We start from the raw sequence: 115,343 nt of genomic DNA, 5'->3' as shown, positions 1-115,343 counted from the left end.
CAGAGCACGTCGCCGTGCATCAGCAGGGTGGGCACACCTTCGATGGTATGCACGGTACCGTCGTCGAGCAGCGTCATCCCGGCGCGTCCGGCGAACGCCGGCCCGAGCAGGAAGTCGCGGTTGCCGACCATGAAGTACACCGGCACGCCCGCGTCGCGCAGGCCGCGTGTCGCGGTGGCGATGCGTTCCGGCAGTTCGGCGTCGTCGTCGTCGCCGATCCATGCTTCCACGAGATCGCCGAGGATGTAGAACGCGCTCGCGGAACGGGCTTCGTCCGAGGCCAGGAAGCGTTCGAACAGCGCGGTGATGTCCGGCCGTGCATCATCGAGATGCAGGTCGGCGATGAAGAGCGTGCTCATGCCGGCTTCGAGGATGCGTCGGGCTTTTTCTTCGCGGGTGCCTTCACCGGCACCTTGGCGGCAGCGGCTGGCGCAGCACTGGAAGCAGGCGCGGGCGTGGCCTTTTCCTCGCCGACGACGTTGGCCGACTCGATGACCACCAGCGGATTCGGCACGTCGCCGACGAAGGGGCCCTGCGCACGCGTGGGCAGGGCGGCGATCTTGTCGATCGTGTCCATGCCGGAAACGACCTTGCCGAACACCGCGAAGCCCCAGGTGAGGCTGCTCTGGTTGCCCACATAGTCGAGGCGGCGGTTATCGACGAGGTTCACGAAGAACTGCGACGTGCCCGAGTTCGGGTCCGTGCCGCGCGCCACGGCCACCGTGCCGCGCAGGTTGGACAGGCCATTGTCGGCCTCGCTGGGAATGGCCGCGCGGGTGCGCCGCTGGGTGAGGTCGCGGCTGTAGAGGCCGCCCTGCACCATGTAACCGTTCACCACGCGATGGAACACCGTGCCGGCGTAAAACCCGTCGCGCACGTACTGGAGGAAGTTGGCGACGCTCTTGGGCGCCTTTTCCGGGAACAGCTCGAGGGTGAACTCGCCCTGGCTCGTGTGCATGACCACCCGAGGGTGCTCGACGGCGGCGGGAGGTTGGGCCGCCGGCTTGGCCGCCTGCGCGAGGGAGACCGCAGGCAGGACGAGGAGGGCGCTGGCGAGGACGGCTCTGAGCATGGGTGACCGGTCGTGACGGTGGAACATTCCCCGCATGATACGCCCGTTTGGCGTGCGGCTCCCGCTCATTCGGTGACGATCTCGAGCTCCAGGCCCAGTTCCCCCAACGGCTCGCGCTCTTGCTCGAGGTCCGCTTCGGTCAGCGGATGCTGGTCGAGCCAGTCCGCTGGCAGCGAGAGGCGCAGGCGCTGGCGCGTGGCGACGACGCGGATACGCGGCAAGGCCTCGGCGCGCCGGGCGCGACGGAACAGCACGCTCAGGCGCAGGATCGCCGTGATGTGGCGGGCCAGCATGCGATAGCGTGCGGGCAGCGCCGAGATGACGGATTTTTCCGGTTTGCGCCGGTGCGACTCCACGATGGCCGCAAGTAATTGCTGCTCCTGCCGCGAAAAGCCGGCGAGGTCGGCGTTGCGCAGGATGTATCCGCCGTGACGGTGGTGCTGGCTGTGGGCGATGGCGAGGCCGAGTTCGTGCACGCGGGCGGCCCACGAGAGCCACTCGCGCGCGTCATGGTCGAGCTTCCAGACCTTCGCCAGCTGGTCGAAGATGGCGAGAGCCGTAGTTTCCACCCGGCGCGCCTGCGCGCGATCTACGCCATAGCGGTTGGCCAGGGAGTCGATGCTCGCCATGCGCGGGTCGGTACCCGCGGAACGGCCGATGAGGTCCCAGAGCAGGCCTTCGCGCATGGAGCTTTCCGATACGCGCAGGCGTTCGATGCCCAGCGCGTCGAAGGCCGCCTCGAAGATGGCGACACCGCCGGCGAAGACGGGCGCGCGGTCCTCGGCCAGACCGGGCAGTTTCAGCACGTCGGACGAACCCTGTTCGATCAGCGCTTCGCGTACGGCCGCCAGCGACTCCGGCGTGATGCCGTCGTCCGAGAGCTTCATGGCCCTCACCACGGCGCCGATCGCCTTCGCCGTGCCCGAGGAGCCGTAGGCATCGGCCCAGCCTGCTTCGCGGTAATCCTCGGAGAACTGCTGGAGCAACACGCCGATCTCGCGTCGCGCGCGCAGCCAGCGCTTGCGCGTGATCTTGCCGCCGGGAAAGAAGCGCAGCGTGCTGGCGATGCAGCCCACCTGCACGCTTTCGGTGAGGATCGGCGAGGTGCCGCGGCCGACGATGAATTCGGTGCTGCCGCCGCCGATGTCGATCACCAGGCGATGATCGCGCGATGCGGGCAGGTCGTGCGCCGCGCCGAGGAAGATCAGGCGGCCTTCCTCGCGGCCGGAGACGATCTCGACCGGATGTCCCAATGCCGCTTCGGCGGCCGACAGGAACGCGTGCGGTGAGGCCAGCCGGCGTACCGTGTTGGTCGCCACGGCACGCACGTGCAAGGCAGGGATGCCAGCGATGCGCTGTCCGAAGCGGGCAAGGCTGGCGAGCGCGGCAGCGCGATGGCTGGCATCGAGCGTACCGTCAGGCCGCAGACCTACCGCCATGCGCACGGAATCGCGCAGCCGGTCGATGACGCGGGGCTCGCCGTGCTCGTAGCGCGCCACCACCATGTGGAAGCTGTTGGACCCGAGGTCGACGGCGGCGAGCAATTCGCCTTCGTTGATCTGCGATTTACCTGAGGTGGCCATTGAGAAGAATTCTGACACGCATCGAACAAGCAGTGTAGGAGCGCGCCCTGCGCGCGACCGCTTTTCGCGAGGAGCAACCGGCACTGCTGCCCTATCGCGAAAAGCTGTCGCGCGCAGGGCGCGCTCCTACGAGCGAGATTTTCGGCTTCGGCAGGGCTGAAAGCACGAACAGGATGATACAGAGGAAGCCGAACACCCAGTAATCCGTCGGCGCCGGTCCCCACCAGTGCCTGTGCCACGGCACGTTTGCCGGGTTGAACCGCGCCAGTCCGAACGCCGGATTGAGCACGAACCAGAGCCCGTCCTCGGCGACCCAGAACAGCATCACGCACGCGATGGCGCGCACCTGCGCACGCCAGCTCCAGAATCCCCGGAACACCATCGGGAAATGGAAGAACAGGGCGATGAATGGGAAGACCCACGCGTGGTAGCCGGTCATCGGCCGTCCGCCCCAGAGCAGGTCGAGCAGCCAGTGGTTCTCGATGCGCCAGGTGGGAAGACTGGTCGCCCAGCCGTGCGGACCCTCGATCTCGATCTCGACATGGGCGAAGCAGAAGGCGAGGAGGAGCGTGAAAAGGGCGGTCGCCACGAGGGCGGTGACACGCCGGCGCGGCGAATGGCTCATGCACCGTCCAACTGGTCGAGCACGGTATCGATCACCTGGCGCGCCGCATGCGGACGCCCGATGGCCCGCGCGTTCCCCGCCATGGCAGACAGCCGCGCCGGCTGCGCCTGGAGCTGGCCGATCCGCCAGGCGAGTGATACGGCGTCGATCGCCTTCCATGCCGCGCCCTGTTCCATGAGGTAGTCGGCATTACGTTCTTCCTGCCCCGGGATGGGCGCGTTGACGATCATGGGCAGGCCCATGGCGAGGCATTCGGAGGCGGTGAGGCCGCCCGGTTTCGTTATCGCGAGGTCGCAGCAGGCCATGAGGCGATCGACATGCTGGGTGTAACCCTGGGGAAAAAGGCGGCCGGGATAGCGGGACGCCGCGAGCATGCGCAAGCGCTCGAGCATCGCGGCGTTGCGGCCGGCGAGCACGACCAGCTGGAAGCCGTCGGTGCTCGAAAGCAGGGCGTCGGCCAGGACGTCCAGCCCGCCGACGCCTGCACCGCCGCCCATGACCAGGTAGGCGGGGCGGCCGGGATCGATGCCGAATTCCATCGACAGCGCGCGGCGGTCATGCGGGCCGGCGAACGCAGGCATCACGGGGATGCCGGTCGTGTGCACGCGTTCCGGCGGCAGGCCGACCGCGCGCATGCGCTGTGCGATTTCCGGGCTGGCCGCGAGATAGCCCGTCATCCCTGGAATCACCCACATGCGATGCAGGTCGAAGTCGGTGACCTGCAGCCACACCGGTACATCGATGCGTTCCTTGCGGATCTGTCGCGCGAGCAACTCGGCCGGGAGGAAGTGCGTGCAGACGATGGCGTCCGGCGCGAACTGCGCGATGGCGGCGCGGAGGCGTCGCGTATGCAGCCGCTCGATCGTCCGGCGCATGCGCTGGGTGAGCGCGTCCGGGCGGACGTCGTCGGTAATGCGGTAGAGCATGCCCCACAGCTGGGGATGACGGGTGATCAGGCGCAGGTAGAAGTCGGCGTAGATGCGCCGGAAACTCGATGGAACGTAGTCCATCACGTCCAGGTGGCGCGCCTCCACCGCGCGTCCATCCTCCGCCAGGGCGTTCACCACGGCTTCCAGTGCCTGCGCGGCGCGCACGTGCCCCGCGCCGGCGGACACGGACAGGAGGAGGATGCGCCGCTTCACCCGCTGTAAGCCGCGAGCAGGGCCTGCTGCGCCGCGTGCGGCGCTTCGCCCCTGGCCGGATGGCTGCGCGTGTAGCGGCCATCGCTGCCGAGGATCCATGCCTGCGTGTTGTCGCGCAGGTAGTTGTCCAGCGTCTCGTCGTACACGCGCCGGGCGAGTTCGGGCTGCAGGATCGGCACGCCCACCTCGATGCGGCGCATGAGGTTGCGTTCCATCCAGTCGGCGCTGGCGCAGTACAGCTCGGGCGCGCCGTCGTTGCCGAACCAGTACACGCGGCTGTGCTCGAGGAAACGCCCGACGATGGAGCGGACCCGGATGTTCTCGGACACGCCGCGGATGCCCGGACGCAAGGTGCACGCGCCACGGATGATCAGGTCGATCTGCACGCCGGCCATCGACGCGCGGTAGAGCGCCTCGACCACGTGGGCTTCGTTCAGCGCGTTGAGCTTGGCGACGATGCGCCCGGGCCGGCCGTTGCGCGCGTGCTCCGTCTCGCGCTCGATCTTGGCCATCACGCTGGAGTACAGCGTGAACGGCGAATGCAACAGGCGTTTCAGCTGGATCATCGGACCGAGGCCCGAGAGTTGCTGGAACACCTTGTGGATGTCTTCGCCGATTTCCGGATCCGCCGTCATCAGGCCGATGTCGGTGTAGCCGCGGCTGTTGCCCTGGTGGTAGTTGCCGGTCGAAAGGTGCACGTAACGCCGCAGGCCGCCGCCTTCCCGGCGAACGATCAGCAGCATCTTGGCGTGGGTCTTGTAGCCGACCACGCCATAGACCACCTGCACGCCGGCCTCCTGCAGCCGGTTGGCGAGGCCGATGTTGGCTTCCTCGTCGAAGCGCGCGCGCAGCTCGATCACCACGGTGACGTCCTTGCCGTTGCGCGCGGCTTCCACCAGCAGGTCCACCAGCGGCGAATCCTTGCCCGCGCGGTACAAGGTCTGCTTGATGGCGAGCACGCCCGGATCGTCCACGGCACGGCGCAGCAGCTCGACGACCGAGGCGAAGGATTCGTACGGGTGGTGCAACAGCACGTCGCGCGTACCGAGCACGTCGAACTCGTTCACGCCTTTCTCGAAGGCGGGCGACAGGCGTGGCGTGAAGCGCGGGAACTTCAGTTCCGGACGATCCACCTGGTCGTAGATCAGGCCCGCGCGGATGATGTTCACCGGACCGTCGCAACGATAGACGTCCGCTTCCTCTAGGTCGAAATTCGCGATCAGCATCTCGGTGATCGCGCGCGGGCAGTCGGCACCGACCTCGAGGCGGACGGGGCGCGCATAGCCGCGTCCGGCGAGTTCCTCGCTCAGCGCGCGGGCCAGGTTCTCCACCTCGGCTTCCTCGACCACCAGCTCGCTGTTGCGCGTGACGCGGAACTGGTAGGTGGCGCACACCTGGAAACCCGGAAAGATCTCGTCGCCGAAGGCTTGCAGTACCTCGGCAAGGAACACGAAGTCGCCGTCGCCCCCGGACACCTCGGCCGGGAGGTGGATGATCCGCGGCAGCGAGCGCGGCGCCCGGACCAGGGCCATGTGCCCTTCGCGTCCGAACGCGTCGCGGCCCTTCAGGACCACGGCGAGGTTCAGCGTCTTGTTGAGGATGCGCGGGAACGGATGCGCGGGATCGAGCCCGAGCGGGGAGAGCACCGGCATGATCTCGTTCTGGAAGTAGCCCTGCAGCCAGCGGCGCTGCTTGTCGCTCCAGCCGTCGCGGGTGAGGAAGCGGATACCTTCCCCCTCGAGCGCGGGAAGCAACTCCTCGCGCCACGTGGCGAAGATCTCGGCCACCAGTTCCAGCGTGCGCTCGCGGATGCGGGCGAGGATCTCGCTGGAGGAGAGCCCGTCGGCGCCCGGCACGGCCGCGCCCAGCGCGTGCTTGTGCTTGAGCACGGCCACGCGCACCTCGAAGTATTCGTCGAGGTTGTTGTTGACGATGGTGAGGTAGCGCAGGCGCTCCAGCACGGGTACGTCGGGGTCGCGCGCCTGGGCGAGTACGCGGAAATTGAATTCCAGCGCCGCCAGTTCGCGGTTGATGTACAGCTCGGGGTTGCCGAGGTCAACGGTCTTGCTCATGCCTTCCACTGTTCCGCTCGCGACGCCCGATGGTGGCTCATCGGCGATCATGCCGGAAAGCGGCGACGCAGCAAGCCATCAGGGATGGAGCCCCGCGGCTTCCTGGATCCGCGTGCCGTCCAGCAGGCGCTCGCTGCCGAAGACACAGGCGAAGGTGGAACCCTTGCCGGGCTCGCTTTCGATCGCCAGGCGCGCCTGGTGCAGGTTCAGCACGTGCTTCACGATCGACAGGCCCAGCCCGGTGCCGCCCGAATCGCGCGAGCGGCTGGAGGAGACGCGATAGAAGCGCTCGGTGAGCCGGGCGATGTGCGCGGCGGGAATGCCGAAGCCGGAATCCTGCACCGAGAAGCGCGCACCGCCTTCGACGGCCGCCCAGCGGATCGCGATGCGGCCGCCGGTGGGCGTATAGCGCACGGCATTGCTCACGAGGTTGGAGAACGCGCTGTGCAGGTCCTTCGGCGAACCGAGCAGGTCGAACGAGGTGGCGATGTCCAGCGAAATGGTGTGCCGGCCCTGGCTGAGCGCTTCCGCCTCCTTGCGCAGGCTGGCCAGCAGGGGCGACATCTGCACGTGTTCCTCGGCCACGTGATCCTGCGTTTCCAGGCGCGACAGCGTCAGCAGGTCTTCCACGATCTGGCCCATGCGCTTGGACTGCGCGCGCATCTCGTCCAGCACGGGTGCCAGCTCGGGCACGTCTTCCGGATCGAGCAGTTCCAGGTATCCATGGATCACGGTCAGCGGCGTGCGCAGTTCGTGCGACACGTTCGCCACGAAGTCACGGCGGATCTGTTCGAGACGGGTGAGGTGGCTGGTGTCGCGTACGAGCAGGAGCCGCTGCCGGCTGCCGAAGGGGAGCAGGGTGGCGGTCACGTGCCGGTTGGGATGGCCGGGTGCGGTGACCTCGTTGAGCGGTTCGCGACCGCCGTCGGCGAGCCATTCGGCCAGTTCCGAATTGCGCAGCAGTTCGGCGATGGCGCGGCCGCGGTCGCGCGGGCGCTTCAAACCGAGGAGGTCTTCCGCCGCATGGTTGAACCAGCGCACGTGCAGGCCGTGGTCGAGGAGGACCACGGCGTCCGGCAGGGTTCCGGCCGCGCTGCGCAGGTCGCGCAGGCGTGAGGCGATACGGCGGGTACGAGTCATCAGACGGTCATGCTCAGGGTGGGGCGTGGCGGGCGATTGCAACATTGGCCGCGTCTTATGACAGAACAAAGACAACAGCACGACGGTTTCCGCTACGGCGACCGTGGCGATGACGGGGAGGGTCGCGCCCACCAGGAAACCGGCGCCGGCGCCCGCGATCAGCGCCGCGGCGCATACGGCGGGAAGTCGCCAGGTGGTGACGAAGCGATCGGGCATGCGTGGGGCCGGTGACGGTGGTCTGGTGTGACCCACCATAGCGCGCCTGGGCCCGGAAAACCTAGGTGTTCGAGGAGAACCGGTAGCCGGCGCCGCGAACGGTCTGGACCATGTCGTCGAGCTTCCACGGTTCCAGGGTCTTGCGCAGGCGGCGGATGTGCACGTCGACGGTGCGCTCCTCCACGTACACGCTGCCGCCCCACACGTGATCGAGCAGCTGGGCGCGCGAGTACACGCGTTCCGGATGGGTCATGAAGAAGAAGAGCAGGCGGTATTCGGTCGGTCCGATGGGCACCGCGTCCTCGCCCGCGAACACGCGATGCGCGGGGCCATCGATGCGCAGCCCGCCCAGTTCCACCACGCCGGAGCCGTCGTCGCCCTGGCTGCGGCGGAGCACCGCCTTGATCCGGGCGATGAGTTCGCGGGTGGAGAAGGGCTTGATGACGTAATCGTCGACGCCGGCTTCCAGGCCGTTCACGCGGTCCATTTCCTCGCCGCGGGCGGTGAGCATGATGATCGGGATCTCCCGCGAGAGTTCCTCGCGGCGGAGCCGCCGGGCCAGCTCCAGCCCGCTGGTGCCGGGAAGCATCCAGTCGAGCAGGATCAGGTCGGGCACCCGTTCCGAGATGGCCATCTGGGCGGCGCGGGCATCGGCGGCGTGAGCCGCGTCCATGCCTGCCTTGCGAAGGGCGAAGGCGACCATGTCGCGTATCGAAGCTTCGTCTTCCACGATAAGGATGCGCTTATGCACGCTGTGACCGCTCGTTGGCTATGACGGTCATATTGCAGCCCCGCTGTGTTACACCGCAATGACAATCGTCACATTAGGGCCTGGGCGGCCGCGCCGGGTCCGCCGCTACTGGCTGCGGCCGTCCGGATTGTCGTCGGTGGTCACCCGGCGCTTGCGCAGCTCCAGCAGGAGCGGGGTCAGGTCGCTGATCCGGGCCTGGATGCGGGAACGCTGGTAATAATCCAGGTCGTCCCGCTTCAGCAGGCGGCGCAATTGCTCCATGGCATCGAACGGCCGTCCGGCGAGGTAGGCGCTGTCGGCATAGGCCTCGGCGGCGCGCACGCTGTCGCCGGAGCGCTCGCTGGCGCGAGCGAAGGTACGGTAGATCTCCGGATCGTCGCTGTCGTCCAGCATGGGCCGGAGCATGGACGCCGCGGTACGCGCGTCCTCGGTCCGGCCGCTGTTGGCCAGCGCGCGCGCATAACCCAATGCCACGGCACGGTTCCGCGGGGAGTTGTCGTGCAAGGCCTTGTAGATCGCCATGGCATCGCCGTGGCGCCCTGCATCCTCGTACGCGTCGGCCATGGCCAGGCGGACCACCACGTTGCCCGGCTGGCTGGCCAGGAGGGGCTGGAGTTGCTCCACGGCCTGTGCGCCCTGGTCGCTCCGGATGAGGGCAAGGGCGTAGCCATAACGGTTGGCCGCGGTGTCGAAGTCCTTCCGCTTCAGGTTCGTCGCGTAGTAGCCGGTGAGCTTGCGGGCGTCGCCGGAGAGCACGCGCACGCGCTCGCGCATCAGCGCATACGTGTCGCCGACGCTGTCCTTGGGGACCTTCGCGCCTGTCGTGACCAGCGAGGTAGGGTCTTTGACGAACAGCACCGGTGCCGTGCTCTTTTCCCAGGTGGTCTTGTCGATGGTGGGCAGCCGCGGCTTGTTCGCCTGCCGCTCCTCGAGCACGCGCGCCCGGGCCTTCGCATCGCTGATGCGGGCCAGGGTCACCGGGTGGGTCTGCAGCAGGGCGGGGAGGGCTTCCTCTCCCTCGCCCACCCGCATGGTGTCCTGCATGCGGCCGAAGAAGCCCGCCATGGCCTCCGGATCGAATCCGGCGTTGGCGAGGGTCTGGATGCCGACCCGGTCGGCCTCGACCTCGTCCTTGCGGGTGAAGTTGATCTGCCGCTGCAAGAGCAGGCCCTGGCCGCCCATGAGCACGGCCGGCGCGGCATCCCCCGCGCCCCCGCCCGCACCCGCGGCGATCGCACCCAGCAGCACCAGGGCCATCAGCGGCGCGTTCTTCTTCGAATCCTCGAAAGCCCGGTACAGGTGGTTCTGGGTGATGTGGCCGATTTCGTGGGCGATAACGCCGGCCAGTTCGCTTTCGCTGCTGGTGATGTCGATCAGGCCCGCGTTCACGCCGATGTAGCCGCCGGGCGCCGCGAAGGCGTTGATCTGGTCGTCGCGCACGATGAAGAACGAAAAATGGTCCTTCGGGCGGTCGCTGGCGGCCACCAGGCGGTAGCCAAGGTCGTTGATGTACTGGTCGAGCAGCGCGTCGTCCACCGTCATGTCCAGCGCGTGCATCTGGCGCAGCATCATCGCGCCGTACTGGTCGGCCTCCCGCGGGCTGATCAGGGCGTTGGCGGAGCTGCCCAGGTCGGGCAGGCGGACGGCGTCCTGCGCGCCCGCGGCGAAGGTCGCGAGGGCGGCGGCGGCGATGAGGGCGAGACGGGGAAAGGGCGGGCGCATAGGTCGAGCGACGATACCATCACCAAACGACGGGTTGCCTCCCTGCGGCGGGGGCAGTGGAGAGCTTTGACAGTACCTTGAGGCGCGGGTTCGCCGTACCTTGTAAAATCTTCTCCAGGACGCCATCTAGCGCCCATTCCTGCCGAGAATTGCAGCATGTCCACCCCTGACATCACCATTTATTCGACCGCGGTCTGCCCGTACTGCGTGGCGGCCAAGAACCTGCTGAAGGCCAAGGGCCTGACCTGGAACGAGGTGCGCATCGACCTCGACCACGCCCAGCGCGACGTGATGCTGCAGAAGAGCGGCGGCCGCCGCACCGTGCCGCAGATCTTCATCAACGGCACCCATGTCGGCGGATTCGACGACCTCGCCGCCGCGGACCGCAGCGGCCGCCTGGCCGAAATCCTCGAGGCGACGCACTGATGGCCGGCGATCGCGTGGAGGAATTCACCGCGTTCCGCAAGCGGATGAACGAGCGGATCCTGGCCGAGGACAACCAGGTGGTGCGCCGCTTCTTCGCCCTGGACACCCAGACGTACCGCGAAGGCGCGCTGGACGTGAAGACCAAGGAGATGCTCGGCCTGGTCGCCTCCATGGTGCTGCGCTGCGACGATTGCATCAGCTACCACGTCGCCCAGTGCAAGGAAGCCGGTGTGAACCGCGACGAATTCTTCGAGGTATTCAGCGTGGGCCTCGTGGTGGGCGGATCCATCGTGATTCCGCACCTGCGCCGTGCCGTCGATTTCCTGGACTCCCTCGAAGGCGAGGCCGGGGCGGGCGACGCCACCGCCTGTGCGGACCATACGGCTGCCTGACCGGCGCGATCCTTGAAGGAAGCGGGGTAGATCGCCGATAATTGGGCGATTTTTCTCCCCGCTCGCGACACATCCGCGTGCTTCGCTTCCCTTCAGGAGTATCCCCATGAGCAAGACCATTGCCGTGATTCCCGGCGACGGTATCGGCCCCGAGATCATGGACGCGACCATCCGCGTCCTCGACGCACTCGATTGCGGCCTCACCTACGACTACGTGGACGCCGGCGTGGTGGCACTCGAGAAGCATGGCGACCTCCTGCCCCAGGCCACGCTCGATGCCATCGAGAAGCACAAGGTGGCCCTGAAGGGACCGCTGACCACGCCGATCGGCGGCGGCTTCACCTCGATCAACGTCACCCTGCGCCGCAAGTTCGACCTCTATGCGAACGTGCGCCCGGCGATCAGCTTCCCGGGCACTAAGGCACGCTACGAGAACATCGACATCATCACGGTGCGCGAGAACACCATGGGCGCGTACATGGCGGAAGGCCAGACGCGCGAAGGCGAAGGCGAGAATGAGGTGGCCGTGTCGGTCATCCGCAACACCCGCCCCGGCATGGAGCGGATCTGCCGCTACGGCTTCGAGATGGCCCGCAAGAAGGGCCGCAAGAAGGTCACCGCCGTGCACAAGGCCAACATCATGAAGACCTCGTCGGGCCTGTTCCTCGACGTGGCGCGTGAAGTCGCGAAGGACTACACCGATCTCGAATTCAGCGAGATGATCGTCGACAACGCCTGCATGCAGCTGGTGATGAATCCGTACCAGTTCGACGTGATCGTCACCACGAACCTGTTCGGCGACATTCTCTCCGACCTCTGCGCCGGTCTCGTCGGTGGCCTGGGCCTCGCGCCGGGCGCGAACATCGGCAAGGATGCGGCCATCTTCGAGGCCGTGCACGGCTCGGCTCCCGACATCGCGGGCCAGAAGAAGGCCAACCCCTGCGCGCTGCTGCTCGCCGCGGCCGACATGCTCGACCATCTCGACATGGTGGCGAAGGCGACCCGCCTGCGCAGCGCCATCCGCGACGTGATGGACGCCCGCGACCGCACCACGCCCGACGTCGGCGGCACCGGCACCACGGATACCTTCGGCGACGCGATCGTCGAGCGGATCCGCGCCACGGCGTAAGCCGGCGCTTCCGCGGTTTCGAAAGCCCCGCCCCGGCGGGGCTTTTGTTTGCTGGCCTCAGGCGTTCGCGCGAGCGGCCACCACGGTCCGGTAGACCTCGAGCGCATTGCGCTCCACCCAGTTGTGCTGGAGCAGGCCGTCCTCGCGGACGTGCCACACCGCCGTGCCGGTCATCTCGAACGGCGTGCCGCAGGGCTCCAGTCCCATGAAGCCGTTGTTGCGGCCGCTCACCTTCCAGCGCGATGCGACCCGGTCACCGGCCTGATTCTGAAAGGTTTCCACGGATTCGAGGCGGAAGTCGTCGATGCTCGCGAGGAAGGCGGCGACCCACTGTTTGAAGGCCTCGCGGCCTTCGATGCGGACGCCGCCGGAGGTGATGGCGAAGTCCTCTGCGACGAGGCGGTCCACGGCATCCGGGTCCCCCGCCATCCAGACGGTTCGCCAGAAGTGTTCGACGATCTCTACGGAACGGTTTGTCATCGAGGTAGCCCTTGGGAGAAGGGCTCCATTCAAGCGCGTGGCAATCCATCACGCAAACGAATATAATGCGTGGATCAATCAGATTTCCTAATGAATAAGCACCGCCCCGACATCGATATCGACCAGCTCCGCGCCCTGCTCGCCGTCGCGGAGACGGGCGGTTTCACTGCGGCGGCGGGGCGGATCAATCGCACCCAGTCGGCGGTGAGCCAGAAGATCGCCCGGCTCGAGGAGCAGCTCGGGTGGAAGGTCTTCGAACGGAACAGCCGCGGGCTGCGGCTCACGCCGCGTGGCGGCGCCCTGCTGGAAGGCGCGCGCAAGCTGCTCGTCGACTACGAGCGTTTCGTCGATGGCATCCAGGGCAGCGATGCGGAGGCGATCCTGCGTCTCGGCGTTTCCGAAAACCTCATCGCCTCCCGCTTGCCGGGGCTTCTGGCGAGACTCAACGCGGAGGAGCCGGGCCAGCGCATCGAACTGAGTACGGGGCCGGGCATCGCCCTTCTCAAGGACCTGGATGAGGGCCGGCTGGATGTCGCGATCGCGCAGCGTCGGGCCGGCGAGGCGGCATCGCGCGGCCGCGTCGCGTGGCGCGAGCCCATGGCATGGGTGGCGGCCTCGTCGTTTCGCGAGGACGAGGGCGGGAGTGCACCCCTGATCCTGCTGCGCGAACCTTGCGCCTATCGCGATGCCGGGCTCGCCGCCCTTGAGGATGCCGGCCGGCCGTGGGTCGCTGCCTGCATCGTCGGCAACCTCGCCAGCCTCGAGGCAGCGGTGCTCGCGGGTCTCGGCGTGACGCCGCAGGCGCGATCCTTCGCACGTGCCGGCATGAAGATCCTCAAGCCGTCACGTCGCTGGCCGGCCTTGCCCGACACTGAAATCGCGGTGTTCAGCCGCGGGAGCGAGCAGTCGGCGGCCGTCGACGCACTTGCCGCGATGCTGTCCGCTCCGGCGCGGGCCATGCGAACAGTGTGAACAGGCCCTAGAGCTCCAGCCGTTCTGGAAACTCGAAACGGCTGTCCGCGGGTGCGGCGATCACGTTCTGCTGGACCATGCCAGGGAAGATGTTCCTCTCGACGCCTGCGTGGTTCTCGCTGTTGAACAGATACGGCACGTGCGACCAGGCGCGATAGCCGAGGGCCTTTATCGCGTCGACTTCCGTCTCGGCCGCATCCAGTCCGGACAGGCGCGCGTAGATCAGCGGGCGATGCGCGCGGATGGTATCGCCCGCGCCCGCGAGCACGTCGACCAGTGCATGCGGCAGGTTCACCTTGAGCAGGTGCAAGGCCTCCAGCCGCAGGCTGTCGATCGTGGCGACACGGACCTTTTCGTCCGTCGCCGGACCGGTAGCGGGCAGCAGGCTGGAAAGGGAGGCGCTGCCCTTCCCTCGCCCCAGCCACACCGGATGGGTGAAGACGTTGTCCAGCCCGTTGATCGCCACGTTCGCGCAGGCCTGCTGGAAGCGGATGCGGCGAGGTTCCGCCACGTGCACCTGGCCTTGTGCACCCACGGCCTGCGCCATCCACAGCGCGTGCGCCGCGAAATCGCCGCCGAGCTCGAGCACGGTCTGGCCTTCTTCGACCAGGCCGCTGAGCAGGATGGTCTCGTGTTCGGCCCATTCGCCGTAAAGCTGCAGGGAGCGGGCCACCGCATTGTCCGCGGCGACCGCGGCGGCGATGCCGTAACGGGTGGACCAGAACGGCTGGGGGGTTCCATGGGAGATCTTCATGCGGGGACTCACGGTCGAGGGTCAGAGGGTGGAGCGTGCGATGGCGAGGCGGCGCTGCGACTGCGCGAGCGCCCGCCCGTCTTGTCCTTCGGCGGCGGCCCAGCGCCGGCATGCGCTGCGCCAGAGCTCGAGCACGTGGCGTTCGGCGTGGCCTTCGCGCCAGATCGACTCGCACAGGCTCGCGGCTTTCGCGTGGTCGCCTTCGCGCAGGTGCATCTCCGCGATGGCAACGCGTGCCGACGGGCTCAGCGGCCCGCTGGCTTCGAGACTGCGTCCGAGCGATGCCATGACGCCGTGGCGCATGGCGTGCTCGGGCTGCGATTCGTAAACCAGCTGGATGTCGAGCCGGCAGGCAAGGGCTTCGGTGCGGCAGGCAGGATCCTGCTCGGCAAGGAAGGCGTGGACGAGGGCGTGGGAGCACGCTTCCGCCGCGACGTCGGGAGCCGAGAGGCGTGCCCGTCGAAGTGCGGTCTGCGCGATCAGCAACGCGGTTTCAGCGTCCGCGGCCTGCGCATGGGCCTGATCGAAGAGCGCTTGCGCGCGGTCGAGTTCCGGTAAGGCCATCGGCGCCTTATGCAACTGCGCGCGCCGCAGGCAGACCTCGCCCCGCCGACGGGCGGCACGTGCACGCGCGGCAGCATCGCCGGCGGCCATCCGATCGCAAAGCCTTTCCGCCTCCGCGAGCCGCGTCGCGACAGCCTCCCCGAATACCCACGAGGCCCAGGCCAGCTGCGCATCGATGCGTGCATCCAGGACGGCCGCGCGGTCCGCATCGGGATCTTCGGCGATCGCGGCAAGCAGGTTGCGCACCGCGAACAGCCGCGTGGCCCCAGAGCACTTCTCCGCTCGTGCGAGGCGTATCCGTAGAAGCTGCGCGAGGATCGCTGCCCGCGCTTCTTCGGCGGCGTCCGTTAGGGCGGCGAGCGCCTCGTTCTCGGCCGCGGCGAGAAGGACATCCGCTTCGCGCCGGGAAAGCGTGCGTGCCGCCGCCACGCACTCCTGCCAGTCGGCCGGCCGCGCGGACGGACCCGCCGGAGTGGCAGGTGGCAGCAGGTCGACGGGCTCAGCCAGCACATGGATACCGGGGGTCTCAAAGGATGAACTGCGATAGGTCCAGGTGGGTGGCGCGGGGCGTTGCGTGTCCCCGCTGCGCGGCGTGGCGAAACACGTAGCGATGGAGGCCGCTTCGGCCGGTCTCGGCGCGGCGCGTTTCCTTCGCCGCCACATGACGGCTGCGGCCGTCGGAATCGCGAGTCCACCGGATATGACGATCGCCAGCACGGCAAGGAGCGGCCAGATCGAAGGCTGCCCCGACGCCGGCGCAGGCGCCCTGGCCGGCGCGACTGGCGCTGCGGAGGCCGGCGCGCCGGCAGACGCAATCACGAACGGCGTGGCCTGCGACGGAGCGGGCTTGTCCGTTTCCATGGCATCGAGCATGCGCGACACGTCGCGCATCTGCCGCGCGCGCCTCGCACGTTCCTCCTGCTGTTGTTCGCGTCCGGCGCAGGCGGCCAGCACGCAGGCCACGATCGCCCAGGCAGCGAGGCGCGCGGCAATGCGTCCCCGCACGGGGGACGGCGATGAAACCTTCAACGATTTTCCTCAGCGTTTGCGACAGGCAAAGCGCCGACAATGGTATGCGGCTGATTCCGCGGGATCGATGGAAGTTTTCGGAAAGATTCTTCGGATTTGCCCTACGGAACGACGCGGTCGCCGCCTAGCCAACTTTCCCTGAGCAGGTTGCCGCCGATCCAGTAGCACAGTTCGGACGGGTGCTGGACGTTCCAGACCGCGAGGTCGGCGCGCTGGCCGGCCGCGAGCGTGCCGCGGTCGTCGAGGCCGAGCGCACGCGCGGCATTCACCGTCGCGCCGCGCAAGGCTTCCTCGGGCGTGAGGCGGAACAGCGTGCAGGCCATGCCCATGGCCATGCGCAGCGACAGCAGCGGCGACGTCCCGGGATTGAGGTCCGTGGCGACCGCCATGTCGACGCCGTGCTTCCGGAACGCTTCGACCGGGGGCGGCCGCGTGTCGCGCAGGGCGTAGTAAGCGCCGGGCAGGAGCACCGCCACGGTGCCGGCCTCGGCCATGGCACGGACGCCTTCGTCGCTGGTCCACTCGAGATGGTCGGCGGACAGGCCCCCGTAGCGGGCCACGAGCGACGCGCCCCCGAGGTCGGACAATTGCTCGGCGTGCAGCTTCACCGGCAGGCCCAGCGAGATCGCCTTGTCGAACAATCGCTGTGTCTCCTCCGCGCTGAAGCCGATGCCTTCGCAGAACGCATCCACGGCGTCGACGAGGTCCTCGCCGGCGAGGGAGGGCAGCATGATGTCGCACACGAGCGCGACGTAGTCCTCGCGCCGCCCGGCGTATTCGGGCGGCAGGGCGTGCAGGCCGAGGAAGGTGGTTCGCACCTCCACGCCCAATTCCTCCCCGATGCGCCTGGCCACTCGAAGCATGCGCCGCTCGGCGTCGGGTTCCAGCCCGTAACCGGACTTGATCTCGAGCGTGGTGACGCCGTCCGCAAGCAGGGCTTTCGCGCGCGGCAGCGATTGCCGCAGCAGGTCGTCCTCGCTGGCGGCGCGCGTGGCGCGCACGCTGGAGACGATGCCGCCGCCGGCGCGCGCGATCTCTTCGTAGCTGGCGCCTTCGAGGCGTTGCTCGAACTCCTGCGCGCGATCGCCGCCGAACACCAGGTGGGTATGGCAGTCGATCAGACCCGGCGTCACCCAGGCGCCCGGCAGGGACTCGACGTGGCGGGCGAGGACGTGCGGCTCGCCGGCCAGCCCGGCCATCGGGCCGGCGAAGGCGATGCGCCCGTCGCGCCAGCCGATGGCGCCTTGCTCGATGGCGCCGTACGGCTGCCCGTTGTCCAGGAGCGTGGCGAGGCCGACGTCGAGGAGCAGGTGGTCCCAGCGTGGATCGGTGGTCATGGGTTTCCTTGGACAGCGGAGGCGTTCCGCCGCGTGCATTCTTCTTCGTACTGGGTCACCAGTTGATCGGCCAGCGCTTTATAGACAGGCACGCGACAGACCGACGCCGACACGGCACGGGCGAGCAGGCAGGCGGCCATGATCGGAAGCGCCATCTGCCGGTTGGCCGTGAGTTCGAGCGAGATGACGGCGGCCGTGAGCGGCGACTGGGTGACGCCCGCGAGGTAGGCGGCCATGCCCAGGAGCACCACGGCGGAACTGTCCGCCTGCGGAAGCAGGTGGGCGATGTTGCCGCCGAGACCGGCGCCGACGGCGAGCGCCGGCGAGAAGATGCCGCCAGGAATGCCCGCCCATGACGAGGCGATGTTGCCGAGGAATTTCAGCACGCCGAAATAGGGACCGGTGTCGTCGTGTCCTTGCAGGATGTCGCGGGCCTGCCCATAGCCGGTGCCATAGAGTCCGTTGGCGCTGAGCAGGCTGAGCAGGACCAGCGCAAGGCCGCAGGCGGCGGCGAACACAATCGGGCTGCGCCCGCGCAGGCGACCCATCACGCCACGGAAGCCCCGGGCCGAAGGGAGGATCAGGCGGGCGAACAGCCCGCCGGCAAGGCCGCCGACGACGCCGGTGAGCAACACGGCGATCCAGGCCCTGCCCAGCGGCAGCGCCGCGGCGATTTCGCCGAAATAGGCATAGTTGCCCACGACGCCCAGGGAAACGACGCCGGCCACGATCACGGCGGTGAGCAGGGTGCCGCTCATCCGGTGCTCGAACGTGCCGGACATCTCCTCGATGGCGAAGACGACGCCCGCCAGAGGCGTGTTGAACGCGGCCGCGAGTCCCGCCGCGGAACCGGCGAGGATGAAACGGCCCGCGGCGGCCGGCTCGTCGAATCCGAAGCGGCGTCCCAGCGAATACAGCAAGCCGGCGCCGACGTGCACGGTGGGCCCCTCGCGACCGACGGAAGCGCCGCCAAGCAGCGCGCCGAGCGTGAGCGCCATCTTGCCCACCGCGATCTTCAGCGAGAGCAGGCGGGTGCGGAAGGTTTCATCCTCTACCTCGAGCGCCGCGATGGCCTGCGGAATGCCCGAGCCGCGGGTGGCCTTCATGGCGCCCTGGGTGAGCCAGCAGAGCAGGGCGAACGTGGCAGGAGTCACCAGCAGCGGCACCCACCAGCCATGCGAGGCGATGCCGTGGAACAGTCCGAAGGCGAAATCCGCGGCCTTGGCGAAGAACACCGCGGCAAGGCCAACCAGCACCGCACCGATCCAGAACAGGAGCCGGCGCCGCCACTGCGCGGGTGAGAGCCAGGCATGGCCGCGAAGGCGTTCGAGGGGCGAGGCGGCCGGTACCGCCTCCGTCTCCGGCGCGTCGCTCATTTCGGCTCCGTGCTGCGCGCCCAGCGCACTTCGTAGAGATCGTAGCGGCGGTCCTTCAGGTTCTGCACGGCGCCGGAGTTACGCGCCCGGGCGAGGTTCTCCAGGCGCAGGTCCGCGAACAGCACGGTCTCGATGTTGGGCGTGGAATCGGCGGCGACGCCGTCGCGCGCGAAGGGGAAGTCGCTGGGCGTGAGGATGCAGCTCTGCCCGTACTGGATATCGAAATTATTCACGCCGGGCAGGTTCCCGACGTTGCCGGAGAGGACGACATAGCACTGGTTCTCGATGGCGCGGGCCTGCGAGCAGTAGCGCACGCGGAGGTAACCCTCGCGCACGTCGGTGCAGAAGGGCACGAAGAGGATGAGGGCGCCCTGATCGGTGAGGTGGCGAGCCACTTCGGGAAACTCGGCGTCGTAGCAGATCATCACGCCGATCGGGCCGCAGTCGGTCTGGATCGTGGCCGCGGCGTCGCCGCCGGTGATGTTCCACACGTTGCGCTCGCTGGGCGTGGGATGCAGCTTCTCGCGCTCGTGGATCGAGCCGTCGCGCAGGCATACGTAGCAGACGTTGTGGATATCGCCGTTCGGCTGCCGCGTGGGGTGCGAGCCGCCGACGATGTTGATGTTGTAGTGCACGGCGAGGCGGTGGAACAGCGCCTTGACCTCGTCGGTGTATTCGGAAAGACGGCGGATGGAATCCACCGGGGACAGCTCCGCGTTTTCGATCGAGAGCAATTGCAGCGTGAGGAGTTCGGGGAAGGCGACGAAGTCGGCGTCGTAATCCGCGGCGATGTCCACGAAGTACTCCACCTGGGTGGCGAATTCCGCGAACGAGGCGATCCGGCGCTGCTGGTATTGCACCGAGGCGACGCGCACGTTGTCCGGCAGCCGGTGGCTTTGCGACACGCGCGGCATGTCGGGCTGGTCCAGCCGGTGCGGATCGCGCCAGACCAGGTGCGCGGCGTAGCCGAGGGATTCATGATCGGAAGGCACATAGCCGCGGAGCAGGCCGATCACCTCGAAGCCGTTGCGCAGCTGGAAGCTGAGCGTCGGGTCGCGCCGGCTGCCATCGACCACCGCCTGCACGTACGCTTCGGCGCTGCCGTATCGGCCGATGGCGCGGGCGAGCCCAGGCACGCGGCCGCCGAAGACGATGCCGCGCAGCTTGAGGTCGGTGCACAGCCGCTTGCGTGCCATGTACAGGCGTTGGCCGATGCGCATGCCCCGGTAGTCGGGATGGACCACGACTTCCATGCCATAGAGCCAGTCGCCATCCGGGTCGTGACGCGAAGCAAACCCGCCGCCGGTGATCTGCATCCAGGTGTGCGGGGCCAGCGCCACCGCCTCGCTTATCCGGAACGTGGCGCAGAAACCGACGATCCGGCCCTCGTACTCGACTACGAACTGCCCCTCGGGGAAGTGCGTCTGCTGTCCGTGCAGCATCTCGGCGGAATGTCCCCATTCGGCCGTATACACGCGGGCGGTGAGGGCCACGAGTTCGCGAACGTCGCCGGGACGAGCCAGGCGAAGCAGCAGCTTGGGTGGCTGTGAGGCCTTGCTTTCGTTCATCCCCCTATTATGCGCCCGCCTTCCCACGAGGCCACGAGGTAACATGAGGACTTTCTCCCTGAAGGATCCTCGCATGCCGGATACCGTCCTTAGCGCCGATTTCCTCTGGCAACAGGGCGCGTGGCGTGCGGGCGACGCGGGTCTTGGCGTCGCCGGCCGGCGCTTCGCCGCTGCGCAGGGCCCGGTCGAACGGATTGGTCGCTTCGTGCTGCCAGGCATGCCCAACCTGCATTCGCACGCATTCCAGCGCGCGATGGCCGGGCTGGCGGAGCGGCGCGGGCCAGGGGAGGACAGTTTCTGGACCTGGCGCGAGACCATGTATGCGTTCGCCGAGGCGATCGATCCGGATGACCTCAAGGCCATCGCCACCCAGCTCTATGTCGAGATGGTGAAGGCGGGTTACACCCAGGTCTGCGAGTTCCATTACCTGCACCATGGCCCGCGCGGCGTACCCTACGCCGATTCGGCGGCGATGTCGCTGGCGCTGATGGAGGCGGCGAAGGAGGCAGGCATCGGGCTTACGCTGTTGCCGGTGCTGTACATGACCGGCGGCTTCGACGGGCGCCCGCTTTCCGAGCGGCAGCAGCGGTTCCGTCACGACGTGGGCGGTTTCGTGAGCCTGCTGGAGCGCCTGGCGCCCCTGCAGGACGACATGTTCACCCTGGGCATCGCACTGCATTCGCTGCGCGCGGTGCCGGAAGAAGCGATGCGGGCGTTGCTGGCGACAGGTGTGGCAAGGGGATTGCCGGTGCACATCCATATCGCCGAGCAGATCGGTGAGGTGCAGGATTGCGTGGCCCTGCGCGGCGCCCGCCCCGTCGAGTGGCTCCTCGATCATGCCGAGGTGGACGCGCGCTGGACCCTCGTCCACGCGACGCACCTCACGGCGCATGAAATCGACCGCATCGCGAAGAGCGGAGCGGTGGCCGGCCTTTGTCCCACCACCGAGGCCAACCTCGGCGACGGCCTGTTCCCGCTCGCCGCCTTCATCGATGCGGGCGGCACGTTCGGCATCGGCTCCGATTCGCACATCTCCGTGTCGCCGGTCGAAGAGCTGCGCTGGCTGGAGTATGGCCAGCGCCTGGTGACGCGGCATCGCAACGTCGCCGCGCGCGCGCCGGAGGAAAGCGTCGGCACAGCCTTGTGGCAGCGCGCCCTGGACGGCGGCCTGCGGGCCGCAGGCAGCGATATCGGCCGGCTCGCCGACGGTGCGCGCGCGGACCTGCTCGTTCTCGACGACCGCTCGCCGCTGCTCGCCGCGCGCGACGAGGCGGACGTGATCGACAGTTTCATCTTCGCGGGCAACGCGCCGCTGGTGCGCGACGTGATGGTGGGCGGCCAGTGGCGCGTACGCGACTTCGCGCATACGGCCGAGGCCAGCGCCGCGAAGGCTTATCGCGACGTGGTGGAGAGGCTGGCCGCCGCCTGAGCTGCCGGCCCCGCGGGAACGGCCGCTTCCGGCGAGCGGAACGAAACGCCCCTGCCCAGGAGCCATTGCCCGAGACGCCTGAGCAACGGTCTTTCCACGGCGTGGTAGCCGAGCAGGCTGATGCCCAGGCCGGTGCCGACCATGAGTACGGTGAGGCCCGTGGAACTCGCGACACCTACCCAGCCGAGGCGGGCGAAGGCTTCCGCCACGACGTGGAATGCCACGGCGTGCCACAGGTAGATGGAGAACGATGCGTCGCCAAGGTACTGCAGCATGCGCGGCATGATCCATCGCCGGCGGATTTCCAGCACGACGAGCGCGTACACGAGGATCGCCGCCGGTAGCCCCCAGCAGGCGACGTGGAGGGCGAATGAAATGTGGACTGCTGCGAGCAACCCCCGGCGGGCTGCGTTCGCGGCGAACAGGCCGGGTGTCAGGAGCAGCGCACCGGCGGCCATCCACGTGAACGCGCCTGCGAGCAGCGCACCATGAAACCGCTGGAAACCGCGGTCGAGGAGGAACGCCACGGCGATGCCCGGCAGGAACTCCAGGAGGAGAGGGGAGAACACGAAATCGAGCGGCTTGCGCCAAGGGAACCAGAATCCCACCAGCGTAGCGATGCCGATGATGACGAACCAGACCATCACGCCCGCCATGGCTCTTCGCGCGAACAGGATCAGGCTGAGGGCTGCCACCGCGTAGAAGTAGACCTCGAAGCTCAGCGTCCAGGCGACGTAAAGGCGCGGGTTGGGCACGTTGCCGACGAGCGCGAGCAGCTGGAACAACGGTTCGGGCCATGCCGGCGCCGCGGGCGACAACCAGGCCGCGATCGCGCACGACGTGCCGAAGACGATCCAGAAGAGCGGGTAGATGCGGATGAACCGCTTCATCGCGAACCCGTAGACCGCCCGCACCCTCCCCACGCTATCCATGGCGGCGATCGACCGCCGCATCACCTGATAGATGAGGAAGCCCGAGATCGCGAAGAACAGGTCGACTCCCGCGCCGCCGACGACCGCGAAGAAGGGTTTTGCCCAGTGCGTGCGCATGGGCTCGATGTCGAAGAACATATGGGCGGAGACCACCAGCAGCGCGGCGATGGCGCGCAAGCCCTGGATATTGCGGTAAGTCATCCCTGTGGTTCCCTGGGCGGTCTGGTATGTGCCTGCGCGCCGCCACCAGGTTTAACCCGACCCGGTTCCTCGGCGAGAGCCGCTTGCACCGGTCATGCGGTTCGTGTTGTAGTCAGCCCATGCATCGCAACGCCGCCAATAACGCCAATACCAATAATGCCCGGAACCTCGGGAGGGTCGGCGTATAGGCGGTTGCAAGCGAAACCACCGGATACACGAAAGGCCCGCCCTCCAAGGCGGGCCTTTTCTTTTGGCGTTTTCTGATCAGGAGAAAGAGGCATGTGCTCGATCCTAGGGATATTCGGACTGGCAGCCGGCGACGATCTTGCCGCACTGCGCACGCGGGCGATGGAGCTTTCGCAGCGGCAGCGGCATCGCGGCCCCGACTGGAGCGGCGTGTACGTGGACGACGGCGCGATCCTCGTGCACGAGCGTCTCGCCATCGTCGATCCGGCAAGTGGCGCCCAGCCGTTGCGTTCGCTGGACGGCGAACTGGCGCTGGCCGTGAACGGCGAGATCTACAATCATCGCGAACTGCGCGCGGCCAGCGACTACGCTTTCACCACCGGCTCCGACTGTGAGGTGATCAACGCCCTGTACCGCGATCACGGCCTGGACTTCCTCCACCGCCTCAATGGCATCTTCGCCTTCGCCCTGTGGGATGCCCGGCGGAGGCGCGTCCTGATTGCCCGCGATCCATTGGGGGTCTGCCCCTTGTATTGGGGCCACGACACGGAAGGGCGCCTCTACGTCGCGTCGGAGATGAAATCGCTGGTGGGCGTATGCGCCGACGTGGCGCCGTTTCCACCCGGGCACGTCTACGACAGTGAGCACGGCGCGGCGGTCGCTTACTGGACGCCTGCCTGGCGCGATTACGACGCCACCCGTGGCAGCGCGATCGAGCCGTCGGTGCTGCGGGCGGCGTTCGAAGCGGCCGTGCATCGCCAGATGATGACCGACGTGCCGTACGGGGTGTTGCTTTCGGGCGGCCTGGATTCCTCGCTCGTGGCCGCGGTGGCCGCCCGCTTCGCAAGGCGGCGGATCGAGGACGGCGACAGCGGGGAGGCATGGTGGCCGCGCCTGCATTCCTTCGCCATCGGCCTCGAGGGCTCCCCCGACCTGAAAGCCGCCGAGATCGCGGCGGCGGCGCTGGGTACGGTGCACCACGGGTTCCGCTACACGCTGGAAGAAGGCCTCGATGCCTTGCCCGAGGTGATCCGGCATATCGAAACCTATGACGTGACCACCATCCGTGCCTCCACGCCGATGTTCCTGCTCGCGCGCAGGATCAAGGCGATGGGCGTGAAGATGGTGCTGTCGGGCGAGGGATCGGACGAGGTCTTCGGCGGATACCTCTACTTCCACAAGGCGCCGTCGGCCAGGGCATTCCACGAGGAAACCATCCGCAAGCTGGACGCCTTGCATTATTACGACTGCCTGCGCGCGAACAAGTCGATGTCGGCCTGGGGCGTGGAGGCCCGCGTACCCTTCCTCGACCTCGACTTCCTGGACACCGCCATGGGCTTCGACGCCGAGGCGAAGATGGTGGCCCGCAAGGGCATCGAGAAGGGAATCCTGCGCGAGGCTTTCGAGGGCGTGCTGCCGGCGGAGATCCTCTGGCGGCAGAAGGAGCAGTTCAGCGACGGCGTCGGCTACGGGTGGATCGACGGTCTGAAGGACCACGCCGGGCAACGGGTATCGGACCGTGAGTTCGCCGCCGCCGCGTCCCGGTTCCCGCACAATACCCCTGCCACCAAGGAGGCGTACTTCTACCGCTCCCTCTTCGAAAAGCACTTTCCCGGCGAGGCCTGCGCGGCCACGGTGCCCGGCGGCAAATCCATCGCCTGCTCGTCGCCCGCCGCCCTGGCCTGGGACCCTGCCTTCGCAGCTGCGGCCGATCCCTCGGGCCGCGCCATGCGCGGCGTGCACAAGGAGGCCCTGCCCGTGTAGGAGCGCGCCCCTGTGGAAGCAACGGGCTTTTGTGTGGGAGATTCAGCGGCGATGGGTGTTCGCGGCAAGGTGCCCGCTGCCGCGGGATCGCCGGCATAGCCGGCTCCCACACAAGCCGAACGGTGCGGCGGCGCAGCACTTTTGCTAAGATCGGTCGCTTTAGCCGGCGCGCTCCAGCGTCGGACCATCAGGCCAGCCAAACCATGATCGAGATCAATCCGATCCTTGCGCAGATCGCGGACCTCAAGGCCCGCGTCGAGTCGCTTAGGGGGTATCTTTGACTATGCCGTCAAGAAAGAACGGCTAGAGGAAGTCAATCGCGAGCTCGAAAGCCCGAACGTCTGGGACGATCCGAAGCGCGCGCAGGAGCTCGGCCGTGAACGCGCCCAGCTCGATACCATCGTCACCGGCATCGACGAGATGACCGCCTCGCTCGACGACGCGAAGGAACTGCTCGACATGGCCGCCGCCGACGGCGACGAGGCCACCGTGCAGTCCATCGTCGAGGACCTGAACAAGGTCGACGCCCGCGTCGGCAAGCTCGAGTTCCAGCGCATGTTCTCCGGCAAGCTCGACGCCGCCCCGGCGTTCGTCGACGTGCAGGCCGGTGCCGGCGGCACCGAGGCGCAGGACTGGGCCGAAATGCTGCTGCGCATGTACCTGCGCTGGGCCGAGTCGCGCGGCTGGAAGACCGAGCTCATGGAAGTGAGCGCGGGCGAAGTCGCAGGCATCAAGTCCGCCACGTTCCGCGTCGAGGGCGATTACGCCTACGGCTGGCTGAAGACCGAGATCGGCGTGCACCGCCTGGTCCGCAAGAGCCCGTTCGATTCGGACAACCGCCGGCACACCAGCTTCACCTCGGTGTTCGTCTCGCCGGAAGTGGACGACGACATCGAGATCGACATCAACCCGGCCGACCTCAAGACCGACGTCTACCGTTCCTCGGGCGCCGGCGGCCAGCACGTGAACAAGACCGAGTCGGCGGTGCGCATCACGCACATCCCGACGAATACGGTCGTGGCCTGCCAGACCGAGCGCAGCCAGCACGCCAACCGCGATCGCGCCATGAAGATGCTGAAGGCGAAGCTGTACGAGCTGGAAGTGCAGAAGCGCAACGCGGAGAAGGACGCCCTGGAAGCCACCAAGTCCGACATCGGCTGGGGCAGCCAGATCCGCAACTACGTGCTCGACCAGTCGCGCATCAAGGACCTTCGTACCGGCATCGAACGTTCCGACACGCAGAAGGTGCTCGACGGCGACCTCGACGAGTTCGTCGAAGCCAGCCTGAAGGCCGGCCTCGAAGCCGGCTCCAAGCGCGTCGACGCCTGATCCCCGGCGCGCCAGCGCTCCGCTCTCCCCAAGAAGACAGCCATCCAAGCCATGACCGAAAACGCCAACGCCACAGCCTCCGCCACTGCCGCCGACGAGAATCGCCTCATCGCGGAGCGTCGCGAGAAACTGAAAGCGCTGCGCGCGCAGGGCATCGCTTACCCGAACGACTTCAAGGTCGACAGCTTCGCGGGCGACCTGCAGGACGAGTTCGCGGACAAGGAAAAGTGGACGGCCGAGGCCATCGATGCCGCGCCGCGCCGCGTAGCCGTGGCTGGCCGCATCATCCTGATGCGCGGGCAGGGCAAGGTGAGCTTCGTGCAGATGCAGGACGGTACCGGCCGCATCCAGCTCTTCGTGCACCAGGGCTCGCTGGGCGAGGACGCCTATGAAACGTTCAAGCGCTGGGACCTCGGCGACATCGTGGGCGCCACCGGCCTGCTCATGCGCACGAAGACGGGCGAGCTTTCGGTCAAGGTCGATGCGATCCGTCTGCTCACGAAATCGCTGCGTGGCCTGCCGGACAAGCACCACGGGTTGGCCGACGTGGAGCAGCGCTACCGGCAGCGCTACGTGGACCTCATCGTCACCGAGGAGTCGCGCCGCACCTTCGCGCTGCGCTCGAAGATCATCAGCCACGTGCGCCGCTGGCTCGAGGACGAACCGCGCCGCTTCATGGAAGTGGAGACGCCGATGATGCACGTGATCCCGGGCGGTGCCACCGCGCGGCCGTTCACCACGCACCACAACGCGCTCGACATTCCGCTGTTCCTGCGCGTGGCGCCGGAGCTCTACCTCAAGCGGCTGGTGGTCGGCGGCTTCGACCGCGTCTACGAGATCAACCGCAACTTCCGCAACGAGGGCGTGTCCACGCGGCACAACCCCGAGTTCACGATGCTCGAGCTGTACCAGGCCTATGCCACGTACCACGAGATCATGGACCTCACAGAGGGCATGATCCGTTCTGCCGCTGCCGACGTGGTAGGCAGCACGCAGATCGAATGGGATGGTGCCACGGTCGACCTCGGCCCGGCGTTCCGCCGCTGGCGCATGGAAGACGCGGTGCTCGAGCTCAATCCCGAGATCAAGCCGTCCGAGCTGCGCGACCGCGAGGCGATGGCCACGCACGCGCAGCGCCTGGGCATCCACGTGAAGCCGTCGTACGGCTGGGGCAAGCTGCTCCTCGAGATCTTCGAGGGCACGGTGGAGCACACGCTGATCCAGCCCACCTTCATCACCGACCACCCGGTGGAAGTGTCACCGCTGGCGCGCGAGAGCGACACCGACAAGGGCATCACCGATCGCTTCGAGCTGTTCATCAACGGCAAGGAGATCGCCAACGGCTTCTCGGAACTCAACGATTCCGAAGACCAGGCGGCGCGTTTCCAGGCCCAGGTGGATGCGAAGGACGCCGGCGACGACGAGGCCATGCACTACGACGCCGATTACATCCGTGCGCTGGAGGTCGGCCTGCCGCCCACCGGCGGCCTCGGCGTGGGCATCGACCGCCTGGTGATGCTGCTGACCGGCTCGTCGTCCATCCGCGACGTGCTGCTGTTCCCGACCATGCGCCCGGAGGCCTGACCGGGCGTGTTCCAGGCCAGCGTACGAGGCGGAGACTGACGCGTCACGGCGGCGCCGCTACAATGATCGATTTCCCGCAGGAACCGAGCCCATGTGGTACGCCGTCGTCGCCCTCGATCATCCGAACTCGCTCGAAAAGCGCGTGGCTGCGCGCCCGGCGCACCTCGCCCGGCTGAAGGCGCTGCTCGAGGAAGGCCGGCTCAAGCTCGCCGGGCCGTTTCCGGCCATCGACGCGGAAGATCCCGGTGAGGCCGGTTTCGACGGCAGCATGATCGTCGCCCAGTTCGACGACCTTGCCGCCGCGAAGGCCTGGGCCGACGCGGATCCCTATGTGGAAGCGGGCGTATACCGCGAGGTTTCGGTCCGCCCGTTCAGGATTACGCTGCCGTGACCGTCGAGAAGGTCGAGCGCATCCGCCAGCTGCTCACCGGGGCCCTGGCCCCGGTCGAGCTGGACGTGATCGACGAGGGCCACAAGCACGTCGGGCATAGCGGCCAGGGCAAGGGCCATTTCTTCGCCCGCATCGTCAGCCCGGCCTTCGCCGGGAAGAACCCGATCCAGCGCCACCGCATGGTGTACGAGGCCCTGGCGGAGATGATGCCGGACGGCATCCACGCCCTGTCGATCGACGCCAAGGCGCCGGGCGAATAGCCCGTGTAGGAGCGCGCATCGCGCGCGACATCTTTTCGCGAAAGGGCCGCAGGGCCTGCCGCCTATGGCCTCAAAAGATGTCGCGCGCAGGGCGCGCTCCTACATATCAATGAGTTACGCTAGGTTTCTCTTCCTACTTCGCGTATTGCGCACCCCGTCCCCCTTTGGCAAAGTGATCGATCAGCCAGGGGGAGGCTCCCGAACGGAGTCCACGGCCGCGTCCCAACGGAAACCATAATGCGTCTGACCACGATCAAGCTGGCGGGATTCAAGTCCTTCGTCGACCCCACCACGCTGCACCTGCCCACCAACATGACCGGTGTCGTCGGCCCGAACGGCTGTGGCAAGTCGAACATCATCGACGCCATCCGCTGGGTCATGGGTGAGTCGGCCGCCAGCCGCCTGCGTGGCGATTCCCTCACCGACGTGATCTTCTCCGGCTCCAGCGCGCGCAAGCCCGTGGGCCAGGCGGCGGTGGAACTGATCTTCGACAACAGCGACGGCACCATCCAGGGCGAGTACGCCAGCTTCGCCGAGATCTCGGTGAAGCGCGTGGTCAGCCGCGACGGCCAGTCCGCTTATTTCCTCAACGGTGGGCGCTGCCGCCGCCGCGACATCACCGACCTGTTCCTGGGTACCGGCCTCGGCCCGCGTTCGTACTCGATCATCGAGCAGGGCATGATCAGCCAGATCATCGAGGCGGCCCCCGAAGAACTGCGCATGCACCTGGAGGAAGCCGCCGGCATCTCCAAGTACAAGGAGCGGCGCAAGGAAACCGAGAGCCGGATCAAGTCCACCCGCGAAAACCTCGACCGTGTGCGCGACGTGCGCGACGAGGTCGAGAAGCAGCTGGACCACCTGAACCGCCAGGCCCGCGCGGCCGAGCGCTGGAAGGCCTTCAAGGAGGAGCACACCCGCCGCGAGGCCGAACTGCGCGCGCTCGAATACCGCACGCTGCATCGCCAGCACGAAGGCGAAGGGTCCGGCCTGCGCGAGGCGGAACTGGAGATCGAAAAGCACCTGGCCAGCCAGCGCCAGGTCGAAGCGCAGCTGGAGAGCGTGCGCGAGCGCCATCACGGGGCCAGCGAGCATCTCAACCACGTCCAGGCCGACGTGTACAAGGTCGGTGCCGAGATCGCCCGCGTCGAACAGCAGGTGCGCCACAACCGCGACCTCAGCGAACGCCTGACCCGCGCCCGGGCCGACGCCGAGCGCGAGCACGAGGAACTGCAGGGCCACATCGCCGCGGACCGCGAGCAGATCGAGACCCTGCGCACGGCCCTGGCCGAGGGCGAGCCGAAGCTCGAGGCCCTGCAGCAGATCCAGGAAGAGACCGGCGAGGCACAACGCGCCACCGAAGCGAAGCTCGCCGACTGGCAGCAACGCTGGGATGCGCATACCCGTGGCGCCTCGGAATCGAGCCGCGCCGCGGAAGTGGAGCGCACGAAGCTGGCCTACCTCGACAGGCAGTCGGTCGACCTGTCGCGCCGCCGCGAAGCGCTGGAAGCCGAGCAGCGCGCCACGGACGTGGCCGCGCTCGACGCCGCCGCGGAACAGTTGGAGACCGAACACGAGACGCAGCGCGAGCGCGTCGAACAGCTGGGCGGCGTGCTCGACCAGCACAAGTCCGCCTATGAGGGCGTGCTGGAAGAAGAACGTCAGGTCCAGTCCGCGCTCAACGACGCACGCCAGCAGCTGCAGACCGCACGTGGCCGCCAGGCCTCGCTGGAAGCGTTGCAGACCGCCGCGCTCGGCCAGGAAGAATCCGCCGCCAGCGGCTGGCTCGCACGTCTTGGACTGGACCGTTCGCGCCGCCTCGGCGAGTCGCTGCAGGTCGATGCCGGCTATGAATCCGCCGTGGAGACCGTGCTCGCGGGCGTGCTCGACGGCGTGCTGGTCGAGGCACCGGAAGCGCTCAGCAACGAATTCGCGTCCCTCGGCCAGGCCGACGTGGCGCTGTTCGCCGGTGCGCAAGGCGGTCCCGGCACGGCCGGCACGCTGGCCGCGCACGTGCGCGGTCCGGTCGCCGCCGTCAACCTGCTGGGCCACGTCTTTGTCGTCGATTCGGTGGAAGAGGCTGCCGCCCGCGTTGGTTCGCTGGCCGCGCACCAGTCCGTGATCACCCGCGACGGCGCCTGGATGGGCCCGGGCTGGGTCCGGGTACGCCGCGCGCAGGGCAACCAGGTGGGCGTGCTCGCCCGCGAGCGCGATCTTCGCCAGCTCGCCGAGCAGGTTGAAACGCTCGAGGCGCTCATCGAGGAACGCAGCGGACAACTGGAAGGGCTGCGCACGCGCAAGTTCGAGACAGAACGCCAGCGCGACGATGCGCAGCGCGAGCTTTACGCGGCGCACCGCCGCCTGTCGGAACTCGCCGGCCAGTTGCAGAGCCAGCGCGGGAAGATGGAAACGGCGCGCGCCCGCGCCGAGAAGGTAGGCGGCGAGATTTCCGTGATCGTCGACCAGCTCGACGAACTCGAAGGCCAGACCCGCGAAGCGCGGGCGCGCCTCGACGAGGCCGTGGGCCATATGGGCGATCGCGAAGACGAACGCCGCGGCCTGGAAAACGAGCGCCGCGAACTGCTCGAGGCGCGCGAGGAAGCGCGGATCAATGCGCGCGAGGCCGCCGACCAGGCCCACCAGCTCGCGCTCGGCATGGAATCCAAGCGCGCGGCGCTGAGTTCGCTGGAGCAGGCCCTCGCACGCCTCGACACGCAGCTGCGCCAGGTGCTGGCGCGCCGCGACGAGATCGATCAGCAGCTCGCCGCGGGCTCCGATCCGATCGCGGAACTGGAAGCCGAACGGCAGACCTACCTCGACCAGCGCCTGCTGGTGGATCGCCAGCTGGTCGAGGCGCGCCGCGCGCTCGAGGATTGCGACGCGGAGTTCCGCAAGCTGGAGCAGGACCGCCAGCGCATCGAGCACATGCTCAACCAGGTGCGCGAAAGCGTCTCCGAGAAGCGCCTCGCGGCGCAGGCGCTGCAACTGCGGGCCGAGCAGCTGGCCCAGGCCATCGTCGCCTCGGGCCTGGAGCTGGAAACCTTGCTGGCCGAACTGGCCGAAGACGCCGAGCCGGAACGCTGGCAGCAGCAGCTGGTGGACCTCTCGCAGAAGATCGCCCGCCTGGAGCCGGTGAACCTCGCCGCGATCCAGGAACACGCCGAGCAATCGCAGCGCAAGGAATACCTCGACGCGCAGCTGACCGACCTGGCCGGCGCGCTGGAAACGCTGGAGGGCGCGATCAAGAAGATCGACCGCGAGACCCGCCAGCGCTTCAAGGAGACCTTCGATCGCGTGAACGCGGGCGTCCAGGAACTGTTCCCGCGCCTGTTCGGCGGCGGTCATGCCTACCTCGAGCTCACCGGCGAGGACCTGCTCGATACCGGCGTGGCCATCATGGCGCGGCCGCCGGGCAAGCGGGTGTCCAATATCACCTTGCTCTCGGGTGGTGAGAAAGCGCTCACGGCCGTGTCGCTCGTGTTCGCCATCTTCGGCCTCAATCCCGCGCCGTTCTGCCTGCTCGACGAGGTGGACGCGCCGCTGGACGAAGCCAACGTGGGCCGCTTCTCCGCCATGGTGCGCGAGATGAGCGAGAAGGTGCAGTTCATCTTCGTGAGCCACAACAAGGCCACGATGGAAGCCGCGCACCAGCTCTGCGGCGTTACCATGCGTGAGCCCGGCGTTTCGCGTCTCGTCCAGGTCGATCTGGCCGAGGCATCGAAGCTCGCCGGCGTCGCCTGAGCATTACTGAGGAATCGCATCCATGAACCCCGCCATCGGCCTCGCCTGGAATCCCGCCGTAGGCATCCCGATGCTCTTCGTCGGCATCGTCGTGCTCGTGCTGCTCTGGCTGTTCGGCCAGCCGCGCAAAGAGCAGGGGCGCCGCAAGCCCGTGCAGGAGCAGCCGGAACGCCCCCGCGAGCGGCGCGAGCCGGTGTTCGGCGATGAGGTGGAGGGCGGGGACGACGCGGTGGAGTCGTTCCACGCGCGCCATGACGACGATGCCGACGACCCGCTGTTCAGCCCCAGGCCCGCCCAGGGCGAGCTGGACGTGGACCTGAGGGCGGAACTGGAGCGCCTCGGTGCTTCGCTGGCCGGCGAGCGCACCGCGTCCGCGGCACCGGTGATGCCCGAAGAGCCCGTACCGCGGCCGGCCCGCGTCGACCCGCGCCTCGACCTGCCGTTCGAGGTCGACGAACCCGTGGCCGCCATGCCCGTTCCGGCCTCTGCGTCCTCACCGGCGCCCGCGCCGGCAGTAAAGACGCCTCCGCCGCGTTCCGACCTCGGTCGCCGTCCGTCGAACGCGCCGGTCGAACGCATCGTGAGCCTCTACGTCGTGGCCCGCGAAGGCAGCAAGTTCAACGGATCCGACCTCGTCGTCGCGGCCGAGAAGGCCGGCCTCGAGTTCGGCGACATGGGCATCTACCACCGCCTGGTGGACGGCCACCCGGAGCAGGGGCCGATCTTCAGCGTGGCCAACCTCGTGAAGCCGGGCAATTTCGACATGGCGCGCGTTGCCACCTTGCAGACGCCGGGCCTGTCGTTCTTCATGGCCCTGCCAGGCCCGGTACCGGCCCTCGACGCGTGGGATGCGATGCTGCCTACCGCACAGCGTCTTGCCGAACTGCTCGACGGCCTCGTGCTGGACGAGGAGCGCAATGCGCTCGGGCGCCAGCGCATCGCGCATATCCGCGACGAACTCCGCGGCTGGGACCGCGGCCACGAGGGCGAAGAAATCAAGTTCGGGCAGTAAGCCATGTACACGCCGAGGGACTTCGTCGAAGCGCGTCTGCCGGTATTGCACGACGCGATCCGCTCGCATCCCTTCGGCACGCTGGTCACGGCGGGCGAGGGCGGCATCGAGGCCACGCACCTGCCGTTCGTGCTTGCGCGCGACGAAGGTCCGATGGGCACGCTCTATGCGCACGTCGCCCGCGGCAATGATCACCTCGCGCGCCATCCGGGCGAGGTCCTGGCGATCTTCACCGGCCCGCATGCGTACATCTCGCCGAACGGCTATCCCGGCAAGGCCACGCACCACCGCGAGGTGCCGACCTGGAACTACATCGCCGTGCACGCTTACGGCACGCCGGAGACCTTCACCGACCCCGCGCGTCTCCTGGACCTGCTGTCCCGCCTGACCGACCAGTCCGAACACGACACCGGCCAGGCGCAGCCGTGGAAGCTGAGCGACGCACCCGCCGACTACGTGGCGCCGATGCTGCGAGGCATCGTAGGCATCCGCATGCCACTCGCACGCATCGAAGGCAAGTGGAAGCTCGGCCAGAACCGCCCGGCCGCAGACCGCGAGGGTTCGGCGCGCCTGCTCGAGGAACGTTCGGGCAATAACGAAAGAGCGATCGCGGAGGCGATGCGCTCCATCTGAGTGGCGGGCGCGGCTTTGCCTTTGTGTTAGCGCTCGTGCGTGGTGGTTGGGTCAAGAGCCGTTGCTTTGCCGCGAGCTTGGCCGCTGCCGCGGGATCGCCGCTGAAGCGGTCCTACAGAGCCGGCGGCTTGCAGGAGAACATAGGATCTCCCACACAGAGCCGGCTGCTTGCAGGAGAACATGGGATCTTCCGCAAAGATCCCGGATGCTTGCAGGAGGACATAGGACCCCCACAGGGTTTCCGTCCAGTTCGTACCGAGCGTGTTCGTGGCCACAAGGAGCTACGCAGAGCTGTTCCCTCAGCTACCCGTCGCTCCTGCGAAGGCGGGAGCCTGGCGACTCTTGCTGCAGGGTTGCGAAAAACGCTCAGTGGGTGGAGGTGGTCGCGAAAAGATGTCGCGCGCGAGGCGCGCTCCTACAGGGCTGCGTTCTATCCGCACGGTGCGGTGAGCGTGCAGCCCCCAACGCACGAGCCGTTGCTTTGGCTTTTGCGCGTGCGACCGCGGTGTTGGGAGGAGCCGGTGGCTGCCGTTTTTGGAGCGATTCCGCAGGGAGGCGTAGGCCGGACGAGGACTTAGCGACAAAAATGGCGGGCGCCGGCGACCCGCCGCCACGCCGAAGCAAAACGCGATGGCGATAGCCGAGCCGGGGCAACGCTCCATGCGGCGAAGGACATGGGCCGCGCAAGCGGTTCAACCGATTAAGACGCTTGGCTCTGCCTGCGCAGCGGCGATGGTAGAGGGAGCTCATACAAGAATGGCGCGCCGTGCCATGCCACATTCACACTCCCGCAACGCCCCGATGCGTCACTGTCGCAGCCTTCGCGTGCCCGGGTCATTGGCACGATGCACACATACGGCCCGGCATGCTTGTGTCCATTCCCCAGGAACGCGAGTCACATGCAGGCCAGCCAGAGTGCGCCCTTCCGTGTCTATTACCTGCACCCCCTGCTTGCGGGGCCGCTGACCGCCTGGAATGCGTGGATCGAACATGCGGCGGAACTGGGTTTCCGCCAACTGCTCATCGCGCCTCCGTTCGAAACCTCACCGTGCAGCGACGTTTTCGTCACGCGGGATTTCGATCGCGTGAATCCCGTGCTGGGGGACGGCGACGCGACGACGCGGCTGGCGCAGATCGCAAAGGCCTGCCGGGCGCACGATCTCGAACTGTGGCTCGACCTCCCGCTGGACGAGCTGTCCTCGGATGCGCCGGTGCGCCAGGAGCATCCGCAGTGGTTCCGCGCGGTAGCCGCGCAGCACGGCACGCCGGATCCTCGCTGGACGCCCAGCGAAAGCGATAGCGTGCGCTGGCGCCTGAACGACCCGGACGTGGTCGAAGAGGCCGTGGCGTGGTGGGCCGGGCGCCTCCGCCAGTGGATTGCAGCCGGCGTCTCCGGATTCCGCCTCGTGCATCCTCAGCGCCTGCGCGCCGACGTCTGGAAATCGCTCATGGATGCCGTGCGCGCCGATGCCCCGCGCGTTGCCTTCCTCGCCTGGACCCCTGGGCTTACTCCGGACGAGCTCCGCGGCTTGAGCGGCGCCGGCTTCGACGCGGTGGTCTCGTCGGCGAACTGGTGGGATTTCCGCGCGCCGTGGTTCGCACAGGAAGCGGAACGCCTTTCCGCGGTGGCGCCGGCGCTGGCCTGCACCGAAGAACCTTTCGCCACGCGACTGGGCGATGAACTGGGCGAGGAAAACCAGCTCGACCATGCGTACCGCCGTGCCATCGCGTTCTGCGCGACCTCGCCGGCCGGCTGGATGATGCCGATGGGCTTCGAGTATGCCGTGCACGACGCGCTCGATCCGAGGCGCGGCAGCGCCCTCACGCCCGCCGCCCTCGCAGAGGGCGGTGTGCTGGATTTTTGCGCGGCAGTGAAGGCAGCCAATGCCAACGTGGGCGGTCGCGTTGCCGCGCGGCCGCTGATCGCGGTCCGCCGTGGCGTGGCCTCGTTCCTCACGGTCGACGGCGCGGATCCACGGACGGCGGAAGGCGCAACGCTCACCCTGGTCAACGCATCGCTGGACCGCGACGTGGCCGTGCCGGCCGCCGATGCGCTGATGGGTGCGGCCGCGCGGTTCTCGCCATGGACCACGCCAGACGGGCGCAAGGTGTTCGATCAGGGCGAGGGCATCAGGCTCGCGCCCGGCGAGGTGCTGACCCTGCACGGCACGCCGTCCGTGCCGGTCAAGCGCAAGCTGGGGGCGAGCGCGCAGAAGGAATTCCTTCAGGCCGCGACGCGCGGCCCCCGGGTGACGATCGAGGCGGTGCAGCCGACGGTGGACGGCGGGCGCTTCCCCGCAAAGCGGACCGTGGGCCAGGCGATCACGGTGACGGCCGACATCTTCATGGACGGCCATGACGTGCTGGCTGCGCGGCTGCGTTACCGTGCGCTCGACGAAAAGGCCTGGCGCGAAACGCCGATGCTGTTGGTGAACAACGACATCCACACGGCGAGTTTCACCCCGACGCGCATCGGCCGCCACGAGTTCCAGATCGAAGCCTGGCGCGATCCTTTCGCCACCTACCGGCACGAGCTCGAACTGAAGCATGCCGCAAAGGTGCCGATCGCTCTCGAACTGGAGGAGGGTAGGCTGCTTGTCGAGAAACGCGCCGCCGCGGCTTCCGGGCCGAAGGCCAGGGCGCTGCGCAACCTGTCCTCGGCCGTGACGAAGAGCGAAGGCGAGGAGCGGCTGGAACTGTTGCTCGCCGACAGCACCCTCGAGCTGATGACGGCGACCGATCCGCGCGAACAGTCGAGCACCAGCGACGCCTACCTCGTCGAGGTGGACCGCCGCGAGGCCATGTTCGCTAGCTGGTACGAACTGTTCCCGCGGTCGATGACCGACGCGAAGGAAAGGCACGGCACCTTCCGCAGCACCATCGCGCGCCTGCCGGCGATCCGCGACATGGGCTTCGACGTGCTGTACTTCCCGCCGATCCATCCGATCGGCAAGGCTTTCCGCAAGGGGCCGAACAACACGCTTACCCCGGGACCGGACGATCCCGGCAGTCCTTATGCCATCGGTTCCCCGGAAGGCGGGCATACCGCGATCCATCCCCAGTTGGGCACGCTGGAGGACTTCCGCGCACTGCGCGACGCCGCCCATGCGCACGGCCTGGAGTTGGCCCTGGACTTCGCCATCCAATGCTCCCCGGACCACCCGTGGCTGAAGGAGCATCCGGAGTGGTTCGACTGGCGGCCTGACGGCAGCATCCGATACGCCGAAAATCCCCCCAAGAAATACCAGGACATCGTCAACGTCGACTTCTACGCCGATGGCGCGGTGCCGTCGCTCTGGCAGGCGCTGTGCGACGTGGTGCTGTACTGGGCGGCCGAGGGCGTGCGCACGTTCCGCGTCGACAACCCGCATACCAAGCCGTTCCCGTTCTGGGAGTGGATGATCGCGCGGGTGCGCGCCAGGTATCCGGACGCGCTGTTCCTGTCCGAGGCATTCACCCGGCCGAAGCCGATGTACCGCCTGGCGAAGGTCGGCTTCAGCCAGTCGTACACCTATTTCACCTGGCGCAATTCGAAGCAGGAGTTCATCGACTACCTCACCGAACTGACCACGACGCCTCCGAAGGACTTCTTCCGCCCGAACTTCTTCGTCAATACACCGGATATCAATCCTTACTTCCTGCAGACCTCGGGCCGGCCCGGCTTCCTCATCCGCGCCGCGCTGGCCACGACGCTTTCCGGCCTGTGGGGGATGTATTCGGGCTTCGAGATCTGCGAGTCCGCACCGGTGCCTGGGAAGGAGGAATACCTCGACTCGGAGAAGTACGAGATCCGCGTCCGCGACTTCGACGCGCCCGGCAACATCGTCGCCGAGATCACCCAGCTGAACCATATCCGCCGCGCCCACCCGGCCCTGCAGACACACCTCGGACTGCATTTCCTTCCAGCGAACAACGACCAGGTGCTGTTCTTCGAAAAGCGCGCAGGCGACGACCTCGTACTGGTCGCGATCAGCATGGACCCGCATAACGCGCAGGCAGCCGACCTCGTCCTGCCGCTCGGCGACTGGGGGCTTCCCGCCGACGCGGTGCTCGATGTCCAGGACCTCCTCCACGACCGAACCCTCAACTGGCGCGGCACGACGCAGCACGTATGGCTGGGCCTCGGCCAGCCGTATGCGGTGTGGCAAGTGCGGCTTCCCGGAGTCTGATTCATGGCAACCCGCAGTAAAGGAAAAAAGAAGACGGCTGCTCCGGATTTCTCGAGCGACCCGCTCTGGTACAAGGACGCGATCATCTATCAGGTGCACCTGAAGTCGTACTTCGACTCCAACGACGACGGCGTCGGCGATTTCCAGGGGCTCATCGACAAGCTCGACTACATCGCCGAGCTGGGCGTGAACACGCTCTGGCTGCTGCCGTTCTATCCCAGCCCGCGCCGCGACGACGGTTACGACATCGCCGAATACAAGGCCGTGCATCCGGATTACGGCAAGCTGAGCGATGCCAGGCGCTTCATCGCCGAAGCACATGCGCGCGGCCTGCGCGTCATCACCGAGCTGGTCATCAACCATACCTCGGACCAGCATCCCTGGTTCCAGCGCGCGCGCCATGCGAAGAAGGGCTCGGCGGCGCGCAACTTCTACGTCTGGTCGGATACCGACCAGGCTTACGACGGCACGCGCATCATCTTCCTGGATACCGAGAAGTCGAACTGGACCTGGGACCCGGTGGCGGGCCAGTACTTCTGGCATCGCTTCTTCTCGCACCAGCCGGACCTCAATTTCGATAATCCCGCGGTGCTGAAGGCCGTGCTCGACGTCATGCGCTTCTGGCTCGACATGGGGGTCGATGGCCTGCGCCTGGACGCCGTGCCGTACCTGATCGAGCGCGAGGGCACCAACAACGAGAACCTGCCCGAGACGCACGCCATCCTGAAGCTGATGCGCGCGGAGATCGACCAGCACTATCCCGATCGCATGCTCCTGGCCGAAGCCAACCAGTGGCCGGAGGACACCCAGGATTATTTCGGCAACGGCGACGAATGCCACATGGCTTTCCACTTCCCGCTGATGCCGCGCATGTACATGGCGATCGCACGCGAGGACCGTTTCCCGATCACCGACATCATGCGGCAGACGCCGGCGATTCCGGAAAACTGCCAGTGGGCGATCTTCCTGCGCAACCACGACGAGCTGACTCTCGAGATGGTGACCGACAGCGAGCGCGATTACCTGTGGCAGACCTACGCCGCGGATCGCCGCGCGCGCATCAACCTGGGCATCCGCCGCCGCCTTGCCCCTTTGCTCGAGCGCGACCGTCGCCGCATCGAACTGATGAACGCGCTGTTGCTCTCGATGCCCGGCACGCCCGTGCTTTATTACGGCGACGAGATCGGCATGGGCGACAACATTCACCTCGGCGATCGCGACGGCGTGCGCACGCCGATGCAATGGTCGGTGGACCGCAACGGTGGTTTCTCCCGCGCCGATCCGGCCAGCCTGGTGCTGCCGCCGATCATGGATCCGCTGTACGGCTACCAGGCGATCAACGTGGAAGCGCAGTCGCGCGATCCGCATTCGCTGCTCAACTGGACCCGGCGCATGCTCGCCGTGCGCAAGCGCTACAAGGCCTTCGGCCGCGGCACGCTGAAATTCCTTTATCCGGGCAACCGCAAGGTCCTGGCCTACCTGCGCGAATACGAGGGCGAGCGCGTGCTCTGCGTGGCGAACATGTCGCGCGCCTTGCAGGCCGTGGAGCTCGACCTGGGCGCCTTCGACGGTCAGGTGCCGATCGAGATCATGGGCGGCTCCTCGTTCCCGCCGATCGGCCAGCTGCCGTACCTGCTCACCGTGCCGCCTTACGGCTTCTACGCCTTCCAGATCTGCCCGAACGCACAGATGCCTGCGTGGCACGAGGTGCCGGCCGAGCCGATGCCCGACTATGAAACCCTGGTGCTGCGTGGCGCGCTGGTCGAAGGGCCGGTGATGGCGCACCACCGCGGCGTGATCGAAAAGCAGGTGCTGCCGGGTTACCTGGCGGTGCGCCGCTGGTTCGCGGCGAAGGACCGCGGCATCGAGTCGGTGAGGATCCTCTACGCGGTCCCCTGGCCGGACCGCGGCGACGACCTGATCCTCACCGAGGTGGAGGCGACCTTGTCCGACGGCGGGAAGGAGCGCTACACCCTTCCGGCGGGCATCGTCTGGGAAGACGAGAGTCCCACGGCGAGGGCGCAGCAGCTGGCCCTCGCCCGCGTCCGCCGCGGCCGCCGCATCGGCTTGCTCACGGATGGCTTCGCGCTCGAAGCCTTCGCCAGCGGGTTGCTCATCGGCTTGCGCCAGAACGCCGAGCTGCCGATGAACGGCGGTACCGTGTGTTTCGAAACCACCGCCGCGTTCGCCGGGGTCGAGTTCAACCACGACATCGAGAACCGCTGGCTCACTGCCGAGCAGTCGAACAGCTCGATGATCCTGCACGATGCCGGCGTGGTGAAGCTGTTCCGGCGCATCTCGGCCGGCGTGAATCCCGAAGTGGAGATGGGCCGGTTCCTCACCGAGAACGGCTACGCGAACACCGCGCCGCTGCTCGGCGAGGTCGTACGCGTGGGCGAGCACGGCGAGCGGACGACCCTGGCCGTGCTCCAGGGGTTCCTGCGCAACCAGGGCGATGCCTGGGCCTGGACCCTGGACTTCCTGCGCCGCAGCTACGACGAGTTCAGTCACTCGGACGACGAGCGGAAGGCTGAACTGGAAGGCGGCTACGACGCGTTCGCCGCCGCCGTCGGTACCCGCCTCGGCGAACTGCACGCGTTGCTGGCCCGCCCGACCGAGTTGCCGGCGTTCTCGCCGGAGCCGGCCGATGCGGCCACGGTGGAGCGCTGGCGTGAAAGCATCCGGGCACAGCTGGGCCGGGCGCTGGCATCGGTGGACTCCACGGCGGACATGTCCGAGTCGCTGGCGACCGACGTGAAAGCCCTCCGCGGGCTCGCCGGGGTCCTGGAGGATCGCATCGGCAAACTTGCCGGAGCGGGGCTGGCCGCGCTGACCACGCGCACGCACGGCGATTTCCACCTCGGCCAGGTGCTCGTGGTGCAGGACGACGCGTACATCATCGACTTCGAAGGCGAGCCTGCGCGGCCGCTCGAGGAGCGCCGTGGCAAGACCTCGCCGCTGCGCGACGTCGCGGGCTTCCTGCGCTCTCTCGACTATGCGGCAGCCATGGCCCGGCGTGGCGAGGATGGCCTGGCGCCGGTGGAGGACGAAGGCTTCGGTGCTTACCTCGCCCGTTTCCGCGCGCGTTCGTCGCGGGTCTTCCTTGCGGCGTACCGCGCGGTGCTCGAGCGGGCGCCCGTCCGCTGGATCGAAGCCGACGCCCTCGCGCCCTTGCTGGAACTTTTCGTCATCGAGAAAGCCGCCTACGAAATCGTCTACGAAGCCGCCAACCGCCCGGGCTGGCTCGACGTGCCACTACGCGGGCTGTTGCATGTCGCGCGTGGCGATAAGGAAGAACGGGAGGAGGACTCGTGACCGATCCACGCATTTACGGGCTCACCGACCCCGCAGCCGTCGAGGCGCTGGTCGACGGCCGGCATGGCGATCCGTTCGCATGGCTGGGGCCGCATCGTGTCGACGGCCGCCGCGTCGTGCGGACCTTGCAACCCGGCGCGCGCGGCGTGGAACTGATCGACGCACAGGGCCGGCCGCTCGCCGAGCTGCAGCGCGTGCATGCCGGTGGTCTCTTCGCAGGTTTCCTCGACACCGAGGGCGGTTATCGCCTGCGCGTGCATTGGCCCGCCGCGGACCAGGATGTCCACGATGCCTATGCCTTCGGCACGCTGCTCGGCGACGAAGACCTGCGCCTGCTCTCCGAGGGCACGCACATCGAGTTGTTCCGCTGCCTTGGCGCTCACCCGGTGGTGGTGGACGGTGTCCACGGCGTGCGCTTCGCGGTATGGGCACCCAACGCGAAGCGGGTGAGCGTCGTCGGCGACTTCGACAGCTGGGACGGGCGCCGTCACCCCATGCGCAAGCGCGTGCCTGCCGGCGTATGGGAGCTGTTCGTGCCCGGCCTGCTGCCGGGCGCCCGCTACAAGTACGAAATCTGGGGCGCCGACGGTTCGCTCACGCAGCGTGCGGATCCGGTCGCGCTCGCCTCCGAACTCCCGCCGGCGACGGCATCGATCGTCGCGGACCCCGCGGCTTTCCACTGGACCGACGACGACTGGCTGCGCCGCCGCGGCGCACTGCACCACGCGGGCGCACCGCTGTCGATCTACGAACTCCACGCCGGCTCCTGGCTGCGCGGCAAGGACGGCCGCGACCTGCACTGGGACGAACTCGGCGAGCGCCTGATTCCCTACGTCGCCGGCATGGGCTTCACCCACATCGAACTCCTGCCGATCTCGGAACATCCCTTCGGCGGGTCCTGGGGCTACCAGCCACTGGGCCAGTTCGCGCCGACGTCGCGCTTCGGCACGCCGGATGCCTTCGCCCGCTTCGTCGACCGCTGCCACGAAGCAGGCATTGGCGTGATCGTGGACTGGGTGCCGGCCCACTTCCCGACCGACCTGCACGGACTGGCGCACTTCGACGGCACGCCGCTCTACGAGCACGCGGACCCGCGCGAGGGCTTCCACCAGGACTGGAACACGCTGATCTACAACCTCGGGCGGAACGAGGTGTCGGCCTTCCTGATCGCCAGCGCGCTCGCCTGGCTCGAGCGCTTCCACGTCGACGGCCTGCGCGTGGATGCCGTGGCCTCCATGCTTTACCGCGACTATTCGCGCAAGCAGGGCGAGTGGGTGCCCAACATCTACGGTGGCCGGGAGAACCTCGAATCCATCGCCTTCCTGCGCCGCGTGAACCAGCTCGTTGCCCAGCGCCATCCGGACTGCATGACCATCGCCGAGGAATCCACGGCATGGCCTGGCGTGACCCAGCCGGTGGAGCAGGGCGGTCTGGGCTTCACCTTCAAGTGGAACATGGGCTGGATGCACGACTCGCTGGAGTACATGTCGCGCGATCCCATCCACCGCCGCTGGCACCACGGCGAGATGACCTTCAGCATGGTCTATGCCTATTCGGAGAAGTTCGTGCTGCCGCTGTCCCACGACGAGGTGGTGCATGGCAAGCGCTCGCTGCTCTGCCGCATGCCCGGCGACGAGTGGCAGCGTTTCGCCAACCTGCGCGCCTACTACGGTTTCATGTGGGGCCATCCCGGCAAGAAGCTGCTGTTCACCGGCGGCGAGATCGCCCAGCCGCACGAATGGAACCACGATGCGCAGATCGCATGGGACCTGCTCGATCATCCCCTGCACCTGGGCGTGCAGAAGCTGGTCCGCGACCTCAACCGCATCTACTCCGCCACCCCGGCGCTGCATGCGTGGGACGCCGATCCCCGCGGTTTCCGCTGGGTCATCGGCGACGATGCCGGGCACAGCGTGTTCGCCTGGCTGCGCTTCGCCGAGGGCGCGCGGCCGGCGCTGGTCGTGAGCAACATGACCCCGGCGGTGCACCACGGTTTCCGGATCGGCGTACCCGAGGGAGGCCGCTGGCGCGAGGCCATCAATTCGGACGCGTCCGAATATGGCGGCTCCGGTGTCGGCAACGAGGGCGAACGGCATGCGCAGGACGTTCCCGCGCATGGCTTCGACCGTTCGCTGGTGCTCAGCCTGCCGCCGCTCTCCACCGTCATATTCGTCGCAGACTGACGAGGAACTCGAATGCCCGCATTACCCGAACGCATGCAACCCGGCTCGCCCTATCCCCTGGGCGCCACCTGCGACGGCATGGGCACGAATTTCGCCGTGTTCTCCGCCCATGCGCAGCGCATGGAGCTGTGTCTTTTCGATCCCTCCGGCAAGCGTGAGATCGCGCGTTACGACCTGCCTGAATGCACCGACGAAGTCTGGCACGGCTATCTGCCGCGAGTTCGTGGCGGCACCTTGTACGGATTCCGCGCGTACGGCCCGTACGTGCCGGAAGAGGGGCATCGCTTCAACCCCAACAAGCTGCTGCTCGACCCCTACGCACGCCTGCTCCATGGGCAGGTGCGCTGGTCCGATGTCCTGCATGGATACCGCGTCGCTTCCCCGCGGGCGGACCTCTCGTTCGATCGCCGCGACAGTGCCGCGGCCATGCCGAAGGCCGTGGTCGTCGACGAGCCCATGCACTGGACCCACGGCAACCGGCCGCACACGCCGTGGAGCGAGACGGTGATCTACGAAACGCACGTGAGGGGCTTCACGCGCATGCTGAAGAGGATCCGCCAGCACGAGCGCGGCACCTTCATCGCGCTGGCCGATCCCTACGTCATCGACCACCTGGTGAAACTCGGCGTGACCGCGGTGGAACTGCTTCCGGTGCACGCCTTCGTGCAGGACCGCCGGCTTACGGAGATGAAGCTGCGCAACTACTGGGGTTACAACACCCTGGCGTTCTTCGCGCCAGAACCGGCGTACCTCGCCGAGGGCGCGCTCAACGAGATCCGCGCCGCCGTGCAGGCGCTGCACGCGGCGGGCATCGAGGTCATCCTGGACGTGGTGTACAACCATACCTGCGAGGGAAGCGAACTCGGCACCACCATGTCTTTCCGCGGACTCGACAACAAGAGCTATTACCGGCTGATGCCGGACAATCCGCGCTATTGCATCAACGACACGGGCACCGGCAACACGGTCAACACCTCGCATCCGCGCGTGCTGCAGCTCGTGATGGATTCGCTGCGCTACTGGGTGCAGACCTTCCACGTGGACGGGTTCCGCTTCGACCTCGGGGTGAGCCTGGGGCGTGAAGACAGTGGGTTCGATCCCAACTGCGGCCTGTTCGACGCCATGCGGCAGGACCCCGTGCTCGCCAACGTGAAGCTCATTTCCGAACCATGGGACATCGGTCCCGGGGGCTACCAGCTGGGTAACCATCCCCCGGGGTTCGGCGAGTGGAACGGCAAGTTCCGCGACGACGTGCGCAAGTTCTGGAAGGGCGAGGCGGGAATGCGCGGCGCGCTCGCGGGCCGCCTCCAGGCCTCCGGCGACCTGTTCGACCGCCATCGCCGCCGGCCATGGGCTTCGGTGAACTTCATCACCGCGCACGACGGCTTCACCCTGGAAGACCTTGTCAGCTACAACGACAAGCACAACGAGGCGAACGGCGAAGAGAACCGCGACGGCGGCAACGACAACGAAAGCTATAACTACGGCGTCGAGGGTCCGACCGAGGACGAAGGCATTCGTACGACGCGCGACCGCGTGAAGCGCGCCATGCTCGCCACGCTGTTTTTCTCCCATGGCACGCCGATGCTGCTCGGCGGGGACGAGTTCGGCCGCACCCAGCAGGGCAACAACAACGCCTATTGCCAGGACAACGAGATTTCCTGGTATGACTGGAAGCTGGCCACGTCCGATCGCGGCAAGGAGCTCACCGACTTCGTCGCCCGCCTGGCCCGCCTGCGCGAACAGCATCCCACGCTGCGCGCCGCGCATTTCCTTCGCGGCGATACCGAGGTGGCGCCGGGCGTGCGCGAGGTGGCCTGGTTCGACGAGAGCGGCACCGAAATGACCCAGGAGACCTGGGCTTACACGGAAGGCCGCCTCTTGTCCCTTCGCCGTGCCGAGGTCCAGGGCGAGAAGCGCGCGGACGTGACCCTGGTGATGATCAACGCGACTCCCGAGACGCACGTGTTCCACCTTCCGCAACCGGCGGCCAACTGGCGCCTGCGCTGCAATACCGCGGCGCCGACGGCACCCGAGGTCGCCTGGAGCGAGCCGACGATCGAAGTGGAAGGGCGCAGCGTGGTGCTGCTTGCCGCGACGATGCGGACGGAGCCGGCATGAGCCAGGGTCATGTCCATGCGATGCCCTACGGATTCAAACCGCTGGGCGACGGCCGCACGCGCTTCAGGCTCTGGGCTCCCGACCGCGAGGCGGTGTCGATCGAATGCGACGACGGTCACGTGGCCCCGATGCGCGCGCTGGACGACGGCTGGTTCGAATGCGTGTGTCCCGTCGACGTCGGCACGGGCTACCGCTTCCGCCTGGACGACCACCTGGTGGTACCCGACCCGGCGTCGCGCCGGCAGATCGGCGGCGACGTGCACGGTTACAGCATGGTCACCGATCCCTTCGCGTATCGCTGGCGGCACGACGACTGGAAGGGACGTCCCTGGCACGAGGCCGTGATCTACGAACTCCACGCGGGTGTGCTCGGCGGCTTCCACGGCGTCGAGATGGTCCTTCCGCACCTCGCCTCGCTCGGCATCACCGCGGTGGAACTCATGCCGATCGCGGAGTTCCCGGGCGAGCGGAACTGGGGATACGACGGTGTCCTGCCCTTCGCGCCGGCAGCGGCGTACGGCTCGCCGGACGACCTGAAGTCGCTCGTGGATACGGCGCACGGCCTGGGCATGATGATTTTCCTCGACGTGGTCTACAACCATTTCGGTCCGGATGGAAATTACCTCGGCGCGTACGCCTCGCCATTCTTCGACGAGTCCGCGCATACGCCGTGGGGCGCGGCGATCGGCGTGGCGACGCCGCAGGTGGGCGATTACTTCGTGCACAACGCGCTCTACTGGCTCGAGGAATTCCGCTTCGACGGGCTGCGCTTCGACGCCGTCCACGCCATCGGCAACCCGGGCTGGCTGGCTTCCCTCGCCAGCCGCGTCCGGGCCTCCACCGGTGCCGGCCGTCACGTGCACCTCATCCTCGAGAACGAAGCCAACCAGGCGCACCTCCTTGGGCGCGAGCGCTTCGACGCGCAATGGAACGACGATTTCCACAACGCCTTGCACGTGCTGCTCACCGCCGAGCACGAAGGGTATTACGCGCACTATCGCCCGCCGATGGAGAAACTCCTGCGCAGCCTGCGCGAAGGCTTCGCTTTCCAGGGCGAGATGATGGGCGATCGCCGCCGCGGCGAGCCGAGCGGCAGCCTGCCGCCGGCGCGGTTCGTCAACTTCCTGCAGAACCACGACCAGGTCGGCAATCGCGCGTTCGGCGACCGCCTGAGCAGCCTGGTCGATGCGGAGACGATGGAGGCGGCGCTGGCGCTGCTCTTGCTGGCTCCGTTCGTCCCGATGCTGTTCATGGGAGAGGAATGGGCCAGCCGCACGCCTTTCCTGTTCTTCACCGATTTCCCCGACGAGGAACTTCGCGCCGCCGTGCGCGATGGCCGGCGCAAGGAGTTCGAGGCTTTCGCCGGGTTCGGCGGCGAGGAAATACCGGACCCCAATGAATACGACACCTTCACGGCCTCGATTCCCGAGCGCGACGAAGCGGCCGGCGAAAGGCGCCGCGACCTCGTGCGCGAACTCATCGCGCTGCGCCGCAAGCACGTGGCCCCGCATATCGAGGAAGCGCGAAGCCTCGGTGCCGAAGCGCTGGGCGCGCGCGCCTTCTACGCTTCCTGGTCGCTCGGCGGCGCGACGCTCACCCTGTTCGTGAACCTCGGCACGGTGGACGTTGCCGTGGACCGTCCCCCGTCTCCTTCCGCGGCATGGCTTCATGGCCATGCCGCCGACATCGCTTCCGTTTCACGCGGACTGCTTCCGGCAGGCCGTACCCTTGCCTGCCTGGAGTCCTGATCCGTGAACGCACCCCTCGAAGATCGCCTCGCACTGCTGGCCGAACGCGCCGGCGTCGACGTGCACTGGCGTGACGCGCTCGACCGCCCGCAGACGACGCCTGCGGACACCTTGCGTGCGGTGCTCCGGGCGCTGGGTCTGCCGGCGGACCACGCGGACGAGATCGAGGACAGCCTGCGCCGGGTCGGCGAGGAAGAAAGCGGCGTACGGCTGCCGCGGATGATCACCGCGGATGCGGGTACGCAGATCGAGGTTCCTCTCTGGCCGCAAGCGCGAGCGTGGAAGATCGAAGCGGGCGACGGTGCGCGGGTGAGCGAAGGCAACCTGCCATCGGGCGATGCCGTGATCCACGTTCCGGCGCTCCCCGGGTATTACACGCTGTCGCTGGGCGACGAGCAGACGACCCTGGCGGTCGCGCCGGCACGCTCGTTCGGCATTCGCGACGTCAGCACGGCGTGCCGCCGTCCCTGGGGCATGGCCGTCCAGATAGCGGGTCTGCGCCGGCCGGGCGACGGCGGCATCGGCGATTTCACCGCGCTCGAGATCTGCGCGAAGGCCGCGGCGGAGAAGGGCGCCGACGCGCTCGCCATCAGCCCGCTCCACGCGCTGTTCGCGGCGGCCCCCGAACGCTACAGTCCGTATGCGCCGTCGAGCCGGCTGTTCCTCAACGGTCTTTACATCGATCCGGCCCGCAGCAGTGGCGAACAGACCGTGCGCGCCGTGATCGATTCGCACAACCTGCGCCAGGAACTCGCCGAACTGGAATGGATGGACCTGATCGACTGGCCGCGTGCCGCGCGGGCGCGCATGACGATCCTGCGCTCCATCTTCGAAGGTGCTTCGGCCGACCTGGCGCATTCGGAACGCTTCATGGCCTTCCGCAAGGAGCAGGGCGAACCGCTCGAACGCCACGCGCGCTTCGAGGCGCTGCATGCGGACTTCACTGCCCACGGCCGGGCGGGCGGTTGGCAGGGCTGGCCATCCGAGTTCCACGATCCGGCCGGGGCCGCGGTGGCGGCCTTTGCGCGTGAGCATTCGCGCGAGGTGGCCTTCCACGCATGGTTGCAATGGCTCGCCAAACAGGGACTCGAGGGTGCGCAGAAAGCCGCGCGCGATGCCGGGATGGCGATCGGCCTGATCGCGGACCTCGCGGTCGGGGCGGACTCGGGCGGCAGCCATGCGTGGGCGCACCAGGCCGAAATGCTGACCGGCTTGTCCGTGGGCGCGCCGCCCGACGCGCTGAACCGCCTCGGCCAGGACTGGGGGTTGACCACGTTCTCGCCGCGCGGCCTGCGCGAAGCGGGCTTCCGCGGTTTCATCGGCATGCTGCGCGCCGCGCTCGCCCACGCGGGCGGCGTGCGCATCGACCACGTGCTCGGCCTGAAGCGGTTGTGGATGGTGCCGCACGGGGCGGGTGCGACCGAAGGCGCATACGTGCGCTATCCGCTGACCGACATGCTGAGGCTGATCGCACTGGAGTCGCACCTCCACCGTGCCATCGTCATCGGGGAAGACCTGGGAACGGTGCCTTCCGATTTCCGCGACACCATCGCGGAAAGGGGGGTGCTCGGCATCCGCGTGCTCTGGTTCGAGCGCGCCGCCGACGGCGGCTTCATCGCGCCGGCCGAATGGTCGGACAAGGCCATGGCGACGACGAGCACGCATGATGTCCCGACCGTCGCCGGCTGGTGGAGCGGGCGCGATGTCGAATGGCGCAAGCGCACGGGCCTTGACGATCCCGCGGTGGACGAGGTGGCGCAGCGCGCGCAGGAGCGCGTACAGCTGTGGCGCGCTCTGTTCGCGTCCGGTTCGGCCTGGAACGAGGATTCGCCGCCGGCACCCGACGACATCTCGCCGGTCGTGTGGGCGGCGGCGCACCACGTCTCCCTGGCACCGGCGCCGCTGGCGATCTTCCCGGTCGAGGACATCCTCGGCCTGCACGAGCAACCGAACCTTCCGGGCCCCACCGACGCGGAGCACCCCAACTGGCGCCGGCGCATGCCGGATACGTCGTCGCGCCTGTTCGACGGACCTATCGCCCACGCCGTGTGCGCCACGATCGACCAGACACGGAACCGCGGATGAGTCCGCCACGTGCCCTCGCACGCCTGCAGTTCCATGCCGGCTTCACGCTCGACGACGCCGTGGATGTGGTCGGCTACTACGCACACCTGGGCGTCAGCCACCTGTATGCCTCGCCGATCCTGCGCGCCCGCGCCGGATCGACGCACGGCTACGACGTGGTCGACTGCCACCAGGTGAATCCGGAAATCGGCGGCGAAGATGCGTTGCGCCGTCTGGTCGCGGCATTGCGCTCGCGCGGCATGGGCCTCGTGCTCGACATCGTGCCTAACCACATGGGCGTGGGTGTGGAGAACGCGTGGTGGATGGACGTGCTTCGTCACGGCCGCGAGAGCCGCTACGCGGGCTATTTCGACATCGACTGGCAGGCGCCCGACCCGCTGCTGCGCAACCGCTTGCTGCTGCCGATCCTCGGCGCCGGTTACGACGCGACGCTGCGCGAGGGTCACCTGCGCTTGTCGCGCCGGCGCGGCGAGTGGATGCTGCGGGTCTACGACGATCACCTGCCCCTGTCGCCGGCATCGGAGGCAGGACTCGGCGACGATGCCGCGACCACCCACGATCCGTCGACCGACGAGGGCAGGGCGGCGCTGCATGCACTCATCGAGCGGCAGCACTACCGCCTGGCCTTCTGGAAGCTGGCCAGCGACATGGTCAACTACCGGCGCTTCTTCGATATCAACGAGCTCGCGGGGCTGCGCATCGAACGCACGGCGGTGTTCGAGGACACGCACAAGACGATCTTCCGGCTCTACGCCGAAGGGTTGATCGACGGCGTGCGCTGCGACCACGTCGATGGCCTGGCCGACCCGCGCCGGTACTGCCGCCAGCTGCGCCACCGCCTGGAGCGACTGCGTTCGCAGCGTCCGCCGGACGCGCCCCGCGATGCGGCCTACCTCGTCGTGGAGAAGATCCTCGCGAGCGACGAGTCGCTGCGGCTCGACTGGCGTACCGACGGCACGACCGGCTACGAGTTCATGGACCAGGTCTCCGCGGTGCTTCACGACGAGAACGGCGAAGGCCCGTTGACCGAGTTGTGGCGGAAGCTCACCGGCGAGAGCGCGGACTTCGCGACGCAGGCCGTTCGCGCCCGCCGGCAGATCCTCGTGGACAGTTTCGAATCGGAACTGGACCGCACCGCGCGCGCCTTGTTCGCCGCGGCGCGCGCCGACGTCGCTACGCGCGACGTCTCCCTCGCCGCGATCCGCCGCGTGCTCGTGGAACTGCTGGTGCACTTCCCCGTCTATCGGACTTACGCGGGCGGGGCGGGACGCGACGCTTACGACGAGGCTGTATTCGCCCGTGCCGTGGAGGGCGCGCTGCGCACGATCCGCCTGGAAGACGTGGAGTTGCTGCACCTCGTCGCCAAATGGCTCGGCGAGGCACCGCGCTCGCTTCCGCCTGGCGCCGTACGGCGTGCCCGCGAGCGCGCGCTGGCCGTGTTCCAGCAGGCCACCTCGCCCGTGGCGGCGAAGGCGGTGGAAGACACCGCCGGATATCGCTACGGGCGGCTCCTCTCGCGCAATGAAGTCGGCGTGGACGCGGCGTCGCTTGCCATTCCTCCGGACGAATTCCACCGGCGCTGCGCCGAGCGCGCGGCGAGCCTGCCGTACAACCTGCTGGCCACGGCCACGCACGACCACAAGCGCGGCGAAGACCTGCGGGCCCGCCTTGCCGTCCTTTCCGAAGTGGCCGGTCGCTGGGTCGTGACCGTCGAGCGCTGGCGGATGCGTCACGCGGAATTCCGGCGCCGCACCGAGGACGGCCGGATGGCTCCGTCCGCAGCGGACGAACTGATGCTTTACCAGATGCTGGTAGGCGCATGGCCGCTGGGCCTGGCTCCCGGCGACGAAGAAGGCGTCGAGCGATTCGTCACGCGAATCGCCGCCTGGCAGCGCAAGGCGCTGCGCGAGGCGAAGCGGTGGACGCGCTGGACCTCCCCGAACGAGCCTTATGAAGACGGCTGCGAGGACTTCCTGCGCAGCCTGATGTCCAGCGACTGCGGTGCGGAGCTTGCCGCCTTCGCGGCCTACATAGCGGCACCCGGGGCGGCGAACGGGCTCGCGCAGACGGTACTGAGGCTGACGACGCCGGGCGTCCCCGATCTGTATCAGGGGACCGACTACTGGGACTTCAGCCTCGTCGATCCGGACAATCGCCGGCCCGTCGACTTCCTCGCGCGGGCCGCATCGCTGGAAGAGGATGCGCTGCCCGCGGATGGGCTGGCGACCTGGCGCGACGGGACGATCAAGCAGGCGGTCATCGCCCGGCTGTTGCGTCTGCGCCGGGAGCATCCGGACCTGTTCGCCCGCGGCACCTACACGCCGCTGGCTGCGACGGGTCCAGCCGCAGGGCATGTGCTGGCGTTCATCCGTGAACATCGCGGACAGAAACTGGTGGTCGCCGTGGCGCGGCACACGGCGGAGTGGCTGGCCGGAGCGGAGACTCCTGCGATACCGGCCGCGCGCTGGGCAGGCACGTCGCTGTCGCTCCCCGGAGGGCACTGGCAGGACGTGCTCGGCACCGGCCGCTCGCGAGGCGGCGATGTCGCAGCGGCCGACATCCTGGGCGAACTCCCCGTGGCCGCTTGGTTCGCCGCAAGGCCGTCGTAGAGCGCCTCGCGAACTCTGCACATGTAGGAGCGCGCCTCGCGCGCGACAGCTTTTGAGGCCGTGAGCACCAGGCCCCGTTGCTCCTCGCGAAAAGATGTCGCGCGCGCGGCGCGCTCCTACAGAACCGGCCGGTCAGTCGGCAGAACCGGCGGGCTCAGCCTCCGAGCGACCTGACCAGCGCGATGTAATCGCGCATCGCCACCTCGGGCGGGGTGCCCTTGAGCGTGGCCCATGCCTCGTATTTCGCCGTGCCCACGAAATCGAAGAAGTTCGGCTTCTCCCCATGGACGTCTCCCTCCGAGCCCTGCTTGTAGAGCGCGTAGATGCGCAGGAGGGTGTCGTTATCAGGTCGGTGCCCGAGGCGGCCCAGGTCCAGGTAAGCCTGCTCGAACTGGCTCCGGAGGTCGTCGGACATGGATCGTCTCAACCGTGGCGCGTGGAAGTTGGGGGCTTGTAGCATGGCGCCTGGGGGCTGTCCATCGGCCGGTTGGGGCCATGACGAGATATCATGCCCGTTTCGCGAACGAGGTTGATCCCATGGCCCCTCCGGCAGCCGTCCCCGTCCTGACCATCGACGGCCCCTCCGGCTCCGGCAAGGGAACCATCAGCCGCCTCGTGGCGGAGCGCCTGGGCTGGCGCCTGCTCGATTCGGGCGCCCTGTACCGGGCCGTGGGCTACGCAGCGGGCGAGGAGGGCATCGACCTGTCCGACGCCGAGGCGGTCACCCGCTGCGCCCGGACGGTGAAGATCCGCTTCCAGCCAAGCGCCGACGGCGGGGAGACCCGGGTGCTCGTCAACGGCCACGACGCCACCGACGAACTGCGCACGGAAACGGCTGGCGCGGCCGCCTCCGCCATCGCCGTGATCCCCTCGGTGCGGGAGGCCCTGGTGGACCTCCAGCACTCTTTCCGCAAGGCCCCGGGCCTGGTCGCGGACGGGCGGGACATGGGGACGGTGATTTTTCCCGGGGCCGCCCATAAGTTCTTCCTCACGGCCAGCGCAGCCGAGCGTGCGAGAAGACGCTATAAGCAGTTGAAGGATAAGGGCCTGAGCGTTACACTTACGGTCCTTCAACGAGAGATCGAGGCGCGCGACGAGCGGGACGCGTCGCGGCCGGTCGCCCCGCTGAGGCCGGCCGAAGGCGCCGTGGTCATCGATACCACCGGCATGCCCATCGACGAGGTGGTGGCGAAAGTTTTCGCCGTGGTGCGTCCGTAGGGCGCGACGCGGCATCGGTGTCCGCGCATTGGGCGCGGGCTCTTGGCAACGGTGCAGGGGAACCCATCCAGGTATCTTCGCGCACCCTCTACCGGCGGGTCCCCCGGCCGTCTGCGACAACGCAGGCAACGGGTACGGCCTTTCATAACCCTGGAATCAACATGACTGAAAGTTTTGCCGAACTGTTTGAACAGAGCCAGCAGGCCATCTCCAAGCTGAAGCCCGGCTCCATCGTCACCGGTATCGTTGTGGAAATCCGCAACGACGTGGTGGTGATCAACGCCGGCCTGAAGAGCGAAGGCATCGTCCCCATCGAGCAGTTCAAGGACGAGTCCGGCGCGCTGGAAGTGGAAGTGGGCGACGAGGTCAAGGTCGCGCTCGATGCGCTCGAGGACGGCTTCGGCGAGACCAAGCTCTCCCGTGAGAAGGCCAAGCGTTCGATGGTGTGGGACGACCTCGAGCAGGCGTTCGACAAGGAAGAGACCATCACCGGCAAGATCTCCGGCAAGGTCAAGGGCGGCTTCACCGTCGACATCAAGGACGTCCGCGCGTTCCTGCCGGGCTCCCTGGTCGACGTGCGTCCGGTCCGCGACCCGGTCTACCTCGAGGGCAAGGACCTCGAGTTCAAGATCATCAAGCTCGACCGCAAGCGCAACAACGTCGTCGTCAGCCGCCGCGCGGTCGTCGAGACGGAGTTCTCGGAAGAGCGCGAGAAGCTGCTCGAGCGCCTGACCGAAGGCGCGGTCGTGAAGGGTGTGGTGAAGAACCTCACCGATTACGGCGCGTTCGTCGACCTCGGCGGCATCGACGGCCTGCTGCACATCACCGACATGGCGTGGAAGCGCGTGCGTCATCCGTCCGAAGTCGTCAACGTCGGCGACGAGCTGGACGTCCGCGTGCTCAAGTACGACCGCGAGCGCAACCGCGTGTCGCTCGGCCTCAAGCAGCTCGGCGACGACCCGTGGGTCGCCATCGCCCGCCGCTACCCGGTCGGCAGCCGCCTGTTCGGCAAGGTCTCCAACGTCACCGATTACGGCTGCTTCGTCGAGATCGAGCCGGGCGTCGAAGGCCTGGTGCACGTGTCCGAAATGGACTGGACCAACAAGAACGTCAATCCGGCCAAGGTGGTCCAGGTGGGCGACGAGACGGAAGTCATGGTCCTCGACGTCGACGAAGAGCGTCGCCGTATCTCCCTCGGTATCAAGCAGACCCGCTCGAACCCGTGGGAAGCCTTCGCCGCCATGCACAAGAAGGGCGACAAGGTGTCCGGCCAGATCAAGTCGATCACCGACTTCGGCATCTTCATCGGCCTGGAAGGCGGCATCGACGGTCTCGTGCACCTGTCCGACATCTCGTGGCAGGCCTCGGGTGAAGACCTCGTCCGCAACTTCAAGAAGGGCGACGAAGTGGAAGCCGTGGTCCTGGCGGTCGATCCGGAGCGCGAGCGCATCTCCCTCGGCATCAAGCAGATGGAGCAGGATCCGTTCGGTCAGTTCATGGCCACGAATCCGCGCGGCACGGTCCTGACCGGCACGGTCAGGGAAGTCGACGCCAAGGGCGCGCTGGTCGACCTCGGCGAAGGCGTCGAGGGCTACATCCGCGCGAACGACATCGCCAAGGAACGCGTCGACGACGCCACCCAGTACCTCAAGGTGGGCGATTCGGTCGAGGCGAAGTTCACCGGTATGGACCGCAAGGGCCGTCAGCTCCAGCTGTCGATCCGCGCGAAGGACGAGGAAGAGTTGGCCGACACCATGGCCGACTACCAGTCTGCCGCTGGTGGAACGACCAAGCTTGGCGCGCTCCTCAAGGAACAGATGAACAAGGCCGACTGATCGTCGGGCGAGGGGCGGCGAACCCGCCCCTCGCTGTTGTTCGATAGACCATTGCGTCAGCTTACGGAACCGCCAGGGGACCCATGACAAAGTCGGAACTGATCGAGGCGCTGGCGCGGCGCCAGACCCATCTTGCCTTCAGCGACGTGGAACTTGCCGTCAAGAGCGTGCTGGAACAGATGAGCCAAGCCCTGTCGACAGGCGAGCGCATCGAGATACGCGGATTCGGCAGCTTCGCGCTGCACTTCCGTCCGCCGCGCATGGGCCGCAATCCCAAGACCGGCGAGGCCGTGGCCCTACCTGGCAAGCACGTCCCGCATTTCAAACCCGGCAAGGAATTACGCGAACGCGTGAACCTTATCGAGGGAACCGACGCCGCGCAGTGACGCGGCGTTTTTTTTCCATCCCCGGGTACAACCGCCGGGCACGCGACGGGAACATACGGTCTGATAAAACTGTATGAATTCGTAATCGCGGCCCACCATGCCATTCAGTATTCGGGTACAGTCGCCGGATGCGTCTGATTGCAATCATTTTCCTCTTGCTGTTCATCGCTGCCGGCATCGTTTTCGGCGCCTTGAACGCCGACCTGGCGTCGTTCGACCTGGGCTTCGCCCGGTTGTCCCTGCCGAAGGGCGGGGCCATGCTCGCCGCCGTGCTGCTGGGCTGGATCCTCGGTGGCATCACCGCCTGGCTGGGCACTTCGCTAGGCCATCGCCGGCGCCGCCGCCGCGAGCGCAAGGTAGCGAACGCGACGACCGCATGAATCCGATCTGGTTGCTGGCGCTCGTTCCCCCCCTGGCTTTCGCCTGTGGCTGGTGGCTCGCCCGACGAAGCCACGTGAGGCGTTCCGGCGAACGCGTCAACGAGCTTTCCTCCGATTACTTCCGGGGCCTGAACTACCTCCTCAACGAAGAGCAGGACAAGGCGCTCGAGGTGTTCCTGCGCCTCGCCGAATACAACCGCGACACCGTCGAGACCCATCTCGCGCTCGGCAACCTTTTCCGCAAGCGCGGGGAAGTGGACCGGGCCATCCGCCTGCATCAACACCTGGTGTCGCGCCAGGGTCTGTCCGATGAAATGAAGACGGTGGCCTTGCTCGAACTGGGCGAGGACTACATGCGCGCCGGCCTGCTTGACCGCGCGGAAACGCTGTTCTCCGATCTGGTGGCCATGGACGCCCTGGCGCCGTCGGCACTGCGGCATCTCATCGCGATCTACCAGCACGAACGCGAGTGGCACAAGGCGATCGACCACGCCCGCCGCCTGGAGGCGATGACCGGCGAGGACGAGTCGGCCATGATTGCCCAGTTCTATTGCGAGCTCGCCGAGCAGTCGCGCCAGCACGGCGCACGCACCGAAGCGCGCGACTACGTACGCGATGCCTTCGCGTGCCAGGAAGACTGCGTACGTGCGCACATGATTGCCGGACGGCTATCGTCGGAGGACGACGAGGTGGAGCAGGCGATCGCATCGTACGAGGCGGCCATCGCCGCGGACATCGCCTTCGTTCCGGAAATCCTGCCGCCGCTGCTCAACTGTTACGCCCGTTCGGGGCAGATGGACCGTGCGGAAGCCTTCCTGCGCGAGATCATGGAACGCTACCACGGTATCTCGCCCGTGCTGGCGCTGACCCGTCTGTACGAGGGCAGGGACGGCGAACGCACGGCGATCGACTTCCTCACCGGGCAGCTCCGCAAGCGTCCTTCCGTGCGCGGCCTGATGGCCCTGATCGACGCCACCATGGACAAGGTGTCCGGCGAGGCGCGCGAGAACTACCTCATCCTGCGCGACCTGACCCGCAAGCTGCTCGAAGGGCAGGCGATGTATCGCTGCAGCCGCTGCGGCTTCGGCGCCAAGGCGCACCATTGGCAGTGCCCCAGCTGCAAGAGCTGGGGCACGGTCAGACCCATCCACGGCGTCGCGAACGAATGACGTCGTCCGTCGCCGACGCAGGCACCTTCGCCATCGGCTGCTTGCTCGCCGCTTTCCTCGTTTCCTTCGGAAGCGTCAGGGTGGCGATCGCCTATGCGCGGCGCCGCGGCATGGTCGACACCCCTGGCCGGCGCCGGTCGCATACGATGCCGACACCCCGTGGCGGCGGTATCGGGATCGTGCTCGGTGCGCTGGTCGGCATGCCGGCCGCTTTGTTGCTCCTGCCCGGTTCGCCGGGTGCGGCGGTCGTGGGGGCGTTCACGGTGGCGACCATCGCCGTGGCAGCCATCGGCTGGCTGGACGATCACGGCTCGTTGCCGATCCGGCCGCGCTTGTTGATCCAGCTGGCGGCCACGCTGTTGCTCTGCATCGCCATGGCCGCAGGCACCTCCAGCCTGCTGTGGGCGCTGCCGCTGCTGCTGGCAGGCGTGTGGTGCATCAACCTGCATAACTTCATGGACGGGATCGATGGCCTGGCCGCCCAGCAGGCCATGTTCTTCGGCGCCGCGTCAGCCGCCCTGGCCTGGGCGGCGGGCAGTCCCGCCATCGCCGCCGCCGGTCTCGCCATGGCCGCGGCGTCCCTGGGCTTCTGGTGGTTCAACCGCTCGCCGGCGCGGATCTTCATGGGCGACGTGGGCAGCGCCACGCTGGGCCTCCTGGTTTTTGCGATTTCAGCGATGTTGTGGGCTTTTCGCACGAACCTGCTCTGGCCCTCGTTGATTCTCTCGTCAGCGTTCGTCGTCGACGCGACCTTGACGCTGCTCGTGCGAATGCTGCGCGGTGCACGCTGGTACACTCCGCACCGCGAACACCTTTATCAGTGGCTCGTGAGACGGGGGGCGTCACACCGGCGGGTAGCCTCGGGCTACCTCGCATGGAACCTACTCGTCTGTATTCCCGTCGCATGGATCGCGTTCCGCTCGCCAGCGGCGGCGCCCGCGTGCTTCGGGGTGGTGTACCTGCTGGGGGCAGCGGTCTGGCGTACTGGCAAGCGTTACGGCTTGCGTCGAAGGGAGCGACATGTTTCTGCGTAAGTTCATCGGCATCATCCATCCGCGCACGGCTGTCGTGGCACACGACCTGGCCATGTCGGCACTGGCGTGGTGGATCGCCAAGACGTTGCGCTACGCGCTGATGCCGGACCTCGCGCCGGTGACCTACCTGCCGATGGAATTCCCCATCGTGCTGCTGGTCCAGGGCGCGGTCTTCAACTGGACCGGCCTGTACAAGGGGGTCTGGCGCTTCGCCAGCCTGCCCGACCTGTGGAACATCATTCGTGCCACGGTGATCGGTGCGCTGATCATCGGCCTGGCCATGGTCATGTACGCGCGCCTCGACGGCGTGCCGCGCTCGGTACTCCTGGTGTATCCGGTGGTGCTCGTGGTGCTGCTTGGCCTTCCGCGCCTGAGCTATCGCTTCTGGAAAGACAGCCGCATCGACCTGTTCCAGTCGGTGCCGACCAAGCGGGTGCTGATCGTCGGTGCCGACCGTGCCGGCGAGGCGCTCTCGCGCGACCTGCGCCGCGACAGCCGCTACAGCGTCATCGGCTTCGTCGACGACAACCTTGCCCTGCGCGGCGCGCAGATCGGCGGTATCCCGGTGCTCGGCACCGTCGACCAGCTGGCCGAACTGTCCAAGGCCGTGGCGGTACAGATGCTGCTCATCGCCGTGCCCGGCGCGACCACGGCGCAGATGCGCCGTATCGTGGCCTTCTGCGAGAGCACCGGCCTGCCGTTCCGTACCGTACCGCGCCTCGAGGACGTCGTCGCGGGACGTGCGCAGTTCAACGAGATCAAGGAAGTCGCCATCGAGGACCTGCTTGGCCGCGACGCGGTGGAGCTGGACTGGACCGCGATCCGGGAAAACATCAGCGGCCGCCGCGTGCTGGTCACCGGCGGCGGCGGTTCGATCGGTTCGGAACTGTGCCGGCAGGTGGCGCGCCTGGGCGCGAGTTCGCTCACGGTGGTGGAGATGTCCGAATACAACCTCTATCGCATCGGCCAGGAACTGACCTCGGCGTATCCCGAGCTCATCTTCAACGGGGTGCTCGCCGATGCACGCGACGCGACGGCGGTCAACCGCCTGTTCGAAGAGACCCAGCCGCAGATCGTCTTCCACGCCTCGGCCTACAAACACGTGCCCATGCTGCAGGGCCAGCTGCGCGAGGCCTTCCGCAACAACGTGATCGGCACCCGCATCGTCGCGGACGCGGCCGTGCGTTGCGGCGCCGAGTCCTTCGTGCTGATCTCCACCGACAAGGCGGTCAACCCGACCTCGGTGATGGGCGCCTGCAAGCGCATGGCGGAAATCTGGTGCCAGAACCTCGCGGCGCATACTTCGACACGTTTCATTACGGTGCGATTCGGTAATGTGCTGGACTCCGCCGGTTCGGTGGTCCCGCTGTTCCGCCGGCAGATCCGGCAGGGCGGGCCGGTGACGATCACCCACCCGGAGATCTCGCGCTATTTCATGACCATTCCCGAGGCCTGCCAGCTGATCCTCCAGGCGGCCAGTCTCGGCAAGGGCGGCGAGATCTTCGCGCTCGACATGGGCGATCCGGTGAAAATCCGCGACCTCGCCGAGCAGATGATCCGCCTGGCGGGGAAACGGCCTGGTTCGGACATCCAGATCGTGTACACGGGGCTGCGCTCCGGCGAGAAGTTGTTCGAGGAACTGTTCCACCCGCTGGAGAACTACACGAGCACGACACACGCGAAGATCTTCCAGGCTCAGCATCGCCAGGTTTCCTGGGAATTGCTGCAGACCCAGCTGGCACGCGCCGAGGAGGCCGTGGCAGCGTTCGATGAAGAAACCCTGCGCCGGTGCGTGTCGCAGTTGCTGCCGTCCTTCCGTTGGAGCGAGCCGCAGACCGACAACGTACTGCCGCTACGCCGCAACGAAAGTGGAGACATTGCATGACCCAACCCCTGCGCAAGGTCGTATTTCCCGTAGCCGGCCTCGGTACGCGATTCCTCCCCGCGACGAAGGTGGTGGCCAAGGAAATGCTGCCGGTGCTGGACCGTCCGCTGATCCAGTATGCGGTGGACGAAGCCGTGGACGCGGGCGCCGATACGCTGGTGTTCGTGACCAATAGGTACAAGCACGCGATCGCCGACTACTTCGACAAGGCTTACGAACTCGAGGAAAAGCTCGCCGAGAAGAACAAGGAAGAGCTCCTCGCCATCCTTCGCGGCATCCTTCCGCGCCATGTGCGTTGCGTGTTCGTCACCCAGCCGGAAGCCCTCGGCCTGGGCGATGCCGTGCTTCGTGCCGCCCCGGTGGTGGGCAACGAGCGTTTCGGCGTGATGCTTCCGGACGACCTGATCTGGAACAAGGGCAAGGGCGCGCTGCGGCAGATGGCCGAGGTGGCGGAAGCCAACCAGGCCGGCGTCATCGCCGTCGAGGAAGTGCCTGAGAAGGACACGGACAAGTACGGCATCGTGGACGCGAAGGAGCAACTCAACGAGCGCACCAACGTCATCACGCACATGGTGGAAAAGCCGAAGCCGGCGGATGCGCCCTCGAACCTCGCCGTCGTGGGCCGTTACGTGCTGCCTTGCGAGATCTTCGACTACCTCAAGAACACCAAGGAAGGCGCCGGCGGCGAAATCCAGCTCACTGACGCCATCGAAAACCTCCTGAAGGACAAGGGCAGGGTGCTTGCCTACCGCTTCGAAGGCACGCGCTTCGACTGCGGAAACAAGGCCGGTCTCGTGCGCGCCACGATGGCGATGGCCCTGGAAGACCCGAAGCTCGCGCCGATCGTTCGCGAGTTCGCCAACAAGAGTGTCGTCCCGGCCTGAGCCGGGACTTTCCGGTCACTCTTCCGGCAAGGTGGGCAGGAACCGCGGCGGGCGGAACGCCGGGGTTCCCTTTTCGATTGCGGCCGCGATCGAGATCAATGCCGGTTCGCTCCACCGGGTGCCGAACAGCAGGATGCCCATCGGCTGCTCTCCCTCGAAATGGGTGCGAACGGTAACCGCCGGATAACCTGCCTGCGAAGCATGACGCAGCGTCGACCATGCTCCGATCAGGGCGTCCAGGTTGTGCGCACCCAGTGCGGCATCGATGCCCTCCAGCCCGGCTTGCCGCGTCGTGGCGCTGCGCCGTTCGACGTAGAGCGGATCGTCGGTCGAAGGAGCGTTCCTGGCACTGAGGAACAGTTCCTGCCCGAATTGACCGAGTTCCCGCGAGCGTTCCCGCTCGTTGAAGGCGATCAGGTCGTCGAGGGTCCGGAGCGGCTGCTCCGCGCGCGTGGCGAGGTATGCAACGATGTCACGCCTGAATTCGGTCAGCAGCAGGCTGAGATCGCTCGCCATCGTGGTCGACATCGCGGGAAGTTCGACGGACTCGACGACGATCGCTCCGTTCTCCCGCAAGGCGGCAATCGCGTGTTCGGTCGCAACGGGCGATCGATCATAGTCGCCGCCCGCGATGCGCACGACGCCGATGCGTTTGCCGCGGACATGCTCCGGATTGAGGAAGCGCGTGTAGTCAGTGGCGTGCCTGCCGGCTTCCATCGTGGCGGGATCCGCTGGGTCGGGGCCGGCTATGACGCTCAGTACGGCGGCAGCGTCGGCCACGCTGCGCGCTATCGGACCGACGGAGTCGGCTTCGCGCGAAACGGGGATGACGCCGGCCCGGCTGACCAGTCCCACGGTCGGCTTGATACCCACGAGGCCCATGGCGTCCGCTGGCCCGAGGATCGACCCGTTCGTCTCGGTTGCAAGGGATACGGTGGCGAGGCCGGCCGCCACCGCCGCGGCCGAACCGGAGCTGGACCCTCGCGGGTCCAGGTCGAGTGCGAAGGGATGGCGGGTCTGGCCGCCACGGGCGGACCATCCATTGACGGAATGGATCCCGCGAAAGTTCGCCCATTCACTGAGGTTGGCTTTCCCGAGGATGACGGCGCCGGCTTCGCGCAGTTTGCTTACGACGGTGGCGTCCTGGCGGGCCGGCCGGGCGAACGCCAACGAACCGGCCGTGGTGCGCATGCGGTCGCCGGTATCGATGTTGTCCTTCAGCAGGATGGAGATGCCGGTGAGCGGCTGCGTACGGCCATCGCGGTATGCGTGCGTCGCGACGTACGCGGCGACCGCGGCGTCGGGGTTGGTCTCGAGCACCGAACGGAGCGTGGGGCCTGTCCTGTCGATCGATTCGATGCGCTCCTGGAACAGGAGGGTCATGTCCAGGGGCGTCAGTTCGCCGAGCGCATAGGCCCGGCGCAGAGCGTCGATCGGGAGATAAGCGTCGTCCGTCGTCGGTGTCCGTCTCGCCGGATAGGCATAGGAGGGGGCGGCGGCCACGACGAATGCGAGCGACAGCATCGCCCCGGCGAGACGTCCGTGGCGGCGCATCATTGGGAATGTCATGAGTGTCTCCTGTCGAGAGCCGGCGGTTCGCCGGTCCTCAACAGTGTCGAAACGCTCGCTCCCCGGAAAGCGACGTCACCTGACCGGTAAGGTGGGCAAATACTTTGGCCGGCGGAACGCCTTCGCCTTCTGCTCCACGCCATAGGCGATGGCGATCAGGGTGGGTTCGCTCCATTTCGCGCCGAACAAGACCACGCCGATCGGCAGCTCGTGGGCGAACTCCACGGGCAGGGTGATCGACGGGTAGCCGGCGATGGCCGCGGGCGCGGATACGCCGCCTACCGTGGGATCGCCGCTGACCACGTGGTCGCCGAGCACAAGGTCGTTGACGAAGGCGGGACCCCAGCTGGGTGCGAGCAGCGCGTCGAGCTTGTCCTTCGCCAGCGCCGCGTCGATGCCTTCCGGACCCGCCAGACGCTTGTTCTTGTCGCGCATGGCGACGTATTCCGGATCGTCCAGGCCGCCCTTCGCCTGCGCCGCAAGGAACAACTCCTGTCCGAACCAGGGCATCTCCTTCGCCGCCTCGCGCTTGTTGAAGGCGATGAGGTCGGCCAGCGTCTTCATCGGCTGGTCGGGGCGCGTCGCCAGGTAAGCGGCGATGTCGTGCTTGAACTCGTAGAGCAGCACGTCGATCTCGTGCTCGCTCAGTTCCTTCAGGTGCGGAATCTCCACGTTGTCGACCACCATCGCGCCTTGTGCCTTCAGCAGCGCGATGGTGTGCTCGAGCGCGCGATCCGCGTTCGGCTCGATGCCGGCCAGTGCCCGCACCACGCCGATGCGCTTGCCGCGCAGTGCGTTCGGGTCGAGGAACTTCGTGTAATCGGTGGCGTGCTTGTCCGCTTCGGCGGTGGCGGGATCGCGGGCATCGGAGCCGGCGATCGCGCTCAGCACCGCCGCCGCGTCCGCGACGCTGCGCGCCATCGGCCCGGCGGTGTCCTGGCTATGCGAGATCGGCACGATGCCCGTGCGGCTGACGAGGCCTACCGTGGGCTTGATGCCGACGAGGCCGTTCATCGAGGCGGGGCAGATGATCGAGCCGTCGGTCTCGCTGCCGATCGCCACCGTGGCGAGGCCGGCCGCGACCGCAGCGCCCGATCCCGCGCTCGAACCGCAGGCATTGCGGTCGAGCACGTACGGATTCACGGTGAGGCCTCCGCGCCCGGTCCAGCCGCTGGTCGCGTGGTTGGAGCGCATGTTCGCCCATTCGCTGAGGTTCGTCTTGCCGAGAATGACCGCGCCCGCCTTGCGTAGACGGGCGGCGACTTCGGAATCGTGCGGCGCAGGTTTCACCGTGAGGGCCAGCGAGCCGGCACTGGTCATCATACGGTCGCCGGTATCGATGTTGTCCTTGAGCAGGATGGGGACGCCCGCGAGCGGTCCCGCGCCACCGCTCTTGCGCGCGATCGCCAGGGCATCCGGATTCGTCTCCAGCACCGAGTTGATCGTGGGGCCGGCCTTGTCGATCTTCGCGATGCGATCCAGGAAGAGCCGGGTGAGGCCCTCCGGCGTGAGGGACCCCGACGCATACGCGGCGCGTACCTCGGCGATGGATGCGAAGGCGTCGTCCTCGCCCGCCTCGCGAGCCTGGGCGGCGGACGCCACGTGGAACGACAGCGCCATGGCGGCGGCGAGGGCCAAAGGCCTGGTCCAGCGATGCTGCATCGGTTTTCCCCCTGGTCGGACGAAGCGTCGCACTCATCTTAACCGGATGGCCCCGGGCATATACTGCGCTCATGCCATGCCCGGATGCGTCACGGGCCAGCCAACGTTCCACCAGGGAGTGCCACATGCGTCGTCTCCTTCGCCGGTTGCTCGCCACGGCCGCCGTGCTCTGCGCCGTGCCCGTGCCGGCCGCCGATTCGCCCCCTGTTCCCGACACGCTGGCCCAGCGCATCGCCGCCTGCACGAGTTGTCACGGCGAGCATGGCGAGGGCGGCGACAACGGGTTCAATCCGCGCCTCGCCGGCAAGCCTGCCGGTTACCTGCACCGGCAGATGCAGGACTTCCAGCGCGGCCTGCGTCACTACGACATCATGGAGTACATGGTGGCGCCGCTGACCGATGCCTACATGCAGGAGATCGCGGAATACTTCGCCGGCCAGGATGTGCCGTACGCGAAGCACCCCGTGCCGCCGACGACGGCCGCCGCGATGACGCGCGGCGAACAGCTGGTCACGCGGGGCGACCCCGCACGTGGCGTGCCGGCTTGCATGGCCTGCCATGGTCCGAACCTCACCGGCGTGCAACCCGACATTCCGGGACTGGTGGGCCTGCCCTACGATTACATCAGCGCGCAACTCGGCTCCTGGCGCACGGATACCCGCCGTACCGTCGAGCCCGACTGCATGGCGACCATCGCCGGCCGCCTGAGCGATGCCGACATCAGCGCCGTGTCCGCCTGGCTGGCCCAGCGCCCGGTGCCTGCCGATGCCCACGCGGAGCCGGCTGGCAGCGTGAAGCCGCCGCTCCGCTGCGGCGTGCTGGGAGGCTGAGCGATGAAGACCTCCTCGCGTCTGTTCGCATGGCTCGCGTTTTCCCTCGCCGCCACGGCCGTCTCCGCCACGGACGACGTGCAACGCGGGCAATACCTCGCCACGCTGGGTGACTGCGCTGCCTGCCATACGCCGCGTAATGGCCAGCCCTTCGCCGGCGGCCGCGTCGTGCCAACGCCGTTCGGCGCCATCCCCGCGCCGAACCTCACGCCCGATCGTGAGACGGGCCTCGGCGACTGGAGCGCCGAGGACTTCTATCGCGCCATGCACTCCGGCATCGGCCACGATGGCACCTCGCTGTACCCCGCGTTTCCATTCACCTCGTATACGAAGGCCACGCGCGCGGACACGGATGCGATCTTCGCCTACCTGCGCAGCCTCCCGCCGGTGAAGCGCGCCGATACGTCGAACACGCTTCGCTGGCCGTACCGCATGCGCTCGCTGATGGGTGCATGGCGGGCGCTCTATTTCGACGAGGGCGAATACCAGGCGGATCCGAAGCGTTCGGCGGCGTGGAACCGCGGGGCGTACCTTGTCGAGGGGCTCGGTCATTGCAACGAGTGCCATGCGAGCCGCAACAGCTTCGGTGCCATGGCGAAGGATCCGTTCCTCGCGGGTGGCATCGTGCCGGTCCAGAACTGGTATGCGCCCGACCTTTCCATGGGGGCGAACGGAGGCCTCGCCGGCTGGAGCGAGGCGGACGTGGTCGCGCTGCTGAAGACGGGCCGCTCGGCGAAGGGAACCGCGTTCGGTCCCATGGCCGAGGTGGTGATGCGCAGCACGCAGCACCTGAACGACGAAGACCTCGCGGCGATGGCGACATACCTGAAATCATTGCCCGGTCGCGAGCCACTACGGCAGCGCGAGCAAGCCGTCAACGCGCGCGAACTGGCGCTGAAGGGAGAGAAGGTCTACGCGCAGCAATGCGCGGAATGCCATGCCGCCGACGGTCGCGGCAAGGGCGAGGCGTATCCACCGCTGGACGGCAACGCCTCGGTCATGGATCCCACCGGCATCAATACCATCCGCATCGTCCTGTCAGGTGGATTCGCGCCCGCCACGAAGGACAACCCGCGGCCTTATTCGATGCCGCCGTTTACGCAGAAGCTCAACGACGACGACGCGGCTGCGGTGGTGACTTACATCCGCCAGGCGTGGTCGAACAAGGCGGCTTCGGTGTCGCCGGCCGATGTACGGGCTTATCGGTCCACACCCGGTAGCTGAGCTATGTCGTCAGGCCTCGACGTCACGAAGTCGGCCAGGGCTTGCCAGACGCGAAGATCCCATGATCGTCGCGCCTGGCCGGAAGGTGAGGGCAGGACGAAGGTGGGAACACCGCCGAAGCGCTCTTCCTGCAAGCCGTAAGCGATGCCCTTGCCCAGCGCGGCCGTGCCGCCGTGCTTGCTGGTGAAGGCCAGCGCGCCCGGCGCGTGATGCGCGACCTTGCCACGCAGTGCTGCGACGTCGAAGGCATCGATGGGTAGTTCGGCATCGTTCCCGTAATGGAATTTCGAAAGGTCCGTCAGTCCGATGCCGAAGGTCGGCAGCAAGGGGTATTCGGCGGGCGCGAGCAGGCGTGGCGTCAGGCCCACCGCAAACAACGCGCGCCAGAACATGTTGCCCGGATGCGCATAGTACGCGCCCTCCTGCGCCGACCGAGTGCCTGCGGCCGTTCCGCAGAACACCACACGCAGGCCGGGTCGCAGTAAGTCCGGGAGCACGAATGCCTTCCCACGGTCGTCATGATTTGCCATGCCCGGCACTTTAGCGTGCGGTCAAAGCTCGCGACCGTGACACGGGTGCCAACGCGGGGAAGGCGTCCCGATCGACGGCTCCGAAGGGGGGGCTAAGGCTAGTGATCCCTTCTTCAGCCATTCCCAAGCAGGGCTCTGAGATCGCGTACGGCTTGTTCCAGGACGGCCTTGTCTTCCGGCGACTCGCGTCTGCTTCGCTCGGGGTCCGTCTGCGCCGACTTGCATGAAGAGAACCGCTTTGCCGGCAATTCACCGGTGAGGAGAAAGCGGCTCGCGGCATCTTCGATGCATCGAGCGTTCAGGCTGGCGAAGATGCCGTGTCCCCGGAGGCCTTCGGCGACCAGCATGTACGCGCCAGGCGTAGCGACGAAGGCCTTCTTCGCGAGGCTGAGCGGGGTGGAGACGTCGAATTCCGCCTGGACGATGAGAACGGGCTGTGCCTTTGCCAACCGTTCCAGCGCGGGGCGCTGCCTCGCAGGGAAGGGCCACGCGCTGCACAGCAACGCCATGACGAGATCGGACGGTTGGGCGGCTGGATAGAGGAAGGCGTGCGTCATGGCATTGCCTCGCACATGGTCCAGTGTCTTCGGCCAGGGCGTATCGCCGCAGACCACGCTCGAGTAGACCGCAAAATTCAGGTCTGCCGGACTTGCGAGGCCGAGAACGTCGCGCTTCGGTTCGTCGCGCAGCATGTCTTCCGCCGCGGCGCGAATGGCACTGTCCAGGGTGTCGTCGGGGCTGAAACGGTGCTTCGCCAGTCGCTCGCGCAGCTTGTCCGTTTCGATCTTTCTGCCCGGGCCGCGCCATTCGGCCAAGGCCAGCGCGGCCACGAGGTGCTCCGGCGTGCGGACCTGTGGCGCCCATAGCGACAATGCGTGTAGTGGCAGGTTCCTGAATCGCCCAAGGATGGCGGTCGCGTCCTTACCGAGACCGTAGCGCGGGTCGGAGATGACCGGCTGGAGGATGTCGCGATGGAATGCCGACTGGATCGCCCGGTTGCCGGCCTCGAGTTGCTCCTTGAAGGTGCCTGCATAGTTCATCGAGGAATCGAACACCATGCGGCCCGCATGTTCGGGATAGGTTGCCGCATAGTAGGCGCCGATCCAGGTCCCATAGGAGATGCCGAGGAAGTTCAGGCGTGGCTCGCCCAGGGCGAGACGCACCTGTTCCAAGTCGGCTACGTGGTTCGAGGTGCCGATGAATTGCCGGCGCCAGTCGGAACATGTTTCCGCGGCGCGGATGTGCGCCTTCACCGTGGCTTGCCACCGCGCGAGGTCATCCGCGCGAATGCGCGGATCCATCGACGGGATGGATGGGCAGGAGATTTCACCGCTGCCTCTCAGTCCTCGCGGGATCACCGCCACGAGGTCGTACCGGGCGGCAAGGTCGCGCATGCCTGCAGACGCCGATCCGGCGTAGTGCATCGACCATACGTAGGCCATCAGCGGAAGAACGGGCAGCGGACTGACGCCGGGACCCCCGTAGTTCACGAAGAGGGAGCCCAGGCGCCTGGCCGGATCGCCTGCCTTGACCCTGATCATGCCGACGTCCATGAAGCCGGCATAAGTCTTGCCGGATTCGGCGGTATTCGCTGTCGGAACCGACATGCTGCCGCATTCGAGCCGGTCTCCCAGATACGCCTTGATGGCATCCGGCAGGCCGCCGCCGGCACACGGGCGCCAGGAGATGCCCGGAACCGGCGTCTCCGCCCTCGCTTCGGCATGCACGGTCGCAGCGAGGTTGAACATAACGGCAGCGGCGCCGGCGAACCGCCGGTCAATGAGCAGCTTCATGCAGGCGGTCCTTCGCATGGGTGACAGGTGGCACTTCGCCGGAGTCGGCAATACAGGCTCAGCTACGCCGCAGTAATTCTCTCAGCCGGAACCGGATCGCTTCTTCGTCCAATCCGGATGCACCGTGAATCTCGCGTTGCGTCCGTTCCTCGAACGCGCAGTGGGAGAAGCGAGATGATGGCTTTTCCCCGCGAAGCAGATAAACCGCCACGCCACGCTCCACGCAGAAGGTATGCGACATGCCGAAGATGCCGTGACCGAACATGCCAGAGGCGACGATAAGATAAGCGCCCGGAGAACCGGCGAATGCGTCGCTGGTCGACGTCAGCGGCGTGACCGGATCCAACTCCGCCTGGACGATCAGGAGCGGCGGTGCGTTCGCCAGCTCGGCGAGATCCGGCTCCGGGCGCGGGGGAGAGTGCCAGTGGTGGCACACCGCATTCGTGAAGAGGTAAGCCGCATCCGCTGCCGGATAGAGTGCGGCATGGCTCATCGCAGTGGCCCGCAAGCTGGCCCAGTCCTTGCGCCAGGGCCTGTCTGCACAGACGATGCCGTAGTAAGTCTTCCGGCTGAAGCTCGCTTGCGCGCCGAAGGTGTCGCTTGCAATGGATGCGAGGTGCAAAGCAGCCGGGCGGATGGCGTCGTCGATTTTCCTGTCGTTGCTGAAACGCTGCTTCAGTACGCGGGATGCGAGACGGCTCCACGCCATATCGTCGTCGCTGGTGACCCAATCGGTCATGGTCAGCATGGCGGCCAGCGCGGCCGGACCGCCGACCGCCGGGATCCATGCCGCGCGCGCGAGGGCATTCGCGTCGCGGATGCGCCGCAGCGCGGTCGCGGCGTCAATGCCATAGGCCGGATCGGCCGAAGCCGGCAGCAGCACGCGCTGGTCGAACATTTCCTGTAAGGCCCGCGGATGCTCGTCGAGTTCGTCCTGGAACGTGCGGGTGTAGTTGAAGGGGGAATCGAGGACGATGCGGCCGGCGTGCCGGGGATAGGTTGCCGCATAGAGGACGCCCGGCCATGCGCCGTGCGAATAGCCGATGAAGTTCATCGCCGACTCGTCCAGTGCGAGCCGGAAGCGCTCCATGTCCTGCACGTGCTGCAGCGTTCCCATGTACTCGTCCAGCGTATTCGTGTTGCACGCGTTGGCGACGGCCCTGGCATGGTGCACGAAGCGGTCCCAGGCGACGTCTTCGCTGTCGGCTGGCGGGAGCTTCGCGTCCGCGACGGCGTCGCACGCCGATGGGCCCGGCCCTCGCGGAACCACGGCGACAAGGTCGAACTGCTGCGTCAGCGTAAGCGGCCAGGCGTCTTTCGTTCCGTCGTCCAGCGACCACAGGTAGGCGAGATCGGGAAGGATGCGTCGCGGATCCCTGCCGGGGCCACCGAAATTGAAGAAGAGGGAGCCCTTGCGGTCGCGCGGTTGTCCGGCCTTGATCCGGATGATGGCCACATTGATGAGCCCCCGGCTCTGGCCCTGGTCGTCGGCGACCGGGACCAGCATGTTTCCGCATTCGAGGCGGTTTCCCCAGTGCCGGATCCAGGTCTCGTCCACGTGTGCGGCGGGACACGGCCGCCACGAGATGAGCGTCCAGGCAGGTGCGGTTGCGGAGACGGCCTGCGCCATCGATGCAACTGAAAGAAGGATGAGCAGGTGCAGGGCGGCGCGCGCCAGGGCATGTCGCATGGTGGACTCCGTGAGCGGAGTCACTTTGGCGCGCTTCGACGTTGACGTCAGCAGGCTGCCATGCCAGCGGAGAGTGGGCTTTCACCGACTTGCCCGGCCATCCCGGCGGTATCACCGGACGCCTCCGTCTCCTGGAAAACCTCACACAAAAAAAGCCCAGCGTTTCCGCTGGGCTTTTCAGTCAGGGCACCCTGGCCCTGGTGTATCCGTCAACCCTGGCCGCGCGAGGCCTTCTTGCGGTCGTTTTCCGTCAGGTGCTTCTTGCGCAGCCGGATTTCCTTCGGCGTCACTTCGACGAGTTCATCGTCGTCGATGAAGTCCAGCGCCTGCTCGAGCGAGAACTTGATCGGCGGGGTGAGCTGGATCGCATCGTCCTTGCCGGCGGCGCGCATGTTGGTCAGCGGCTTGGGCTTGATGGCGTTGACGGTGAGGTCGTTGTCCTTGGCGTGGATGCCGATGAGCTGGCCTTCGTACACCGAGTCGCCTTCGGCGGCGAAGAGCTTGCCGCGCTCCTGCAGGGGGCCGAGTGAATAGGCCGGGGTGGTGCCCGCGGCGTTCGCGATCATCACGCCGTTGAGGCGCTTGGCGATCTGGCCCTCTTCCTTCGGACCGTAGTGGTCGAACACGTGGAACAGCAGGCCCGAGCCCTGGGTGAGGGTCTTGAACTGGTTCTGGAAGCCGATGAGGCCACGCGCCGGGATCATGTACTCGAGGCGCACGCGGCCCTTGCCGTCCGGTTCCATGTTCTTGAGCTGGCCCTTGCGGATGCCGAGGCGCTCCATGACCGGGCCCTGGTGGGTCTCTTCCACGTCGACCACCAGCTGCTCGTACGGCTCCATCAGCTGACCGTCGATTTCCTTGATGATCACTTCCGGACGCGACACGGCGAGCTCATAACCCTCGCGGCGCATGTTCTCGATCAGCACCGAGAGGTGCAATTCGCCGCGACCGGAGACGAGGAACTTGTCGGCGTCCGAACCGTCCTCGACGCGCAGGGCCACGTTGTGCACCTTCTCGCGGTCGAGGCGCTCGCGGATCTGCCGGCTGGTGAGGAACTTGCCGCCGGAGAGATCCTTGTTGCCGACGAAGGGCGAGTTGTTCACCTGGAAGGTCATGCTGATCGTCGGCTCGTCGACGGTCAGGGGCGGCAGCGCTTCGGGCGTGTCCAGTGCGCAGACGGTGTCGGAGATGGTGAGTTCCTGGATGCCCGAGATGGCGACGATGTCGCCGGCTTCGGCGGTGTCCTGCTCGATGCGCTCGAGGCCGAGGAAGCCCAGCACCTGCAGGACCTTGCCCTGGCGCTTCTTGCCTTCACGGTCGATGACGGCCACCGGCATGTTCTTCTTCAGCGTGCCGCGCTGGATGCGGCCGATGCCGATGACGCCGACGAAGTTGTTGTAGTCGAGCTGGCTGATGCGCATCTGGAACGGGCCGTCCGGATCGACGTCCGGCTTCGGCGCGTGGTCCATGATGGCCTGGTACAGCGGGGTCATGTCGCCTTCGCGGGCGTCCTGGTCGAGCGAGGCGTAGCCGTTCAGCGCCGAGGCGTAGACGATCGGGAAGTCCATCTGCTCCGGCGTGGCGCCGAGGCGGTCGAAGAGGTCCCACACCTGCTCGACGACCCATTCCGGACGGGCGCCCGGACGGTCGATCTTGTTGACGACGACGATGGGCTTGAAGCCCATCGCGAACGCCTTCTGGGTCACGAAGCGCGTCTGCGGCATCGGGCCGTCCATCGCGTCGACGAGGATCAGCACCGTGTCGACCATCGACAGCACGCGCTCCACCTCGCCGCCGAAGTCGGCGTGTCCCGGGGTGTCGACGATGTTGATGCGGTTACCCTGCCAGGTGATCGCGGTGTTCTTGGCAAGGATGGTGATGCCGCGTTCCTTTTCCTGGTCGTTCGAATCCATCACGCGCTCGGCAAGCACGGTGCGCTCGTTGAGCGTGCCGGACTGCTTGAGGAGCTGGTCGACGAGGGTGGTCTTGCCGTGGTCGACGTGAGCCACGATGGCGATATTGCGCAGGTTTTCGATCGACATGCGTCATGCGCCGGCCTTCAGCCGGTGCACCTCTTTGGTGTGGGAAGCCGCCGATTATAAAGGAAATTGGCGACTTCCGCATGACGGGGTGGTCAGGGCGCGAGCGGCCGGTCGCGGCCGGGCCAGGAGCCGTCCAAGGGCAGTCCTGGAACAGCTTTCCCGGTCCGGAGCATTCGGGGCTGCCCGCAGGAAATCGAGGACCCGAGTAGGCACCAGGGTTGCCGCCCGCGGAAGGTGAGCGTCCATCGCCACCGCGTGGCGGTCCGGGTATCGTTGCCGTCCCTCACCGGGTAAACAAACAGGGGAATTTGATGCCGAATCCACGCGCCGGCGCATTACCGTGCCTGTTCATCCTTGCCTGCGCGGTCTCCAGACCGGTTGGCGCCACCGACCTTCCAGGCGCCGACGCCTTCACTCAGGCCGTTGACGCGCTCGCGGCCGGGCAGGGGACGCCGGGGGTGACGCCACCCCTCCCTTTATCCGATCCGAGGGTGCAGCGAGTCCTATCGCTGGCGACGGACCAGGGCGTGTTCGGCAACGCGCCGCTTACCGCCGCGGATATGAAACCGGTGATGGATCTGTGCGGCAAGGCTGCGCAAGTTTCCGTGCCTTATTCGATGGCCGGCATCGCCTCGCTGAAGCCGCTTGTCCCGCAAGGGCCGTCCGTCTACCAGCCGCGCGTCCTCGAACTGACGATCCGCAACGGCCATACTTACCAGGACCTGCTGCTGCCCATGCTCGCCTTCAGTGCGTATTGTGCGGGCCATGAGCTTCCGCTGCTCGGGGAATACATGCAGCGTCTGCCCGCCAGCGAGCGCACGCCGGTCCGCCTGGGCGGTCTGCGCCAGATGCGGATGGGTGCGACGGCCATGGTCACCTCGGCCATCCTGATGGCGGCCGACAAAACCCTTTCGCCAACCAACCGTAAGCTCGCACTCGTTGCCATGGCGGACAACGCCCCTCCCATGGCAGCCGCCATGACGGTCGCCGAACGGGCGCCGATCGCCGAAGCCGCAAACCAGGCAGCGGCTGGCAGCGAGCCCGCGTTCCGCTCCCTCCTCGAAACGATCGCGAAGGCTTACGACGACAAGAAGTGCACCGCGCTTTGCGCGTACGGTGAGTAACTAGCAGGTGCGCTTGCGCCGCATGCATCAATCGCTCATCGTCATGGCTTCCTGGCCGGGAGAAACGGAATGTTTTCGATGGACAGCGTTGGCGAAGTACGCGTCACCACGCATCGTGGCAGCGACGACCTGCTGAGCGCGGGTCTCGGCCTGCGCGGGCTGGCCGGCGCGCCCGCAACGTTCGCGCAGCCCGCGGCGCCCACGCCTGCCGAACTCCGGCGGCGAGCGATACAGAGTTGCTGGAAGGGCATCGCGGACCTCGGGCCGCTCGGTGGCTACGGCACGCTTTACGGCGGCGTGCCGGACGTGCCGGGTCGTGAGTTCATGGCCTTCGCCAGCCTGCCCGGAGCGAACGCGCCGCACCGCGTGCTGGCCCAGGTGCCCGATGCCTTCGATCACGCGAAACGCTGCCTGGTCGTCACCGCCTCGCCGGGCACGCGCGGGATCTACGGTTCGATCGCCGTCGCGGGGGCGTGGGGCCTGCCGCGTGGCTGCGCCGTCGCGTACACCGACAAGGCCGCGGGCAGCGGCTATTTCGATACGACGGACCGGAGCGGCGTGGCGCTGGACGGCACGCGCGCGAAAGCGGGCGAGGCTCCGCTGGAATTCGAGCCTAGGGACGCTCCGGCGCAGGCGGGTATCGCCGTGAGGCATGCGCATTCCGGCGACAACCCGGAGGCGGACTGGGGGCGCCATGTGCTGCAGGCGGCGCATTTCGGGCTTGCCATGCTCGACCGCGCCTTTCCCGAGGAGGCTCCGTTCACGCCCGCCAATACGCGGATCATCGCCACCGGCCTGTCGAACGGCGGCGCCGCTGTCCTGCGTGCGGCCGGCGAGGATGCCGACGGCATTCTCGCGGCCGTCGTCGCGCTCGCACCCAACATCCACGTCGCCGGCCATGGCCGGCCGTTCTACGACTACGCCACCGAAGCCGCCGTGCTGTTGCCGGCGGCACTGGCGGCCCCTGCTTTCGACGGCCTGCCTTTCGCCCGGGTGGCCGCTGCCCAGCCGCCGGCATGGGCCCTGCGCGGCGCCTCGCTGCGCGCCCATGGGCAGCTGGGCGGCATCCTGCCCACGGACCAAGCCGCGGAAGCCCTCGCCATGTTGCGTGCCTCCGGCTGGCAGGACGAGGCGCTGGCCGTCGGAGCCTCGTCGACCTCGCTGGACATCTGGCGCACGGTGACGGTCGCCTACGCATCCGCTTATCTTCGGCGCGCCGTCGGCGACATGCCTTGCGGGTTTTCCTATCGCCCGCAGCACACCGACGGTATGGCCGGACCGGTCGACGCGATCGTCCGCGCGGCCTGGTGGGCCGACGGTTCGGGCTCGCCGCCCGGTGCGGGCATCCTGCTGGCGGGCGGCACGGACCTGTCGATGGACCCGACCCTGCCGGGAAACCTCTGCCTGCGCGAACTGTGGACGGGGCAGGGCAGCGACGCGGCGGAACTGCGCCGGGCCGTGGACGCGACGACCGCGGCCTTGCCCCGTGAAGACCTGCCGGTCTTCGTGGTGCACGGCGCCCAGGATGGGCTGATCCCCGTGGCGTTCTCGTCGGAACCCTACGTGGCCTGGCTGCGGGCCTCCGGACGCTCGCCGGTGTTCTGGAAGGTGCCTTACGCGCAGCATTTCGACCCCTTCCTGGCCTTTCCCGACTTCGGCGACCGCCATGCGCCGCTGCTTCCATTCGGATACGCCGCGCTGGACCGGGCTTGGGCGCATGTGGCGGAGGGGCGGGCACTTCCCGAGGACGCCGCGGTGCGCGAAACCCGTCCACGTGGCCCGGGCGCGTTCACGGCCTCGGCCCTGGCCGTGCCCGCGGCCTGAACCGCCGTCACGTTTTCCCGCTTGAACTCCTGTGACCGGGGCGCCATCTTCGGTAGCCTTGCATCCCCCCGGACCGGCCGCGATCGGCAGCCGGTCTGCATTTCAACGAGTTACAGGAAACGCGATGACCATCAACGTCACCATGAAGACGAACAAGGGCGATATCCACCTGCGCCTGCACGACGACAAGACCCCGATGACGGTGGCCAACTTCGTCAACTTGGCACGGCGTGGTTATTACGACGGCCTGTCGTTCCATCGCGTGATTTCGGACTTCATGATCCAGGGCGGCTGCCCGGAGGGCTCGGGCCGTGGTGGCCCGGGTTACCGCTTCGGCGACGAGTTCGACACCACCCTGAAGCACGACAAGCCGGGCGTCCTGTCCATGGCCAACGCCGGCCCGGGCACCAACGGCTCGCAGTTCTTCATCACCCACGGCGCGACCCCGTGGCTGGACGGCAAGCACAGCGTGTTCGGCGAAGTGGTCGGCCCGGAAGACCAGAAGGTGGTCGACGCCATCCGCCAGGACGACACCATCAACGAGGTAGTAGTCACCGGCGACGTGGACGCGCTGCTCGAGAAGCAGGCCGCCAAGGTCAAGGAATGGAACGAGGTGCTGGACGCCGCCCGCTGAGGTATCCGGTTCCGAGTGGAGAACGCCGCCCCCGGGCGGCGTTTTCACGTCCGCCTCCGGTAGGAGCGCGCCTGCGCGCGACATCTTTTGAGGCCGTGAGGAACAGGCCCTGCAGCCCTTCGCGAAAAAATGTCGCGCGCAGGCGCGCTCCTACAAGCGTCCGCGACGATCAGGGCGCGCAAGCGTCCGGGACGATCAGGGCGCGCAAGCGTCCGGGACGATCGGGGCGCGCAAGCGTCCGGGACGATCGGGGCGCGGGGAGGGCACGGGCCGCCGGAGAACGCGGCCGTGCGGGGCGACGGGGCCGTGTTAAAATGGCGGCCTTTGCCCCAGCCCCGTCGAGGAAACGATGCCGCAGCTCGCCAAGCGTATCGGACGCGCCAAGCCCAGTGCGATCATGGTCATTGCCGAGAAGGCCAAGCGCCTGAAGGCGGAAGGCCGCGACATCGTCAGCTTCTCGATCGGCGTGCCGAACTTCCTCCCGGGCGAGCACGTGTACGCCGCCGCGCGTGAGGCGCTGGCGAAGGATTCCGGCCAGTACGGCAGCAACCGCGGCCCCGACGCGCTGATCGATGCGTTCCTGGCGCACATCGAAGCACTCGGCCTCACCGGCTATACGCGCAAGAACGTCACCACGGGCGTGGGCGCGAAGCAGGTGCTCTACAACCTGGCCGAAGCGCTGCTCGACGAAGGCGACGAAATCGCCTTCCCGGCGCCGTACTGGACCAGCTACCTCGACATCGCCGAGATCGTCGGCGCGAAGATCAACATCCTGCCGTGCCCGCCCGAACAGCACTACAAGCTCACGCCGGCGCAGCTCGACGCCGCGCTGGCGCGCAAGCCGCGGGTGTTCCTGTTCAACAACCCGTCCAATCCCACCGGCATGGTCTACACGCGCGAGGAAATCGCCGCGCTGGCCGACGTGATCGCGAAGCACCCGGACACCTGGGTCATCACCGACGACATCTACAACACGATGGTCTTCGACGGCGTGGGTTACCACAACTTCGTGCACGTCCGTCCGGAACTGAAGGACCGCGTGATCTTCGTCGATTCGCTGTCGAAGACCTACGGCATGCCCGGCTGGCGCGTGGGCTTCATCGCGGCGCCGGAAGCCGTGGCGCTGGCCGTCACCACGCTCAATTCCAACCACATCACCAGCCTGCCCGAGGTGGTGAACGCCGCGGCCCTGGCCGCACTGTCCGGTCCGCAGGACATCCCCGCCGCGAAGTGCAAGGAGTTCGCCGCGAAGCGCGACCGCGTGTACGACGCGCTGGTGTCCATCCCCGGCGTGCTGTGCCCGCGTCCGCAGGGCGCGTTCTACGCCTTCCCCGATATCTCCGTGGCCTTCGGCAAGAAGCACAACGGCGTGGCGATCGACTCCGACGTCGATTTCTGCGCGGTGCTGCTCGAAGCCAAGGGCGTGGCCTGTGTGCCGGGCTCGGCCTTCGGCGAGCCGCGCGCGCTGCGCATTTCCTATTCCTGCCCGGACGAGGCGCTCGACAAGGGCATGGCCCGCATCGTCGAGTTCTTCGCCGAGCTCACCTGATCGTCAGTCAAGCGGTATTTTGAGGAGTCGAAAGATGAAAGCACCCGTTCGCGTTGCCGTCACCGGCGCAGCCGGCCAGATCGGTTATGCCCTCCTGTTCCGTATCGCCGCCGGCGACATGCTGGGTCCCGACCAGCCGGTGATCCTGCACCTCCTCGAGATCACCCCGGCGCTCCCGGCGCTGCAGGGCGTGGTGATGGAACTCAACGACTGCGCGTTCCCGACCCTTGCCGGCGTGGTCGCCACGGACGACGTGAACGTCGCCTTCAAGGACGTCGACTACGCGCTGCTCGTCGGTGCGCGTCCGCGCGGCCCGGGCATGGAGCGCAAGGACCTGCTCGAAGCCAACGGCGCCATCTTCGGCCCGCAGGGCAAGGCCCTGAACGACCACGCGAAGCGCGACGTGCGCGTGCTGGTCGTCGGCAATCCGGCGAACACCAATGCGCTGATCGCGCAGCAGAACGCTCCGGACCTCGACCCGAAGTGCTTCACCGCCATGGTGCGCCTCGACCACAACCGCGCGCTGTCGCAGCTGGCCGAGAAGACCGGTGCGCATACCACGGAGATCAAGAAGGTCACCATCTGGGGCAACCACAGCTCCACCCAGTACCCGGACCTGCACGAGACTTCGGTGAAGGGCAAGCCGGCGCTGGAGCAGGTAGACCAGGCCTGGTACGCCGACACCTTCATCCCGACCGTGCAGCAGCGCGGCGCGGCCATCATCAAGGCCCGCGGCGCCTCGTCGGCCGCTTCGGCCGCCTCTGCCGCGATCGACCACATGCGCGACTGGGCGCTGGGCACGGCCGAGGGCGACTGGACCTCCATGGCCATCCCGTCCGACGGTTCGTACGGCATCGAGCCGGGCGTGATCTTCGGCTACCCGGTCACGGTGAAGGACGGCAAGTACGCCATCGTGCAGGGCCTGAAGATCAACGAGTTCTCGCAGGCCCGCATCGACGCGACCAACAAGGAACTGCGCGAGGAACGCGCGGGCGTCGAGCACCTGTTCGCGAAGTAATCCGGCGGTTGCCGCAGGGAAAGGCCGCGCTGCAAGGCGCGGCCTTTCCATTTGGCTCCCCAAAAGCTGCGCCCGGCCTCGTGGCAAGTCCTGTGGGAAGCGCGCTTCCCACATTGCTCCCGGGTCACTTGACCTGTTCGATACATTGCTCCGGCGACGATGCGATGCATGGCCCATAGCCCGAAACTCGTCGTCTACGCGGCACTCGCCGCCAATATCGGCATCGCGGCCGCGAAGTTCGCCGCCGCGGCCATCAGCGGCAGTTCGGCCATGCTCTCCGAGGGCGTGCACTCGTTGGTGGACAGCGTCAACGAGGTGCTGCTCCTGCACGGGCTGCGTCGCTCGCAGCGGCGGCCCGACCGGCAGAACCCGCTCGGCTACGGACGTGAGCTCTATTTCTGGAGCTTCATCGTGGCCTTGCTGGTGCTGGCCCTCGGCGCGGGTTTCTCCCTGTACGAAGGCGTCAGCCATATCCTCACCCCGGAGCCGCTGCACGATCCGACGATGAACTACATCGTTCTCGGCGTAGGCGCGGTCTTCGAGGGCGCGTCGTGGTGGCTGTCGTTGAAGAGCGTGCAGCGAAGGAAGGGCAAGCTCGGCTATTTCGAGGCATTCCGCAGCACCAGGGACCCGACCACCTTCACGGTGCTCTTCGAGGACAGCGCCGCCCTGCTGGGCCTCGCGATCGCCGCGGCGGGCATCGCTCTTTCGCATGCCTTGGGCGATCCGCGCATCGACGGCTGGGCGTCGATCGGCATCGCCGTGGTGCTCGCGCTGGCTTCGGCGTTGCTGGCGCGGGAAAGTAAGGCCTTGCTCATCGGCGAACCCGCCACCCCCAACCTCCTGGCGAAGGTCTGCGGCATCGCCGGGCAGGTGAAGGGCGTCGAGGCGGTGAACGGCGTGCTCACCCTGCAGTTGGGGCCGGACCACGTGCTGGTCGCGATCTCCGCGGCCTTCGACGACCGCCTGACGACGATGGAGATCGAAGAGGTTGTGCGCACCATCGAGACGCGCACCAAGGAAGCGAGCCTGCCGATCGTGGCGCTCTTCGTCAAACCGCAGACGCCCGAGCGATGGCGCGAGCGCCTCCAGGAGCTGGACGGCGGTTGAAAACCATGTAGGAGCGCGCCTGCGCGCGACAGCTTTTTGCGTCCATGCAACAGGTCCTGCTGCTTCTCGCTAAAAGCTGTCGCGCGCAGGGCGCGCTCCTACAGGGCTTCGATCAGGAGTGTTCGCCTTCCTTCGGCGGCTTGCCGCGGCCTTCGATGTGGCCGCCGAAACCCATGCGCATCGCGGAGAGCAGGCGCTCCGCATAGGTGTGGTCCTGGCGCGAGCGGAAGCGGGCGAAGAGGGCGGAGGTGAGTACCTCGGCGGGTACCGCCTGTTCGATGGCGGCGTTGACCGTCCAGCGGCCTTCGCCGGAGTCGTCGACGTAGCCGGAGTAGTTGTCGAGTTCCGGGCCTTTCGCCAGTGCGCTGGCGGTGAGGTCGAGCAGCCAGGACGACACGACGCTGCCGCGGCGCCAGACCTCGGCGATGTCGGCCACGTCGAGATGGTAGCGTTCGCGTTCCGGCAGGTGCGCGGCGTCGCGATTCTTCAGGATGTCGAAGCCTTCCGCGAAGGACTGCATCATGCCGTACTCGATGCCGTTGTGGACCATCTTGACGAAGTGGCCCGCGCCAGCCGGCCCGGCGTGCATGTACCCGTTCTCCACGCGCGGGTCACGGCCCTCGCGGCCCTCGGTGCGCGGAATGTCGCCGGCGCCCGGAGCCAGCGTCTTGAAGATGGGATCGAGATAGTCGACGGTCGGCTTGTCGCCCCCGATCATCATGCAGTAGCCGCGCTCCAGCCCCCACACGCCGCCGGAGGTGCCCACGTCGACGTAGTGCTGGCCCTTGGCGGCGAGCGTTTCGGCGCGGCGCGCGTCGTCCTTGTAGAAGGTGTTGCCGCCGTCGATGACGATGTCGTCCTTGCTCATCAGGTCGCTAAGCTTCGCGATGGTGGTTTCGGTGATCTCGCCGGCCGGCAGCATCACCCACACCACGCGGGGCGAGGGCAGGGCCTGGACCAGGGCTTCGAGCGACTCGACGGCCTGGCCGCCATCCTTGGCCAGCGCCTCGCGGGCGGCCGGGTTGTTGTCGTAGACCACGGTCTGATGACCGTCCCTCATCAGGCGGCGAGCGATATTGCCGCCCATGCGGCCCAGTCCGATCAAACCGATTTTCATGCGTGGGGTCCTCGATGTATGAACTTGGGGAATATGCGGATACCGAGGCCATATGCAAGGTATACGTAGGGATGTTCTCCGCCTAATAGTGCCACGATGTGAGCGCGGCGTTTGCCCTGCGAGGGACGGGATTGACGGCGCCTTGAGCGCCGCCGTGGGACGGTGACGCTTTCGCCACCCGGAGTATCGCCATGGCCCACGCACGCCAGGAAGAGCTGGACAGGATCTGGTCCCTCATCAAGGACGCCCGGGTGGCGATGCTCACCAGCGAGCGCGAGGGCCGGTTGTACAGCCGGCCCATGGTGGCCTCGCAGGAAGGCTTCGACGGGAGTCTGTGGTTCTTCACCCGGAAGAGTTCGCCGAAGGTGGACGAGGTGGAGGAGCACCGCCAGGTCAACGTCGCGTACGCGAGCGCCCCGGACAACAGCTATGTGTCGCTGTCCGGCAGCGCGACCCTCGTGGAGGATCGCGCTGCCATCGACGCGCATTGGAACGAGTGGATCACATCCTGGTTCCCCGACGGGAAGGACGACCCGGACCTCGCACTCCTGCGCGTCGACGTCGATACGGCGGAATACTGGGACGCCCCTTCGTCGAAGATGGTGCTCGCGTTCGATTACCTGAAGGCGCGAGTGACGGGAAAGACGCCGGATGTTGGCGAGAACCGGAAGGTGGACCTCCGTTGACCTGACTTCCGGCAGGCTGGAGTCGGGATTCGTTTGCCGGTTACGCTGAGGGGTCGTCCCACGAGTGTAGCCGATGAAAAACCTCGCCCGTCTGTCGCTCGCCGCCGTCGCCCTGCTGGGCGCCGGCGCCGCCCTGGCCGCGGATTTCGATCCCCGCGAAACCTTCGCGCCGTTCACCTACCCGCAGCCGGTCAATGCCTATCGCTCCGGCAGCGGCATGCCCGGGCCGCTGTTCTGGCAGAACCGCGCGGATTACGAGCTGGCCGCCACGCTGGACCCGGTGAAGAACACCATGAGCGGCAAGGCGGTCATCCGTTATACGAACAACAGTCCGGACGCGCTGGACGTGCTCTGGCTGCAGCTGGACGAGAACCGGTTCACCGAGGACGCGCGCGGCAACTTCACCGCGGGCAAGACGGAAAAGCGCCATACCGACGGCTACCGCATCGCCTCGGTGACGATCGACGGCAAGAAGGCCGATTACGTCGTCAGCGACACGCGCATGCAGGTGCGCCTGCCCCAGGCGCTGGCCGCCAAGGGAGGCAAGATTTCGCTGACCATCGCGTATTCCTACGACCTGCCCGGCGACTTCGGCGGCCGTACGGGCTTCGCGGCGTCGAAGAACGGCAACATCTACGAGATGGCACAGTGGTATCCGCGCATGTGCGTCTATGACGACCTGCGTGGCTGGGACACCGCGCCCTACCTCAACAGCGAGTTCTACCTCGAGTACGGCGATTTCGATTACGCCATCACGGTCCCGTCCGACATGATCGTGGCCGGCTCCGGCGAGCTGGTGAATCCGGAGGACGTGCTGACCGCCGCGCAGCGCGAGCGCCTGGCCAAGGCACGCCAGAGCGACAAGACGGTGATGATCCGCACGCCTGAAGAGGTCGCCGATCCGGCCAGCCGGCCGAAGAAGGGCGGCACGCTCACCTGGAAGTTCCGCATGAAGAACACGCGCGACGTCGCCTTCGGCGCGTCCACGGCGTACGTGTGGGACGCCGCGCGGATCAACCTGCCGGAAGGCAAGACCGCGCTCGCGATGTCCGTGTACCCGGTGGAAAGTGTGGGCCAGGATCGCTGGGGCCGTTCGACCGAATATCTCAAGGCCTCGGTCGAGCATTTCTCCACGAAGTGGTACCCGTACCCTTATCCCGTGGCGATCAACGAAGCCGGTTCCGCGGCCAGCGGTATGGAGTACCCCGGCATCGTGTTCGACCCCATGAAGGCGCCGGCCAAGCCGCTGCACATGGTCACCGCGCACGAAATCGGTCACACCTGGTTCCCGATGATCGTGGGCAGCGACGAGCGCCGCAACGCCTGGATGGACGAGGGCTTCAATACCTTCATCGACGTCTACGAGGCCGACGCCTTCAACCATGGCGAATTCGCCCCCAAGCGCGACAGCGAGTATGCGCCGAAGCACGGCAACCCCGTGGACGAGATCCTGCCCTTGCTGGCCGACCGGGACGCGCCGCCACTGCTGATCGGCGCCGACATGATCCAGGAGAAATACCGCCATCCCGCGACCTATTTCAAGGCGGCGCTCGGCCTCGTGCTGCTCCGCGAGCAGATCATCGGACCGGAGCGGTTCGACCCCGCGTTCCGCAAATACATCGCCACCTGGGCATACAGGCATCCTTCGCCTTCGGACTTCTTCCGCCTGATGGAAAGCGAGGCGGGTGAGGATCTTTCCTGGTTCTGGCGCGGCTGGTTCGAGCACAACTGGCAGCTGGACATGGCTGTGGACAAGGTGGACGGTTCGACCGTCACGGTGTCCAACCTCGACCAGCTGGTGATGCCGGCCACGCTGCGGGTCACCTTCGACGACAAATCCACGAAGGACATCCGCATTCCGGTCGAAACCTGGCAGCAGCACAAGAGCTTCGGCGTGGACGTGCCGGGCGGCCGCAGGATCGTTCGTGCCGAAATTGACCCTGAGCACAGGATTCCGGACCGGGATCGCGGCAATAATGCGTGGCCCCGCTGACGGAACGTTCCATGCCGACCCGCACCACCGCCGTTTCCAACCTCTTCGCCATCGTCGTCGCGGCGGTGGCGTGGCCGGCCCTCGTGCTGCAGTACTGGCTCATCGTGTGGTCGGGTTCGCTGGGCGCGGTGACGGTCCGTTATTTCAGTTTTTTCACCATCCTCTCGAACCTGCTCGTGGCGCTCGTCGCCGCATCGGCGGCAACGGGCGGTAACTGGACGCCGCTGAGGGTCCTGCGCACGCCGCGGGTTCAGGGGCTGGCCGCGCTGTGCATCGCGGTGACCGCGTTGGTGTACTTCGTGCTGCTGCGCTCGCTATGGCATCCGCTGGGGCCGCAGCTGATCGCCGACCGTTCGCTGCATTACGTGGTGCCGGCGCTGTACCTCGCATGGTGGGTCGTGCTCTTGCCGCACGGCTCCCTCGAGTGGCGCGACGCGCTGCGCTGGCTCGGGTTCCCGCTGGTGTTCGCGCTGTGGACCTTCGCACGCGGCGCCGTCGTGGACGAGTACCCGTACCCCTTCCTCGACGTGGGCCGGCTCGGCTATCCGGCCGCACTGCTCAATGTGGCGCTGGTGGCGGTGCTGTTCCTCGTCCTTGGCCTTGCCCTGGTGGCCCTCGACAGGGCGCTGGGGCGGAGACGTGCCCTCGGCTGACGAGGGGGTACTACAATGGCGGAATGATCTTCCGCTGGTTCGAATCCCTCATCGACATCTTCCGCGAGGCGCCGGACCGCGCGCCGCCCAAGAGCGTCGTCGGCTTTTATGCCTATTACCTCGGCCAGGTCTGGAAGATCTTCGTCGCGACGCTGGTCGTCGGCCTGGCGGTGGCGCTGATCGAAGTGGCGCTGTTCGACTTCCTCGGCCGCGTCGTGGACATGGCGCAGAAAACCCCGGCGGCCGTATTCTTCCAGACGCACTGGCGCACACTCGCATGGATGGCCTTCGTCGTGGTCCTGCTGCGTCCGCTGGCGATGGGCCTGCACGACCTGCTCGTGAACCAGGCCCTGAGTCCCGGCATGACCAACATGGTGCGCTGGCAGCATCATCGCTACGTGCTGAAGCACAGCCTGGCCTTCTTCCAGAACGACTTCGCCGGCCGTATCGCGAATCGCATCATGCAGACCGCGCCGTCGCTGCGCGAATCGGCGGTGCAGGTGGTGGACGCGCTGTGGTATGTCAGCGTCTACGCCGGCACCTCGGTCTACCTGTTCGCGAAGGCCGACATCCGGCTGGCGCTGCCGCTGGTGGGGTGGATCCTCTGCTACGTCGGCATGCTGGTCTTCTTCGTGCCGCGCGTGAAGGAGCGCTCGTGGCGGGCTTCCGAGGCGCGCTCCAGGCTGATGGGACGCATCGTCGACGGCTACAGCAACGTGATCACGCTGAAGCTCTTCGCGCATACCCACCGGGAAGAGGCCTATGCGCAGGAAGCGATGCGCGAGCAGACCGACAAGGTGCGCTCGTCCAGCCGCATGGTCACGGGCATGGACGTTTCCATCACTTCGCTCAATGGATTGCTGATCGCCGGCACCAGTGCGCTGGCCCTATGGCTGTGGGTGCACGGGATGGTCTCGACGGGACAGGTGGCGCTCGCCGTGGGGCTGGTGATCCGCATCAACAACATGTCCGGCTGGATCATGTGGGTGGTCAACGGCATCTTTGAGAACGTGGGCACGGTGCAGGACGGCATCACCACCCTCTCGCAAGAGCGCACCGTGCAGGACCGCGATGACGCGGTGCCGCTGCAGGTCACCCATGGCGAGGTCCGCTTCGAGGACATCCATTTCCATTACGGCAAGGCCGGCGGCGTCATGGCTGGCCTGAACCTCACCGTGCGGCCGGGCGAGAAAATCGGCCTCGTCGGGCCTTCGGGTGCCGGCAAGACCACCCTGGTCAACGTGATGCTCCGCCTCTACGACCTCGAGGAAGGGCACATCTACATCGACGGGCAAGACATCGCCAGGGTCACCCAGGAGTCCCTGCGCTCGCATATCGGCGTAGTGACGCAGGATACCTCGCTGTTGCACCGCTCGATCCGCGACAACCTGCTTTATGGCCGTCCCGATGCCACGGAAGAAGAGATGCTGGCGGCGGTCCGCCAGGCGCGCGCGGACGAGTTCATTCCCGGGCTGTCCGACGGGGAAGGGCGCAGCGGTTTCGACGCGCACGCGGGCGAGCGGGGCGTGAAGCTGTCCGGCGGGCAGCGCCAGCGCATCGCCATCGCGCGCGTGCTGCTGAAGGACGCGCCGATCCTCGTGCTGGACGAGGCCACCTCCGCGCTCGACTCCGAAGCGGAAGCGGCGATCCAGGAGAGCCTGGAAATCCTCATGCGCGGCAAGACCGTGATCGCCATCGCCCATCGCCTGTCGACGATCGCGAAGATGGACAGGCTGGTGGTGATGGAGCGCGGCGCGATCGTGGAAACGGGCACGCATGCGGAACTGATCGCGCGTGGCGGCCTCTACGCGCGTCTGTGGGCCCACCAGACGGGCGGCTTCGTCGGGGTGGAATAAGCCGGAACGCGGGGCAGGGATGAATTGGATGAGAGGCTGGCTTGCAAACGATGCGCTTGTCCGGCGCCCGGTTCCAGCGACAATGGCGTTCAGCCACAAGTGAGGTGCGCATGTCGTCCGCTGCAGAAACCCCCGCCGATTCGCTCGCTCCCGCCGTGGAGCGCGATTGGCGCACCCCGGTCGAACTCGTGGCCCTGGGCGCGATCTGGGGAGGCTCGTTCCTCTTCATGCGCGTCGCAGCGAAGGACTTCGGCCCGTTCCCCATGGTCTTCACGCGCCTGGCCTTCGGCTCGGCGATCCTGCTGCCCCTGCTGTGGCGCGCGCGTTCGGACATCCGCTTCGCCCACCTGTGGAAGATGCTGGTCATGGGGGCGCTGAGCGCCGCCATCCCGTTCACCCTGTTCGCCTGGGGCGCCGAGCGGGCGCCCGCCGGCATCGGTGCCATCGCCAACAGCATGACGGTGCTCTTCGCCGCGCTCGTGGCTTTCATCGGTTTCGGCGAGAAGATCGGCACGCGCAAGGCCATCGCCCTGGTGGCCGGCTTCGTCGGCGTGGTGATCCTGGCCAGCGGCCGCACGGCCGGCGAGAACGTCGCTCCGGCCGCACTCGCCGGCGTCGCCGCGTCGTTCTGCTATGGCCTCGCCGCCAACCTCATCAAGAAGTACCTTGCGGACATCCCGCCTACGGCGGTGGCCGCCGGGTGCCTCCTCGGCGCCACGATCCTGATGGCCCCGCTCGCCGCTCTGGCCTGGCCAGAGGCCTCCATCCCGACGAAGTCCTGGGTCGCCGTGGTCGCTCTCGGCGTGCTGTCGACGGGACTTGCCTATGCGTTCTACTTCCGTCTCATCCAGCGCATCGGGGCCCCGCGAGCGGCCACCTCCACCTATCTGGTCCCCCTGTTCGGCGTGGGCTGGGCGTGGATGTTCCTGGGTGAGGCCCTGACCCCGACGATGGCCCTCGCGGGCGTCATCATCCTGGGCAGCGTCATTTTCAGCCAGAAGCGCAAGGCCTGATCGATCCCTTTCGCCGGAGGCGCGGCATGGACTAGTCTCGGCTCTCTTCAGCAGCCGGGACCGTCCATGTCGCGCCTTCGTCATCTCCTCGCCTTCGGCGTCACCAGTTTTGTCTTCGCCATGGCCGCGCAGGCCCAGGATGCCGGTGCGCCGTCTACCCCGGGTGTGACTGAGACCGCCGTGCGTCCCGCGGCGCTCGCCGACTTCGACGCCTTCGTGGATGCCACCCGGAAGCAGTTCGACGTGCCGGGCATCGGCGTGGCGATCGTGAAAGACGGCAAGACGGTGCTCGAGATGGGCTCCGGCGTGCGCAAGCTGGGCGAGCCGGCGAAGGTGGACGCGCATACGCAATTCGCCATCGCATCGAACACCAAGGCCTTCACCGCCGCCTCTCTTTCGATCCTCGCGGACGAGAAGAAGCTGGACATGGACGATCGTGTCGTCGACCGGCTGCCGTGGTTCCAGATGTCCGACCCTTACGTGACCCGCGAGATGCGCATCCGCGACCTTCTAGCGCACCGCAGCGGCCTGAGCCTCGGCGCGGGCGATCTGCTGTACTGGCCGGCCACGACGTACACCACGCAGGAAGTGGTGCAGCGCCTGCGCCACGTACCGCTGACCAACAGTTTCCGCGCCGAGTACGCATACGACAACATCCTGTTCGCCGTGGCGGGCCTGGTCATCGAGCAGGTCTCCGGCAAGCCCTGGTCCGACTTCGTGCGCGAACGCATCTTCACGCCGCTGGGCATGACCGAGTCGCAGACGCATGCGCCAGACAACATCGGGCCGGACGACGACATCGCCACGGGTCACGCGAAGTTCGACTTCAAGGACCTGAAGCCGGTCGCACCCATGTCGTGGAACAACAACCAGGCGGCCGGCGGCATCTACTCGAGCGTGCACGACCTCTCGAAGTGGATGAACATGCAGCTCGCAGGCGGTACCTATACCGACGCCTCGGGCAAGCAGCAGCGCCTCTTCAGCGAGAAGCGGCAGGCCGAGATGTGGTCGCTGATCACGCCCATCAGGATCAGCGAACCCAGCGTGCCCGAGCTCAAGGCGACGAAGCCGAACTTCTCCGGCTATGGCGAAGGCTGGTTCGTGTCCGATTACCGCGGCCACAAGCTCGTGTGGCATACCGGCGGCTGGCCCGGCATGGTATCGCGCGTGACCCTCGTGCCCGACCTCAAGCTCGGCATCGTGGTGCTGACCAACCAGGAATCCGGCGCGGCCTTCCAGGCGGTGACGTATCGTGCGCTGGATGCCTTCATGGATGCGCCGAAGACGGACTGGAACGCCGCCTATGCCGCGAGCGTGAAGAAGTCGGAAGCAAACGCCGACGACAGCATGAAGAAGCACGAAGCCGCACGCGCCAAGGGCTCGAAGCCGTCTCTCCCGCTGGACGGCTACGTCGGCACGTACCGCGACCCCTGGTATGGCGACGTCAAGGTGACGAAGGAAGCCGGCAAGCTGGTCATGAGCTTCACGAAGACGGCGCAGCTCAAGGGCATGCTGGAACCTTGGCAGCACGATACCTTCATCGCCCACTGGAACGACCGCTCGCTCAACGGCGACGCGTTCGTGAACTTCGCGCTCGATCCCGACGGCAAGGTGCGCGAAGTGCGCATGGAACCGGTGTCGCCGCTGACCGACTTCAGCTTCGACTTCCAGGACCTGCGCCTGGCACCCGTGAAGGACTGAGCCAATCCCGGCAACTTACTGTAGGAGCGCGCCCTGCGCGCGACCGCTTTTCGCCTCAGTCACCACCCTGGCGCGCCAGCCTGGAGGTATGGCCTCAAAAGCTGTCGCGCGCAAGGCGCGCTCCTACATGGCGCGGAAGGTCGCGGGCCGGATCGATCATCAGGCCGACGGATCCGGATCGGTCGAAGCCTTCGGCGCTCCCGATCCGTCGGGCCCGATCAGGTCGCCAAGGCCGCCGCCCGACCGCAGCACAAGGTCCTGCGGACGCAACAGCGGGATATCGGCGCCGCGCAGCCGCGCGATGATGTCGAAGAGCAGGTCGCTCTTCACGCCGCCCACGTCGCGCGGGCTGCCCACGTAGCAGATGGCCATGAAGGTCATCGCCGCGTGGTCGATGTTGTCCAGCATCACCAGCGGTGCCGGGGTTTCCTGCACCGAGGCATGGGCATGCATTGCCTCGAGCATGTGATTGCGCACCTCGACCGGATCGGTGTCCAGCGGCATGGGCAGCTTGAACAGCACACGCCCCTGCGGATTGGCCATCGTCATGTTGCGCACCGGCTTCGTGATGAACGAAGAGTTCGGCACGATGATGGTGGAGCGATCGGCCACCTGAATCTCGGTGGCGCGCACATTGATGCGGCGGATATCGCCCTCGGCGTCGTCCAGGACCACCCAGTCGCCGACCTTCACCGGCCGTTCGGCGAGGAGGATCAGGCCCGAGATGAAGTTCTGCACGATCGCCTGCAGGCCGAAGCCGATACCGACGGAGAGCGCGGACGCCACCCAGGCGACGTTCTGCACCGAGAGGCCCATCGCGAGCAGCGCGATGGCGACGACGACCACGATGCCGACATAGCCGAGCAACGTGGTGAGCGAACTGCGCATGCCCGGATCGAGGTTGGTCCGCGGCAGGTACTGTTCGGACATCCAGTTCTTGATCACCCGCACGGCCAGCAGGCCGAGGAAGAAGAGGGCGATCGAACTCAGGATCTGGCTGGGCTTCAGTTCGACGTCGTAGATCTTCAGGGACTGCAGCTTGCTGCCGAGCGCAAGGATGTCCGAGGCGCCGGCACCGAAGCCGGACATGACGGCGGTGAGGCCGAACAGGAACAGCCCCAGCCGCACGACGCCGGAAAGCAGCACGCCAGCCTGGTCGAGCAGCTTCGGGTGCGTGCCGAACACCGCCTGCGCGCGGGCGCTCATCGGCCCCTTCTCGGAAAGCAGGGTCTCGAACAGATCGTCGACCAGGCGCATGGCGAGGTAGGTCGCCGCGATCACGATCGCGGTCCAGACCACCTGGCCCGCCATGAACGAGGCGAAGGCGATGAAGCCTGTGAGCAACCCGATCCAGGAGGCGACGATGGCGATCCACGCCGCCGCGATGAACAGGCTGGCCCAGATGGGACGCGGTGGCGGCGGAGTACCGTCCTCGTCGTGGTGGTGCGTACGGCTGAGCCGCAGCAGGGCCAGGGCCGAAAGCACGGTCAGCACGATGGCCTGCAGGCTGCTCGTGAGCACCGTGGCGGCGAGGCTCGTCCCGATGGTGCGATTCAGTTCCTTAAGGAAATAGAACAGCACCACCGCCAGCGAGATGAGCATGGGGAAGCGGCGCAGGGCCAGCGCCGTCGCGTCGGGAATGGCGGGAAGACGCCAGGACGGCCGCTTCGCCGAGATCAGCGCGCGGCCCAGGCCGGCGACGAAAGCACCGAAGAAGACGATGCGCACGAGCGCTCGCGCGATGGCGTCCGTGTCTTCGGTGAAGATGTCGTTCCAGTTGAGACCGAGGTACAGGAGCTGCGTGCCAAGGCCCGTGGTGACAGTGGAGGTGAGCGCGATACCCAGAATCAAGGCCGACCGGCGTAGCCGTCCCGGCGGCATGCGATTGGCCGTGAGGCTGCGCACGCGCGATTCGATGTAGAAGCGCACGCCGGTCATCAGCAGCAGGCCGAGCAGGACGCAGGTGATCAGTGCAGTGCGGTTGCCGATGGTCCAGCTGTTGGAAAGGTCGTCCCTCACCTCCCCGGCGAATGCGCGAAGGTTCGCCGAATCGCGGGGGAAAGCCGCCGCCGGGTCTGACCAGAAGGGGCGCGACAGCGGGGAGTTCGTGCGCTGCGAAATCGTTTCCTGGAAGCGTGTGCGGCGAAGGTCCGCCAACTGGTTGTTGGTCTGCTGGGCCTCCAGGGCCAGGCCGTCCGCCTGCTTGATCCTGGCATCCACCGCATCGAAGGCTTTTTGCGCGTCCTTCCGGGTGGCGGCCAGTTCGGGTGCTTCCTTGGTTCCCGCCGCAGGCGGCGGACCCAGCTGGTCGAGCCGGGCCTTGGCGGCGTCGCGCTCCGGCTGCAACGCACCGGACATCTTTTGCGCCGCGCCCGCCACGTCCATCGCCTTTCCACGCAGGTCGTCGATGTCCTGGTTCGAGATCTTGTCGTCCTTCATCGCCTTCTCGATCTTGTCGAGCTGGCTGCGCAGGTCCTCGATCTGCTGGGCGGGCGTGGCGTCGTCGGTCTGTGCCAGGGCCCCGCCGGAGCAGGCCAGGAACAGGGCGATAAAGAAGATTCTCATAATGCGCATGGGCGAATGATCGAAGCCGGTTTCAGTCAGGTCAAATGCCCGATCCTTGCGTTACGCTCGGTGAACGGCCCGTACGCGGGCTCCCATGCGGCAATGCAGCTTTGCCGGAGAGGGGGCCGCCGCTATCCTGCCGCCCCTTTCTCCACGCCTGGAAGCCTCCCATGCGCAAGAAGCTGGTCGCCGGTAACTGGAAGATGCACGGCTCCCGCGCCATGGCCGATGCCCTCGTCCGCGAGATCGTCGAAAACCTGCCCGATGGCGTCGACGTGGCGGTCTTCCCGCCGGACGTCTATCTGGGCGAACTGATCGACCGTTATGGCGACCGTGGGCTGGGTTTCGGCGCCCAGGACCTGTCCGAGCACCACGTGCTGGGCGCGTATACCGGTGAAATCGCGGGCGAGATGCTGCGCGACGTGGGGGCGGAGTGGGTCCTCGTCGGCCATTCCGAACGCCGCCAGTACCAGAAGGAAAGCGACGCGCTGCTGGCGCGGAAGTTCGCTGCCGCGTGCAAGGCGGGATTGAAACCCATCCTCTGCGTGGGGGAGACCTTGGAGGAGCACGAGGCGGGACAGGCCGAGGAAGTCATCTCCCGGCAGCTCGGCGCCGTGCTCGACAGCTGTGGTATCGAGAGTTTCCGCGCGGCCGTGGTTGCCTACGAACCGGTCTGGGCCATCGGCACGGGACTTACCGCCACCCCCGAGAAGGCGCAGAAAATTCATGCCGCCATCCGTAGCCAACTGGCAAAAAAGGATGCTAATATCTCGCTCCTGACCCGGGTGCTTTACGGCGGAAGCGTCAAGCCGGCCAACGCGGCCGAACTTTTCGCCCAGCCGGACGTGGACGGGGGACTCATCGGCGGCGCCTCACTGGTGGCTTCCGATTTCCTGGATATATGCGCCGCGGCGCGTCGATAATCGCGACACGGCAAAACAAGAAGACATGTTCATTCTCTTCAGCGTTTTTTATATCCTGATCGCCGCGGCGATGATCGTGCTGATTCTCATGCAGCGCGGTGCCGGCGCGGAGGCAGGTTCCGGCTTCGGTGGCGGTGCTTCCGCCACGGTGTTCGGTGCGCGCGGCTCGTCGAGCTTCATGACGCGCGCCACGGCGGTACTCGCTACCTTGTTTTTCCTGCTCAGCCTCGGCATGGGCATCTACCTCGGTCGCACGGGCAATCCCCAGCCGGCCGCGGATCTTGGCGTGATGTCCGGCGTTACCACGCCGGTCGCCCCCGCCAACAACGCTCCGGTAGCCCCGGCCGCGTCGGACGTGCCCCGCGCACCCGCCGCCACCGCTCCGGCAGCGAACAATGATGTTCCGGCCCCAAAGCAGGAAGCCCCGCAGGCTCCCGCTGAACCGGCCAAGAAGTAATCGCAACACGCAGTAAAAGTTATGCCCAGGTGGCGGAATTGGTAGACGCACTACCTTGAGGTGGTAGCGGCTTCGGTCGTGGGGGTTCGAGTCCCCCCTTGGGCACCAACGCAAGATCCGGCGAACCTCACCCGGATCGCAAAGAAACCCGCGAAAGCGGGTTTTTTTGTGCCTGCTCATGGCTCCATCAATGACTATGAGCCGTAACCTGCGAGTCAGAAGCTCGAGGTACCCAAAGCCTGGCAGTACGACCTCGAGCCATCGTCGCCTGCACACGCCTGTCGTCCACTGTCCATGCCGTGGTCGATTCGCTTCTCCACGGCTTTACCGACATGGTTTTCGGCGCTTCCGTGATGGGTGGACCGGGTCCATTCCAACGGTACGGGTTCCGGTGCCAATCGTGTATCGAGTGGCGCACGGGTGACCCGTTCGGCCGCCTCATCCTTGAGCTTGCGGTAGGTCTTCTGCTGATCGGGAGTGCCGTTGCCGATCATCGCGTCCAGCCGGGGTTGTGGCCGGGTGAGTTGAGGGTCCGAGCGCAGCAGGTCCAGGTCGTGCTGGATCGTCTTCTGCGCATCGGCGCGCTGGGACGGCGACAGCTGTGCATGGGCCGGAAGGGCCAGGACGAACGGCAGTAGCGGCAGCAAGAGGCGCATGTGCGGAGCGTACATCGGTGCGTTACGCAAAAACGGCAAGTTTTGCCTTATCGGCCAAGGGCGTTAATCTCAGGTCCGGGGTGAGGAACCACGAGGGAGTCCGACATGAAGATGCGATATCCGTTCCTCGCGATGGTGTTGTCCGTCATGTGCCTGACGGTGTCGTATGCCAAGGAACGAGGGGAGAACCCGCCCATACCGGCCGCCGATCACGAAGCCATCCGGAACTACCGCATCGACGACGACGTCGTCCAGCGGCTGCTGGCCGTCTCCGCGGACGCCGCGAAGTCGCATGTCGGCGGCTCGTGGGTCTTTGCACAGCTCTTCTCTTACTCGCTGGACGACATCACCGATCGCGTATTGACCAGACAGCCTCGACTGGCACGCATCGTCGAGAAGCACGGCTTCGAACGCCGCGAGTACATGACGGCGGTGTTCGCCCTGGCCAGCGCGGGGCAGGTGGCGCTCTACGGTCCCAACGAGTCGGAGGTGCACGACCAGTTCGTCTCGTCGAAGAACGCGAGCGAGGCGAACGTCGCTTTCTATGCTTCGCACCATGATCAACTCGATGCGCTGATGACAGGAGGACAGATGATGCCGTCGAGCAGGGAGCCCATTGATTGAGACATATACTTTTCTTATGGATTACGACATCGACTTCGCGTCCACCGCAGACGCAGACGAATTGAGCAGGCTGCTGCAAGCGAACGCGCCATCGCGAGGTGGCTCGCTTACCGGCGAATTTCCACCGGAGAAGGTGGCGACGATGGTCTGCGGCGGCATGCCGGTCGTGGTGGCACGACGCGAAGGAAGGCTAGTGGGCGTATTGTTCAGCGCCGCTGTCGATGGGCCCGCGCCACCGGTCGTGAAGGCCATGCTCGCGGCATGGCCCGGCAGTCCGTCATCTTATGTGTATGGACCAGCGTGCATCGCGGATACGGAACGGGGACGCGGCCTGCTTCCGCAACTTTATGCGGCCTTGCGGAAGCAGCTTCCAGGACGAGAGGCCATCCTCTTCATCCGACAGGATAATGTCGCGTCCATCCGCGCCCACGAGCGGCTTGGCATGCGACAGGTGGCGACATTCATCCTGGACGGCAGCGACCATGTCGTATTCAGCGACAGTGCCGGCTAGGCGACGGATGTCGTACGATGGCTCTCGCCAATCGCCTGGGGATGGACGTGGAAGAAGCGCAGAATCCGGTAAACCGCCTGTTCGGTTTCGTGGTCGAGTTCGCGGAGCAGATGCTCGCGAAGAGCGGCGAGTTCTTTCCCTTCGGTGGGTCGATCACCGATGCCGGCGAAATCGCGGCGGCGGCCGGTGCACCGGACGGATCCGGAGTTCCCAATGCACAGGATGTGTATCGGCTGGTCGCGCAGGGACTGACCTCACGCGCATCCGGCGACGAGGTGGCGGCCGTGGCGCTCGTTGCGAACGTCATCATTCCCACGGAACTCGAGCCGGTCGCCGAGAGCGGCATCCGGGTGCACATGGAAGCACCCGGATTCGCACGCATGGTTTACGTGCCCTATGAGTTCGTTACCGGCGCGGACCAGCCGGTTCGCCTGCATGAGCCGATGGCAGTCGAGATCGATCCCGAGTTCTTCGACTGAGCTCCAGGCGACCGACACGAACCCATCACTATTGCCGGCTTGCGCGAAGCAGCACGCGCTGCCAGTTCGATGGAACGCGGTCTTCCGGCCCCGGTACGGTCTGACTCGCCGGATGGCTGGTCGGTGGCGCCAGTGGCGGGCCGTCGAACATGCTTTCGTCGCGGTAATCGTAGAACCAGTCTTCACCCGGTTCGAAGCTCTGGATGATCGGATGCCCGGTTTCTTCCGCGTGTTTCGTCGCGTGCTTCGCCAGCGAGTCGTCGCAGCAGCCGATGTGTCCACACTGCGCGCAGCGGCGCAGGTGCAGCCACCAGCCGCCGGTCTGCTCGCATTCGGCACAGCCGGTGCCGCTGGGTGGGACAGTCGGGTCGATACCCTCTTTCATGTTGGCTCCGCGATCGGTTACGAGGGCCGGTCGAGAGAGGGCGGGGTGGCCGCCTGCATCCCATCGACCGAGGTCGTCAGGGAGCGTAAGGCAATCCGCAGTTCCATGGAATTCGGACAGCCGCAGGCCAGCAGGGCCTCGAGCTTCTCGGCGGCGTCGGCGACCTTGAGATGGTCGTGCTGGAGCGCGCAGCGGGCCATGTGGTTGGCGCGGAACTGCGCTTCGGCATAGTCGTGGTGCAGCAAGGCCTGGAGTAGCCCGAGGGCCTCCAGGGAGATCTCCTGGGCTGCCAGGTTCTTGCACATCCCCGTATTACTGCCGGACACCACACAGGATGCAATCGTCCATCCGGCCTAAGAATCTTTCCCGGCCGGTTTAGCGGCTATCCTCGGGCGCAACGCCCTCCCTGCCAGGTTTCCGCATGACCCTCGTCGCCACCCTGCTCACCGCGCTGGTGATCCTGATCCACGTCTACATCGTGCTGCTGGAGATGGTCTTCTGGCGCTCGCGCGGGCCCAGGGTATTCGGCATCAGTGCCGACTTCGCCCGCGACAGCGCGGCGCTGGCCTCCAATCAGGGGCTCTATAACGGCTTCCTCGCCGTCGCCCTGGTGCTCGGCCTGGCGCTGCGCGAGCCTTTCGCCACGGCCTTCGTGTTCTACGGCCTCGGATGCGTCGTGGTGGCCGGCCTGTGGGGCGCCTTCACCGCCAGCCGGCGCATCCTTTACGTGCAGGCCTTGCCGGCGGCCCTCGCGCTGGCGGCGCAATGGATGGCGCGATAGGAAACGCGGCAAGCGTTCGCGTTTTCCGGGGCGCGCGTCGCCCATAATGCGTCGAACACCGGCGATGGAGCGGACATGCCCGATACGGACCTGCCCCTGGCGCACCCTGAGATCACGCCGCCCCCGCGGGCCTATACGTTCGAGTTGGGCCTTGCGCTCGCGGGGGCGGTGTCCGGCGGCGCCTATGCCGCCGGTGTCCTGGATTTCCTCTACGAGGCGCTGGAACACTGGGAGGACGCGAAGACGCGCAAACTGCCGGTCCCCACCCATGATGTGCTCCTGCGGGACATCTCGGGCGCATCGGCCGGCAGCATCAACGGCGTGATCTCGGCGGTGGCGCTGCCTTATGCGTTTCCGCACGTGCATATCGCCGACGTGGATACGCCGGCCAACCCGTTCTACGACGTGTGGGTGAAACAGGTCGATATCCGTGGCTTCCTCGATACGGGCGACCTCGTGGACAAGAACGTCCCGATCGCTTCCCTGCTCGACACGCGCTGCCTGGACGACATTGCCGCCCGGGTGCTGCGCTTCGAGGGCGAGCCGCTGGCGCGGCCGTATATCGCCAATCCGTTGAAGCTCGTCTTCACCGTGACCAACCTGCGCGGCGTGCCCTACGCGGTGCCGTTCGCAGGCAGCAGCGCGGATGCCGTGCACAGCATGGTCGCGCATGAGGATTACCTGCGCTTCGCGGTGGATACGGGGCAGGGTCCTTACGACCGCGCCTGGCAATACCCGGACGACCTCTACGTGCCGCATCCGAAGCGCCTGCCGGATCGCGCGTGGACGTCGCTGATGAACGCGGCGCTGGCTTCCTCGGCGTTTCCCGGCGGCCTGCGCTACCGCGAGGTGGAGCGGCGCTGGAGCGACTACATGCAGCGCAGCGTGGTGGTGCCGGACGAGCACGGCATGTCGCGCGTCATACCCATCGAACCGCGGCGCGATGCCTGGGATCGTCACGGCGCCACTTACCGTTTCGTAGGCGTGGACGGCGGGGCGATGGACAACGAACCGTTCGAGCTGGCTCGCACCGAACTGGCCGGCACGCTGGGCCGGAATCCGCGCCGCGGCGACGAGGTGAACCGCATCGTGCTCATGGTGGATCCCTTCCCGGAGCCGGACGACCTGGGCCCCGAATTCGCGGCATCGATCAACATCGTCGAGGCGCTCACCGCGCTGTTCTCCTCGTGGAAGCAGCAGGCGCGGTTCAAGCCGCGGGAAATCGCCCTGGCCATGGACGATGCCGTCTACAGCCGCTTCCTGATCGCTCCCACGCGGCCGTCGCTGGACGGGACTATCCGCTGGCTCGGCGGACGGGCGATCGCCGCGGGGGCGCTCGGCGGCTTCTCGGGCTTTTTCTCCGAGGCTTTCCGGCGTCACGATTTCCTGCTCGGCCGGCGCAACGCACAGCGCTTCCTGGCGGAACATTTCCTCGTTCCGGCGACGAATCCCATCGTTGCCGGATGGGCCGCCGATCCTGCCCTGGCGCATTACCTGCGCGAACGCGACGGTGTGCTCCATGCGCCGGTCATTCCCCTGGTGGGGCCGTGCCATCCCAGCCGGCGGGAGGATCTGCTGCCGGACTGGCCCAAGGGCGCCTTCGATCCGGCGAGCCTGATGCCGGCAATACGCACGCGCCTGGACGCGCTCTACTCGGTCGCCACAGACAAGTGGAAGGACAAGATCCTCACCTGGCTCGCATGGCATACCTATGCACGCCGCAAGCTGCTCGATTTCGCTTCGAAAAAGCTCAACGAATCGTTACGGAAACATGACCTGTGGTGATGGAAAACCGCTTAAATCGTGGCAAATGACATTGCCCGCTCGGTTTCGTGAAGAACTACAAAATTTCCTAGCCGATTTTGCGGATGGCGTATGGTCGCGGCGCGAAAACGGGAGTAGGTTGATGCCTCCGGCCATTGCATAGACGGGTTTTCCCATGAACGTGACAGCCGCGCCACGGGCCATCGTCTTCGAAGACCATTCCGGTTTGGCGTCCGCCTTGACCGACCTTCTCGCCGAGCGCCTCGGGTACGACGTGGCGGCCTGTGCCGGCTGCATCGAAGAGGCCATACGCGTCGCCCATGTCGAGCCCTGCGACGTGGCGGTGGTCGACCTGGATCTCCAGGGCATCATGGCCTACCCGGCACTCGACGAACTGAAGCGCCGCGGCATTCCCTATGTCCTGGCGACGGGTTCGATGGCCGTCGACATACCGCAGCGTTACCAGGCGCCGCTGGTGCGCAAGCCATACAGCGCGCACCAGTTGGAAAGCGCCATCCGCGAGGCGAACGTACGGCGCGTCTGAGCGGAAGCCGGCTCAGCCTAGGGATGGTTCGTCGAACATCCCGCGCTCCCCGGCACGGCTTACCGTGCTCACGCGCAGGCTGTTGTTCACGTCCCTGACCCCGATGGCGTCGGCCACGGCGTCTTCGGCTAGATGTTTCATATAGCGCTGCGGCACTTCGCCGCTGAGCTGGACCACGCCGTCCGCGACGTTCACCTCGATATTCGACGCGTCGATGGCATCGTGTTCGGTCAGCCGCTCGCAGATGTCCTCGCGGATCCGTTCGTCGCTGCGTTGGTAGCCCTTCGGTCCGACGCCGCGCTGGCCGCCTGGGTAGCCGGAGCCGCTCCATGCGCTCGCGCCTTCGTCGCCGCGGCCGAAGTCACGGTGTCCCGGGTGAGGGGCGTTGCCGCCGTAGCGGTGATGGCGGCCGAATTCCCGGTGGCCGGGATAGCGCCGGTCCTCTCGCTGGTAGTCGCGCTGGCCTGCCCAGCCGCCGCCGGAGAAATCGTCGCCGGGGCCATAGTCCCGTCCCCCGGCCAGTTCATGGCTGGCATCGTAGGGGCTGCCTCCGGTATAGCGGTTGTCGCGACGGCCGTAGGTGCCACCGAATTCGTCTCCCGGGTAACGGGTGTCGTCGTCGCGCCGCGGCCGGGGTCGGGTCCAGACGGGGCTGTCCTCGGGATGACGGGACTTGTCATAGCGATCGTCGAAGCGGCTCATGGGGAAGCTCCTGCGCTGAAGGATGCGTCCAGTGTTCCCGGCCGCACATGCAATGCGTGTTGCCCGCGCGTCAACGTCGTGGGAAAGTTTGTGACGATGAGAGCTCTCCCATGACCAGGCCAGGCCTGCTTGTCCGCGGTGCCGCCGGCCTCCTCGTGGGCCTCTTGCTGTTCCTATCCGGCGCGTGGGGCGCATTCGCGCTGTCGTTCCGCTTTCCGGGGCCGCGGGCGCTGCGTCTTTCCGTCGCGGGCGCCTGGATGGCCGCCTGCGCGGTCGCGTGGGCTGCATGGCTGGGATGGCGGGCGGGGTGGGCGATGGTGGGCTTGGTCTCCGCCCACGCGGTGCTGTTGGCGTGGTGGGCGTCGATCCGCCCGCGCAACGACCGGGTCTGGGCGGACGACGTGGCCCGCCTCCTCCACGGCGAGGTGAACGGCACGCACGTGCGCCTGTGCCATGTGCGCGATTTCGACTGGCGCGCCGACGACGATTACGACGTGCGCTGGAACACGCGCGAATACGAGCTGGACAGCCTGTCCGGTGCCGATGCGATCCTGTCCTACTGGTCGGGCGAGGCGATCGCCCATGCCATGCTCTCCTTCGGTTTCTCCGATGGCCGGCACGTCGTGTTCTCCGTGGAGATCAGGCGCAAGCGCGGCGAGGCATTTTCCGAGATCGGAGGGTTCTTCCGGCAGTTCGAGCTCGTGCTGATCGCCGCCGAGGAACGCGACATCGTGCGTGTACGCACGAACGTGCGCGGGGAGGACGCGTATCTCTTCCCGCTGCGGATGACGCCCGAGGCCATGCGTTCCCTGTTCGTGTCCTACGTGGAGGCGGCGAACGAGCTGGTACGCGAGCCGCGCTTCTACAATACGGTCACGTCGAACTGCACCACCATCGTCTACCGGATGGCGAGGCGCATCGACGGCGCGCTCCCGTTCGATCTGCGGCTGCTGCTGACGGGCTACCTTCCGGGCTACCTGCGCGACACCGGTGCGCTCGACCGCCGCCTGGACGTGGACGAATGGCGGCGGCTCGGGCGGATCACCGAGCGGGCGAGGGCATGCTCGCCAGGACAGGATTTCTCGGCGGCGATCCGGCAGGGCGTGCCGCCGGCTCAGTTGCCTTCGTCGGGCGATTCCACCGCGTAGCCCCTGGTGCGAAGCGCTTCGAGATAGCCGTCCGGGCCGAGGAGGTCGTCGATCGGCACGATGGCCACCGCCCGCGCGTTCGCGGCCATGGTGGCGTCCACGGCAGCGAGCCATCGTTCGCGAACGGCCTTCGGCATGTCGGCTAGGCCGATGCGCTGCGCGACGCCCCCTTCCGTCACCGCATTCATGCAACTCTCCCGCTGCTTCGCGCTGCGCTCGTCGCGCAGCGCGGTAACGTCACCGGTGGCCCATGCGTTCGCGCGGCGGGTCATGTCGGCCAGCTGCGCATCGATGTTGTCGACACTCTGGGTGAAGCAGGACACGTCGTCGAGCGTGGAGCGCTTGAACGATTTGATGGCGGCGCGCGGATCGTCCACCAGCAGCGTGTACTCCACGGGCACTTGCTTCACGTCGTGCTTGCGGGCCAGTTCGAGCACCGTGCGGGTGATCTCGCCTGACTTGCCGAGGCCCGCCTTCTTCACCGCGGCCTTGTAGAGCTCCAGCACGGCGAAGATGGGCCGGTATCGTTCCACGCCGCGGTCGTTGCCGATGTAGCGCGCCTTCACCGCGAGCCAGCGGGCGTAGACGTCCGGCGGCACGGTGTCCTTAAGCGTCGCGTCGTCCGGCGCCTTGCGCACGCCGATCAGCGAAGGCAGGAGCGCCAGGCGCCCGAAGAACCCCGTATTCGGCTTGATCTCGACGTGCGGCGGCGTGATAAGTGCCCCCGCATGCGCAAGCGCATCTTCGATCTCGTCGGTCTTCCAGGTCATCTTCTTCGGCAGCGGCGAGAGGCTGCCTAGGATGAGAAGCGTGCGTCCTTCGCGCGTCGCCCGCCACAGGCCCGGGCCCGGCTGCTCGCCGCTGACCGTGATCGCTTCCAGTGTAGGCACCTGTGCCGGCGGCGTCGTCTGCGCCTGTCCCCAGGCTAGCCAGGGCACGCACAGAAATACGAGGAAGGCGGGCAGGGCGGAGAAACGCATCGGCGAATTATATTGGACTCACCCTGCGCTCGCCCGGTTTTCACGCGAGGCGGCGAAGATAGGGCGGATGGCATCAGCGGAGTTCACTTCATGAAGATTGGAATCATCGGCGCCGGAAACATCGGTCGCACGCTCGCGCGCCGTTTTCGCGAACTGGGCCACGACGTACTCATCGCCAATTCGCGCGGCCCGCATACGCTTACCGACATCGAACAGGAAACCGGCGCGGTCGCCGTCACGTCCCGCGAGGCGGTGCACGGTGTCGAGGTGGTCATCGTGACCATTCCCGAAGCCAAGGTGACGAGCCTGCCTCCGGATCTCTTCGACGGCGTCCCGGCGGACACGGTCGTGGTCGACACCGGAAACTATTACCCGCGCCAGCGCGACGGAAGGATCGGGCCCATCGAGGTCGGCTTGCCGGAGAGCCGGTGGGTTGCGCAGCAGATCGGGCGCCCCGTCATCAAGGCGTTCAACAATATCTACGCCGAACACCTTGGGAGCATGGGCAGACCTTCCACGGCCGAAACGAGGATCGCGCTGCCGGTGGCAGGCGACGACGCCAACGCGAAGGCGAAGGTGCTGAAGCTGGTGGACGAACTGGGCTTCGATGGTGTCGATGCGGGCACGCTCGACGAATCCTGGCGGCAGCAACCGGGTTCGCCCGTCTATACCGCCGATCGTGACCTGGAAGGGGTGCGCCAGGGCCTGCTGGATGCGCAGCGCGAGCGCAGGCCCGAATGGCGGGCGACGGAGAGAAGCCCCGGAACCTTCGACGAGCCGCGATGAGACGGAGCGTGACCTGCGCGTGAAGGAATCCCGCGTGCTTGTCCGTTGTCGGAAGCGCAGGGAACGGATAATCTTGCGCCTCTGTTGGTACCGCCGTCTCATCCACGTCCCTGGGATCGTCGGCCCTACGCCTTGCGAGGTTACCCACCTTCTTCCATGGCCATGGTGATCTACGACATTCCTTTCCACCCCGACGTGGCAGGCCTGTGGCACGTGCAGATGAACGGCGTGCCCACGGAAAACTTCGAGACGCGCGTCGCAGCCATCGCCTACGCCGTGCAGCAGTCGAAACTGCTCGGCATGCAGAACGGACTGCAGGTGCTGGTTTCGGTGGAGGGTGCCGACGGCATCTGGCGTGAGTTCGAATCCAATGCGAAGCGTCCAGTCAGCGGGCTGATGTAGCGCTGCACGTTGCGTTGATGCCCGATGCATAGGATGGGGGGCGGAAACGGAGGATCACCCCACCCATGGCTCATCGAAAGATCGGTTACTTCGACGTGGAAGGCACGTGTTACGTCGCCAAGCCCGGCCGCTGGCGCGGCAAGTACGTCATCAGCGAAGACGGCGAAGAGATCAAGGAGAAGCTCTGCCCCGATCTGCACGAGAGCGAGGACGAAGCCTGCGCTGAAGGGATGAGGGCAGGTATCAAGGCCGCGCGTCGGTTGATGCAGGAACGCGAGGGGTTCGACCCGGGCGAGGAGTGACGCGCCCATTCCCCGTGCATAGGGCGTGCCACGCATGCCCGTTTTCCCTGTTCGCAATATATTCCGAATGGCCGATGGTGCGCCCTCTTTACACGGCGTAAGTTTTCCTTGCGTCCCTGTGAATGAAACGTTTTTTGCCGGTCCATTCCCGGAGCCGCCAGTCCCAGCCCCACTCCCCTAAGGCTTCGGAGACTCACAATGAAAACTTCGTCGCAGAAGGTGCTTCGGCGCCACGGCCTCGCTTTGTCCATTGCCGCCGCTCTCGCGTGTGGCCACGTCGCCGCGCAGGATGCGCCGCCACCGCCGCCCCCTCAAAATGCCCAGGCTCAGCCGACCGAGCTCGCCACCGTCACCGTCACCGGTTCCGCGTTGCCGCGCATCGACGTGGAAACGCCCTCGCCGGTCACCACGATCAGCGCCGAACAGATCCAGAGGAGCGGTCTGACCACCGTGTCCGACGTGGTGCGTGCGGTGTCGGCCGATAACAGCGGCTCCATCCCCGCATCGTTCACTGCCGGTTTCGCCGCCGGATCCTCCGGCGTGGCGTTGCGTGGCCTCACCGTGAACTCGACCCTGGTCCTGATCGACGGCCGGCGCGCCGCGAGCTACCCGCTTACCGACGACGGCCAGCGTTCGTTCGTGGACCTGAACACGATTCCGTCCAATGCCATCGAGCGGATCGAGGTGCTGAAGGACGGGGCTTCGTCGCTGTACGGCGCGGACGCCATCGCGGGCGTCGTGAACATCATCCTGAGGCCGGATTACCAGGGCACGGAATTCACCGCCGACATCGGTACCTCGCAGCACGGCGGCGGTACGACCAAGCGGGCGACGGTGCTGTTCGGTGGCGGCGATCTGCAGAAAGACGGCTGGAATGCTTACCTCAGCGCGGAATACCAGCGCGATGAGGAAATCCTCACCCGTCAGCGCGGCTATCCGTACAACACCGCCGATATCCGCCGCAGTGGCGGCAACAACCTGATCGGCGGGCAGCCTTCGCAGAACTCTGGCTCGATCTACGGCACGGTCACCCCGGGCACGCTGTCGCGGCCGGGCGACGTGACCTCCGGCGTCGCCGATCCCGATGCCGTCGCGCAACCGCTGGCTGCCTGCGGCCCGAGGTCGACGCTGATTACCGACGATCCCGCCAACCCCGGCAGCTATTGCGCGCAGAACTTCGCCCGCTACACCGCCATCCAGCCGACCATGGACCGGCGCGGCCTGTATGGGCGTTTCACCCTCAAGGTGGGCGAACGCTCGAAGGCGTACATCGGCGCGAGTTACTACGAGGTCACGACGACCTTCCCGGGCGTGCCGGCACAGATCCAGGCAGGCACGCCGCGCAACACGAACTCGATCGCGCTGCCCGCGACGCTGCCCGACGGCTCGCTCAACCCGAACAATCCGTTCGCGGCGGAGGGCAGGGCGGCGCTCATCAACTTCGCGTTCCCCAGCGCGCTGGGCAGCGGCGGCAGCAAGAACCACAACCTGCGCATCACCGGCGGCTTCACCGGTTACTGGGGCGATTGGGGCTACGACACCGCGCTGGTATTCAACCATTCGTCCCTGGACACGTGGCTCAACGGTTTCCTCAACTACAACCGGCTGATCGACGTCGTCACCAACGGCACGTACAACTTCCTGGACCCGGGCGCCAATTCGCGCGAACTGCTCGACTCGCTGGCGCCGCAGCTGAAGAAGACCTCGACAAGCGACCTGCAGCAGTTCGATTTCCGCGTCAATCGTCCGCTCGCCGATCTCGGCGGCGGCGCCCTGGGTCTTGCCGCGGGCATCGACGTGCGCCACGAGGAGCAGGACGATCCGGATCTCAACCCGGGCCTGTCCGCGCAAGGCCTCGGCATCGCGCACGTGAAAGGTGATCGGACGGTGTCCGGTGCCTACGTGGAACTCGACGCACCGTTCCTCGAATCCCTCGAAGTGAACCTCTCGGGCCGTTACGACCACTACTCCGACTTCGGCAACAATTTCTCGCCGAAGCTCGGCATCAAGTGGAAGCCGATCGACGAGGTGGCCTTGCGCGGCACCTTCTCGAAGGGATTCCGTGCGCCGAGCTTCGCGGAGAACGGCTCGAGCGAAGCACAGGGCTTCGCCACCTACACGCCGCCGGAGGATTTCCAGGCGCTGCACAACAACAGCGGCTACGTCCAGCCTTACGCCCTGGCTTTCCTCACGCGGGCGAATCCCGACGTGAAGCCCGAGCGTTCCAAGAGCTGGACGTTCGGCGTGCTGTATCAGCCGACGCAGGACCTCAGCGCGTCCCTGGATTATTACCGGATCAAGAAGACGGGCGTGATTGCCCAGCAGAGCCCGAGCGCGGTGCTCGATGCGTACTACGCGGGCCAGCCATTGCCCGAAGCTTCCGCCATTGTCCCCGACGTGCCCGATCCGGCGGCACCCGACGCGTTGCCCCGCCCGCTGATCGTCGCCGCGCCCTACGTCAACCAGAACTCCCTGGAGACCAAGGGCCTGGACCTCAACCTCAAGGGTGGTTTCGACCTTGGCCCGAACGTTCGCTTCACCAGCGAACTGAACCTGACGAAGATCATCACCTGGAAGCTGACCCTCGAGGACGGCACCCGCCTCGAGTTCGTCGGCACCCACGGGCCTTACGGCGTTTCCTCGGGCGCAGGCACGCCGCGTTACCGCGGGTCGTGGGCGAACAGCATCCAGTTCGGCAAGGCGACGATCACCGGCACGGTCTACTACACCAGCGGCATCAAGCTCACCGCGCCGGACATCACCGAAGGATGCTTCTCCACCAACACCGACACCGGAGCGAACGTGCCGGCCGACTGCCGCATGGCCTCGTTCACCGACTTCGACCTGACCGGTCGCTACGACATCACGGACAAGGTGGCCGTCACGGGTTCCATCATGAACGTGTTCGACAAGAAGGCGCCGTTCGATCCGCTGAACTACGCCGCGCTCAACTACAACCCGACCTACGCGCAGAACGGCGTGATCGGCCGGTTCTTCACCCTTGGCGTGCGGGTGAAACTCTAGGAGATCTGTTGACGGGCCTCGTTTTTTGCTTTACACGGCTCCCTGGGGGAATACCAACAGGGGGCCGTCGAGGCCATGGCAAGTCAGCTTTCGTTTTTCCAGCACAACGACGCGTGGCCGGAAGGGTTCATGCCGGGCACGGTGGCGCCCTTCGTCATGCGTTACGGCACGGACTTCCTCGTGGCGATGCAGCGCGCAGCGGCGGCCTACGACGCTGCCGAGGCATCTTCCGCGGTCGAGCCGGCCTAGCGGTCCGCCGGCCGTGCCGCCGGAGCGCGGTGACCGTCGTCGGGCACGTCGCCCGCAGGTCCGCCCCGGTGGATGGCGCCGACCACGAAGATCGCCACCAGCGCGACGATGAGTGCGATCAGGGCGTAATAACGCGAACGGTTCATCGGGCGCTCCGTGAGGACGCCCCGAGTCTCCGGGGCCTCCGGTCAAGGGAATGGATGCCCGGCGTTAGGGAATCGTGCCGTCGAGCAGGTCGGCCACCGCGCCGACGAGGGCGTGCAGCGAGAACGGCTTGCTCAGGATCGATGCCCTGGGCGGGAGTCGCGGCGCATCGGCAAAGGCCTCCCAGGCGTAGCCCGTGATGAACAGTACCGGCAGGTCCGGAAGTGCATCCCGCGCGAACTGGGCGAGCTGCCGGCCATCCATGCCAGGAAGTCCGATGTCGGTGACCAGGATGTCGGGTGCGTCGCCCTCGCGCAGGCGGCGCAGGGCCTCGCCGCCCTCGGCGCAGTCCTCGACGGTATAGCCCGCTTCTTCGAGCACTTCGCGGGCGAGAGAGCGCAGCATGTGCTCGTCCTCAACGAGGAGGACGCGCCGCCCTGCGCCATGGCAGGCCTGCCTGTCGATGTGGGCATGCGAGGCGGCTGCCTCGCCGATATGGCGAGGCAGCCAGAGGCTGACGACGCTGCCCTTGCCGGGTTCCGACTCGATGATCGCCCTGCCACCGGTCTGGCGGGCGAAGCCATCCACCATCGAAAGCCCCAGGCCCGTACCCTGGCCAATAGACTTCGTGGTGAAGAAGGGATCGAAGGCCTTTTCCGCCACGGAGCGGGACATGCCCGTGCCGGTGTCGCTCACCGCGATCACGACGTAGTCGGCGGCACCCATGCCGATGTCCTGGGCATGCGCGTTGCGCGTGCCGATGCAGAGCGTGCCGCCACCGGGCATCGCGTCGCGGGCATTGATCGCCAGGTTGAGGATCGCGCTTTCAAGCTGGCTGGCATCCGATAGCGTGCGCCACAGGTCGTGCTGCATATGCAGCTCGAGGGAAACCCGTTCGCCGAGCAGTGGGCGCAGGAGCAATTCAAGTCCACGCACGACCGTGTTCGCGTCCACGTCTGACAACGACAGCGCTTGCTGGCGCGCGTAGGCGAGCAGACGGTGGGTAAGGCCGGCCGCGCGGTTCACCGCGCCGTGTGCCGCATCCAGCATGCGCCGGGTGTTCTCCAGCCGTCCGCTCTCGATGCGTTCGCTCACGATCTCGATGGCGCCGCCGATGCCTCCGAGGATATTGTTGAAGTCGTGCGCGATGCCACCGGTGAGACGGCCCAGGGCCTCGAGCTTCTGGGCGTGACGCAACTGGTCTTCCATGTCGCGCCGCCTCTGCACGTCGCGTCCCATGCCGTAGACGACATCCCCATCCGGCACGCAGGTCCACGCGAACCAGCGATAGCTGCCGTCCTTCGCGCGCAGGCGCACTTCCAGGTCCTCCACCACGTCGCCTTCCAGCAATTGGGTCATCGCGTCCCTCGCACGGTCGAGGTCCTCCGGATGGACCAGGTCGCCGAAGGCCATGCTGGTCAGCTCGATCGCGTCGTAGCCCAGCTCCTGCTGCCACGCGGGGTTGACGTTGCGGTAGCGGCCATCGCGGGCCATCACGATATAGAGGTCGGGAGAAACCGCCCAGATCTGGTCCCGCTCGCGCGTGCGCGCGTCGATCTCGCGCTCCAGCGATGCATTCACCTCGCTCAGGGTCATCGCCGAACGCACGCCGCGCGTGGTTTCGTTGGTGACGGAGACCATGCCGATGACCTTGCCGCATTCGTCACGCAACGGCGCGAAAGAGAACGTCCACCAGGTGTTTTCAAGGAAGCCGTGGCGCGACATGGCCAGCGGAAAGTCGCGGTGCATGCTGGCGCGGCCCGCCAGAGCGTCCTCGACATGGCCGGAGATGTCGTCCCATACGTCGGCCCAGAGCTCGTCGAAGCGCTTTCCGATGGCGCCGGTGAGGCGCTTGCCCAGGAGCGGCCGGTACGGGTCGTTGAAGAAGAAGATCCGGCCCGGTTCCGCGGAGATGAACATCGGCTGCGGCGAGTCGAGCATGGTGGCGAGCATCGCGCGAAGCCCCGCCGGCCATCCCTCCACTGGGCCCAGTGGCGAGCGCTCCCAGTCGAAGCTGCGGATTTCAGCGGCCGTCGGGGAGTCGGCCGGCAGGAACGCGAAGGGATCGGGATAGCGCTGGTCGGGCATGTCCGGAAACTCGTTGCAGGCGTCCGGGATAATGCACATGCTGCGAAGACCGCGTCGTTGCGAATCTTGTCGTGGCGTGGCTGTCACGCGCGTTCCACGCCATTCGTCGGAACGTCGTCCACGCATCCACCCCGAGGAGGGACATAGATGAACGACGACATCACGCCGCAGCCTGGAAAACAGAAGGGCGGTATCGGTTACATCCTGCTCTGGATCCTGGGCGTGCCCATTCCGATCCTGATCCTCATAGCACTGGTCCGCGGCTGCACGTGAGCTAGCGACCTGCGCTTTCGCGAATAGCGCGCGGGGGCCGAAGGCCCCCGCGCATGAGTATCAGTGATGGTTGTCCCGGGCGCGATCCGCTGCCTTGCCGACTTCACGCTGTGCCTTGCCGACGTTCTTTTCTACCTTGCCGGTCGCTTCCTTCGTCGGGTTACCGGTGATCTTGCCGGCAGCTTCCTTCATGCTGCCCTTGACCTCGTGTTTCATGCCTTCGGTACGGTTCTTGTCCACGACGTGCTCCTCTCTGCTGCTGCGCGTTTCGCAGTACCCCCTGTTTACCCCCGCTGCGGATTACCGAGCCGTGAAACACGCGTGCTCCTGTATTCACCGTTCCGGCGTCGATGACGCCAGCAAGACACGACCATCACATTTGTTCGCGCAGTCTCGATGACCGACGACACTGCCAGCTCCCGGAGGAGCCCGCTCATGCCTGAGAAGAAAACCACTGCCAGGGCACGAAAGGACAAGCGCGAAGGGAAGTCGGCCTCGACGCAGGCCGGCGAATACGTGCACGAAGAGATCGAGCACGTTCGCGAAGGCAAGCATGGCGCCCGTTCGGCCAAGCAAGCCATTGCCATCGGTCTATCGAAGGCACGCCGCGCCGGAGTAAAGGCGAAACCATCGAAGAGCGCGAGCAAGGCCACCAAGAAGAAGGCTGCGCAGGACTCGCGTGCCGCTTCACGTAAACGCTCGTCGGGAACGGCCGCGAAGAAGTCCACGGCGCGCAAGCGCGCGTCGGGCTCTTCGGCACGCAAATCCACCGCGAAAAAAGCCACGGCGAAGAAGTCGTCGGCTCGGTCGCGGGCGACGACGGCGGCTTTGAAGAGAGAAGGACGGTCGGCCGCATCGAAGCGCGCCCTGTCGGCCCAGGGACATAAGGCCGCCGCGAAACGCAGCGCGTCGAGCCGGTCGGCGTCCGCGAAGAAGGCGGCTCGCACCAAGGGCGCTGCGGGCCGGAAGACGGCCGCGAAGAAAGCTGCGAGGACCAGGACGCGCAAAGCGTCCTGACAAAAGAAGGCCCGCCGCGAGGCGGGCCTTCTGCATGGGGGAACGTTTTTTAGAGGGCGTCGCCGCTCAGACGGCTGGCCACTTCGCCAAGCCAGTCGTAACCGTCCATCTCGCCGCCGAAGAGGTCGAAGCTGCCGTCGTTATTGGCGCCAGCGGCGAATTCATAGGTCGAGATGCCGTATTCGTTGCGCAGTTCGTTCATGTCGTGTCTCCCAGTCGATCGACCGGATGTCTCGATACTCTGTCGCCGACGCCGCCGGTCTCTGGCGTGGCGGGAACCTTACGCTCCCTGGACCTTCCGAAGAAGTCGCGTGGGGGCACTGGTCCGTTTCGTTGGGTGAACAATCGGTTCGTTAGGCATTCGTCACGCGGCTTTGGACCGAATTTCTGAACTAACGAGTTTCCTATGTCCCTTCTTTATGGGCGGCCCGAGGGTTTACAAGGGCTCCGAACAACAAAAGCTTCGACAGCGGTTGTAAGTAAAAGGTTCAAGGAAATCCTCAACGAGGCCGTTTTCCTGTTTTCCTCTGACTCTTACCCGAGCCTTTCGTTCGCCGTCTGGCGTGTATCCGTTAACCCTAGTTTAACTCAAGGCGGCCGGATTCGCTACCTGGGCGCGTGGCGAGCGTTCACGAATGTCCAGGAAGGCCGCTCCCGCAGGCCGCTGGCGGGCTAGAATCGGGGGTTCCGCGGGCTTCCGAAGCCGGACCCGCCATGCCAATGAGGATCCGCCATGAAGTCTCGCGCCGCCGTCGCCTGGGAAGCAGGAAAGCCGCTATCCATCGAGGAAATCGACGTCCAGGGACCGAGGGCGGGCGAAGTCCTGGTCCGCATCGTGGCCACCGGCGTCTGCCATACGGATGCGTATACCTTGTCCGGCGACGACCCGGAGGGCGCCTTCCCGGTGATCCTCGGCCATGAGGGCGGCGGTATCGTGGAGGAAGTGGGCGAGGGCGTTACCTCCCTGAAACCCGGCGACCACGTCATACCGCTCTATACGCCTGAGTGTGGCGAGTGCAAGTTCTGCCGCTCGGGAAAGACCAACCTCTGCCAGAAGATCCGGATCACCCAGGGCAAGGGCCTGATGCCCGACGGCACCTCGCGCTTCTCGTTGAACGGCAAGCCGCTGCTGCACTACATGGGCACGAGCACCTTCAGCGAATACACCGTGCTGCCGGAAATCTCCCTGGCGAAGATCAACAAGGACGCGCCGCTGGAGAAGGTCTGCCTGCTCGGCTGCGGCATCACCACGGGCATCGGCGCGGTGCTCAATACGGCCAAGGTGGAACCCGGTGCGACGGTGGCCGTGTTCGGGCTGGGCGGTATCGGCCTGTCGGTGGTCCAGGGTGCGGTCATGGCGAAGGCGGGCCGCATCGTGGTGGTCGATACGAATCCGTCGAAATTCGAAATGGCGAAGATGCTGGGCGCCACGGATTTCGTGAATCCTCGCGACTACCCCGATACGCCGATCCAGCAGGTGATCGTCGACCTCACCGACGGCGGCGTCGATTATTCCTTCGAGTGCATCGGCAACGTGGACGTGATGCGTGCCGCGCTGGAGTGCTGCCACAAGGGCTGGGGCGAGTCGATCATCATCGGCGTAGCCGGCGCGGGGCAGGAGATCCGCACGCGTCCGTTCCAGCTGGTGACGGGCCGCGTCTGGCGCGGCTCCGCGTTCGGCGGCGTGAAGGGTCGCAGCGAACTGCCGGGTTACGTGGAGCGCTACTTGGGCGGCGAGATCAAGATCGATCCGATGATCACGTATACGATGGGCCTGGAAGACATCAATCGCGCCTTCGACCTCATGCACGAAGGCAAGTCCATTCGTTCCGTCATCGTCTACTGAGGCCCATCCCATGCCGTTCCAGGAATTCCGCCTCGAAGGCGACTACGTCGAACTCAATCTCCTCCTGAAACTGGTAGGCATCGCCGCCAGCGGCGGCGAAGGCAAGCACATGGTCGCCGACGGCCTCGTCGCGGTGGACGGTGTGCAGGAACTGCGCAAGACGTACAAGGTGCGCGCCGGCCAGGTGGTGACGATCGGCGACGAGGAGATCAGCGTCTTGCCCGAACTCGACTGACGCAGGAAGCGCACTGGCGCGCGAAGGGTGCCCTCGGCAAGGCCCCGTCGCGCGCCAGCGCGCTTCCCACAGTGACGGTCGACGTTACATGCCCGAGGTGGACGACTTCGCCGGTTCCGACATCGAGCCGTCCTTCTTCATCTTGTGCTTCTTGTGGGTCGACTTCATCGCGCCGCCGTCCTCGGACTTCATCGAGTCGTTGCCCATCGTGCCGTGGTTCATCGAGTCGCCGGTCTTCTTCATCGAATCGTGGGAGGTCGTCGCCGTCTTGGCGGTCGAGGCGGAGGCAGGCGCGGGTTGCGAAGCGTCCTGGGCGAGGGCGAGGCCGCTTACGGCCATGCAGCCGGCGAGCATGGCGACGATCAGTTTCGTGTTGCGCATGACGAATCTCCTGGAACGGGTGGCGCCTGGGGAAGCATGGCGATGTTCGGCGCGAAGGCATCGCTCACCGGTAAGACCGGACCTGCAAAGGTTTGCTGACGCTATTCCTTTTCGAGCCCGTATGGTCTTCGCAAAGCAGCAAATCGCAGGCATCCGTTCAGCAGCGGATTAGTCGCCGTTAAGCCATGGCTTAGCGTCAGTGGAAGTCGCGGGAAACGGATCGCATGGCCGGGAGCAGCTCGCTGAAATCGTGCAGGCGGACGGCCACGAGATGGCAGACGCCGTCGATGGCCTGCCATTGCCCGTCGACGGCGAGCAAGACCGCATCCAGCAAGGCATGGCGGCAGGCCTCGGCTACCTTGGGACGGACGATCACGTTGACCTGCCCGGTTTCGTCTTCCAGCGTGACGAAGGTGATGCCGCTGGCGGTCTGCGGACGCTGCCGTACGGTGACGAGACCGGCATGGCGCAACCAGGTGCCATTGCGTTCGCGGTCGAGGTCGCTGGCACGCCGTGCGCGACGGGCCAGCAAGTTCTTGCGAATGAGCCGAAGAGGGTGCGCCGTGAGCGACAGCCCGTGGGTAGCGTAGTCGGCGAAAACGTTTTCCGCCAGGGTCGGCGGGCGCAGGGCCGGGCGGGCTTCCGCGACAGCGTCGATGAGGGGCAAGCTGCGTTCGATGCCGGAGCTTTCCCAGCGTGCCCGATGGCGATGTCCGCTGAGCACGCGCAGGGCGCCGGCGTCGGCGAGGCGTTCGCGCTCGAACCGGGTGAGGTTCGCGCGGCGGGAAAGATCGGCCAGGTCGCGGAAAGGCGCCGCTTCGCGCGCGGCGACGATGCGTTCGCCAAGGTCCTGCGAAAGTCCGCTCACCAGGCGAAGGCCCAGCCGCAGGGCATGCCTGCCGGGTTTACCGTCGACAGGTTCCAGCGTGCAATCCCAGTGGCTGGCCGTAACGTCCGGCGGCCGCACTTCCACATGGTGTTTGCGCGCGTCGGCCACGAGTTGTGCGGGCGCGTAGAAGCCCATGGGCTGGCTGTTGAGCAGGGCGCAGGTGAAGACTTCCGGGTGGTGGCATTTCATGTACGACGACGCATAGGCGATGAGCGCGAAGCCCGCCGCATGCGATTCGGGGAACCCGTAGCTGCCGAAACCTTTGATCTGGTCGATGATCTGCTGGGTGAATTCAGGGGAATAGCCGTTCTCCGCCATGTTCCTGCGGATCCTCGGCTCGAATTTCTCCACGCCGCCGCGGCGCTTCCAGGCCGCCATGGAACGGCGCAGGTCGTCGGATTCGTCGGCGCTGAAGTTCGCCACCACCTGCAGCAGCGCCATGACCTGCTCCTGGAAGATGGGCACGCCAAGCGTGCGCTCCAGGACGGGTTTCACGCCTTTTTCATAGACGACGGCCTCCTTGTTCTTTCGCCGTTGCAGATAAGGATGGACCATGCCGCCCTGGATGGGTCCGGGGCGGACGATGGCCACCTGGATCACCAGGTCGTAATACTTCCCGGGACGGAGGCGCGGCAGCATGGACATCTGCGCGCGCGATTCGATCTGGAACACGCCGACGGTGTCGGCCTCCTGGATCATCGCGAAGGTTGCTTCGTCCTTGTCGGGAATGTCGGCCAGGCGCCGGTAATCCGGCCCTCCCTGCGCACGCAGCAGGTCGATCGCCTTCCGCATGCACGTCAGCATGCCCAGGGCGAGGCAGTCGACCTTGAGCAGCTTCATGGTTTCCAGGTCGTCCTTGTCCCACTGGATGATGGTGCGGTTGTCCATCGCGGCGTTTTCCACCGGCACGAGGTGGTGCAACGGCGTGTCGGAAATGACGAAGCCGCCGACGTGCTGCGAGAGGTGGCGCGGCATACCGACCAGCTCATCCACCAGCAGGATGAGCTGGCGAATGGTACGGCTGGTGACATCGAAACCGCGTTCGGCCAGGCGCTCGAAGATGGATACGTCGCCATGCGCATGCGAATAGGCGCGGCTGAGCTGGTCGAGCTGGTCTTCGGAAAGGCCCAGCGCGCGGCCGACGTCGCGCGCCGCGCTCTTGGAGCGGTAGCTGATCACCGTGGCGGCGAGGGCGGCACGTTCGCGCCCGTACTTGTCGAACACGTACTGGAGCACTTCCTCGCGCCGTTCGTGCTCGAAGTCGACGTCGATGTCGGGCGGTTCGTCGCGTTCGATCGAGATGAAGCGTTCGAACAGCGTGGAGACCTGGGCGGGATTCACTTCGGTGATGCCGAGGCAGAAACAGACCACGGAGTTGGCCGCCGAGCCTCGCCCCTGGCAAAGGATTTCCTTCGAGCGCGCGAAGCGGACGATGTCCTCGACGGTGAGGAAGAAGGCTTCGTATCCCTTGAGCGCGATGAGCGCCAGTTCCTTTTCGATGCGCTCCACGATGGACGAAGGCACCTCGTCCGGCCAGCGCCTGGCGGCGCCCTCATAGGTCAGTCGGCGCAGGTAGGTGGCCTGGTCGAGGCCTTCGGGGACCAGTTCGCGTGGATAGACGTAATTGATCTTGCGGATGTCGAAGCCGGTGCAGCGCGCGGCGACGACGAGGGTTTCCTCCATGAGTTCGCGCGGATGGATGCGGGCGATCGTCTCGCGTTTGCGCAGGTGGCGTTCGCCATTGGAGAACAGGGCATGACCGGCCTCGGACAACGGCTTGTTGATGCGGATCGCGGTCATCACGTCCTGCAGGGCGCGGCGGTTCCGTACGTGCATATGGACATCGCCTGCGGCCACGCAAGGCAGTCCGTAACGTTCGCCGAGCTGGCGTAGCGTGGCCAGCTCGGCTTCGTCGTGCTGGCCGCGATGCAGTTCCACGGCAAGCCATGCGCGCCCGGCGAAATGCGTCGCCATCCAGACGGCGCGTGCTTCGTGCGTCGTCGCTTCGGTGGCGGCGTAAGGGCCGGGCGCCCAGAGCAGGCAGAGGCCAGGACCGAGCGTTTCGAGGTCGCTGCGATGGAGCTCGTAATGTCCTTTGGGTGCGCGTCGGCGGCCGAGCGTGATCAGCCTGCAAAGTTCCGTGTATCCCGCCTGGTTTTCGACGAGGAGGACCACGACGGTACCATCGGAAAGCCGGAATTCGCTGCCCACGATCAGGGGCACGCCGGTCTCGATCGACGCCTCCAGCCCGCGCACGATGCCGGAGAGCGAACATTCGTCGGTGATGGCGAGCGCGGAATAACCGATCGTCTTCGCCCGTTCGAACAGCTCCCGCGCGCTGGACGCGCCGCGCTGGAAGCTGAAGTCGCTGAGCGCGTGCAGCTCGGCATAAGCGGGGACTTCGATGTCCGCTTCGTTGGCGGGAAGCAGATGAGCCGTATCGATCTGCATCATGCATGCCTGTAGGAGCGCGCCCTGCGCGCGACATGTTTTGAGACCGTGACCTGGGGCTGGCCCGTGAGTCCGTTGACTGGGGCGAAAAGATGTCGCGCGCAAGGCGCGCTCCTACAAAGGCTGCCGCGCGAACCAGCGTAGGAGCGCGCCCTGCGCGCGACATGTTTTGAGGCCGAGACCTGGGGCTGGCGCGTGAATCCGTTGACTGCGGCGAAAAGATGTCGCGCGCAAGGCGCGCTCCTACAACGGCTGCCGTGCGAACCAGCGTAGGAGCGCGCCCTGCGCG

96 protein-coding genes and 1 tRNA gene (1 of these 97 running past the window's edge) are annotated in these 115,343 nt (G+C 66.8%); 61 read left to right on the top strand and 36 right to left on the bottom strand.

Translation table 11 applies throughout. The features are described from left to right. The 9 genes from ACR9ZH_RS02860 to ACR9ZH_RS02820 form a co-directional block, all read right to left on the bottom strand. Window positions 1–359 carry the beginning of a UDP-2,3-diacylglucosamine diphosphatase gene (locus ACR9ZH_RS02860; protein WP_481289254.1) on the bottom strand. The gene continues 361 nt to the left of window position 1, outside the view, so only the first 359 of its 720 coding nucleotides appear in the window; it begins with the start codon at window positions 357–359; the stop codon falls past the left edge of the window. After that, the gene (locus tag ACR9ZH_RS02855) at window positions 356–1,072 is read right to left on the bottom strand and encodes a peptidylprolyl isomerase (protein ID WP_481289253.1); all 717 of its coding nucleotides are present in this window, start codon (window positions 1,070–1,072) and stop codon (window positions 356–358) included. The genes ACR9ZH_RS02860 and ACR9ZH_RS02855 overlap by 4 nt, the downstream gene beginning before the upstream one ends. A gap of 65 nt (window positions 1,073–1,137) precedes the next feature. Next, window positions 1,138–2,655 (bottom strand): Ppx/GppA phosphatase family protein, encoded by a 1,518-nt coding sequence (locus ACR9ZH_RS02850; RefSeq protein WP_481289252.1) that lies wholly within the window; start codon window positions 2,653–2,655, stop codon window positions 1,138–1,140. A gap of 91 nt (window positions 2,656–2,746) precedes the next feature. Then, the gene (locus ACR9ZH_RS02845; protein ID WP_481289251.1) at window positions 2,747–3,280 is read right to left on the bottom strand and encodes a hypothetical protein; all 534 of its coding nucleotides are present in this window, start codon (window positions 3,278–3,280) and stop codon (window positions 2,747–2,749) included. Then, window positions 3,277–4,422, bottom strand: coding sequence for an MGDG synthase family glycosyltransferase (locus ACR9ZH_RS02840; protein WP_481289250.1), 1,146 nt, complete (start codon window positions 4,420–4,422; stop codon window positions 3,277–3,279). The genes ACR9ZH_RS02845 and ACR9ZH_RS02840 overlap by 4 nt, the downstream gene beginning before the upstream one ends. Then, window positions 4,419–6,494 carry a polyphosphate kinase 1 gene (ppk1, locus tag ACR9ZH_RS02835; protein WP_481289249.1) on the bottom strand — a complete coding sequence of 692 codons (2,076 nt, stop codon included), beginning with the start codon at window positions 6,492–6,494 and terminating at the stop codon, window positions 4,419–4,421. The genes ACR9ZH_RS02840 and ppk1 overlap by 4 nt, the downstream gene beginning before the upstream one ends. Window positions 6,495–6,572: 78 nt before the next feature. Next, window positions 6,573–7,850: a phosphate regulon sensor histidine kinase PhoR gene (phoR, locus tag ACR9ZH_RS02830; protein ID WP_481289248.1), complete on the bottom strand. Its 1,278-nt coding sequence runs from the start codon at window positions 7,848–7,850 to the stop codon at window positions 6,573–6,575. 61 nt (window positions 7,851–7,911) lie between these two features. Then, window positions 7,912–8,601 carry a phosphate regulon transcriptional regulator PhoB gene (phoB, locus tag ACR9ZH_RS02825; protein WP_166698972.1) on the bottom strand — a complete coding sequence of 230 codons (690 nt, stop codon included), beginning with the start codon at window positions 8,599–8,601 and terminating at the stop codon, window positions 7,912–7,914. 105 nt (window positions 8,602–8,706) lie between these two features. Then, window positions 8,707–10,323: a M48 family metalloprotease gene (locus tag ACR9ZH_RS02820; RefSeq protein ID WP_481289247.1), complete on the bottom strand. Its 1,617-nt coding sequence runs from the start codon at window positions 10,321–10,323 to the stop codon at window positions 8,707–8,709. Window positions 10,324–10,479: 156 nt separating this feature from the next. Between ACR9ZH_RS02820 and grxC the strand changes: the two genes are divergently transcribed. The 3 genes from grxC to ACR9ZH_RS02805 all read left to right on the top strand — a co-directional run bounded on the left by grxC (window position 10,480) and on the right by ACR9ZH_RS02805 (window position 12,270). Next, the gene (gene grxC, locus ACR9ZH_RS02815) at window positions 10,480–10,749 is read left to right on the top strand and encodes a glutaredoxin 3 (protein WP_481289246.1); all 270 of its coding nucleotides are present in this window, start codon (window positions 10,480–10,482) and stop codon (window positions 10,747–10,749) included. After that, on the top strand, window positions 10,749–11,141 hold the full coding sequence (locus ACR9ZH_RS02810; protein WP_481289245.1) for a carboxymuconolactone decarboxylase family protein: 393 nt from the start codon (window positions 10,749–10,751) through the stop codon (window positions 11,139–11,141). The genes grxC and ACR9ZH_RS02810 overlap by 1 nt, the downstream gene beginning before the upstream one ends. A 106-nt stretch (window positions 11,142–11,247) precedes the next feature. Beyond that, the gene (locus ACR9ZH_RS02805) at window positions 11,248–12,270 is read left to right on the top strand and encodes an isocitrate dehydrogenase (RefSeq protein ID WP_481289244.1); all 1,023 of its coding nucleotides are present in this window, start codon (window positions 11,248–11,250) and stop codon (window positions 12,268–12,270) included. 57 nt (window positions 12,271–12,327) lie between these two features. Here the strand turns inward: ACR9ZH_RS02805 and ACR9ZH_RS02800 are convergent, their stop codons facing one another. Beyond that, on the bottom strand, window positions 12,328–12,750 hold the full coding sequence (locus ACR9ZH_RS02800) for an ester cyclase (RefSeq protein ID WP_481289243.1): 423 nt from the start codon (window positions 12,748–12,750) through the stop codon (window positions 12,328–12,330). Window positions 12,751–12,840: 90 nt separating this feature from the next. On the opposite strand from ACR9ZH_RS02800, the gene ACR9ZH_RS02795 reads away from it, so the two are divergent. Beyond that, window positions 12,841–13,722 (top strand): LysR substrate-binding domain-containing protein, encoded by an 882-nt coding sequence (locus ACR9ZH_RS02795; protein ID WP_481289242.1) that lies wholly within the window; start codon window positions 12,841–12,843, stop codon window positions 13,720–13,722. Window positions 13,723–13,729: 7 nt separating this feature from the next. On the opposite strand, the gene ACR9ZH_RS02790 is transcribed toward ACR9ZH_RS02795, so the two are convergent. The 5 genes from ACR9ZH_RS02790 to ACR9ZH_RS02770 form a co-directional block, all read right to left on the bottom strand. Next, the gene (locus tag ACR9ZH_RS02790) at window positions 13,730–14,476 is read right to left on the bottom strand and encodes an FkbM family methyltransferase (RefSeq protein ID WP_481289241.1); all 747 of its coding nucleotides are present in this window, start codon (window positions 14,474–14,476) and stop codon (window positions 13,730–13,732) included. Window positions 14,477–14,497: 21 nt separating this feature from the next. Beyond that, window positions 14,498–16,069 (bottom strand): hypothetical protein, encoded by a 1,572-nt coding sequence (locus ACR9ZH_RS02785; protein ID WP_481289240.1) that lies wholly within the window; start codon window positions 16,067–16,069, stop codon window positions 14,498–14,500. Window positions 16,070–16,170: 101 nt separating this feature from the next. Then, on the bottom strand, window positions 16,171–17,406 hold the full coding sequence (hutI, locus tag ACR9ZH_RS02780) for an imidazolonepropionase (protein WP_481289239.1): 1,236 nt from the start codon (window positions 17,404–17,406) through the stop codon (window positions 16,171–16,173). Next, the gene (locus ACR9ZH_RS02775; RefSeq protein WP_481289238.1) at window positions 17,403–18,782 is read right to left on the bottom strand and encodes a chloride channel protein; all 1,380 of its coding nucleotides are present in this window, start codon (window positions 18,780–18,782) and stop codon (window positions 17,403–17,405) included. The genes hutI and ACR9ZH_RS02775 overlap by 4 nt, the downstream gene beginning before the upstream one ends. Beyond that, window positions 18,779–20,350 (bottom strand): GNAT family N-acetyltransferase, encoded by a 1,572-nt coding sequence (locus ACR9ZH_RS02770; RefSeq protein WP_481289237.1) that lies wholly within the window; start codon window positions 20,348–20,350, stop codon window positions 18,779–18,781. Before ACR9ZH_RS02770 ends, ACR9ZH_RS02775 begins: the two co-directional genes overlap by 4 nt. Before the next feature lie 73 nt (window positions 20,351–20,423). Here ACR9ZH_RS02770 and ACR9ZH_RS02765 point away from each other — a divergent pair, with 73 nt between their 5' ends. Further along, entirely contained in the window at window positions 20,424–21,779 is a 1,356-nt protein-coding gene (locus ACR9ZH_RS02765; RefSeq protein ID WP_481289236.1) for a formimidoylglutamate deiminase, read from the top strand. Here ACR9ZH_RS02765 and ACR9ZH_RS02760 read toward each other — a convergent pair. After that, window positions 21,743–22,912: an acyltransferase family protein gene (locus ACR9ZH_RS02760; protein WP_481289235.1), complete on the bottom strand. Its 1,170-nt coding sequence runs from the start codon at window positions 22,910–22,912 to the stop codon at window positions 21,743–21,745. The two genes, ACR9ZH_RS02765 and ACR9ZH_RS02760, sit on opposite strands and share 37 nt — an antisense overlap. 279 nt (window positions 22,913–23,191) lie before the next feature. On the opposite strand from ACR9ZH_RS02760, the gene asnB reads away from it, so the two are divergent. From asnB to treY, 15 genes are all read left to right on the top strand, one after another. After that, window positions 23,192–24,862: an asparagine synthase B gene (gene asnB / locus ACR9ZH_RS02755; protein WP_481289234.1), complete on the top strand. Its 1,671-nt coding sequence runs from the start codon at window positions 23,192–23,194 to the stop codon at window positions 24,860–24,862. Between the two features lie 203 nt (window positions 24,863–25,065). Then, window positions 25,066–26,191, top strand: a protein-coding gene (gene prfB / locus ACR9ZH_RS02750) for a peptide chain release factor 2 (RefSeq protein WP_481289233.1) whose coding sequence is annotated in 2 segments (ribosomal slippage) — window positions 25,066–25,140 and window positions 25,142–26,191 — 1,125 coding nt in all. Because the reading frame shifts where the segments join, the coding sequence is not laid out codon by codon here. Between the two features lie 51 nt (window positions 26,192–26,242). After that, window positions 26,243–27,775, top strand: a complete 1,533-nt coding sequence (gene lysS / locus ACR9ZH_RS02745; protein WP_481289232.1) for a lysine--tRNA ligase — start codon at window positions 26,243–26,245, stop codon at window positions 27,773–27,775. A gap of 91 nt (window positions 27,776–27,866) precedes the next feature. Further along, window positions 27,867–28,166 (top strand): YciI family protein, encoded by a 300-nt coding sequence (locus ACR9ZH_RS02740; RefSeq protein ID WP_481289231.1) that lies wholly within the window; start codon window positions 27,867–27,869, stop codon window positions 28,164–28,166. Next, window positions 28,163–28,426 carry a BolA family protein gene (locus tag ACR9ZH_RS02735; protein ID WP_481289230.1) on the top strand — a complete coding sequence of 88 codons (264 nt, stop codon included), beginning with the start codon at window positions 28,163–28,165 and terminating at the stop codon, window positions 28,424–28,426. The genes ACR9ZH_RS02740 and ACR9ZH_RS02735 overlap by 4 nt, the downstream gene beginning before the upstream one ends. 237 nt (window positions 28,427–28,663) lie before the next feature. Then, the gene (smc, locus tag ACR9ZH_RS02730; protein ID WP_481289229.1) at window positions 28,664–32,164 is read left to right on the top strand and encodes a chromosome segregation protein SMC; all 3,501 of its coding nucleotides are present in this window, start codon (window positions 28,664–28,666) and stop codon (window positions 32,162–32,164) included. A gap of 22 nt (window positions 32,165–32,186) precedes the next feature. Beyond that, a complete protein-coding gene (gene zipA, locus ACR9ZH_RS02725) occupies window positions 32,187–33,176 on the top strand; it encodes a cell division protein ZipA (RefSeq protein ID WP_481289228.1) in 990 nt (329 codons plus the stop codon). 3 nt (window positions 33,177–33,179) lie between these two features. Continuing rightward, complete coding sequence (locus tag ACR9ZH_RS02720) at window positions 33,180–33,809, top strand: FMN-binding negative transcriptional regulator (RefSeq protein ID WP_481289227.1); 630 nt, start codon at window positions 33,180–33,182, stop codon at window positions 33,807–33,809. A gap of 899 nt (window positions 33,810–34,708) precedes the next feature. Next, a complete protein-coding gene (locus ACR9ZH_RS02715; protein WP_481289226.1) occupies window positions 34,709–37,978 on the top strand; it encodes a maltotransferase domain-containing protein in 3,270 nt (1,089 codons plus the stop codon). Window positions 37,979–37,981: 3 nt separating this feature from the next. Next, window positions 37,982–41,293 (top strand): maltose alpha-D-glucosyltransferase, encoded by a 3,312-nt coding sequence (treS, locus tag ACR9ZH_RS02710; RefSeq protein WP_481289225.1) that lies wholly within the window; start codon window positions 37,982–37,984, stop codon window positions 41,291–41,293. Beyond that, on the top strand, window positions 41,290–43,476 hold the full coding sequence (gene glgB / locus ACR9ZH_RS02705) for a 1,4-alpha-glucan branching protein GlgB (RefSeq protein WP_481289224.1): 2,187 nt from the start codon (window positions 41,290–41,292) through the stop codon (window positions 43,474–43,476). Before treS ends, glgB begins: the two co-directional genes overlap by 4 nt. A 12-nt stretch (window positions 43,477–43,488) precedes the next feature. Continuing rightward, complete coding sequence (glgX, locus tag ACR9ZH_RS02700) at window positions 43,489–45,597, top strand: glycogen debranching protein GlgX (RefSeq protein WP_481289223.1); 2,109 nt, start codon at window positions 43,489–43,491, stop codon at window positions 45,595–45,597. Further along, window positions 45,594–47,345 carry a malto-oligosyltrehalose trehalohydrolase gene (gene treZ, locus ACR9ZH_RS02695; protein ID WP_481289222.1) on the top strand — a complete coding sequence of 584 codons (1,752 nt, stop codon included), beginning with the start codon at window positions 45,594–45,596 and terminating at the stop codon, window positions 47,343–47,345. The genes glgX and treZ overlap by 4 nt, the downstream gene beginning before the upstream one ends. Window positions 47,346–47,348: 3 nt before the next feature. Further along, the gene (malQ, locus tag ACR9ZH_RS02690; RefSeq protein ID WP_481289221.1) at window positions 47,349–49,430 is read left to right on the top strand and encodes a 4-alpha-glucanotransferase; all 2,082 of its coding nucleotides are present in this window, start codon (window positions 47,349–47,351) and stop codon (window positions 49,428–49,430) included. After that, window positions 49,427–52,039: a malto-oligosyltrehalose synthase gene (gene treY / locus ACR9ZH_RS02685; protein WP_481289220.1), complete on the top strand. Its 2,613-nt coding sequence runs from the start codon at window positions 49,427–49,429 to the stop codon at window positions 52,037–52,039. Before malQ ends, treY begins: the two co-directional genes overlap by 4 nt. A 154-nt stretch (window positions 52,040–52,193) precedes the next feature. Here treY and ACR9ZH_RS02680 read toward each other — a convergent pair whose 3' ends face one another. Beyond that, entirely contained in the window at window positions 52,194–52,454 is a 261-nt protein-coding gene (locus ACR9ZH_RS02680; RefSeq protein ID WP_481289219.1) for an acyl-CoA-binding protein, read from the bottom strand. 122 nt (window positions 52,455–52,576) lie between these two features. On the opposite strand from ACR9ZH_RS02680, the gene cmk reads away from it, so the two are divergent. From cmk to galU, 8 genes are all read left to right on the top strand, one after another. Next, a complete protein-coding gene (cmk, locus tag ACR9ZH_RS02675) occupies window positions 52,577–53,257 on the top strand; it encodes a (d)CMP kinase (RefSeq protein WP_481289218.1) in 681 nt (226 codons plus the stop codon). A 161-nt stretch (window positions 53,258–53,418) separates the two neighbouring features. Next, window positions 53,419–55,092 (top strand): 30S ribosomal protein S1, encoded by a 1,674-nt coding sequence (gene rpsA, locus ACR9ZH_RS02670; protein ID WP_481289217.1) that lies wholly within the window; start codon window positions 53,419–53,421, stop codon window positions 55,090–55,092. Window positions 55,093–55,175: 83 nt separating this feature from the next. After that, entirely contained in the window at window positions 55,176–55,478 is a 303-nt protein-coding gene (locus ACR9ZH_RS02665) for an integration host factor subunit beta (protein ID WP_167026515.1), read from the top strand. A 128-nt stretch (window positions 55,479–55,606) separates the two neighbouring features. After that, complete coding sequence (locus tag ACR9ZH_RS02660; protein WP_481289216.1) at window positions 55,607–55,858, top strand: lipopolysaccharide assembly protein LapA domain-containing protein; 252 nt, start codon at window positions 55,607–55,609, stop codon at window positions 55,856–55,858. Then, window positions 55,855–57,027, top strand: coding sequence for a lipopolysaccharide assembly protein LapB (gene lapB / locus ACR9ZH_RS02655; protein ID WP_481289215.1), 1,173 nt, complete (start codon window positions 55,855–55,857; stop codon window positions 57,025–57,027). The genes ACR9ZH_RS02660 and lapB overlap by 4 nt, the downstream gene beginning before the upstream one ends. Next, window positions 57,024–58,061, top strand: a complete 1,038-nt coding sequence (locus tag ACR9ZH_RS02650; protein WP_481289214.1) for an MraY family glycosyltransferase — start codon at window positions 57,024–57,026, stop codon at window positions 58,059–58,061. Before lapB ends, ACR9ZH_RS02650 begins: the two co-directional genes overlap by 4 nt. After that, complete coding sequence (locus tag ACR9ZH_RS02645; RefSeq protein WP_481289213.1) at window positions 58,048–59,946, top strand: polysaccharide biosynthesis protein; 1,899 nt, start codon at window positions 58,048–58,050, stop codon at window positions 59,944–59,946. The genes ACR9ZH_RS02650 and ACR9ZH_RS02645 overlap by 14 nt, the downstream gene beginning before the upstream one ends. Beyond that, window positions 59,943–60,830, top strand: coding sequence for a UTP--glucose-1-phosphate uridylyltransferase GalU (gene galU, locus ACR9ZH_RS02640; protein WP_481289212.1), 888 nt, complete (start codon window positions 59,943–59,945; stop codon window positions 60,828–60,830). Before ACR9ZH_RS02645 ends, galU begins: the two co-directional genes overlap by 4 nt. Before the next feature lie 15 nt (window positions 60,831–60,845). Here the strand turns inward: galU and ACR9ZH_RS02635 are convergent, their stop codons facing one another. After that, the gene (locus ACR9ZH_RS02635; RefSeq protein ID WP_481289211.1) at window positions 60,846–62,399 is read right to left on the bottom strand and encodes an amidase family protein; all 1,554 of its coding nucleotides are present in this window, start codon (window positions 62,397–62,399) and stop codon (window positions 60,846–60,848) included. A gap of 75 nt (window positions 62,400–62,474) precedes the next feature. Continuing rightward, complete coding sequence (locus tag ACR9ZH_RS02630) at window positions 62,475–64,061, bottom strand: amidase (protein ID WP_481289210.1); 1,587 nt, start codon at window positions 64,059–64,061, stop codon at window positions 62,475–62,477. Window positions 64,062–64,186: 125 nt separating this feature from the next. On the opposite strand from ACR9ZH_RS02630, the gene ACR9ZH_RS02625 reads away from it, so the two are divergent. Then, a complete protein-coding gene (locus ACR9ZH_RS02625; RefSeq protein WP_481289209.1) occupies window positions 64,187–64,891 on the top strand; it encodes a c-type cytochrome in 705 nt (234 codons plus the stop codon). A 3-nt stretch (window positions 64,892–64,894) separates the two neighbouring features. Then, window positions 64,895–66,115, top strand: a complete 1,221-nt coding sequence (locus ACR9ZH_RS02620; RefSeq protein ID WP_481289208.1) for a c-type cytochrome — start codon at window positions 64,895–64,897, stop codon at window positions 66,113–66,115. Here ACR9ZH_RS02620 and ACR9ZH_RS02615 read toward each other — a convergent pair. The 4 genes from ACR9ZH_RS02615 to typA form a co-directional block, all read right to left on the bottom strand. After that, complete coding sequence (locus ACR9ZH_RS02615; RefSeq protein ID WP_481289207.1) at window positions 66,091–66,645, bottom strand: mismatch-specific DNA-glycosylase; 555 nt, start codon at window positions 66,643–66,645, stop codon at window positions 66,091–66,093. The two genes, ACR9ZH_RS02620 and ACR9ZH_RS02615, sit on opposite strands and share 25 nt — an antisense overlap. A 113-nt stretch (window positions 66,646–66,758) precedes the next feature. Beyond that, entirely contained in the window at window positions 66,759–68,438 is a 1,680-nt protein-coding gene (locus ACR9ZH_RS02610) for an alpha/beta hydrolase (RefSeq protein WP_481289206.1), read from the bottom strand. Between the two features lie 58 nt (window positions 68,439–68,496). Further along, a complete protein-coding gene (locus tag ACR9ZH_RS02605) occupies window positions 68,497–70,128 on the bottom strand; it encodes an alpha/beta fold hydrolase (protein WP_481289205.1) in 1,632 nt (543 codons plus the stop codon). A 209-nt stretch (window positions 70,129–70,337) separates the two neighbouring features. Then, a complete protein-coding gene (typA, locus tag ACR9ZH_RS02600; RefSeq protein WP_481289204.1) occupies window positions 70,338–72,170 on the bottom strand; it encodes a translational GTPase TypA in 1,833 nt (610 codons plus the stop codon). Between the two features lie 491 nt (window positions 72,171–72,661). Between typA and ACR9ZH_RS02595 the strand changes: the two genes are divergently transcribed. The 6 genes from ACR9ZH_RS02595 (at window position 72,662) to ACR9ZH_RS02570 (ending at window position 79,429) form a co-directional block, all read left to right on the top strand. After that, the gene (locus ACR9ZH_RS02595; protein WP_481289203.1) at window positions 72,662–73,294 is read left to right on the top strand and encodes a hypothetical protein; all 633 of its coding nucleotides are present in this window, start codon (window positions 72,662–72,664) and stop codon (window positions 73,292–73,294) included. 78 nt (window positions 73,295–73,372) lie between these two features. Then, on the top strand, window positions 73,373–75,118 hold the full coding sequence (locus ACR9ZH_RS02590; protein ID WP_481289202.1) for a 3-hydroxybutyrate oligomer hydrolase family protein: 1,746 nt from the start codon (window positions 73,373–73,375) through the stop codon (window positions 75,116–75,118). Window positions 75,119–75,242: 124 nt separating this feature from the next. Next, on the top strand, window positions 75,243–75,752 hold the full coding sequence (locus ACR9ZH_RS02585) for a peptidylprolyl isomerase (protein ID WP_481289201.1): 510 nt from the start codon (window positions 75,243–75,245) through the stop codon (window positions 75,750–75,752). A 349-nt stretch (window positions 75,753–76,101) separates the two neighbouring features. Continuing rightward, complete coding sequence (locus ACR9ZH_RS02580) at window positions 76,102–77,301, top strand: pyridoxal phosphate-dependent aminotransferase (protein ID WP_481289200.1); 1,200 nt, start codon at window positions 76,102–76,104, stop codon at window positions 77,299–77,301. Between the two features lie 34 nt (window positions 77,302–77,335). Continuing rightward, on the top strand, window positions 77,336–78,319 hold the full coding sequence (locus tag ACR9ZH_RS02575) for a malate dehydrogenase (RefSeq protein WP_481289199.1): 984 nt from the start codon (window positions 77,336–77,338) through the stop codon (window positions 78,317–78,319). Between the two features lie 168 nt (window positions 78,320–78,487). Next, a complete protein-coding gene (locus ACR9ZH_RS02570; protein ID WP_481289198.1) occupies window positions 78,488–79,429 on the top strand; it encodes a cation diffusion facilitator family transporter in 942 nt (313 codons plus the stop codon). Between the two features lie 112 nt (window positions 79,430–79,541). Here ACR9ZH_RS02570 and gnd read toward each other — a convergent pair whose 3' ends face one another. Next, entirely contained in the window at window positions 79,542–80,579 is a 1,038-nt protein-coding gene (gene gnd / locus ACR9ZH_RS02565) for a phosphogluconate dehydrogenase (NAD(+)-dependent, decarboxylating) (protein ID WP_481289265.1), read from the bottom strand. Window positions 80,580–80,737: 158 nt separating this feature from the next. On the opposite strand from gnd, the gene ACR9ZH_RS02560 reads away from it, so the two are divergent. From ACR9ZH_RS02560 to ACR9ZH_RS02535, 6 genes are all read left to right on the top strand, one after another. Continuing rightward, entirely contained in the window at window positions 80,738–81,232 is a 495-nt protein-coding gene (locus ACR9ZH_RS02560; protein ID WP_481289197.1) for a pyridoxamine 5'-phosphate oxidase family protein, read from the top strand. Window positions 81,233–81,305: 73 nt separating this feature from the next. Continuing rightward, window positions 81,306–83,225: a M1 family metallopeptidase gene (locus ACR9ZH_RS02555; RefSeq protein ID WP_481289196.1), complete on the top strand. Its 1,920-nt coding sequence runs from the start codon at window positions 81,306–81,308 to the stop codon at window positions 83,223–83,225. Window positions 83,226–83,236: 11 nt separating this feature from the next. Further along, a complete protein-coding gene (locus ACR9ZH_RS02550; RefSeq protein WP_481289195.1) occupies window positions 83,237–83,878 on the top strand; it encodes a Pr6Pr family membrane protein in 642 nt (213 codons plus the stop codon). A 23-nt stretch (window positions 83,879–83,901) separates the two neighbouring features. Beyond that, on the top strand, window positions 83,902–85,734 hold the full coding sequence (locus tag ACR9ZH_RS02545) for an ABC transporter ATP-binding protein (protein WP_481289194.1): 1,833 nt from the start codon (window positions 83,902–83,904) through the stop codon (window positions 85,732–85,734). 110 nt (window positions 85,735–85,844) lie between these two features. Then, entirely contained in the window at window positions 85,845–86,747 is a 903-nt protein-coding gene (locus ACR9ZH_RS02540; protein WP_481289193.1) for a DMT family transporter, read from the top strand. Between the two features lie 66 nt (window positions 86,748–86,813). Then, window positions 86,814–88,448, top strand: coding sequence for a serine hydrolase (locus ACR9ZH_RS02535; protein WP_481289192.1), 1,635 nt, complete (start codon window positions 86,814–86,816; stop codon window positions 88,446–88,448). Window positions 88,449–88,607: 159 nt separating this feature from the next. On the opposite strand, the gene ACR9ZH_RS02530 is transcribed toward ACR9ZH_RS02535, so the two are convergent. Then, window positions 88,608–91,022: a DUF3772 domain-containing protein gene (locus tag ACR9ZH_RS02530; RefSeq protein ID WP_481289191.1), complete on the bottom strand. Its 2,415-nt coding sequence runs from the start codon at window positions 91,020–91,022 to the stop codon at window positions 88,608–88,610. 161 nt (window positions 91,023–91,183) lie between these two features. Between ACR9ZH_RS02530 and tpiA the strand changes: the two genes are divergently transcribed. From tpiA to ACR9ZH_RS02515, 3 genes are all read left to right on the top strand, one after another. After that, window positions 91,184–91,936: a triose-phosphate isomerase gene (tpiA, locus tag ACR9ZH_RS02525; RefSeq protein ID WP_481289190.1), complete on the top strand. Its 753-nt coding sequence runs from the start codon at window positions 91,184–91,186 to the stop codon at window positions 91,934–91,936. Between the two features lie 25 nt (window positions 91,937–91,961). After that, window positions 91,962–92,393 carry a preprotein translocase subunit SecG gene (secG, locus tag ACR9ZH_RS02520; RefSeq protein WP_481289189.1) on the top strand — a complete coding sequence of 144 codons (432 nt, stop codon included), beginning with the start codon at window positions 91,962–91,964 and terminating at the stop codon, window positions 92,391–92,393. A gap of 23 nt (window positions 92,394–92,416) precedes the next feature. Then, window positions 92,417–92,501: transfer RNA gene (locus tag ACR9ZH_RS02515), tRNA-Leu, on the top strand. 107 nt (window positions 92,502–92,608) lie between these two features. On the opposite strand, the gene ACR9ZH_RS02510 is transcribed toward ACR9ZH_RS02515, so the two are convergent. Continuing rightward, on the bottom strand, window positions 92,609–93,049 hold the full coding sequence (locus tag ACR9ZH_RS02510; protein ID WP_481289188.1) for a hypothetical protein: 441 nt from the start codon (window positions 93,047–93,049) through the stop codon (window positions 92,609–92,611). A 105-nt stretch (window positions 93,050–93,154) separates the two neighbouring features. Here ACR9ZH_RS02510 and ACR9ZH_RS02505 point away from each other — a divergent pair, with 105 nt between their 5' ends. From ACR9ZH_RS02505 to ACR9ZH_RS02495, 3 genes are read left to right on the top strand one after another with little or no spacing between them, the layout of a single operon-like run. Next, a complete protein-coding gene (locus tag ACR9ZH_RS02505; RefSeq protein ID WP_481289187.1) occupies window positions 93,155–93,673 on the top strand; it encodes a hypothetical protein in 519 nt (172 codons plus the stop codon). 16 nt (window positions 93,674–93,689) lie between these two features. Then, window positions 93,690–94,184 carry an N-acetyltransferase family protein gene (locus ACR9ZH_RS02500; RefSeq protein ID WP_481289186.1) on the top strand — a complete coding sequence of 165 codons (495 nt, stop codon included), beginning with the start codon at window positions 93,690–93,692 and terminating at the stop codon, window positions 94,182–94,184. Between the two features lie 17 nt (window positions 94,185–94,201). Further along, the gene (locus ACR9ZH_RS02495) at window positions 94,202–94,663 is read left to right on the top strand and encodes a hypothetical protein (protein WP_481289185.1); all 462 of its coding nucleotides are present in this window, start codon (window positions 94,202–94,204) and stop codon (window positions 94,661–94,663) included. 28 nt (window positions 94,664–94,691) lie between these two features. Here the strand turns inward: ACR9ZH_RS02495 and ACR9ZH_RS02490 are convergent, their stop codons facing one another. Further along, window positions 94,692–95,048, bottom strand: a complete 357-nt coding sequence (locus ACR9ZH_RS02490; protein WP_481289184.1) for a UBP-type zinc finger domain-containing protein — start codon at window positions 95,046–95,048, stop codon at window positions 94,692–94,694. A 17-nt stretch (window positions 95,049–95,065) separates the two neighbouring features. After that, window positions 95,066–95,353 (bottom strand): hypothetical protein, encoded by a 288-nt coding sequence (locus ACR9ZH_RS02485; protein WP_481289183.1) that lies wholly within the window; start codon window positions 95,351–95,353, stop codon window positions 95,066–95,068. Window positions 95,354–95,469: 116 nt separating this feature from the next. Between ACR9ZH_RS02485 and ACR9ZH_RS02480 the strand changes: the two genes are divergently transcribed. The 3 genes from ACR9ZH_RS02480 (at window position 95,470) to ACR9ZH_RS02470 (ending at window position 98,137) form a co-directional block, all read left to right on the top strand. Then, window positions 95,470–95,829 carry a DUF1304 domain-containing protein gene (locus tag ACR9ZH_RS02480; protein WP_481289182.1) on the top strand — a complete coding sequence of 120 codons (360 nt, stop codon included), beginning with the start codon at window positions 95,470–95,472 and terminating at the stop codon, window positions 95,827–95,829. Window positions 95,830–95,904: 75 nt separating this feature from the next. Continuing rightward, the gene (locus ACR9ZH_RS02475; protein ID WP_481289181.1) at window positions 95,905–97,614 is read left to right on the top strand and encodes a patatin-like phospholipase family protein; all 1,710 of its coding nucleotides are present in this window, start codon (window positions 95,905–95,907) and stop codon (window positions 97,612–97,614) included. A 154-nt stretch (window positions 97,615–97,768) separates the two neighbouring features. Continuing rightward, window positions 97,769–98,137, top strand: a complete 369-nt coding sequence (locus ACR9ZH_RS02470) for a response regulator (protein ID WP_481289180.1) — start codon at window positions 97,769–97,771, stop codon at window positions 98,135–98,137. Between the two features lie 12 nt (window positions 98,138–98,149). On the opposite strand, the gene ACR9ZH_RS02465 is transcribed toward ACR9ZH_RS02470, so the two are convergent. After that, complete coding sequence (locus ACR9ZH_RS02465) at window positions 98,150–98,839, bottom strand: BON domain-containing protein (RefSeq protein ID WP_481289179.1); 690 nt, start codon at window positions 98,837–98,839, stop codon at window positions 98,150–98,152. 155 nt (window positions 98,840–98,994) lie between these two features. Between ACR9ZH_RS02465 and ACR9ZH_RS02460 the strand changes: the two genes are divergently transcribed. Beyond that, window positions 98,995–99,987, top strand: a complete 993-nt coding sequence (locus ACR9ZH_RS02460) for an Lnb N-terminal periplasmic domain-containing protein (protein ID WP_481289178.1) — start codon at window positions 98,995–98,997, stop codon at window positions 99,985–99,987. Here ACR9ZH_RS02460 and ACR9ZH_RS02455 read toward each other — a convergent pair. Then, the gene (locus ACR9ZH_RS02455; protein ID WP_481289177.1) at window positions 99,954–100,967 is read right to left on the bottom strand and encodes a TraB/GumN family protein; all 1,014 of its coding nucleotides are present in this window, start codon (window positions 100,965–100,967) and stop codon (window positions 99,954–99,956) included. The genes ACR9ZH_RS02460 and ACR9ZH_RS02455 overlap by 34 nt on opposite strands. A 12-nt stretch (window positions 100,968–100,979) precedes the next feature. On the opposite strand from ACR9ZH_RS02455, the gene ACR9ZH_RS02450 reads away from it, so the two are divergent. The 5 genes from ACR9ZH_RS02450 (at window position 100,980) to ACR9ZH_RS02430 (ending at window position 105,730) form a co-directional block, all read left to right on the top strand. Beyond that, window positions 100,980–101,753 carry an NADPH-dependent F420 reductase gene (locus ACR9ZH_RS02450; RefSeq protein ID WP_481289176.1) on the top strand — a complete coding sequence of 258 codons (774 nt, stop codon included), beginning with the start codon at window positions 100,980–100,982 and terminating at the stop codon, window positions 101,751–101,753. A gap of 156 nt (window positions 101,754–101,909) precedes the next feature. Next, complete coding sequence (locus ACR9ZH_RS02445; RefSeq protein ID WP_481289175.1) at window positions 101,910–102,155, top strand: DUF2188 domain-containing protein; 246 nt, start codon at window positions 101,910–101,912, stop codon at window positions 102,153–102,155. A 65-nt stretch (window positions 102,156–102,220) separates the two neighbouring features. Further along, the gene (locus ACR9ZH_RS02440) at window positions 102,221–102,457 is read left to right on the top strand and encodes a hypothetical protein (protein WP_481289174.1); all 237 of its coding nucleotides are present in this window, start codon (window positions 102,221–102,223) and stop codon (window positions 102,455–102,457) included. Between the two features lie 198 nt (window positions 102,458–102,655). Then, window positions 102,656–105,481 (top strand): TonB-dependent receptor, encoded by a 2,826-nt coding sequence (locus ACR9ZH_RS02435; protein ID WP_481289173.1) that lies wholly within the window; start codon window positions 102,656–102,658, stop codon window positions 105,479–105,481. Window positions 105,482–105,556: 75 nt separating this feature from the next. After that, window positions 105,557–105,730: a hypothetical protein gene (locus ACR9ZH_RS02430; protein ID WP_481289172.1), complete on the top strand. Its 174-nt coding sequence runs from the start codon at window positions 105,557–105,559 to the stop codon at window positions 105,728–105,730. Here the strand turns inward: ACR9ZH_RS02430 and ACR9ZH_RS02425 are convergent. Beyond that, entirely contained in the window at window positions 105,727–105,876 is a 150-nt protein-coding gene (locus ACR9ZH_RS02425) for a hypothetical protein (protein WP_481289171.1), read from the bottom strand. The genes ACR9ZH_RS02430 and ACR9ZH_RS02425 overlap by 4 nt on opposite strands. A 64-nt stretch (window positions 105,877–105,940) precedes the next feature. Continuing rightward, the gene (locus tag ACR9ZH_RS02420; protein ID WP_481289170.1) at window positions 105,941–108,001 is read right to left on the bottom strand and encodes a hybrid sensor histidine kinase/response regulator; all 2,061 of its coding nucleotides are present in this window, start codon (window positions 107,999–108,001) and stop codon (window positions 105,941–105,943) included. A 108-nt stretch (window positions 108,002–108,109) separates the two neighbouring features. Here ACR9ZH_RS02420 and ACR9ZH_RS02415 point away from each other — a divergent pair, with 108 nt between their 5' ends. Then, the gene (locus ACR9ZH_RS02415) at window positions 108,110–108,235 is read left to right on the top strand and encodes a hypothetical protein (protein WP_481289169.1); all 126 of its coding nucleotides are present in this window, start codon (window positions 108,110–108,112) and stop codon (window positions 108,233–108,235) included. Between the two features lie 60 nt (window positions 108,236–108,295). Here ACR9ZH_RS02415 and ACR9ZH_RS02410 read toward each other — a convergent pair whose 3' ends face one another. Continuing rightward, entirely contained in the window at window positions 108,296–108,475 is a 180-nt protein-coding gene (locus ACR9ZH_RS02410; protein ID WP_481289168.1) for a CsbD family protein, read from the bottom strand. A gap of 195 nt (window positions 108,476–108,670) precedes the next feature. On the opposite strand from ACR9ZH_RS02410, the gene ACR9ZH_RS02405 reads away from it, so the two are divergent. Then, window positions 108,671–109,252, top strand: coding sequence for a DNA-binding protein (locus ACR9ZH_RS02405; protein ID WP_481289167.1), 582 nt, complete (start codon window positions 108,671–108,673; stop codon window positions 109,250–109,252). Window positions 109,253–109,301: 49 nt separating this feature from the next. On the opposite strand, the gene ACR9ZH_RS02400 is transcribed toward ACR9ZH_RS02405, so the two are convergent. Continuing rightward, a complete protein-coding gene (locus tag ACR9ZH_RS02400) occupies window positions 109,302–109,454 on the bottom strand; it encodes a hypothetical protein (RefSeq protein WP_481289166.1) in 153 nt (50 codons plus the stop codon). 531 nt (window positions 109,455–109,985) lie between these two features. Here ACR9ZH_RS02400 and ACR9ZH_RS02395 point away from each other — a divergent pair. After that, the gene (locus ACR9ZH_RS02395; RefSeq protein ID WP_481289165.1) at window positions 109,986–111,098 is read left to right on the top strand and encodes an S-(hydroxymethyl)glutathione dehydrogenase/class III alcohol dehydrogenase; all 1,113 of its coding nucleotides are present in this window, start codon (window positions 109,986–109,988) and stop codon (window positions 111,096–111,098) included. Window positions 111,099–111,108: 10 nt separating this feature from the next. Beyond that, a complete protein-coding gene (locus ACR9ZH_RS02390; protein ID WP_481289164.1) occupies window positions 111,109–111,333 on the top strand; it encodes an RNA-binding S4 domain-containing protein in 225 nt (74 codons plus the stop codon). 84 nt (window positions 111,334–111,417) lie between these two features. Here the strand turns inward: ACR9ZH_RS02390 and ACR9ZH_RS02385 are convergent, their stop codons facing one another. Next, entirely contained in the window at window positions 111,418–111,714 is a 297-nt protein-coding gene (locus ACR9ZH_RS02385) for a hypothetical protein (protein ID WP_481289163.1), read from the bottom strand. A 196-nt stretch (window positions 111,715–111,910) separates the two neighbouring features. Further along, window positions 111,911–115,054 (bottom strand): error-prone DNA polymerase, encoded by a 3,144-nt coding sequence (locus ACR9ZH_RS02380; RefSeq protein WP_481289264.1) that lies wholly within the window; start codon window positions 115,052–115,054, stop codon window positions 111,911–111,913. Window positions 115,055–115,343: the final 289 nt, after the last annotated feature.

The sequence above is a fragment of the Luteibacter sp. SVR4-7G genome, from assembly GCF_056755555.1.
The sequence above is the reverse complement of the archived record's forward strand: the minus strand, read 5'-3'. Positions and strand labels throughout refer to the sequence as shown.

Coding starts and splice junctions, on each gene's coding strand:
- ACR9ZH_RS02680 (WP_481289219.1), bottom strand. CDS start 52,454: ATGTCCGACGACCTCCGGAGCCAGTTCGAGCAGGCTTACCTGGACCTG.
- ACR9ZH_RS02790 (WP_481289241.1), bottom strand. CDS start 14,476: ATGAAGATCTCCCATGGAACCCCCCAGCCGTTCTGGTCCACCCGTTAC.
- ACR9ZH_RS02465 (WP_481289179.1), bottom strand. CDS start 98,839: ATGAGCCGCTTCGACGATCGCTATGACAAGTCCCGTCATCCCGAGGAC.
- ACR9ZH_RS02590 (WP_481289202.1), top strand. CDS start 73,373: ATGGACAGCGTTGGCGAAGTACGCGTCACCACGCATCGTGGCAGCGAC.
- ACR9ZH_RS02575 (WP_481289199.1), top strand. CDS start 77,336: ATGAAAGCACCCGTTCGCGTTGCCGTCACCGGCGCAGCCGGCCAGATC.
- ACR9ZH_RS02810 (WP_481289245.1), top strand. CDS start 10,749: ATGGCCGGCGATCGCGTGGAGGAATTCACCGCGTTCCGCAAGCGGATG.
- ACR9ZH_RS02560 (WP_481289197.1), top strand. CDS start 80,738: ATGGCCCACGCACGCCAGGAAGAGCTGGACAGGATCTGGTCCCTCATC.
- ACR9ZH_RS02435 (WP_481289173.1), top strand. CDS start 102,656: ATGAAAACTTCGTCGCAGAAGGTGCTTCGGCGCCACGGCCTCGCTTTG.
- smc (WP_481289229.1), top strand. CDS start 28,664: ATGCGTCTGACCACGATCAAGCTGGCGGGATTCAAGTCCTTCGTCGAC.
- ACR9ZH_RS02795 (WP_481289242.1), top strand. CDS start 12,841: ATGAATAAGCACCGCCCCGACATCGATATCGACCAGCTCCGCGCCCTG.
- ACR9ZH_RS02535 (WP_481289192.1), top strand. CDS start 86,814: ATGTCGCGCCTTCGTCATCTCCTCGCCTTCGGCGTCACCAGTTTTGTC.
- ACR9ZH_RS02500 (WP_481289186.1), top strand. CDS start 93,690: ATGGATTACGACATCGACTTCGCGTCCACCGCAGACGCAGACGAATTG.
- ACR9ZH_RS02625 (WP_481289209.1), top strand. CDS start 64,187: ATGCGTCGTCTCCTTCGCCGGTTGCTCGCCACGGCCGCCGTGCTCTGC.
- lysS (WP_481289232.1), top strand. CDS start 26,243: ATGACCGAAAACGCCAACGCCACAGCCTCCGCCACTGCCGCCGACGAG.
- ACR9ZH_RS02610 (WP_481289206.1), bottom strand. CDS start 68,438: ATGAAGCTGCTCATTGACCGGCGGTTCGCCGGCGCCGCTGCCGTTATG.
- cmk (WP_481289218.1), top strand. CDS start 52,577: ATGGCCCCTCCGGCAGCCGTCCCCGTCCTGACCATCGACGGCCCCTCC.
- ACR9ZH_RS02635 (WP_481289211.1), bottom strand. CDS start 62,399: ATGACATTCCCAATGATGCGCCGCCACGGACGTCTCGCCGGGGCGATG.
- galU (WP_481289212.1), top strand. CDS start 59,943: ATGACCCAACCCCTGCGCAAGGTCGTATTTCCCGTAGCCGGCCTCGGT.
- tpiA (WP_481289190.1), top strand. CDS start 91,184: ATGCGCAAGAAGCTGGTCGCCGGTAACTGGAAGATGCACGGCTCCCGC.
- ACR9ZH_RS02770 (WP_481289237.1), bottom strand. CDS start 20,350: ATGAACGAAAGCAAGGCCTCACAGCCACCCAAGCTGCTGCTTCGCCTG.
- ACR9ZH_RS02420 (WP_481289170.1), bottom strand. CDS start 108,001: ATGTGCATTATCCCGGACGCCTGCAACGAGTTTCCGGACATGCCCGAC.
- ACR9ZH_RS02855 (WP_481289253.1), bottom strand. CDS start 1,072: ATGCTCAGAGCCGTCCTCGCCAGCGCCCTCCTCGTCCTGCCTGCGGTC.
- ACR9ZH_RS02765 (WP_481289236.1), top strand. CDS start 20,424: ATGCCGGATACCGTCCTTAGCGCCGATTTCCTCTGGCAACAGGGCGCG.
- treS (WP_481289225.1), top strand. CDS start 37,982: ATGGCAACCCGCAGTAAAGGAAAAAAGAAGACGGCTGCTCCGGATTTC.
- ACR9ZH_RS02800 (WP_481289243.1), bottom strand. CDS start 12,750: ATGACAAACCGTTCCGTAGAGATCGTCGAACACTTCTGGCGAACCGTC.
- ACR9ZH_RS02475 (WP_481289181.1), top strand. CDS start 95,905: ATGCCCGATACGGACCTGCCCCTGGCGCACCCTGAGATCACGCCGCCC.
- asnB (WP_481289234.1), top strand. CDS start 23,192: ATGTGCTCGATCCTAGGGATATTCGGACTGGCAGCCGGCGACGATCTT.
- ACR9ZH_RS02845 (WP_481289251.1), bottom strand. CDS start 3,280: ATGAGCCATTCGCCGCGCCGGCGTGTCACCGCCCTCGTGGCGACCGCC.
- ACR9ZH_RS02605 (WP_481289205.1), bottom strand. CDS start 70,128: ATGCGACATGCCCTGGCGCGCGCCGCCCTGCACCTGCTCATCCTTCTT.
- ACR9ZH_RS02570 (WP_481289198.1), top strand. CDS start 78,488: ATGGCCCATAGCCCGAAACTCGTCGTCTACGCGGCACTCGCCGCCAAT.
- ACR9ZH_RS02480 (WP_481289182.1), top strand. CDS start 95,470: ATGACCCTCGTCGCCACCCTGCTCACCGCGCTGGTGATCCTGATCCAC.
- ACR9ZH_RS02545 (WP_481289194.1), top strand. CDS start 83,902: ATGATCTTCCGCTGGTTCGAATCCCTCATCGACATCTTCCGCGAGGCG.
- ACR9ZH_RS02630 (WP_481289210.1), bottom strand. CDS start 64,061: ATGCAGCATCGCTGGACCAGGCCTTTGGCCCTCGCCGCCGCCATGGCG.
- ACR9ZH_RS02510 (WP_481289188.1), bottom strand. CDS start 93,049: ATGCGCCTCTTGCTGCCGCTACTGCCGTTCGTCCTGGCCCTTCCGGCC.
- ACR9ZH_RS02455 (WP_481289177.1), bottom strand. CDS start 100,967: ATGCGTTTCTCCGCCCTGCCCGCCTTCCTCGTATTTCTGTGCGTGCCC.
- ACR9ZH_RS02540 (WP_481289193.1), top strand. CDS start 85,845: ATGTCGTCCGCTGCAGAAACCCCCGCCGATTCGCTCGCTCCCGCCGTG.
- ACR9ZH_RS02615 (WP_481289207.1), bottom strand. CDS start 66,645: ATGGCAAATCATGACGACCGTGGGAAGGCATTCGTGCTCCCGGACTTA.
- hutI (WP_481289239.1), bottom strand. CDS start 17,406: ATGACCACCGATCCACGCTGGGACCACCTGCTCCTCGACGTCGGCCTC.
- ACR9ZH_RS02490 (WP_481289184.1), bottom strand. CDS start 95,048: ATGAAAGAGGGTATCGACCCGACTGTCCCACCCAGCGGCACCGGCTGT.
- ACR9ZH_RS02775 (WP_481289238.1), bottom strand. CDS start 18,782: ATGAGCGACGCGCCGGAGACGGAGGCGGTACCGGCCGCCTCGCCCCTC.
- ACR9ZH_RS02390 (WP_481289164.1), top strand. CDS start 111,109: ATGCCGTTCCAGGAATTCCGCCTCGAAGGCGACTACGTCGAACTCAAT.
- ACR9ZH_RS02715 (WP_481289226.1), top strand. CDS start 34,709: ATGCAGGCCAGCCAGAGTGCGCCCTTCCGTGTCTATTACCTGCACCCC.
- ACR9ZH_RS02580 (WP_481289200.1), top strand. CDS start 76,102: ATGCCGCAGCTCGCCAAGCGTATCGGACGCGCCAAGCCCAGTGCGATC.
- ACR9ZH_RS02740 (WP_481289231.1), top strand. CDS start 27,867: ATGTGGTACGCCGTCGTCGCCCTCGATCATCCGAACTCGCTCGAAAAG.
- ACR9ZH_RS02425 (WP_481289171.1), bottom strand. CDS start 105,876: ATGAACCGTTCGCGTTATTACGCCCTGATCGCACTCATCGTCGCGCTG.
- ACR9ZH_RS02805 (WP_481289244.1), top strand. CDS start 11,248: ATGAGCAAGACCATTGCCGTGATTCCCGGCGACGGTATCGGCCCCGAG.
- ACR9ZH_RS02645 (WP_481289213.1), top strand. CDS start 58,048: ATGTTTCTGCGTAAGTTCATCGGCATCATCCATCCGCGCACGGCTGTC.
- ACR9ZH_RS02445 (WP_481289175.1), top strand. CDS start 101,910: ATGGCCATGGTGATCTACGACATTCCTTTCCACCCCGACGTGGCAGGC.
- typA (WP_481289204.1), bottom strand. CDS start 72,170: ATGTCGATCGAAAACCTGCGCAATATCGCCATCGTGGCTCACGTCGAC.
- ACR9ZH_RS02400 (WP_481289166.1), bottom strand. CDS start 109,454: ATGAACGAACTGCGCAACGAATACGGCATCTCGACCTATGAATTCGCC.
- lapB (WP_481289215.1), top strand. CDS start 55,855: ATGAATCCGATCTGGTTGCTGGCGCTCGTTCCCCCCCTGGCTTTCGCC.
- rpsA (WP_481289217.1), top strand. CDS start 53,419: ATGACTGAAAGTTTTGCCGAACTGTTTGAACAGAGCCAGCAGGCCATC.
- ACR9ZH_RS02660 (WP_481289216.1), top strand. CDS start 55,607: ATGCGTCTGATTGCAATCATTTTCCTCTTGCTGTTCATCGCTGCCGGC.
- ACR9ZH_RS02405 (WP_481289167.1), top strand. CDS start 108,671: ATGCCTGAGAAGAAAACCACTGCCAGGGCACGAAAGGACAAGCGCGAA.
- phoR (WP_481289248.1), bottom strand. CDS start 7,850: ATGCCCGATCGCTTCGTCACCACCTGGCGACTTCCCGCCGTATGCGCC.
- ACR9ZH_RS02380 (WP_481289264.1), bottom strand. CDS start 115,054: ATGCAGATCGATACGGCTCATCTGCTTCCCGCCAACGAAGCGGACATC.
- ACR9ZH_RS02650 (WP_481289214.1), top strand. CDS start 57,024: ATGACGTCGTCCGTCGCCGACGCAGGCACCTTCGCCATCGGCTGCTTG.
- ACR9ZH_RS02585 (WP_481289201.1), top strand. CDS start 75,243: ATGACCATCAACGTCACCATGAAGACGAACAAGGGCGATATCCACCTG.
- ACR9ZH_RS02820 (WP_481289247.1), bottom strand. CDS start 10,323: ATGCGCCCGCCCTTTCCCCGTCTCGCCCTCATCGCCGCCGCCGCCCTC.
- ACR9ZH_RS02470 (WP_481289180.1), top strand. CDS start 97,769: ATGAACGTGACAGCCGCGCCACGGGCCATCGTCTTCGAAGACCATTCC.
- ACR9ZH_RS02385 (WP_481289163.1), bottom strand. CDS start 111,714: ATGCGCAACACGAAACTGATCGTCGCCATGCTCGCCGGCTGCATGGCC.
- ACR9ZH_RS02415 (WP_481289169.1), top strand. CDS start 108,110: ATGAACGACGACATCACGCCGCAGCCTGGAAAACAGAAGGGCGGTATC.
- ACR9ZH_RS02495 (WP_481289185.1), top strand. CDS start 94,202: ATGGCTCTCGCCAATCGCCTGGGGATGGACGTGGAAGAAGCGCAGAAT.
- ACR9ZH_RS02530 (WP_481289191.1), bottom strand. CDS start 91,022: ATGCGCATTATGAGAATCTTCTTTATCGCCCTGTTCCTGGCCTGCTCC.
- secG (WP_481289189.1), top strand. CDS start 91,962: ATGTTCATTCTCTTCAGCGTTTTTTATATCCTGATCGCCGCGGCGATG.
- ACR9ZH_RS02760 (WP_481289235.1), bottom strand. CDS start 22,912: ATGACTTACCGCAATATCCAGGGCTTGCGCGCCATCGCCGCGCTGCTG.
- ppk1 (WP_481289249.1), bottom strand. CDS start 6,494: ATGAGCAAGACCGTTGACCTCGGCAACCCCGAGCTGTACATCAACCGC.
- zipA (WP_481289228.1), top strand. CDS start 32,187: ATGAACCCCGCCATCGGCCTCGCCTGGAATCCCGCCGTAGGCATCCCG.
- ACR9ZH_RS02665 (WP_167026515.1), top strand. CDS start 55,176: ATGACAAAGTCGGAACTGATCGAGGCGCTGGCGCGGCGCCAGACCCAT.
- ACR9ZH_RS02430 (WP_481289172.1), top strand. CDS start 105,557: ATGGCAAGTCAGCTTTCGTTTTTCCAGCACAACGACGCGTGGCCGGAA.
- ACR9ZH_RS02620 (WP_481289208.1), top strand. CDS start 64,895: ATGAAGACCTCCTCGCGTCTGTTCGCATGGCTCGCGTTTTCCCTCGCC.
- ACR9ZH_RS02505 (WP_481289187.1), top strand. CDS start 93,155: ATGAAGATGCGATATCCGTTCCTCGCGATGGTGTTGTCCGTCATGTGC.
- treY (WP_481289220.1), top strand. CDS start 49,427: ATGAGTCCGCCACGTGCCCTCGCACGCCTGCAGTTCCATGCCGGCTTC.
- ACR9ZH_RS02395 (WP_481289165.1), top strand. CDS start 109,986: ATGAAGTCTCGCGCCGCCGTCGCCTGGGAAGCAGGAAAGCCGCTATCC.
- grxC (WP_481289246.1), top strand. CDS start 10,480: ATGTCCACCCCTGACATCACCATTTATTCGACCGCGGTCTGCCCGTAC.
- ACR9ZH_RS02555 (WP_481289196.1), top strand. CDS start 81,306: ATGAAAAACCTCGCCCGTCTGTCGCTCGCCGCCGTCGCCCTGCTGGGC.
- treZ (WP_481289222.1), top strand. CDS start 45,594: ATGAGCCAGGGTCATGTCCATGCGATGCCCTACGGATTCAAACCGCTG.
- ACR9ZH_RS02485 (WP_481289183.1), bottom strand. CDS start 95,353: ATGTGCAAGAACCTGGCAGCCCAGGAGATCTCCCTGGAGGCCCTCGGG.
- ACR9ZH_RS02850 (WP_481289252.1), bottom strand. CDS start 2,655: ATGGCCACCTCAGGTAAATCGCAGATCAACGAAGGCGAATTGCTCGCC.
- ACR9ZH_RS02440 (WP_481289174.1), top strand. CDS start 102,221: ATGGCTCATCGAAAGATCGGTTACTTCGACGTGGAAGGCACGTGTTAC.
- glgX (WP_481289223.1), top strand. CDS start 43,489: ATGCCCGCATTACCCGAACGCATGCAACCCGGCTCGCCCTATCCCCTG.
- ACR9ZH_RS02550 (WP_481289195.1), top strand. CDS start 83,237: ATGCCGACCCGCACCACCGCCGTTTCCAACCTCTTCGCCATCGTCGTC.
- ACR9ZH_RS02720 (WP_481289227.1), top strand. CDS start 33,180: ATGTACACGCCGAGGGACTTCGTCGAAGCGCGTCTGCCGGTATTGCAC.